Source organism: Paragemmobacter kunshanensis (genome assembly GCF_011059185.1).
Classification (GTDB): Bacteria; Pseudomonadota; Alphaproteobacteria; order Rhodobacterales; family Rhodobacteraceae; genus Paragemmobacter; species Paragemmobacter kunshanensis.
In genome coordinates, this window is the sequence record NZ_JAALFE010000003.1 from 1 (window position 1) to 112,062 (window position 112,062).

Below are 112,062 nucleotides of genomic sequence, written 5' to 3' on the forward strand. Positions count from 1 at the left end.
CATCTGCGCTGAACATCAACGGCTTTCTGCGCCACCCCGAAAGAAAGGGCTTGCAAAATGTGCTGCGATTAGACGACCGTTCTTCGTGGTCCGCCCGGCATTGTGCCGCTCGCGCACCAGTTCCAGCGGCATGTAATGCTCGCCCGCATGCATGAAGCGGATGGCATTGGCCAGCGACCGCACGCCCGTCGTCTTCAGCACGATCCCCGAAGACCCGGCATTCATGATCTCGTCCAGCATCCGCGGCGTCGGGTTGCCCGTAATGATCGCCACCGGCTTGCCGCCATTCATCTTGATCGCCCGCCGCAATCCGGCCACGCCATTCATCCCCGGCATGTTCAGATCCAGCAGCACCACGTCAAACGGCCCCTCCGCCGCGATGTGATCCACGGCCTCGTCCAGCGTCTTTCCCGTCGTCACCGCCATGTCGGGGGCCGATGACAGATACATCGCGAAAACGTCCAGAACCATCTCATGGTCATCCGCAATCAGAATGCGAATCTTGTCTGCCCCGGCACCGCCAACAATGCTCATCGGTCTGCCTCTTTCAAATCCATCGGTCTGGTTACGGCGGACCCTGTCCACCCCAATCTTTCCAAGCAGGACAAACGTCCGGCCCGTGATGACAACAAGGATACCTGCTTAAATCCGCGTGGCAATTCCACGACAGCCAATTCCCGACTAAGTACATATGATAGCATACTTTAGGATGGGAATGCATCCGTAATTGGAATAGAGAAATCGGCCCCTTTTGCTATGGTCCGGCAATCCTTCCCGATTGCCGAGGTCATGAATGCCCCTTTCCCTTCCCCTCCGTCGCATCGCGGCACTTGCCGCCTTCGCGATCTGCGCGGCGATTCTTCCCGCCCGCGCCGAAATGGCCGCCCCCACGGGTGAGGTGATCCTCACCGTCTCGGGCACCATCGCCGAAACCAACAGCCCCGAAGGCGCCGCCTTCGACATGGAGATGCTGCAGGCCCTTCCCGCCATCAGCTTCGAAACCACCACGACCTGGACCGAAGGCCCCCACACCTTCGAAGGCGTGCCCCTGAAGACCCTGCTCGATGCCGTGGGCGCCGAGGGCGGCAAGATCACCGCCACCGCGCTCAACAGCTACAGCGTCGACATCCCCCTCGACGCGGTCGAGGATGCCGCCCCGATCATCGCCTATCACATTGATGGCGAAACCTTCTCGCGCCGTGACAAGGGCCCGCTCTGGATTGTCTTTCCTTATGATTCCAGTGACAAATATCAGTCCGAACTGGTATACGGATGGAGCATCTGGCAGCTAGCCGGCCTGACGATCTCGAACTGATCCTTCGCCCTGCGCCCGGCCCGGGCGCGGGGCACCCCGCCGGAACCCGTGATGAGCCAGTTTTTCGATGAAGCCCTGAAGGAAAGCCGTCTCGAACGCGCCGCGGTGCGCGTGCGGCACCTGATTCTGGGCATCACCTTCATGGCGACACTGGCCGCCATGGGCTATGTCTTCCTCAAGATCGACCGCGAACTCGACCGGTCCTCCTCGGTCGATTCCGACAATGTCACCTGGACCATGGCCCAGGTCGAGGTCGATACGCTAAAGCTCCAGCGCGCCGTCATCACCGCGACCGAGGATCCCACCGATCCCGAACGTCTCGATGATCTGCGCCTCGCCTTCGATATCTTCTACAGCCGCTTCAACATCCTGTCGCGCTCCGACAGGCTGGCCGGCCTGCCGATCAACGAATCCCTGCGCGATGCGCTCTGGTCCGACGGGGCCTTCTTCGAACGCATCACCCCGGTGATCGATTCCGATGACGCCACCCTTGCCGCGGCCCTTCCCGCCCTGCGCACGGAAATGACCTCCGTCGCCGATACCGTGCGCGCCAATGTCGTCTCCTCGCTGCAGGCGCTCATGGAAAACGGCGATCGACGCCGGGGCGAATTGCGCCGCTCGCTGCAGGTCTTTGCCGCCGCCTCGCTGGGCCTGCTCGGGTTGATGGCGGGGCTGTCGCTTGTCATCATCCAGCAGAACCGCGCGCAAAGCCGCCGCGCCGAAACCACCGAACGCGCCGTCCACAACCTGCGTGCCACCATCGAAAGCTCGCTCGATGCCCTCGTGATCACCGATGTCCAGGGCCGCATCACCGATTGCAACGGCGCGGCCGAGGCGCTCTTCGGGCGCGACCGTTCCACCTGCCGCGACTTCCGCATCGCCGACCTTCTGTTCAAGGAAGGCGAGGATGACCCCTTCGATCTGCTGCACAAGGCCCTGCGCGGCGATATCGACGATCTGGAAGATGGCCGCCTGCAGATGACGGGCCGCCGCGCCAACGGCATCGAAGTCCCGGTCGAGGTCGCCATGACCAAGGCCAAGGGCGCCAGCGGCGCCCCCATGTTCATCGCCTTCATCCGCGACATTTCCGAACGTATCGAACGCGAGGAAAGCCTGCGCAAGGCCCGGAACGAGGCGCTCAAGGGCGAAGAGGCGAAATCGCGCTTCCTCGCCGTGATGAGCCATGAGATGCGCACGCCCCTGAACGGCCTGATCGCGGCAACCGAACTGCTCCAGACCTCGACCGATCTCGATCAGCGGCAAAGCTGGCTGTCCGAGATTGTCCTGTCCTGCGGCTGGGCTGCGCTCGATCAGGTCAACAACGTGCTGGAACTGACGCGCCTCGGCTCCGACAAATCCGACAGCTATCAGGTCTCCGATTTCTCGCCTGTCCAGGTCGTCCGCGATCTGGTTCTGCAGAACCAGCCCCATGCCGCCAAGCGGGGCAACCAGCTTCGCTTCGACGAACCCGCCGATCCGCTGCCGCGCGTCACCGCCCCGCGCCAGTTGTTCCTGCGCGTCCTCTACAACCTTGTCGGCAACGCCATCAAATTCACCGATGCCGGGGCCGTCATCCTGCGCCTGCAGGCCGATACCATCGACTCCGGCCAGAAACTCCACCTCCGGATCGAGGTGTCGGATACCGGCATCGGCATCGCGGAACAGGATCTCGAACGGATATTCCATAACTTCGAAACGCTCGATGCCTCCTATGCGCGCATGCGCGAAGGCACGGGCCTTGGCCTTGGCATCGCCAAGCTTTCGGCCGAAGCGATGGGGGGCTCGATCCACGTCCGCTCCGAACTGGGCAAGGGCAGCACCTTCACCCTCGACGTCACCCTTCCCGTCGCGGCGGATGCGCGCCAGCCCGCCGGCGCCACCACCGCCGACCCGAGGGACGAGTCGCAGCCCCTGAATATCCTCGTGGTCGAGGACAACCCGATCAACAGCCTGCTGCTGACGGAAATGCTGCGCCTGCGCGGGCATACGGTCACCAATGCCGTGGATGGGATCGAAGCGGTCGAAAAGACCGCCGACACCGCCTTTGACATGATCCTTACCGATATCTCCATGCCCCGCATGGACGGGATCGAGGCGACCCGCATCATCCGCAGCCAGGGCGCCTGCCGCGACGTTCCCATCATCGGCGTCACCGCCAATGCCAGCCCCGACAAGATGCCCGAATTCCTCGGTGCCGGGATGACCGATGTCCTGGTCAAGCCCGTCACCCGCAACGCCCTGATGGCGATCATCGCCAATTACGCGCGCGGCGCGGCCCGGGTTCGCCCCGTCGCCCCGCCGACGCTGGTTCCCGAAATCCCGATCCTCAACACGCAGGTCTTCCGCGAAACCATCGAAGAGATGGGCCGCGATTTCGTCGAACGCATCGCCGAGAAACTGCTTCAGGAAACCGAGGTGCTTCTCGTCGAACTCTCCGATCTCGCAGGCAAGGGGGCTTATGACGAAGCCGCCCGCGCCGCGCACAAGACGGCGGGCGCCGCCGCCTCCATCGGCCTGTCCGGCCTGCATGGCGCGCTTGCGCGCTATGAACAGGCCGCCCTCGCCGCCGATGCCGCTGGCACGACAGCGGCCCTCGCCTCGGCCCGGTCGATCCTGCCGCGCACGGTTCTGGAACTGCGCGACGGCGGGCTTTCCCTCGCCCTGACGCGCGCCGCCGCGCAATAGCCCGCGCGCTCAGCCCGCGCTGTCATCGCCCCCCATCGCCGCGAATTGCGCCGACAGGTCCACGGTGATCGGGGCCGCCTTGGCCGCCTTCGCGCGCTTCGCCTTGCCACCCGCCCCGGCCACCGGATCCGGCACCGGCGCGGCCACGGCCGCAGGCCCCTCTCCCATCTCCGCGAACTGGGCGGCAAGGTCGATGCCGGCAGGCGCGGCGGCGGGTGGCACCGCCTCTGCAGGCCCATCCCCCAGCGCACCCAACACATCGAACGAGGCCGCCAGATCCATCGCCGCCGCCTTGCCGCGCCGCGCCTTGGCGGGCTGGGGCATGGTCGGTGGCGCATCCTCTTCCGGCGTCGCAGGGGTGATGGACACCACCTCTTCGCCGAGTGAGGCCAGCATGGCCGCCATCTCGGCAGGCAGGGCAGGGGGGCCGGGCGGGGCAGGATCATCCGGCACCGGCCCCAGCGCCCCCAGCGCCGCGAAGGATGCCGAAAGGTCAATCGCCCCCGCGCTCTGGCTGGCCGCGCCGCCCTCTGCCGCACCCTCTATCACGCCCTCTTCCTCAGCCGCCAGCCCCCCATCGGGCATCACCTCGGCCCAGTCCGCCGCATCCGCCCCCTCGGGCACGGCCAGTTGCGCCGCCACATCGCCCCAGTCCAGCGCGGCAAAGGCCGCAGCCACATCGGGCAGGGCAGGGGGCTCTTCGCCTGCCGCCTCTGGCAGCGCGTCGGGCGCCGCCTCCGGCGCGATCTCGGGCTCCGGCTCTGGCGTGTCCATCAGCATCCGGGCCACATCGTCCAGGTTGATCGACATCATCACCCCCTTCGACAGGGGCTTGGGCGCGGGCGGCGGGGGCGGCGGTTCCGGCTCGGGCAGGATCGGCTCGGGGGGAAGCTCTACCACCGGCAAGGCGGCAGGCAGGGGCGGGGCCTCCATCGCCTTGCGGATCAGGCTGATCCGCGCCGCCAGCAGCGCCCGCCGCCGCAACCCGGGCGGCTCCGCCGCGTGAAAGACGGCCAGCCGCGCCGCGCCCTCATCCGGCGACAGCCGCGCCACGGCCTTCACCAGCGCCCGGCTCAGGCTGCGCAGCGCCGGTCGCTTCCTGTCCGACGCCATCGCTTCCTCCGCCTCTGCGATCTCTTCCACGTCCGCCCCACCACTTGGCACGCCCCTTGCAAGCCCCGCGCCTGAAAGCCGGCTCTCCCGGCAGAACCGAGGATCAAGGACAATGACGGTCAGCTTCGCGGATTCGATAGGCCTGCACGCTCAATCCCTGATGTTGCGCGAAAAGCGGGGCGAAATCCTCGCCTCCAACATCGCCAATGCCGCCACCCCCAATTTCAAGGCGCGCGACTTCGATTTCGAAGGCGAACTCGCCCGCGCCACCGGCGGCGGCGCGCTGGCCGTCACCGCGCAGGCCCATCTCGCGGGCGGGCTGGCCGAAGGCAATCTCGGCTACCGCGTGCCGCTCAACGCCTCGATGGATGGCAACACTGTCGAACTTCCCGTCGAACAGATGGAATTCGCCGAAAACACCCTGCGCTACCAGACCAGCCTGCAACTCCTGAACCGCCGCATTTCCGGTCTGATGACCGCCATCAAGGGGGAATGACGATGTCCGATATCCGCAATGTCTTTGATGTCGGCGCGCGCGCCATGTCGGCGCAGATGGTGCGCATGAACACCGTCGCCTCCAACCTCGCCAATGCCAGCACTGTGGCCAGCAAGCCCGAAGATGCCTTCCGCGCCCTGCGCCCGGTCTTCGCCACCGAATTCGCCCGCGCGCAGGAAGGGCTGTCCACCGCCACCGTCGAAAGCGTCGTCATGCTGGATCGCCAGCCGGAAAAGCAGTTCCGCCCCGATCACCCCGCCGCCGATGCCCAGGGCTTCGTCTATGCCGCTGCCGTCAACACCGAAGAAGAGATGGTCGAAATGGTCGAGGCCAGCCGCCAATACCAGAACACGCTCGAAACCATGACAACCCTGCGCGCCCTGATGGCACGAACCGTGCAGATGGGCCAGTAACGCCCGTCCCGTAACCCCCCGCTGGCTGCCCGGCAGACAGGCCATCCCGACCGCGCCCCGAAAGGACCGCCATGATCACCTTCAACACCACCACCGGCGCCCCCGTCACCTCCGGAACCTCGGGCAGCAGCGCCGCCACCGCCATGACGAACTCCACCAGCGCGGCCCTCGGCCAGCAGGATTTCCTCACCCTCATGCTTGCCCAGCTCAAGAACCAGGATCCGCTGCAACCGATGGAGAACGGCGAATTCCTGGCCCAGCTTGCGCAATTCTCCACCGTCGGCGGCATCGAAAAGGTCAATGACACCCTCGCCAGCCTGGGCGAGGGGATGCGCGATTTCCGCATCGCCACCGCCGCCAACCTTCTGGGGCATGAGGTGCTGGTCCCCGGCAACATCGCCCGCGCCGGGGCCGATGGCACGATCAATGGCGTCGTCGACCTGCCCGATGCGGCAAGCTCCGTCACCGTCAGCTATTCCGATGCCACCACCGGCGCGCTTCTGCATACCGAAAGCTATGCCGCGCAATCGGCAGGCCTGATGGGCTTCTCCTGGTCCGACCTGCCGCAGGCCATGGTCGAAAACCGCAGCCCCGTCCGCGTCACCGTTTCCGCGACCACCGACAAGGGCACCGCCCCCGTCGGCCCCTCGGTCTTTGCCAAGGTGCTGTCCGCCCGCAACGGCGCGGATGGCAGCGACCTGACCCTTCAGGTCGAAGATTACGGCGCCCTCAACGCCCTCGAAGTCGAAGCCTTCCGCTGATCCGCCCTTTCGTCCGACACTCCAGATCAAGGACCCCCCGCATGTCGATGAGCACCGCCCTGTCCGGCCTGATGGCTGCCCAGACCGAAATCTCCGCCACCTCGCACAACATCGCCAATGTCGGCACCGTGGGCTTCCGCTCCAGCCGCGTCGAATTCGCCGATGTCTTCTCCTCCTCGCCCTTCTCCAGCCAGCGCACCGCCGTCGGCTCGGGCGTGCAGGTCCAGCGCGTCGCGCAGGATTTCACGCAAGGCAACGTCGTCACCACCGGCAACCTTCTGGACATCGCGATCGAAGGGCAGGGCTTCTTTGCCATCCAGACCCCGTCCGATGCCAATACCCTGCCCGGCGAAACCCGTTTCAGCCGCTCGGGCGCCTTCACCATGGATGCCACCGGCAATGTCGTGAACGCCTCGGGCGAGGCGCTGCTCTCCTGGCCGGTCGGGCTGGACGGCCTGCCGCTCACCAACGAACTGTCGCAGGCTATCCCCCTGACCATCCCGCTGGAAATGGGCACGCCCGTCGCCTCGTCGGAACTGGCGCTTCAGGTCCGGCTCCCCTCGGATGACGGGATGCTCGGCCAGCAGGATGCCGTGCCACCGACCAATGCCTTCGATCCCGCCGATCCCACCTCCTGGGCCACGCGGACGCCCGTGCCGCTCTTCGGCCCCGCAGGCACCCCGGTCGAGGCCGAGGCCTATTTCATCAAGATCTCCGGTCCCGATGCCGTCACCACCGACACGGTCTACGAACTGCGCCTCTTCGTCGATGGCGCGGAACTCCCGCCCACCGATCCGCTTCTGCCGCCCCGCGTCACCTTCGACGCGGCCGGAGAGATCAGCGCCGGCGGCACCATCGGCTTCGGCCCCGCGGGCCCCGGCGCGCTGGCCGTGGATCTGACCGGCTCCGAACTTTCCACCAGCCCCTTCGCCGTCCAAAGCGCCAGCCACAACGGCGCGGCGGCGGGCGGACTGACCAACCTCGAACTCGATGGCTCGGGCGCGGTCTGGGCGACCTATGGCACCTCGGGCCGCATGGCGATGGGCCAGATCGTGCTGGCCAACTTCACCAATCCCGGCGGGCTCAAGGTCCAGGGCAAGGCCACCTTCGCCGCCACCTCCGAATCCGGCGCCCCCATCGTGGGCACGCCCGGCACCTCGGGCTTCGGCCTCTTGCGGGCGGGCGCGCTGGAACGCTCCAACGTCGAACTGACCGAGGAACTGGTGAACCTGATCTCGGCCCAGCGCAACTATCAGGCCTCTGCCAAGGCGATGGAAACCTCCACCTCGCTGATGCAGACGATCATGAACATCCGCAGCTGATCCCACCCCGCGCGCAGGCCCCGGAACAGGCTGAAAGGACAAGGCCCAGATGGACAAGCTGATCCATACCGCCCTCAACAGCATCGCCCAGATCCGGGGCGCGCAGATCGCCAATGCGCAGAACCTCGCCAACCAGACGGTGCCGGGGTTCCGCCGCGACATCATGCCCGAAGGCCAGGCCTTCGTTCTGGAAGACCAGGGCGTGCTGCAATCCCGCGCCTTCCAGATCCCGGAGGAACACGCCGCCTTCTCAGATATCGCGGGCTTCATCAACCAGACCGGCGAACCGCTCGATCTGGCGCTGGCTGACAAGGGCTGGTTCTACGTCCAGCCCGATGAAGGCGGCGGTGGCCCCGCGCTTACCCGGCGGGGCGACATGCGCGTCACCGCCGAAGGCGCGCTGGTCAATGGCGCGGGCGAGGCGGTGCTGAACCAGCAGTTGCAGCCGATCACCCTGCCGCCGTTCCGGTCGATCATGGTCAACGAACTCGGCGCGATCACCATCGAACCCATCGGCGGCGCGCCGGGCGAACGGGTGCAGGTCGCCACCCTCGCCACCACGCGCGGCGACGGGCTGACGCTGATCAAGGGCCTTGATGGCCAGATCCGCCCGCCCCCCGGCACCGCCCTTCCCGCGCCCGATCAGGGATCCAAGGTCGTGCAGGGCGCGCTTGAAGGCTCCAACGTCAACGCGACCGAGGAACTGATCTCCTCCATCGAACTGCAACGCAGCTTCGAGCTGAACATCCGCATGATCTCCACCGCGAAAGAGATCGACGAAGCGGGCTCCCGCCTGCTGCGGATGCCTGAATCCTGATTTTCTCGCCCCGCGCCGCATCGGCGCGGCCCCCGGCACCGGTCTGGCACGGGCCTTGCACAATCCTCGGTGACAGACACGCTGATAGGTGCCCCCGATGTCGACCGATGCAATGCATGTGGCCAAGACCGGCCTCAACGCCCAACAGACCCGGATGCAGGTCATCGCCAACAACCTGGCGAACGTGAACACCACGGGCTTCAAGCGCGACCGCGCCAACTTCGAAAACCTGCTCTACCAGAACATCCGCCCCGCCGGCGCCCCCACATCCGAGGCCACCGCCCTGACCACGCCGCTCGCCGTGGGAACCGGGGTCCGCGTCGTGAACACCGAAAAGCTTTATGGCCAGGGCAGCCTGATCACCACCGACAACGCGCTCGATGTCGCCATCGACGGGCAGGGCTTCCTGCAGGTCCTGCTGCCCGATGGCCGCATCGGCTATACCCGTGACGGCACGCTCTCGCGCAATCCCGAAGGCACGCTCACCACCACCTCGGGCTATGTGATCCAGCCCGAGATCCAGATCCCCGACGGGGCCACCGCCATCAACATCTCTGCCGATGGCATCGTCTCCGTCCAGATGCCCGACGCGGTCGAGGCGCAGGAAGTGGGCCAGATCACCCTTGCCGCCTTCACCAACCCGCGCGGCCTCGAACCCATCGGCGAGAACTTCGTCGTCGAAAGCTCCGCCTCCGGCCCCGCCATCGTCGCCGCCCCCTACGAGGATGGCATGGGCAAGCTGGTCCAGGGCGCGCTCGAGGCGTCCAACGTCAATGTCGTGCAGGAACTGGTCGACATGATCGAAACCCAGCGCGCCTACGAGGTGAACTCGAAATCCATTTCCGCATCGGACGAGATGATGCGCTTCCTTTCCAACAAGCTCTGAGGCTGATTGATGAAAACCTCTCCCTCCGCCCCCCTCGCGGCCCTGACCCTGCTCCTCACCGTTGCGGCCTGCACGCCCACCTATATCGAAGAGAAGGAGTCGCTGAACTTCGCCCCGGTCTACCCCGAGGACGGCTATACCGACAGCGCCGCCCTGCCCACGGGCGGGATCTACACCGCCTCGTCGGGCGGCATCTTCGCCTCGGATCGCCGCGCCGCGCGGGTGGGCGACATCCTGACCGTGCAATTCGCCGAACGCTTCCAGGCATCCAAGACGCAATCCACCAGCGGTTCGCGCTCCAACGACTATTCCATCGACATGCCCGATGTGCTGACGCTCGGCCTCGATGATGGCGTGCTGGACAACGGCACCGACCAGTCCTTCGCCGGTCGCGGCCAGGCCCAGCAATCGAACTCGCTCACCGGGCGGCTTTCGGTGCAGGTCGTGCGTGTCCTGCCGGGCGGGCAGCTGGAAATCATGGGCCAGAAACGGCTGACACTGAACAACGGCAACGAATATGTCCGCCTGACGGGCGTCGTCCGCCCCGAAGACATCAGCGCCGACAACGTGATCCTGTCGGATCGCATCGCCCATGCCACGATCAAATATGTGGGCGCGGGCACCGTGCATGATACCTCGCGCCCCGGCTGGCTGCGCCGCGGCCTCGATGTGGTGTCGCCGCTGTGATCCGCGCGGCCCTCATCGCCCTTGCCCTTCTGGCCGGCCTCGCCCCCGCGGCGATGGCCGACCGGCTGAAGGACATCACCTCTGTCGCCGGCGTCCGGTCCAACCCGCTGGTGGGCTATGGCATCGTCGTCGGCCTCGCAGGCTCGGGCGATGGCAATTCCGGGCTCACCCTGCAATCGCTGCAATCCCTGATCTCGCGTCTCGGCCTCACGGTCGAGGCGTCGGATCTGAACGCCAAGAACGCCGCCGCCGTCATGGTCACGGCCGAACTCGCCCCCTTCATGAAGGAAGGGCAGGTGCTTGATGTCACCGTCTCCACCGTCGGCTCGGCCAAGTCGCTCAAGGGCGGCACGCTTCTGATGACGCCGCTGATGGGCGCGGATGGCGAAATCTACGCCATCGCCCAGGGCAATCTCATCGTCGGCGGGCTGGGCGTCGAAGGCAAGGACGGCTCCTCGCTCACCGTCAACATCCCCACCGTCGGCCGCATCCCGCGCGGCGGCACTGTCGAACGCATGGTCGAGGCCCCCTTCCAGGACACCGACAACCTCATCCTCAACCTCAACCGCCCCGATTTCTCCACCGCCGCCGCCGTGGCCAAGGCCGTGAACGAAGTCTTCGGTCCCGATGTCGCCACCCCGATCGACGGCACCTCCGTCGCCGTCCGCGCGCCCTATGATCCGGGCCAGCGCGTCACCTTCATGGGGATGCTGGAAAACATCGACGTCACCCCTGATGCGCCTGCCGCCAAGGTCGTGGTCAACTCCCGCACCGGCACCGTCGTCATCGGCGGCCATGTCCGCGTCACCCCCGCCGCCGTCACCCATGGCTCCCTCACTGTCTCCATCTCCGAAGACCCCCAGGTGAACCAGAGCGCGACCGTCGTCACCGGCGACGGCACCGTCGTCGTCCCCGGCGAAACCACCGTCACCCCCGACAGCACCGTCGCCGCAACCGAGGAAAACCCCCGCGCCTTCGTCTTCGATCCGGGCGTCTCTCTCGCCTCGCTGGTCGATGCCATCAACGCGGTCGGCGCCTCGCCCTCCGATCTGGTGGCGATCCTCGAAGCCCTGCGCGAAGCGGGCGCGCTGCGCGCCGAACTCGTGGTGATCTGATGGAACTCAAACCCCTCTCCGGCAGCCTGCCCCTCGCCCGCGAAAACAGCGCCGCCGACCTGCGCCGCGCCGCCGAAGGGTTCGAGGAGATCTTCCTCACCCAGATGCTCAAGGCCGCCCGTTCGGCCTCGCTCGGGGATGACATCATGGGATCCAGCGCCGTCGAAAAGACGCGCGATCTCTTCGATGCCGAAATCGCCCGCTCCTCTTCGCGCCGCACGGGGCTCGGCATCGCCGACGCGGTCGAACGCCAGTTCTCGCCCTTCGTCACCTCCGGCAGCAAGGCTGACTGATGTCGAACATCATGGACATTGCAAGCTCGGCCATCGGTGCCTACCGCACCGCGCTGGGCGTCACGGGCGAGAACATCGCCAATGTGAACACCGAAGGCTACCGCCGCCGCGATGTCACCACCTCGCAGATCGGCGGGGCGCAGACCACCGTCACCACCATGGCGACGGGCGGGCAGGGCGTGCAGGTCGATCAGATCCGCCGCGCCTTCGATGCCCTTCTGGCCCAGCGCCTGCGCACCAGCGGCGCCGATGTCTCCGCGGCCGAGGTGCATCTCGACGCCGCCCTTGCCGTGGAAACCCAGCTTCTGCCCAATACCGGCGGCATTGATGCGGCGCTGGAGGATTTCTTTGCCTCCATCGGCAGCCTCGCCGCCTCGCCCGCCGATACCTCGCTGCGCCGGGTCGCCATCGAATCCGGCCGCACCCTTGCCTCGGCCTTCCAGGGCATCGCCGCCGGCCTCATGCGCCTGCGCGAGGATACCTATGCCGCAGCCGAACTGTCCGCCGCCCAGGCGACCGAGGATCTGCGCGATCTCGCCGAACTCCAGCTGCGGTTCAGCGCCAATAGCGGCGCGGTCGGCGCGCTCAACCCGCTGCATGACGAACGCGATCGCCTGCTGGCCGATCTCGCCGCCAATATCGGCATTTCGGTCGAACTCGATGCCGCGGGCCGGGCCACCGTCACGCTGGGCACTTCGGGCGGCGGGCCGCTGCTCCTTGGCCCCGACGGGCCTGCCGTGATCACCACCTCCGGCCTGACCGACCTCACCCTCACCATCGCGCGCAACGGCACCACCCGCGACACCCGCATGATCGGCACCGGCGCGCTGGGCGGCTATGCCACCGCGCTTGGCGCCATCGACACCGCGCTTGAGGAGATTGACGCGCTGGCCCGCAAGATCGCGGGCGAGATGAACGCCGTCCATTCCGCCGGGATAGATCTGACCGGCGCCCCCGGCGGCGACATGTTCTCGCTCGATGGCTGGGTGATGTCGCGCGCCACCGGCAACCAGGGCTTCGCCCGCGCCGAAATCACCACCACCGGCCCCGCGACGACCGGCCCGATCACCCTGATCCGCGACGCCGCCCTTGGCGTCTGGCGGGCCGAGGATGCGCTGGGCACCGTTCTGGGAAGCGCGGCCAGCCTGCTCGTCCTGCCCGGCGTCACGATCGAGATCGAGGGCGAACCCGCCAATGGCGACCGGCTCACCTTCAACCCCACCACCGGCCTTGCCGCCAACATGCGCTTCCTGCCCGATGTCCCCGAACGGCTCGCCGCCGCCGTGGCCACGCTCGTGGCCCCCGCGCCGGGCAATTCCGGCTCCGGCTCCGTCGCCATGGCGCCCACCACCGTGGCCCCGCCCCCCGTCGCCGCGCTCGATACGCTTTTCACTGCGGGCGGCACCGGGGCAGGGGCGGCCACGCTCCTGTCCTCGGGCGTAGTCGGCCATATCCCGGCCGGAACCTCCACGGTCAGCCTCGCCAGCCTCGGCACGCAGGCCACGGCGGATTTCGCGCTTTCCGATGCCGCCGCCGCCACCACGACGAACCTCACCGTCACGCTGGATGGCGTGGCCCACAGCTTCGACCTCACCACCCTTGTGGGCGGCGCGCCCCGCCCGCCGGGCTGGACCAGCGCCCAGCTTGCCGCCGCCCTCACCGCGGGCCAGTTCGAAACCGCCGCCGGCGAAACCTTCGCCAGCCTGGGCCTTGCCGCCGCAGGCACCGATGGCGGCTTCACCCTGTCGCGCAGCGCAGGCCCCATCGACGCGGCCACGCTTGACGCCGCGCCCGCCCTGCTCTCCCCGGCCCTGCCGCAGGGGGGCACCATCAACATCTTCACCCGCGAAGGCCGCCAGATCGCGGGCACCCCGCTTTCCGCCGCCGAAGTGGCGCTTCTCTTCACCACCGCCAACGGCTTCCTGCCCGGCGCGCAATATGTGGCCGATTACCTCGAAGCCCCCGATGGCATCGGCTATCGCGGCCTCGACCTCGACAGCACGCAGGGCAGCGGCCGCCAGTCCGCCACCCTCATGCCGCCCGCCGTCGCCACATGGTCCGGCGCGGTCGAGGCCGCGGCCTCCCCCGCCCGCACCATCCTTCTGGAAGAACCCGGCGCCGCACCCATCACCCTGACCCTGCCCGCAGGCAGCAATGCCCGCCGCCTGGCCGAGATGATGACCGAAGCCTATCCCGGTCTGGAAGCCAGCGCCGAAACCTCCGCCATGCTCAGCGTCGCCGGGGATGGCCGCGTCGAATTCCGGCTCGAAGGCACCAATACCACCCCGCTCACCGTTTCGGGCGATGTGGCGGGCGGGCGGCTCGACAGCCTGCTGATCGCGGTCAACGCCATTTCGGGCGCGACGGGCATCACGGCCGAGCTTTCGCCCGATGGCACCCGCCTTCTGATGACCCAGGCCGATGGGGCCGATATCCGCCTGACCGGCTTCGCCCATGGCGCGGGCGGCACGGCCAGCCTGCAACCCTCCGATGCCAGCGGTCAGGCCCAGGGGGCAGCAGTCACCCTTGGCGCGGGGCAGGATGCCGCGCGGCTCTCCGGGCAGGTCCATCTGACGCAGAACAGCACCTTCACCGTCACCATCGACGCCAACCGCATCGATTCCGCCGCCGATGCCTTCTCGGGCGGCCTGATCACCTCCACCTCTTCCGCCGCAGGGGCGCAGCGCAGCCTGACCCTTGGCTTCGATCCCGCCTTCGATGGCACCAGCGCCGCCACCGATGGCAGCGCCGCCATGGCCGGGCCCACGGATTACAGCCTCACCCTCGGCGGGCGCAGCGTCACGCTCAACAGCGCCAGCATCGCGGCCACCTCTGCCGCCGATGTCGCGGCGGGCCTCGCCGCCCTCCTGCGCGAAGACATGCCCACCGCCACGCTGTCCGGCGCGGCACTGGCCCAACTGCCCGCCGAAGGCGCATCGACCCTGATCCGCGTCGATGGCGCGGATTACGTCCTGCGCATGACGGGCGGCGCGGTGCAGGTCACCGGCCCCGAAACCGGCCGCATCACCGCGGCCTTCGATGGCGCGAACCGCCTGCAGATCACCGTCAACGGCGGCAGCACCGATGCGGGCTTCGTCACCGTCCCCGCCACCACCGGGGCTGCCGCCTTCGGCATCGCCCCGGCCCAGGCCCCCGTCACCCGCCTGACCGGCCAGCCCGCCAATCCCGCGGGCCTGCCCGCCGCGCTGCAGGTGGAAATCGGCACCACGCTTTATACCCTCACAGTCGGCGGCGGGCCCACCGTCACCCTGCCGCCCGGCTTTCCCGGCACGGCCACTGTCGATGGGCTGGGCGCGATCACGCTGGAACTGCCCGCAGGCAGCGCCCCCGCCCGCATCCTGCCCGGCGCCGATGCGACGGGCCTCTCCTCTCTCGGCGCCTCGCTCTCCGTCGCGGGGGACCGGCTCGATCTCACCGCCTCCGACGCCGCCCCCCTGCAACTTGCCGCCAGCACCGCCTCGCTCGCCGGTCAGCGGCTGACGCTGGGCAACCTGCCCCCCGAAGACCTGATCGTTGTGATGACAGGCACCGGCAACCTGCGCATGGCGGGCTCCGTCACTGCGGGCGCCCCGCCCAGCACCGCCCCTGCCGTGGAACTGCGCATGCTTGATGCCTCCTCCGGCACGGTCGGCCTCTTCGACATCGCCACCGGCCATTCCATCGGCACCCGCGTCCTCGATGCCTCGGGCGGCGCGGTGATCGACGGCCTCTCCATCGCCGTCAACGGCAACCCCGTCAACGGCGATGCCTTCCGCCTGACGCCCAACAGCGACGGTCGCAACGATGGCCGCGCGCTCGACAGCATCCTCGCCCTGCGCTTTGCCGATGTCGCCACCGGGCGCGGCGGCTTTGCCCGCATCCTGTCGGACCTGCAATCCGAAACCGGCACCCGCGCCGCCGCCGCGAAACAGACCCTGTCCGCCCGCACCGCGGTGAACGACACGATCCGCCGCGCCGATGCCGAACAGGGCGCCGTCGATCTGGATGCCGAGGCCGCCCGCATGCTCGAACTGCAACAGAACTACCAGGCCGCCGCCCAGATCATGGTCGTGGCCCAGGAAATGTTCGACACCCTTCTCAACTCGCTCTGAAAGGTCTGATCCATGACCGCCAGCATCGGCAACGCCCTTTTCGGCAAGATCTCGATGGAGAATTTCAACCGCCTCTCGTCCGAGGTGGCCGATCTCCAGTCGCAGATCTCGTCGGGCAAGAACGATCCCCGCCCCTCGGCCGATCCGATGCGCGCGGCCAAGCTGTCGGTCGTCACCGAACAAAGCGCCGCCGTGGCCCGCTTCACCGAAAACTCCCAACTCGCCACCGACCGGCTGGATCAGGCCGATCTCGCCATGGGGGAACTGGGCAATATCGTCCGCGAATTCCAGCAGATCTCGATCCAGGCCGCCAATGACACGCTGACGGAAGAAGGCATCGCGGGCCTGCGGGCCGAGGCGCTCTCGCTGCGCACCGCGCTCAAGACCGTGGCCAATGCCCGTGATACGATGGGCCTGCCGCTCTTTGCCGGCTTCGGCAGCGCCGAACCCTTCGCCGAAGGGCCGCAGGGCGTGGTCTATCGCGGTGATGGCGGCCGCCCCACGCTGCGCATGTCGGAAACCGCCACCCTCGCCACCGGCCTCAACGGGGCCGAGGTCTTCATGTCCGTCCCCACCGACAATGACGGAACCCGCAGCCTCTTCGACATGGTCGACGATCTGATCGCCACCCTCTCCCTGCCGCTGCAACCCTCGCGCCCCGATCACCGCGTTCCCAACCAGGGCCTCTTCACCCCCGCCGCCACCCGCGACCCGGTCAACCTCACCTTCACCCTCACCGGCCCCGACGGCAGCGCGACGATCTCGGCCGAGGTGATGCGCGGCACCCCCGCCGTCCTGCGCGATGCGGTCAATGCCGCCACCCCCGGCACGGGCATCACCGCCCGCATCGCCGATGATGGCGAAAGCCTGATCTTTGAATCCCGTGGCGACATCTCCGTCAGCAACTTCATCCAGCCCACCGCGGGCCGCCAGCCTGTGGCCTCCTTCGTGGCCCTCGACGATGCCTTCGTTCCCAATGCCGTGGGCGTGGTCCTGCGCACCGAACGCATGTCCTCCAGCCACATGGTCGGCCTCTTCGGCGATGCCGTCTCCCACGCCGCCGCCCAGCGGGCCGAGGTGGGCGCCCTTGGGCGCCTCGCCGAAGATCACGCGGGCGTGCTGGCCGATCGCAAGCTGCGCATGGATCAGTCCATCGCCAATCTTCAGGATCTCGACGTCGCCGCCGCCATCACGAAGCTGCAGCAGCTTCTCCTCACCGAACAGGCGTCGCAGCAGACCTTCGTCAAGATCAACGGCTCCAGCCTTTTCGACTATATGCGCTGAATCCGCGCCCAACTGGCCCGGGGCTTGCAACAGCACCGCATGCTGCGCGCGCTTCTCCTCTCGCTTGCCCTTCTCCTGCCCGGCCTTGCCGTGGCGCAGGATTGCGCCCGCCTCGCGGCCGAAGCCGGGGCCGAGGCCGGGCTTCCCGACGGCCTGCTTCCCGCCATTTCCCTGGTCGAGGCCGGGCGCGGCGATGGCCAGGGCGGCATCGCCCCCTGGCCCTGGACGCTGAACCAGGGCGGCAAGGGGATGTATTTCGATACCCGCGAAGAGGCGCTCGCCTATCTGAAACAGGCCGTGGCCGATGGCGTCACCAATATCGACGTGGGCTGCATGCAGCTGAACTGGAAATGGCATTCCGCGGGCTTCGCCAGCCCCGAAGACATGATGGATCCCGCCCGCAACACCCGCTACGCAGCCCGCTTCATGGTGGAACTCTACAACCGTCTGGGATCGTGGGAGGTGGCAGCCTCCGCCTATCACTCCACCGATCCCGAACGCGGCAAGCGCTATCTGCGCAAGGTCATGGCCGCCCGCGACAGCTTTGAACTTTCCCCCGTCGAACCCGGCCAGGACGCCCCCGAAGGCGAGGCGCGCGTCCTTCTTGTCGCCATCCCCGCGCAGCTTGACGGCATCCTTGCCCGCTCCGGCTCGCCCCTCGTGGCGCTGGCCTCCGCCCCGCCTGCCGACGGCTTCGAAGGCGAAACCCCCTTCGATGCCATCGGCGAGGAAGACCCCGCCACCACCGATCCTGCAGCCGAAGACATGGCCGCCGAAGACACCCCCGTCACGGCCTCTGCCGATACCGCGCCTCCCGCCCGCCCTGTCCGGCGCGGAACTGAGCGCGCCGCGCCGCCCGACCTGCCCATGGTCATCGCCGCCGCCAGCACCAGCCTCGCCTTGCCCGAAAACCTGCCCCCCCGCCTGCGCCACCGCTGGCCCGAGGTCGAGGCGATGCGCCAGATCCTGCTGGAAATGCCATAAACCAACGATCTATGCGCTTTTAAGTGATTGTTAAGTAAAGCGAAACCCTACATACGAAAGTATGGGGCCTTCCCACCGCTACGGGCGTCCGCCATCCCAATCTCCCCCGTTCACCCGACTGTGATCGCGTTGAATCGCAGCCCGACTCCCTATCATGTGAACCCAAGGTGCCGTTGGAGATAAGTTATGACGACTCAGTGGATTGCTCGTGACATTTCTGCTCATGCCATTCCTGTTCCGGTGAATTTGATTGATCGCGTGATCGTCGGGGAAACCGCCCCGATGCGCCAACTCAAGCGGATGATCTCTGCCGTTGCCGTCTCCGATGCCGCCGTGCTTGTCCGTGGTCCCACCGGGGCCGGCAAGGAACTGGTCGCCGAAGCGCTGCACCGCGCCTCGGGCCGGTCGGGGGCGCTGGTCGCGGTCAACTGCGCCGCCATTCCGGCCGAGCTTCTGGAAAGCGAACTCTTCGGCCATGAAAAGGGCGCCTTCACCGGCGCCGAAAAGGCCCGCCCGGGCCGCATCGAACAGGCGGCGGGCGGCACGCTCTTTCTTGACGAAATCGGCGACATGCCCCTCGCCCTGCAGGCAAAGCTGCTGCGCGTCCTCGAAACCCGCCGGATCCAGCGCCTTGGCGGCACCTCCGAACAGATGGTGGATTTCCGCCTCGTCACCGCCACCCACCGCGATCTGAATGCCGCTGTCGCCGCGGGCGACTTCCGCGCCGATCTCTTCTACCGGATCTCGGTCTTCCCGCTTTCGGTGCCCAGCCTCGCCGAACGCACTGCCGATATCCCCCTCATCCTCGCCCGCCTGATCGAGGACTACAGCGCCGCCAATCCCGCCGCCGAAATCCCGCATTTCGATCTCGGCGCGCTGCGCGCCCTGTCGGCCCATCCCTGGCCGGGCAATATCCGCGAATTGAAGAACGTCCTGATGCGCGCCTTCGTCATGCTGCCGGGCCGCATGGTCACCGCGCGCCATGTGCGCGACAACCTCCTCGGCATGGAAATGCCCGCGCCCGAGGATGAGGATTTCTCCCTCCCCGAACCGCCCGCCCCGGCCGAAAAGGGCGATCTTCCCGATCCCTCGCAATTCCACGATGCGCTGTCCCGCCTGAACGACATCGACCTGCGCGGCTATATCCGCGATATCGAAGTGGCCCTGATCGAGGCCGCGCTGGACAAGCGTCAGGGCAATGTCGCCCAGGCCGCCGATGCGCTGCGGCTGCGGCGCACCACGCTGATCGAAAAGATGAAGAAATTCGGCATCCGCCGCGGTCTCGTCGCCTGATCGGGCCAGGCCGCGCGCCCGCGCGGCCTCTGGCTCAGCTGGACTTGTTCCACTGCGCCACAAGGTTATCCAGATAGGCGCCCGTGCTTTTCAGCCCGGCAATCGCCGTCTCCATCGCGGTAAAGCGCGACAGATAGCGCTTCTCGATCAGCGCCGTGCGCGCCTCCAGCGCGGTGATCTGGTCCGTCGCCTCGGTGACGCGGCCGTTCAACTGGCTTTCCCGCTCGTTCAGGCTGTTCGCCCCGCCCGACAGCGCGGTGTTCAGCATCGTCTCCAGCGAACTCAGGAAACTCTTGCCATAGCGCACCTCGGTCGATGTCAGGTCATCGGGCACCGTCACCCGCAGCCCGGCCATCTCGCCGCTGAACAGGATGTATTGCGTCCGCGCATCCCCCGCCGACAGGCCCAGCATCGACTCGCCGTTCAGCGTGGCCTCGCCCGTCACCGCATCGCGGATGAAAGTGTATCCGCCGCCCTTCGCGTTCAGCCCGGGCGTCCCGCTCACCTCCACCCCCGGGGTCGAGGCCGAAAGCCTATTCGAAAACACCATGTCGAAGGCCGCCGGATCGGCGGTGAAGGCCGCCTCGAACCGCACCGCATCCAGCCGCAGCGATCCGTCGCGATTGGTGGCCACCCCGAAATCCGACAGCCGCTTCGATCCCGCGCCAAAGCCGCTGATCGGCCCCGACAGCAGGGATGCCAGATCCGTCTTCAGCTTCTCGATCAGCCGGTCCCCCGCCAGCGCGCCCGCCGTCGTATCCGCCGTGCCGCGCGCCGACAGATCCGTCAGCACCTTCCGCGCCAGGTTCAACTGCTCCACCAGCGCCTGCATGTTCACCCGCGCCGTCTCAACATCCCGGCTGAAGGAAATCGTCGTCTCCGTCCCGGCGGGGGCGGTGATGTCCAGCACCGCGCCGGGGATCAGGTCGTCGATCGTGTTCGTCGGGCGCGACACCACGATCCCGTCCACCGACAGAACCGCATCCTGCGCCCCCTGGATCTGCACCGTCTCGTTCGTCGCGGTCGTGTCAAAGGCCCCCAGCCCTGCCACCGTCTCGTTCACGGTAAAGCGCAGCGCCGATCCCGCGCCCGGCTCGCTCACCACACCCAGCGAGAATGTCCCGTCCCCCTTGTCCAGCACCCGCGCCGAAAGGCCCGGCAGCCCGTCCAGCGTCTCGGCCAGCATCTCCAGCGTCACGCCCGAGGGAATGTCCAGCGTCCGCACCGTGCTTTCGGGGTTCACCGCAAAGGCCGGATTGCCGCCTGCATCCTCATACCAGGCGCCGATCTCGATCTGCATCGTCCCCGCCCCCACCAGCGCATCGCGCGTGGTGAACCCGGCGAATTCCAGAACCTGCCGCGTGGCCAGCTGCTCCACCCCCACCGACATGGTCGTATTGCTGATCTTCGACGGATCCGTGATCGTCACGCCCACGCCCGCATTGCCCGATTTCGCCGCCAGCACCGGGTTTTCCCGCAGCACCGTCACCGCCGCCGACAATTCGTTCAGCTGCGATCGCACCTGCCCCAGCGCCGAAATCGAAAGCTGCGCCGTCTCCACCTTGCTGTTCTGCGCCTTGATCCGCGAGGCCGTCTCCGCCGTGGCAAGCGTCGTCGACAGCTCCCGCAGGTTCAACCCCGAGCCGTTCTTGTTCAGCGAAGTCAAGACATCGACGGCCATGCGCTCAGCCCTTTTTCCCTACACAACCTTAACGGCAGTCATCCCGCCAAAGTTTAATCCTGTCCCGTCCCCGGCGCGCCGCCCGGCGTGCCATAGTCGATCTCGATCTCGATCCGGCGGTTCTTCTCGCGGCCTTCCTCGGTCGCATTGTCCGCCACCGGCGCGGTTTCCCCCTTCGACACGGCGGTGATCTGCGCCGGGTTCACCGCGCCGCTCTCCACCAGTTCCCGCACCACGGACGAGGCCCGCGCCGCCCCCAGCCCGAAATTGTCCACGAAAGGCGATGCCGACAGCGGCACGTCATCGGTATGGCCCGTCACGGTGATCTTCGCATCCGGGCTCAGGGCCGTTCCCGCGATCTGGCGCAGGATCTCTTCCGCCTCGGCCGTCAGGTCAGCCGAGCCCGAACCAAAGGCGCCGCCCGCCCCCACGGTCACGAAGACCGCCCCGTCGCGCCGCTCCACCTCGACAAGGCCCTGCGCCGCCTGGTCGCGCAGCGCCACGCTCAGCTTCGCCTCGGCAAAGCCCGGGCTTGTCGCGCGGCCCTGCGAGGTGCCGCCCTCACCGCCCTGGCCCGGCGCGGCCTCGCCGCTGCCATCCTCGGCAGGCTCGTCGGGGGCCGCGACCTGCTGCTTGGGATCGTTGCCCGTGGCATCGCCCGTCTCTGCACCCGTCTTCTGGCCCTGCTCCGCGCCCTTCGGCGCCTCTGCCCCCGGCCCGGCAAGCGAGGCCAGCATCTCGGCGACTTCCGCAGCACTCGGCTGGCCCGCCCCTTCGGGCAGCTTCACCGTCACGCTCTGATCGCCCTGTTCCACCGTCAACTGCCCCGAGGCCAGCGCCTCCATCAATGCCTCGGCCGCGGCATCCGCCGCCGCTGCCGCCGCCTTCTCTTCCGGTGACCGCGCCTCGTCCGCGCCGTCCTTGCCGTCCCACTTGCCTTCATCCCCGGTCGGCGGCTCTTCGCCGTTTACCGTGTCAGGGGGCATCCCCTGCGGCTTGAAGTTCATTTCAAGGATCGTGCCAGCCTCGGGGTGTTGCAGCAACGGCGCCACCATCTGCGTGCCGAATGTCTCGCGCATGGAACCGGCCATCTTCTTGAAGCTCACCTCGTCGAACTTCGCGAAACCCAGGATCAGCACGAAGAAGGCCATCAGATTGGTGGCGATATCGGCAAATGTCGCAAGCCAGGCCGGCGCGCCCACCGGTGGGCAGGGCGGGGCGTCGTCGTCATCGTCATCCTCGACAACGGGCGGCGGCGGCCGCAGCAGCGTGACCTTGGCGGAACTGGCCATCCCCCACCCCCCTTACGCGGCCATCAGCCGCGCCTGCTCCTTGGGCGGCAGCACGGTCACCATCTGCTCCTGCACATTGCGCGGGCTGTCGCCCCGCGCGATCCCGCGCAGACCCTCGATCACCAACTCGCGATAGGCCACCTCGTCCGCGCTGTATCCCTCCAGCTTGGCCAGGATCGGCCCGAACAGCACATTGGCGATCAGCGCGCCGTAAAGCGTGGTCAGCAGCGCCACCGCCATGGCCGGGCCGATGGATTTCGGGTCGCTCATGTTGCCCAGCATCAGCACCAGCCCGATCAGCGTGCCCACCATCCCCATGGCGGGGCCAAAGTCGATCCAGGCCTTGATGGCGCTATGCACGCCTTCATGGCGCGACTTCATCGCCTTGATCTCCTGCTTCATGGCCTTCACCAGCTTGGCCTCGTCCGACCCGTCGATCAGCATCTGCAACCCGCGCTCGAAGAACCGGTCCGGCACCTGCTGCCCCTCCAGCGCCATCATCCCGTCCTTCCGCGCCACGGTGGAAAGTTCCACCATCCGCTCCACGACCTTGGACATGTCGAATACCGAAGGCTTGAACGCCTTCCCCAGCGCCTTGAAATGGCCGACGAACACCCCCATCGGCATCTTCATCATCACGATGAAGAAGGTCCCCCCGAACACGATGACCACAGACGGAATGTCGACAAAGGGCATCACGCCACCTGCAAAGATCATCGAACCGATGATCATCACGATCGCACCGATCAGACCGACAAGCGTTGCGATATCCATGGGGGCAGCTCCGGAAATTCCACGTCTGGCCCCTAGAACGGATCGAAAGCCGCCACTGATACCCCTTCGCGCATATACGCACGGATTCTTTTACGACAGGGCTTCGCGATCCCCCCGGACCTGGCGATTTTCGGGATTCTCGCCCCTCTCGCTAAACATCTCCGGATAGCGCCGTTGTCATTCCCGAGCGCAACAACGGCGCGATGGGAAATTCAGGAGGCTGAAACCATGACGACGATCAATACGAATATCGGTGCCATCGCCGCCCAGGCGAACATGACCAAGGTGAACGACGACTTCAACACCGCGATGACCCGCCTGTCCTCGGGCCTGCGGATCAACGCAGCCAAGGACGATGCGGCCGGCATGGCCATCGCCGAAAAGATGACCTCGCAGGTGATGGGCATCAACCAGGCCATCCGCAACGCCTCGGACGGCAAGAACCTGCTCGACACGACGGAAAGCGCGCATGTCGAAGTCTCGAACATGCTGCAGCGCGTCCGCGAACTGGCCGTGCAGTCGGCCAACGACACGAACACCGGCTCTGACCGCGGCAACATCACGGCAGAAGCCCGCCAGCTGGTCGCGGAAATCAACCGCGTTGCCGAAAACACCACCTTCAACGGCATGAAGGTCATGGACGGCTCCTTCAACGGCAAGCAGTTCCAGATCGGTGCCGATGCGGGCCAGACCCTTTCGATCTCGATCGACTCCACCGCCGCCACCGATATCGGCGCCTACAAGGTGAAGTCGAACGTCTCCATCGCCGACAACGCCACCACCCCGGCAGGCACCCGCGGCGCGCAGACGCTCGCCATCTCGGGCTTCGCCGGCTCCACCACCATCTCGGCGACGGCCACCATGTCGGCCTCGGAACTCGCGGCCGAAGTGAACTCCAAATCCGCCCAGACCGGGGTCGAGGCCACCGCCACCACCAAGGCGCGCCTCTCGGGCCTGACGGATGAGGGCATGGTCAGCTTCTCGGTCAACGGCACCTCCATCGGCACCGTCGCCATCGGCGATGTGGATGACCTGCGCTCGCTGCGCGACGCCATCAACAGCCAGACGACGAAAACCGGCGTCACCGCCTCGATGGGCGACGACAACGGCGAGATCATCCTGACGAACTCGACCGGCGCCAACATCGCCATCACCGGCTTCACCGCCACCAACTCCGGCGCGGCTGTCGGTTCGGAACCGAACCTCTCCGTGACGGCGCTTGACAGCGAAGGCACGGCGGTCGGTGCCGCGGTCGTCCTCGACCACGATACCGCAACCGCGGCGGATGTCCGCACCTCGGCCACCGTCACTGGCGAAGTCACCTTCACCTCGACCCAGACCTTCTCGGTCAACACGTCGAACGCCGACGTTGCCGCCACCGCGACGGTCACCGAGGTTGGCTTCTTCTCGGATCGTGCCAAGGATGCCGAACTGTCCTCGGTCGCCAATATCGACCTGTCCACCGCCGAAAACGCGGCCAAGGCCATCGGCGTGATCGACGTCGCCCTGCAGAAGATCAGCCAGGCGCGCGGTAACCTCGGTGCCCAGTCCAACCGCCTCGACTCGACGATCTCGAACCTGACCAACATCTCGGTTTCGGTTCAGACCGCCCGCTCGCAGGTCGTGGATGCCGACTTCGCCAAGGAATCGACGAACCTCGCCCGCGGCCAGATCCTCAGCCAGGCCGCGACCGCGATGCTCGCCCAGGCCAACTCGTCCAAGCAGAACGTCCTGAGTCTGCTCCGCGGCTGACGATTTCCTGACAGACAAAAGGATACCCCCGGTCCATCCGAACCGGGGGTATCTTTTATTTTCAATGGCTTACAAGGTGTCAAAAAAGCCGGAAAGTCGGCTTTCGGCCGTTTTAGGGGTGTCAAACGGAAATTTTGCAAGGCCCCGCGGGCATCGGTCAATGTCCCTGCAAGGAGTTATTGACCATGCAGCTTTTCACCGCACAATCCATCGGCCAACGCCAATCCGTTGTTGTCACCGCCCAGCTTCAGCAGGCGATCCAGCTTCTGCAAATGGGCAATACCGACCTGCAATCCTTCATCGAATCCCAGGCGGAAGAGAACCCCTTCCTCGATCTCGGCTCCCGCGCCGCCCAGCCGCGCAGCACCCGCGACCTGACCCTTCCCTCGCAGCTGCGCTCGGGCGAAGGCGATTGGGATCGGCTGGGCCAGCTTGCCGCCGATCCCGGCCCCTCGCTCTATGCCCATGCCGCCGCCGAAGTCGCGCGCCTCTCCCTTTCCCCGCAGGAATCCCTGATGGCCGAGGCCTTCCTCGATGCGCTGGAACCCTCGGGCTGGCTTGGCCAGCCGCTTTCCGCCATTGCCGAACGCCTGTTCGTTTCCGAAGACGAAGCAGAGGCGCTGCTGAAAAAGCTGCAAGGCGTGGAACCTGCCGGGCTCTTCGCCCGCAACCTTTCCGAATGCCTGCGCCTGCAGGCCGCCGATCAGGGCCTGCTCACGCCCGCCTTTGCCGCGCTGCTCGACAATCTGCCGATGCTGGCCCAGGCCGATCTGCGCGGCCTCTGCCGCGCCTGCAATGTCGGGATGGAGGATCTGAAGGCGATGCTGCGCCAGATCCGCAGCTTCAACCCCAAGCCGGGCGCCACCTTCGACGCCTCTCCCCTGCCGCAGCGCGCCCCCGATCTGATCGTGACGCGCGGCGCCGATGGCTGGCGCGTCGATCTCAACCGCTCCACCCTGCCCACCGTCGTCGTCCGCGAAGGCGAGGCGCGCCGCCTCTCCACCCGCCGGGTCGAGGCGAATGCCTATGTCTCCGAACGCCTTTCCGTGGCCCGCTGGCTGTCGCGCGCCGTGGAACACCGCAACCAGACCACCCTCAAGGTCGGGGCCGAAGTCGTCCGCCGCCAGACCGAATTCCTGGAACAGGGCGCCTCGCGCATGCGCCCCATGGTCCTGCGCGAAGTGGCCGAGGCGATCGGCGTGCATGAAAGCACCGTCTCCCGCGTCTGCTCGGGCATCCTGATGGCCACGCCGCAGGGCACCTTCCCGCTGAAAGCCTTTTTCAGTGCCGCCCTGGCCAGCCGCGATGGCGATGCGGGCGAGGCCGGCTCCGCCGCCGCCGTGCGCCACCGCATCCAGAAGATGATCGCCGCCGAAAACCCCGAAGAGCCCCTGTCCGACGATCACATCGCCCGCGTCATCGGGGCCGAGGACGGGGTGCAACTCGCCCGCCGCACCGTCGCCAAATACCGCGACCAGCTGCGCATCCCCTCCTCCGTCGATCGCCGCCGCCGCGCCATCGTCTCGCAGATCTAGCTTTCCGGAACGGGACGTCAGGTCTCCCGCTCACGGCACCGAAAAGGCCCGCATCCTGCGGGCCTTTTCTCTTGTCCGGTCAGGGGGGGCGGCCTCTCAGGCCGCCTGCTCGGCGCGGCGCGGTTCGGTGGCAAACAGGTTGCGGTCGCCGGGCTGCGCGACAAGATGCTTGCGATGCGCCTCCGCCTCGTTCCGCGCGGCGATCACCGCGGCAAAGCCCAGCCCCCGCCCCAGCCTGTCCATCCGCAGAAAGGCATTGGCCGAATCCCGCACCCAGACCCCCGCCGCCAGCCAGACCGCCGCCGCCAGCCAGGGCGTCACCACCGCCGCGGCCACCAGCCCCGCCACCAGCGTCGCCCCCTGCACCCAAAGGCGCATCTGCAACAGCCAGAGCGGCGGTGCTATCATTGCCATCACCGAAGGCTTCATCGGATAGATGTCATAGACCCCGTCGCCCGACCGCATCACCTCAAAGTTCTGCAATCCCGCCGGGTCGATGCGATGCACCTCTGCCGCCGCATCCGCGGGCGGGCAGGGGATGCTCTCCCACCGCCCCAGCGCGGCCCGGTCGGCCAGCACCAGGATCTCTTCCGCCCCGCGCCGAAAGCCCAGCGCCTGCGGCTTCCCCGCCGCTGCCGCGAAACGCTGCTGCAGCGCGGCCTCATTGCCCCGGAAGGGCAGGCCGTTGATCCGCTCCAGCACATCGCCCCCGCGCAGGCCAAGGCGCAGCCCGGCAGGCGTCAGGCCATCGCCGCGCAGGCGAAGGGCGGTCTCCATCGTCTCGGTCGGGGGGATGTCCTGTGCCATGTCTCACCATTCAAGGATAGGTAAAGGGATCGGGTTCCGAAGAGGCCGCCGCCGCGGGCTTGGGTTTCGGCTTCGGTTTCGCGGGCCGCGCCGTTCCGGCCGCCGCCGCACCGCCGCCGCCACCCCCCGCCGCCACCAGGGCCTTCACCCCGGCAAGGAGTTCGGCCATTTCTCCCGGCGCGCCGCCGACCATCTCCATCTCCATCTCGGCCAGCGCCGTCAGGATCTCGTCGCGCATGGTTTCCATATCGGCCTTCACGCCGTCGCGGATCGCCGTCGCGATCTGCGCCTCCATCTCGGCGGCGGGCAGGGCGGGTTCCGGCGCCGCGGCCGACATGGCCGCGCGGCGCACCTCGTCCTTCACCATCTCCAGCGTCGCCAGCAGATCCGTCTTCATCACCGCCTGCTGCTCGGCCACCGTATCGCCGATCCCGTCGATCAGCTTCAGCTCCTCGACCAGCAGCTTCGCCGCATCGGCCTGCACCGCCGCGGCATCCCGCAGATCCGCGACCGACCGGAAATAGACCAGCCCGCCCAGCACCAGCGCCACCGCCGCCCCGACGGCGGCCCCGGCGGCCAGCATCGTGTTGCGCCGCTGGCCCTGCATCACCGCCTCGGCAAAGGCCCGATGCGCCGCCGAAAGCTCGGCCATGTCCTGCGCGGCATCATTGGCCGCCTGCGCCGCATCCAGCGCGCGGCGGATGCCCTCATCGGTTTCGTCGGCCTCGCCCGTCATGGCCCTCTCCTTGCGTTTGCCCCTCTTCACAGCAAGACCCGTGCCATCACCGCCGCCGCGCCAGAATGGCCGCGATCCCGAACCGCCCCGCCGCGGCAAAGCCGCCCAGCGCGCCGATCCCCATCGCTAGCCGCTCCATCATCCCGAACCCGGGATCCAGCGCCGCCCCCAGCAGCACCAGCCCGCCCAGGGCGAAGACCAGGGTCGAAATCATCTCGCCCGTGCTTTTCTGCGTCCGTTTCGTCATGCCATTCCTCATCCTTCACGCTGCCCGAATTCGCCGAACCGCAATTCGGGCGGCACCTCGATATCCGGCACCGAAGATCCCTCGCCCCGGTCCAGCCGGTAGACATGCGCCAGCACCGCCGCGACAGCCGCGTAAAGCTGTTCGTTGATCTCGGCCCCGATATCGCCGGTGAAATAAAGCGCCCGTGCCAGCAGCGGGATCTGCACCGGCGCCAGCCCCACCTTGCGGCCCCGCGCGATGATCTCCTGCGCCATCGGCCCCTTGCCCATCGCCAGGATCACCGGCGCCCGCGTCTCGCCCGGCACATAGCGCAGCGCCACCGCGAAATGCGTGGGGTTGGTGACGATCGCCGTCGCGCGCGGCACATCGTCCAGCGCGCGCCGCCGTTTCGAGGATTCGCGGCTCGCCTGCATCTGCAACTGCCGCATCCGCCCCTTCACCTCGGGCGATCCGTTCTGTTCCTTGTTCTCTTCCTTCACCTCCTGCAGCGTCATCATCAACTGCTTGCGCAGCTTGATCACCTGCCAGGCCACGTCGATCGCCGCGATGGCCGCCAGCCCCAGCACCAGCCCCGCCATCAGCCGCATCACCGCCGATCCCATCACCCCCGCCGCAGCGCCCGGGGTCAACTGCCATAGCCGGTCCAGCACGGGCAGCATCCCGCCCACCATCCCCCAGGCAATCGCGCCCAGCACCACGACCTTGGCCACCGCCTTGCCCAGTTCCACCAGCGCATTGCCTGAAAACATCCGCTTCAGCCCGGCCAGCGGGTCGATCCGGCTGGCCTTGAACCCCATCGCCTTGGGCGACCAGTGCAGCCCCCCCATCACGATCTGCACCGCGATGGTGGCAATCACCATCGGCACCGCCACCGCCACCGCCACGCCCAGCACCTGCCAGAAGGCCGTCCCGATCCGCGCCGCCACGATGCCATCCAGATCCGCCACCCGCCCCATCGCGAAGTAGCCGCTGAACCGCGGCAGCATCGCGGGCATCACCGCCGGGGCCAGCGCCATCATCCCGGTCCCCACGGCGAAACCGGCAAAGATCATCGCTTCCTTGGATGTCAGGACAGACCCGTCCTCGCGCGCGTCATCCTTGCGCTTCTGCGTCGGCTCCTGTGACTTTTCCGCGCCGTCATCCTCAGCCATTGCCACCCCCCAGCAACAGCGCCTCCAGCATCCCCACGCCTTCGAAGACCACGTCCTCCAGCGCCGTCGCCAGGCCCGGCGCCGTCAGGTAAAGCAGGACCAGCGTCACCGTCATCGTCACGGGAAAGCCAAAGGAAAAGATGTTCAGCGTCGGCGCGGATCGCGTCAGCACGCCCACCGCCATGTTCAGCAGAAGCAGCGCCGCCACCACCGGCAGCATCATCGCCGCCCCCAGCACGAACATCCGCCCGCCCGCGATCAGCCCCGCCTGCACTAGGCGCGGCAGGTCGATCCCGCCGCCCGGGGGCAGCACCACATAGCTTTCCAGCACGATCCGGATCACCGCCAGATGCCCGTCCACCGAAAAGAACACCATGGTCAGGAACAGCCCGAACAGTTGCGCCACCACCGGCGTCTGCCCGCCCGCCGACGGGTCATATTGCGCGGCGAAACCCAGGCCCGCCGTCGCCGCGATCCGGTCGCCCGCCAGCGTGGCCGCCCCGAAGAGGATGGTCAGCACCAGCCCCCCCACCAGCCCCACCGCCAGTTCCGTCAGCACCAGCGGCACCGCCTGCAGCCCGGCCAGATCCGCCGGCCCCGGCAGCGCCACCCCGCCCGCCATCACCGGCAGCGCCAGCACCCCCGTCGCCACGATCCGCACCTGCAACGGCACGAACCGCCCGCCAAAGGCCGGCGAGGCCAGAAGGAACGCCCCGATCCGCAGCATGGCGAACAGATAGACAGCCAGCCATTCCACAATGGCCGTCAGCCCCATGCCCGGCAGCGGAAAGCCCTCTCCCCCCATCAGCGTATCGCCCGGATCGCTTCGAAGATGGTCTGGAAGTAATCCGTCATCACCGTCAGCATGAATCCCGATGCCAGCGCCATGGTCAGCATGGAAATCGCCAGCTTCGGCACAAAAGACAGCGTCTGCTCGTTGATCGAGGTCGCCGCCTGCACGATCCCGATCACCAGGCCCGTCACCAGCGCCACCACCAGAACCGGCCCCGCCACCATCAGGATATGCCAATAGGCCATCTGCAAATGGCTGATATTCGCGTCGAATTCCATCTCAGCCCCCCACGCCATAGGTGGCCGCCAGCGACCCCACGGTCAGCGCCCAGCCATCCACCAGCACGAAGAGCAAAAGCTTGATGGGCAATGACACCAGCATCGGCGACAGCATCATCATCCCCAGCGCCATCAGGATCGAGGCGACAACCATGTCGATCACCAGAAAGGGCAGAAAGATCAGGAACCCGATCTGGAACGCCGTCTTCAGCTCCGATGTCATGAAGGCGGGCAGCAGCACCGAAAGCGGTACATCCGCCTGTTCCGCATAGGCCTCGTCCCCGGCAAGCTGCTGGAACATCATCAGGTCGTTCGCCCGGGTATTCTCGATCATGAACCCCTTGATGATCCCGGTCCCGATGGTGATCGCCTGATCGGCGGGCAACTGCCCGTCCAGATAGGGGCCCATCGCCTCGTCATAAAACCGCGTCATCGTGGGTTGCATCACGAAGAACGTCATGAACAGCGCCAGCGCCACCAGCACCTGATTGGGCGGCGTCTGCTGCGTGCCAAGGGCCTGCCGCAGGATCGACAGCACGATGATGATCCGGGTAAAGGCCGTCATCCCCAGCACGATCGAAGGCAGCACCGTCAGCGCCGTCATCAGCGCGACGATCTGCAAGGACAGCGAATAGGTCGTCCCGCCATCCGCGCCTTCCGTCAGCGTCAGCGCAGGCAGGCCCTGCGCCACGGCCACCCCCGGCATCGACAAGAGCAAAAGCGTCAGGATCAGCCGCATCATGCCGCGCCCTCCGCCGCTTGCGCAGGCAGGGCAGGGGCCCCGCCCTCGGGCAGCGCGGTCAGCACCGGCGCCTCGCCCCGGCAGCGCAGGATCAGGAATTCGCGCCCATCCACCCGCAGGATCATCGCCCGGTCCGTGGGCGACAGCGCCGCCACCTCCACCAGCGCCATCCGCCGGTTTCCCGCGATCCGGCGCGCCAGCCCGCCCCGGTTCAGCTTCACCACCAGCCAGCCCAGGCCCAATACGGCCATGAACAGCGCAAGCGTCAGGATCTGGTCAGGTCGGATCACGTCCACGGATCGGCACTCCGGCAAGGGGCTTCGTCACCCCTTCCCTGCAAGCCCCGTGCCGCCCGGCCCGCCGGATGGAACGAAATCGCACTTTTCCCATCCCCCTCCCGCCCCCGGATCAGACTTTCGACCAAGGCCCATGCTTCTGGCGATCTAACATTCGGCGGCGGATGGCTTCACTTTTGCCGGACAGGAAACAAAGCCCAAGGGGGGGCAACATGTCCGGAAACCTGCGAGACTGGGTCCACCGCCGCCGCATCGACGGCCTGCCCACGGAACGCGCGCTGCAACATCCGTTCTTCGACACCCATCTCGAAGAGGTCCGCATCATGCCGCGCCGCCAGCTTGTGCGCGACCTGCGTCTCGTGCCCAAGGTCGGCGAGAAATCCTATCAGATCATCCTGGATGCGCTGGGCGATCTCTGATCGCCCCGCCCCGCCCCGCTTTCCCGGCCGCGTGCATACAGCGTATGCACAGCCGTCTGCACCGGCTGTCTGCACCGGGCATGGCACGCCCTTTTGGCCCGATCAGACGGATTCCGCCCGCTTTTCCGGGTCGATGATCTGGCCAAAGCGGATGCCGAACCGCTCTCCCACCATCACCACCTCGCCCTTGGCGATCAGTGTTCCATTCACCAGAACATCCAGCGGATCCCCCGCCAGCCGGTCCAGTTCGATCACCGAACCCTCTGAAAGCCTTAGCAAATCCCGGATCGTCAGTTCCGCCCGGCCAACTTCCACCGTCAGCCTGACCCCGATGTTTTCCAACAGGCGCAGCCCCTCGGGGCCGGTCTTGACCGCTTCGCTCATCGTTTCTCAACCCCTTATCTGTCTGGTGACGCTCAGCGCGGCCTTGCCCGCGATCTCGCCCGGAACCGCTTCGAAGAAAGGCTTGCCGTCGATCAGCACTTCCACCTTGTCCGAAACCTTGGCGGGGATCACATCCCCTTCCTTCAGATTGGCCAGATGCCGCAGCGCGATGTCCGGCTCGCACAGCCGCGTGCGCACCTCCAGCGGCACCGAAAGAACCGCCCGCTCCAACCGTTCGCGCCAGCTTGCGTCATCTTCCACCGTATCCGATTGCGTGCGCGAACGGAGCTGGCTTGAAATCGGCTTAAGTGTCTGAAACGGATACAGAATATCGAAACTCGCAGGCTCCGCGTCGGGCAGTTGAACCATGAAGGAACAGTTGACGATCATGTCATCGCCATCCACGAATGCCGCGAACTGCATGTTTTCCTCGCGGCTCTGGACGCTGAATGTCAGATGCATCAGGTCGCGCCAGGCCAGTTGCAGCGCGTTGTTCAGCCGGTCGGTGACGATCTCGATCACCCTCTGCTCGGTCGAGGTGAACTCGTTCCGCCCGCTTTTCACATAGCGGATCGACCCGCCGTAATAGGCATCCGTCAGCAGGCTGATGAAGGGCGGCGGGATCACGATCAGGTGGTTCCCGCGCAACTCCTCGATCCGGGTATTGGTCAGCGAAACGAAATTGTCCTGGCTGTTGCGATAGTCGTCAAAGCTGCGCGTTTCCGCCGGAAAGGCCGAAATCCGCGGCTGGATGCGCAGCAAGGGCAGAAAGACAGACCGCGCGATCCGGCAGAAGCGTTCGTTGATCATGCGCAGGGCGTGATAATCGCCCATCATGGAAATGTCATTGGAACCAAAGACATAGGGCCGAACTTCCGCCCCGTCGGCCGAAGTGCCGAAGCCCGTGGTATCCATCAGCCCGCCCACCAGGGCGGCCACCTCATTGGCAGAAAGCTTGCGTGGCGTGCTGGCCATGATCCCGGCCCTTACTGCATCATGAAGGACGGAAAGAACACGTCCTCGATCCCGCCAAAGCCCTCAAGCTTCACCAGTCTCTGGTTGATCGTGTCCTTCAGCGCATCCGCCAGCCGCGCCCGCCCCGGCATCCCCGCCAGGTCCTCTTCGGTAAAGGTCGCGATCACCGCCAGCATGTCGGATTGCAGCGCCAGCTTGTGGGTCTCCACATTGGTGATCACCTGCGCGTCATATTGCGTCGAAACGCCGACCTGCACCTGAAGAAAAGCCTTTGAATCCTTCAGGTTGGACGTCAGCGCATCCGGAAAGGTAAAGTAGGAGGTGACGAAAAGCTCTTCCTCCGGCACTTCCTTGGCCACCCTTTCCAGCCCGCCCTCGGGAAGGGCGCCGCCGCCTGCACCGGCCGCTTCCGGCTGGATCATCTGCAGCATGCCCTGCGTCGGCGACAGCGGGTTCGCGAAATAGACATAGCCCCCCGCAAAGCCGCCACCGACCAGCAGCACGGCCAGGATCAGCTTGCCCAGCAGGCCGATGATCTTCTTCATCTTTCCGGGCTTTTCGATGGGATCGACGGTTTCAACGCTCATGGATCATGTCCTCAGGCAATCAGGTTCACCAGCCCGCGCGCCGCCGCGCCGGCCGGGCCGCCGCTCAGGCCGCCCGCCAGGGTGCCGGTCCGGGCCTCTGCGGGCCGCTCAACGACAAGACCCCCGGCCTTGCCCCCCCGCGCCGAAGGATCGCCCTGCGGATCGCGGCTCGTTGTTTCCTGCCCGCCCAGCGACAGCCCCGCACGGGACAGCGATTCCGACAGGCGGTGTTCGTTCTGCTGCAACAACCGCGCCGCTTCCGGCGTCTCGGTGACAAAGCGCACCTGCGCCTGACCGTCGGTCATGTCCAGCCGGATCTTCAGCCGCCCCAGATGCTCGGGCGCAAGGTCGAGGTCGATCTGCTGACCGTCCCCCGAAAGCTCGGCGGCGATCCGGTCGGCAATCGCGCCCTCCCAGCCCGGCCTGTCGGTGGCGATCGGGGCCTGCGCGGCAAAGGCCGCGGCTTGGGTCGGCTGGGCCGGACCGGCCATGGCCGGGGCCTGCTGTGGCAAGGGTGCGGTCTGGCCCGCGGCGGGAGTGATGGCTTCCGCGGGGGCAGGGGTCGGACGCTCACCACCCGCCTGCCGCGCGGCAGGCTCCGCCACCGCCCCTGCCGCGGGCGTCAGCCCCAGCGCCTCGCGGCGGCGTGCCGTCTCCTCGGCGGTGACGGGCCCCTCCGTCGCCTCGACGGGCAGTCCCTCGGCCCATTCCCCTGTCTCCTCGCCCTGCAAGGCGGCCAGCGGCCCGCCGGGCAGGGGCGCTGCGGGGCGCGTGGCCTGCTGCTGCATCATGGGCTGCGCGAGGCCGCCTGCCACGGCCACGGAAACCGCGGCAGCAATGGCCTTTTCCCCTTCGCCCTGCGGCAGGGCGGCCACCGGGGCGGGCGCTTCCGTCAGAGGGGCCGCCAACACAAGCTGCAGGTCTACCTCGGCTTCGTCCGTATCTTCCGTTTCGGCTTCGGGGCCTGCGGCATCGGCGCTCTCGCCCTCTGCCTCGGCCGGGGTGGCGGCATCGCCCATTCCCGCCAGCGCTGCCTGCAGCGCGGCACCGGGGGGCGGGGCGGCCTGTTCGGGGGCCGCCGTTCCGGCCAGGTCCGCCTCGGTCACCGCGCCGCTCATCGCCGCGGTCGTCGCAGGCATCAGCGCCGCCAGCTGGCCCAGATCCTCCAGCACCACGCCGCTTACCTCGGCCGCGCCGGGCATCGCCTCGTCCAGCGCAACAGCCCCGGCGATCAGCGCCTCGTTCCCCGCCTCCCCGGCCCCCTCGGCCCCCATGGCATCGGCCAGCGTCAGGGCGAAATCGCCCACCGGCCCGCCTTCGGCCTTGGTGGCACCCGGGGCACCGCCTGCGGCACCGATCATCGCGGCGATCACGTCGCCACGGGCCGCGCGGGGGCTCTGGATGGGTTCGGGCAGGGTCATCTGGGATCGGTCCTCGGCTCGAATTGGGTTACTCGCGGGCTTGCTTGCAAATCCGGTGCCAACTAGCGGCGGCGTGGCGGCATTGCCGCCTCACGCAGGGCAAGCTTTTCCTCTGCCTCGGTTTTCCGGGCGGAACCGGCCTTTTCCATCAGCGTCTGGTGGCGGTGTTCCTGCTGCGACAGCCGCGCCTGTTCCTCGGTCAGCCGGGTTTCCAGCGCCTCTTGCCGGGCGCGGTGCCGCTCCACCTCCGACAGGATCTGCGCCGCCATGTGGCGCTCTGCCGCGATCTCCGTCGCCAGCCGCACGCCCCCCGGCTTGCCCTGCCGCGACAGCGCCTCGTTCAGCCGCTCCACCATGCGCTCCGCCTCGGCCTTCTGCTGGGCCACCGTCCGCAGATCGGCCAGGGTGACCGCGATCCGCGCCTTTTCGCGCAGGGCCATCAGGCCCAGGGTCCGCGATGCCCCGCTCATGCCGCACCTCCGGCAAGCGCCAGCAGCGCCTCACGGCTTGCGGCGAAATCCGAAGGTTCATGCGCGCCCTGCCGGATCAGCGCCGTCACCTGCGGCCACAGCCGGATCGCCTCGTCCAGATCGGGATCCTGTCCCGGCATGTAACCCCCCATCAGCATCAGGTCGCGATTGTCCATGTAAAGCGTGATCATCCGCCGCAGCTTCTGCGCCGCGGCGCGGTGCGGGCCATCGGTGATGTCACCCATCACCCGGCTGGCCGATTGCGGCAGGTCGATCGCCGGATAGACGCCCATCTGCGTCTGACGGCGGCTCAGCACGAAATGCCCGTCCAGAATGGCCCGCGCCGTATCCACCACCGGGTCGTTCGTGGTGTCGTCGCCATCCGCCAGCACCGTATAGATCGCCGTGATCGCGCCTTCGCCCGGCAGCCCCGCCCCCGTCCGCTCGATCAGCCCCGGGATCAGCGAGACAACCGATGGCGGATAACCCTTCGCCGTCGGCTGTTCGCCCAGTGCCAGCCCGATCTCGCGCTGGGCATGGGCGACGCGCGTCAGGCTGTCCATGATCAGCAGCACCTGCTTGCCCTTGGCGCGGAAATGTTCGGCAATCGCGGTTGCCCGCCGCGCCGCGCGCAGGCGCAGCAGGGGGGAGCGGTCGGCAGGCACGGCCACCATGCAGATGCGCTTTGCCGCCTCGCCCTGCATCACCGATCGCACAAAGGCCCCCACCTCGCGCGCGCGCTCGCCGATCAGGCCCACCACGATGACATCGGCCTCGGTATAGCGGGCCATCATCTCCATCAGCACCGATTTCCCGACGCCCGACCCCGCGATGATCCCCACGCGCTGCCCGCGCCCCACGGTCAGGGCGGCGTTGATGATCCGCACGCCCACATCCAGCGGCCGGTCCACCGGCGTCCGCGCCAGCGGGTTCATCAACCGCCCCGCCAGCGGCCAGCGTTCAGAGCAGAGCGGCACCGCCCCCCCGTCCAGCGGATGCCCTTCGGCATCCACCACCCGGCCCAGCAGCGCCTCGCCCACCTCGGCCATCTGCCCGCCATCCATCACCCGCACCCTTGCCCCCGCGATGATCCCCGCCCCGGGCTGGTTCAGGAACATCAGCACATGGCCGCGCGCGAAACCGATCACTTCGCCCTGCACGGCATCGCCGCTTTCCGTGGCGATCTCGCACAGCGTGCCGGGGCTGGCGGGAAACCCCGTCGCCTCAAGGATCAGCCCGTCATAGCGCAGCACCCGCCCCTCGATCAGCGCGCCCCGCGCCTCGGTCCGCCGGGCGATGCCCGTGCCGATGCGTTCGATCAGGCTCATGCCCCCACCTCCAGCAGATCGGCCAGCCGGATGCCATCCGACCGGATATCGACATCGCCTCGCGCCAGGCGCGGATCGCCCTGCAGGCTGGCGGCCGCGATCACCTCGCAGCCCTCCAGATGCGGCAGGATCGCGGCCAGATCATCGGGGTTCAGCCGGATCGACACCGCCCTCACCCCCTGCGCCACGCGGTCCGCCATCGCCTCGATCCGCGCGGCAAAGGCCGCGGGCAGCGCGTCGATCATCTGCCCGGCCCGCTCTGCCGCAAGGCGGCGCACCGCGCCCGCGATCACCTCGGCCAGATCCTCGGCCAGATCCGCCCCGCCCGAAAGCGCGGCGGCGGCGGCCAGAAAGGCCGCCCGCGCCGGTCCCAGCGCCGCCTCGGCCTCGGCCCGCGCCTCGGCGCGGCCCGCTTCCAGCCCTTCCTCCAGCCCATCCGCCCGACCTGCGGCATAGCCCTCGCTGCGCGCCTCGGCCAGGCGTCGCGCCGGATCCTCCACCTGCGCGGCGGGCGCGGTCTCGGCCGGATCGGGTGCCAGCACCTCGATCTCCGCCGCGGCCATCCCTGCCGCGGGCAGCACCTCCGTCACCCCGTCCTCCAGCAGCACCCCCGCCTCGGGATCGACGCGGCGCACCTCGTCCAGCCGGGCGCGGCGAAAGACGGCATCGGCGGGCGTGCGCGGGGCCGCGCCGGTGAACCCCTTCTGCGCCGAAGCCCGGATCAGCGCCATCACCTCGGCAGGCCCCATGCGGGGGGCATCCTCTGCGCCAGCCATGGCTTACACCATCTGCTCGCCGCCGCGGCCCGCCAGCACGATCGTGCCTTCGTCCGACAGCCGCCGCGCCGTGGCCACGATGGCCTTCTGCGCCTCCTGCACATCCGTCAGCCGCACCGGCCCAAGCGCTTCCATCTCGTCGCGCAGGTTCGCCGCCGCCCGGCTTGACATGCAGCCCAGAAGCTTGTCGCGCAGCCCCTCGCTCGTGCCCTTCAGCGCCAGCACCAACTGCTCGTTGTCCACATTGCGCAACAGTGTCTGCAGCGACCGTTCGTCCGACTGTTCCAGATTGTCGAAGACGAACATGTTGTCCATGATCGACTGCATCAGATCCTTGTCCTCTTTCCGCACCTCGCGCATGATCCGCTGTTCCATCGCGGTGCGGGTAAAGTTCATGATCCGCGCCGCCGCCTTAACGCCGCCGATCTGGCTGGCGCGGGTCGTGGCCGATGCCTTGAACTTGCGCTGCATCACCTGTTCCAGATCGCGCAGCGCCTCGGGCTGGATCGAGGTCAGGTCCGCGATGCGGCGGATGATGTCGGGCTGATGCTCTTCGGGCAGCAGCGACAGCACATCCGCCGCCAGCGCATAATCAAGGCAGGCCACCACCAGCGCGATGATCTGCGGATGCTCGTCCACGATCAGCTCGGAAATCGACCGCGCGTCCATCCAGTCGAGGATTTCGATAGGCCGCTCGGCCGAAGACGGGTTGATCCGGCTGATGATCGACTGCGCCTTGTCCTCGCCCAGCGCCTCGGTCATCACCGACCGGATATAGACCGGCGCGCCATGGTTCAGCCCGGTTTCCTGGTTCAGCCCGATCAGGAATTCCTCCACCACATGCTCCAGCGTCAGCTGGTCCACATCCCCCACCGAATACATCGCCGCGCCCAGATGCTGCACCTCGGCCGGGGTCAGGTTGCGCAGCACCGATGCCGCGCCGCGTTCCCCGAACAGCATCATCAGCACCGCCGCGCGCTGCACCGGCGTCAGCCGCGACAGCGCGGCAGGCGGGGCAGGGGCGGGGGTCGGGGCAGGGCGGGGGGCGGGCATGGCGATGCTCCTTTCACGTCGGTCTGTCGTTTGGTCCTCGGGCGCGGGCGATGCCGCCGCCTCAGCCGCGCGGCGCGGCGTCCACTTCGTCCTTCATCATCTTCTGCAGGACCGAGGCGATCCGCCCCGGATCCTCGGCCACGATCTGGCGCAGCACGGCGAACTTTTCCTCGCGCGTCACATTGGCGCCCAGCGCGGCGCTGGTCAGCTTGGATCGCCGCGCCTCCAGCCGGGCCGTCACGTCATCCAGACTGTCGCCCGCCGTCACCTCGACACCCGCCACCCCGCCAAGCTGCACCGGCCCGTTGCCGCCCGCCGCATCCCCGGCCAGGCTCACCCGGCTCAGAAGCGGGCGGATCACGCCCAGCGCGATGATCCCGATCAGCGCGATCAGCGCGAGTTGGCGCGAGGCTTCGGGCAACCACGACCAGTCGGTCGGCGTATCGACCACCACCATGTCCATGAAGGGTTGCGCCGTGATGGTGATCGTGTCGCCGCGTTCCGCGTCAAAGCCGATGGCGCCCTGCGCCAGCTTCTCGATATCGGCGCGCAGGTCATCGGGCAGCAGCGGCGCGGGCGGCGCGCCCTCTTCCGCGGGCGTCGCGGGCGGCATGGCGCGCATCAGGATGGCCGCGCTGATCCGGGTGATCTGCGCCGTCGCGGGCTGTGTCGTCTCGACCGTGCGGCTCACCTCATAGTTCTTCGTCGATCCGCTCGACCGGTTGGTGATCTGCCCGGCCAGGGGCTTGGCCCCCGTCGCCTCGCCCGCAGGCACCAGATCGGCCTGGTTCGGCGGCGCATTGGCCACCGCGCCCGGGATCCCCCGCGCCTGCGGCTCGCTGCTTTCCACCAGTTCCGATTGTTCGGACCGCAGCGCCGTTGCCGCCGGATCGACCCGCTCCTCGGTGATCTGGCTTTGCGTGAAATCCATGTCCACCGTCACCTGCACCGACAGGTTCCCCGGCCCGGCAATCGGCGTCAGCAGCGCCTCGATCCGTTCGCGATAGAGCTTCTCCACCTCAAGACGGTGCTGCAACTGCCGGTCCGAAACCTGCGCCGCCGGATCGTCCGATCCGCGCGACAGAAGCCGCCCCATCTGATCCACCACCGTCACATCGCCCCGCGCCATGCCGGGCACCGAGGTGGACACCAGGTTCACGATGGCCTCCACCTGCGATGCCTCCAGCGCCCGCCCGGGCGCCAGCTGCAGAAAGACCGATGCCTTGGGGGGCTGCATGTCGCGCAGGAAGGCCGATTTCTCGGGCAGCGCCAGATGCACCCGCGCCTGCGCCACCGCCGAAATCTCGGTGATCGACCGCGCCAGATCCAGCTCCTGCGCCTGTTTCAGCCGCGCCCCTTCCACAGACCGGCTCGCCCCCATTGGCAGTTCCGTCAGCACCGCATCCCCATCGGGCAGCGATTGCGGCAAGCCCTGCGCGGCAAGCTGCATCCGCGCCCTGTGATAATCGGCCGAGGGCACCTCAACCTGCCCGGTCGCGCTGTCCACCGTGGCGTCGATCCCGGCCGATCCCAGCGCATCCATGACGCGCGCCTTGTCGGCCTCGGCCAGCCCGGGGAACAGCACCATCCGCGCGGGTTCCCGCAGGATCAGCCAGCCGCCCACCGCCAGCACCGCCACCGAAAGGATCAGGATCGCGGGCATCGCGCGGCGCAGCGCGGGCTGGTTGCCCATGCGCATCACCTGGCTGACCGCGCCGCGCATCTGGGCGACGATCGGATTGCCGTTGCTTGTCGGAACCGGGGTCATGGCCATCTTGCGTCAGTCCTTCATCCGGTCTCAGACCGGCATGTTCATGATGTCGCGGTAGGCGCCCAGCGCCTTGTTCCGCACGTTCAGCGCGAACTGGAACCCCAGCGACGAAATCTGCTGGTCGATCATCACCGAGGCCAGATCCGTCTCGCGCCCCAGTTCAAAGGCCTTGGCCGATTCCGCCGCCTTGCTCTGGGCCGATGCCAGATCGTCCACCGCCTCGGCGATCCGCGCGCCAAAGCCGCCGCCGCGCGCCTCCTGCGGGCCAAGCGGGCCCGAGGATTGCCCGCTCTGCAGCGGCGTCTCGGGGCGGATCACCCCGGCGCCGAATGCCCCCATGCCGTTGATCGGTCCTGCGGTCATCGCCTATCCCCCGGATCAGACGGCCCGCGCCATCAGACGCGTCACGGTGGGGGTCGTTGCATGGATCAGCAGGTCTGCCGGGGTGATCTTGCCACCCTCCTGCATCACCAGCGCGCGCTGGATCACGTTTTCCAGCTCGCGCACATTGCCCGGCCAGTCATGCGCCACCAGCGCCGAGATTGCCTCCGCCGTCAGCATCGGCAGGGCCTGGCCCGCCGGCGTATGCCGCCGCACCATCGCCACCGCCAGAACCGGAATGTCATCCGGCCGCTCGCACAGCGCCTGCGTCGTCAGCGGGAAGACGTTCAGCCGATAGAACAGATCCTCGCGGAACCGCCGCGCGCGCACCTCTTCGGGCATGTCGCGGTTCGACGTGGCGATCACGCGGATATCCACCGGCACTTCCTTCTGCGCCCCGATGGGCGTCAGCGACCGTTCCTGCAGCACGCGCAGCAGCTTCGATTGCAGCCCCATCGGCATTTCCGAGATTTCGTCCAGCATCAGCGTGCCGCCCTCCGCCGCACGGATGATGCCCTTGTTCGCGTTCGACGCGCCGGTGAAGGCGCCCTTCTCATGGCCGAACAGGATGGCTTCAAGCATGTTCTCCGGGATCGCCGCGCAGTTGATGGCGACGAAGGGCGCATTTGCCCGGCGGCTTGCAGCATGCACCTGCCGCGCCAGCACTTCCTTGCCCGAACCCGTCGGCCCGTTGATGAACACCGTCACATCCGTCCGCGCCACGCGGCCCGCCAGATCAATCAACTGCCCGGTCTCGGCATCGGCGGCCACCATGGCCTGCACCTGCCCGCCGATCAGATCCGCCAGCATCATCAGCCCGGCATCGCGCAGGGCCGTCAGCCCCGTCACGGGCAGCGCCACCCGCAGCACGCGCCCGCCCAGTTCCTCTGTCACGCCAAAGACGGCGGCGCCCTCGCTCACCACCACCATCGCCTTGGCCCCCGCCTGCCGCGCCATCTCGGCCAGCCCGCGCGCGCCACCCAGCCGGGCCTCGCCCGCCGCCGAGGCGACCAGAACCTGCACCCCCGCCTTGGCCTTCCCGCCCCGGCTCACCGCGACACGGCGGCGGGCCAGAAGCTGGGCCACGGCCGCAGCGGCATCAAAGGCTTCGTCGAGGATGTGGATCACGGCCATGGTCTCGCTCCGGTGTTGAACAGTCACTCGGAGGGGGAAGAAGCAGGATGCGTGCCACGCGACGAAAAGGGCGGAAAAAATTTTTGCGCCGCCCCTAAAACGGCCTCAGACCGGGTCGTTCACCCCTATTGCCACAGGAAGGACACAAGGTTTCCGACAGCGTCACCTCCCTCTCGCCGGTGCCGCGCGGAATCCCGACACGACTTTCGCAGCGGCCCGACCCATACCTTTGGCACCCTGCCATACAGACGGGTTCCGGCCACTGCTGCGTCCTGTCCGATCCCCCCTGCGGCAGGCGCAAAACCCATCCGAAAGTCGGTATCACATTCTCGGGTCACGCGTCGTTGAAGTTGCAGCAAGTCCGACAAATCCCGGGGCACAGTCCATGCTATCAAAGACATATCATCTCAAATTTCCCAGTCTCGACGCCGCTCAGATCGCCGCGCCCTTCGTCATCGAGGCCCTGGGAAACGCCATCCCCAGTTGCAACCTGACCGGGCTCAACGTGCTGATTTCAAAGGAAGGTGACGTTTCGATCAATGTCTTCTTCCCCTCTGTCGCCGAACTCAAGAACTTCGAAAAGAACCATGGCGGCTTCCTCGACACGATGAAGAAGACCTTCCTGTTCAAGTCCACGGGTTTCGACGGGGTCTGCATCTTCAACTTCGATCGCAGCGACGAGGCCGCCTGATCGCATGCCGGCGGCTGCCCATGATGCCTCTGGCCCGCCTCTTGCAAGTTGAACCCGCAGATACCGACCCAGAGACCCGGGCCCGCAGGGCCGGGCGCAAGGCAGGATCGTGAAGGAAGGACCGACCGAATGACGTTCCGTCATCGCTGCATCGCCGTGAAACGGCCCGCAAGCGGGAGGGGCAGGCAATGAGCGCCGCCACCGAAACCTCGCCCGCCGATGGCGGCCTGATGCGCGTCTCCTCGGACAAGATCAGCCGTCTGATGGATCTTGTCGGCGAACTCTCCCTCTCGGTGTCCGAAACCGTGCAATCCTCGGATCTGGCCGGGCTGCAACTCACCAATTTCGATGCCGCCGTGCATCGGCTCAACATGATCGTGCGTGAAGTGCAGGACGCCGCCACCGAACTGCGCCTTGTCCCCGTGGATGATGTCTTCCGCCGCCTGCGCCGGATGATCCGCGAACTGGAACGCCAGACCGGCAAGCAGATCGAGATGGAAATCGAAGGCGGCGACACCGCCATCGACAAGCTGGTCGCCGACCGCCTCTATGATCCGCTCCTGCATGTCGTGCGCAACTCTGCCGATCACGGGCTGGAAGGCCCCGAGGAACGCACCGCCGCGGGCAAGCCGGCCCAGGGCCGCATCACCCTGTCCGCGGCCCAGGTCGGGTCCGAGGTCCGCATCACCGTCGCCGATGACGGGCGCGGCCTGTCGCGCGACAAGATCCTGAAGAAGGCCCGCGAAAAGGGCTTCTTCGGCATGGACGAGGAACCCGAACCCGCCGCGCTCTGGAAGATGATCTTCGAACCCGGCTTCTCCACCGCCGAAACCGTGTCCAACCTCTCGGGCCGCGGCGTGGGGATGGATGTTCTGAATGCCACGATGCAGGCCCTGCGCGGCCGCATCGGCGTGGACAGCACCGCAGGGCAGGGCACCCGCGTGGCGCTGCATATCCCCGTGTCCCTCGCCTTTCTCGATTGCATCATCCTGCGCCTTGGCCACCAGCTTTTCGCCGTGCCGATCGACGTCATCTCGGAAATCGCCAAACCCCGCCCCGAGGAACGCGTCGGCATCTCGGCCGACAGCGGATCGGAAATGTTCCGCCTGCGCGGCACCTTCATTCCCGTCTGCCGGCTCGACGATTTCTACGACACGCCCATGCGCGCCGCCGAAACCGCGCCCGAGCCCGTCCTCGTGGTCTTCAACACCACCTCCGGCCCCATTGCCGTGCCCGTCGATGAAATCCTCGACCGCCAGCAGGTGGTGATGAAGCCGCTGGTCGGCCGCCTTGCCCATGTCCGCGCCTCCTGGGGCTGCGCGCTGCTGGGAACGGGCGAAGTTGCCCTCGTGCTGGATTGCGAACGCCTCGCCGCCGGTGCCGCGAACGGAGCCCCGCAATGACCCGCACAGACCGTCAGGGAACCGAGGTGATCCGCGGCTGGCTGGCCCAGCGCTGCGGCATCCATTTCCCCGAACACAAGCTCGATCAGCTGCGCCAGCGCCTCGTGAAGGTGCAGCGCGAATTCGGCGTCCCCGATCTGTCCGACATGGCCGGTCGCCTGGATCTGGCCGATGCCACCGCGCTGCAACTCGCCGTGATGCATGCGGCCTCCACCAACCACACCTATTTCTTCCGCGAAGTGGACGTCCTCGACCACTTCCGCACCCGGATCCTGCCCCTTCTCGCCCAGCGCGACGAAATCCGCATCTGGTCCGCCGCCTGCGCCGCCGGGGACGAGGCCTATACGATCGCCATCCTGATCGCCGAAACCCTGGGCCCCGCCGCCCTGCGCCGCACCGTGATCCTGGGTACCGATATCTCCAGCCCCACCATCGCCGATGCCGAGGCGGGTATCTATTCGGAAAACCGGCTGGATCGCGTCCCGCCCGACTATCTCGATCGCTGGTTCGAACCTGCAGGCCCCGGCCGGATGCGCGTCCGCAAGGAACTCCGTGATGTCTGCACCTTCCGGCAGATGAACCTCAAGACCATGCCCTATCCGTTCAAGAAGTCCTTCCAGACGGTCTTCTGCCGCAACGTGCTTTACTACTTCGAACGCGATGACCAGATCGCCACCCTGCGCGCCCTGCACGATGTCACCGAACAGGGCGGCTGGCTTCTGACCAGCGTCACCGAAAACGTGCGCGAGGTCTGCGCGCCCTGGCGCCCCGTCGTCAACGGCGTCTTCCGCAAGGGGGGCGAATGATCATGGCCCGCCCGGTCCGCGTCCTGATCGTCGATGACAGCGCCATGGTGCGCAAGGTCCTCTCCATGGGCCTTTCCGCCGATCCGGGGATCGAGGTGATCGCCGCCGCCTCCAGCGCCGAGGCCGCCTGGGACATCATGCGCAAGGACCGGCCCGACGTGATCACCCTCGATGTGGAAATGCCGCGCATCGACGGGCTTACCTTCCTGCGCCACTACCTGCCGCTGATGCCCATCCCCACGGTGATGATCTCCACCCTCACCAGCGCCGGGGCCGCGGTGTCGGTCCAGGCGATGCAGGCCGGGGCGGTGGATGTCATCTCCAAGCCCAGCCTTGGCCTTGCCTCCGGCCTTCCGGCCATCATGTCCGACATCTGCACCCGCGTCCGGGCCGCCGCCACCGCCCGCATCGGCCGCGGCCAGGCCCCCGCCGCCACCGCAGCACCGGGCCTGTCCCCGGCCCCGATCCCCGTCCGCCCCGTGCCCGCCACGCCGCGCAGCGCCGACCCGGTGCCGCCGCCCGGCTTCACCGCGCCGCGCAACGCGCCCACGCTCATGGCCATCGGCTCTTCCACCGGGGGCGTCCAGGCGCTTTCCGCCATCCTCCCCGCCTTCCCGGCCAACAGCCCCGGCATCGTCATCGTCCAGCACATGCCCGAAGGCTTCACCGGCCCCTTCGCCACGCGCCTGAACAGCCTGTGCTGCCTCGACGTCCGCGAGGCGCAGGAAGGCGACATCCTCCATCCCGGCGCGGCCTTGGTCGCCCCCGGCGGCACCCGCCACATGACCGTGGAACCGCACGGACGCGACAGCTATCGCATCCACCTCGTCCAGGGCGATCCGGTCTGCTTCTCGCGCCCCTCGGTCGATGTGCTGTTCGAATCCGTCGCCCGCGCCGCAGGCCAGAACGCCATCGGCGCCGTCCTCACCGGCATGGGCCGCGACGGCGCCCGCGGCCTTTTGACCATCCGCAGCATCGGCGGCACGACCATCGCTCAAGATGAGGCGACTTCGGTCGTTTATGGAATGCCGATGGCCGCGCGCGACATCGGGGCCGCACAGCATGTGCTGCCGCTCACCGCAATCCCGGCCCGGATGATGCAGGCCGTTACCACCCGCCAGGCCGCCCGCGCCTGACCGGACCAGTAAGAAAGTTGAGAGGAGACCGAAATGGCCCAAGACACTGCCGAAGCGAACCGGTCCCGCCCGGACGGGCTTCCCCTGCGCGAAGCCGACAACATCGACGAGATGTATCTGACCTTCGCCCTCGGATCCGAGGAATATGGCGTCAACATCGTCGGCGTCACCGAAATCGTGGGCATGCAGCGCATCATGTCCGTGCCGGATGTGCCCAACTACATCAAGGGCGTGATCAACCTGCGCGGCAAGGTCATCCCGCTGATGGACGTGCGCCTGCGCTTCGGCATGCCCGAACGCGCCTATGACGAACGCACCGTCGTCATCGTCATGGATGTGGGCGAGGCCCCCATCGGCCTGATCGTCGATGGCGTCTCCGAAGTGCTGGAAATCCCGCCCTCGCAGGTGGACCGCCACACCCAGTTCGGCCGCGCCGCCAGTCGCCCCGTGATCGCGGGCATCGGCCGCATCGGCGACCGTGTCGCCGTCCTGCTGGATACGGCTGTTCTCGTCTCGGAAAGCGATGTCAGCCTCCCGGCCGAGATGGCCGCCGCCTGACAGATCCCGCCATGACCGAACGCGCCCGTCCCCCGATCAACCGCCAGGCCCCCCGTCCCGATCCGCTGGATCTGATCGAGGATGCCGCCCCCCCGGCCCCCTCTGCCGAAACCGAAAGGACCGATACCATGTCCGCCCCGCAAATCCCCGCTGCCCTTCCCCTGTGGGAGGATGCCGCCGGAACGGCCGCGCTCGACCGCATCGCAACCCCCCTTCTCATCGCCGATGCGGATATGGTCATCCGCTACGCCAACCCCGCCGCCTTCGACATGTTCCGCCCGCATGAGGCCGACATCCGCAAGGAACTTCCCGCCTTCTCGCTGGCCGGTCTGGTCGGGCAATCGGTGGATGTCTTCCACCGCCACCCCGCGCATCAGCGCGCCATCGTCTCGGGCATGACCGAACGCATGGCGGGCAAGCTTTCCGCCGGTGGCCGCCACTATGCCTTTGACGCCTCGCCCCTGTTCGACGGGCAGGGCCAGCTTTCCGGTGCCATCGTGGAATGGCGCGACGAAACCCGCGATCATCAGGCCAGCCATGAGGCCCGCCGCGTCATCGCCGCCATCAGCGACATGGCCGAGGCCCATAACAAGGGCGAGATCGACCACTTCGCCGCGACCGCGGGCTATTCCGCGGGCAATGCCGAAGTGCTGAAGAACGTCAACGACATGGTGCAGGGCCATATCGACACCAAGCGCAAGGTCATCGCCTGCATCACCGAATTCGCAAACGGCAACTTCGACGCGCCGCTGCAGCAGTTCCCGGGCAAATCCGCCTTCATCAATGACGCCATGGAAGGCGTGCGCGCCTCGTTCAAGGCGGTGTTCAGCGATATCGAAACCCTCGCCGCCGCGCTGGTCGAAGGCAATCTCGACTTCAGCGTCGATTCCGCCCGCTATGACGGCCAGTTCCACCTCCTGATGAAGACCTTCGACAGGGTGCGCATCAGTTTCCGCGATGTCGCCGCCGAAATCGAACGCCTGTCCAATGCCATCGTCTCGGGCGAGCTGGACACCCCGGTTCAGGCCGATGGCTATCTGGGTGCCTATCGCCGCATCATCGAGGCTTTCGATGCCGCCTTCACCTCGCTCAACGGGGCCTTCCACAGCATCGGCCACCAGGTCGGCCAGGTGGCGCAGTCCGTCCGCCAGATGAGCCAGTCCTCGCAATCGCTGGCGACCAATTCGCAGGTGCAATCCTCTTCCGTCGACGAAGTCTCCGCCACGGCCGAGGAAACCGACATCCAGGTGAAATCAAACGCCGCCGCCGCCGTCTCGGCCCGCCAGCTTGTCACCGGCGCGTCCGAAGTCGCGGAAAACGGCAAGGCCAAGATCTCTGAAATGGTCGCCTCCATGGAAGGCATCCGCGCCTCCAGCCAGGACATCGCCAAGATCATCAAGGTGATCGACGAAATCGCCTTCCAGACCAACCTCCTCGCCCTCAACGCCGCGGTCGAGGCGGCGCGCGCAGGCCAGCATGGCCGCGGCTTCGCCGTCGTCGCGCAGGAAGTCCGCAACCTTGCCGGACGCTCCGCCCGCGCCGCGCGCGAAACCTCGGACCTGATCGAGGATGCCGCCACCCGCGTTCAGGCCGGGGTGCGCATCGCGGATGAAACCAGCCGCGCCTTCACCTCCATCGCCGATGACATCCAGAAGGTGAATGTCCTCGTCCGCGACATCGCCACCGCCTCCGACGAACAGTCGCGCGGCGTGGCCCAGATCAACACCGCCATCGGTGAAATCGCGAAATCCGCCCTCTCCACCAGCCAGCAGGCCGACGAACTCGCCGGTTCCGTGGCCGAGGTGGAATGCGCCACCGGCAGCATGCAGGCCGAGATCGACCGCTTCCGTCTGCGCCGTGCGCAGCAGGCTGTCGGCGGGCTTGGCGATCTGTCCGGCATCCCGGCCGATCTGATGGCGCAGATCCAGTCGATGGTGGCCCAGCACGGCACGGCCCCCGCGCCGCGCGCCGCCGCAGCCGCCGCCAGCCCCGCCCGCACCGAACCGCCCCGCGCGGCGGCGGCAGGCTCGGTTGTCCGCCTGTCCAGCAACCGCGACCAGCGCGGCTTCGCAAATTTCTGAAACGACCGGCGCGCGCCCCGCGCGCCCCATTCCCCGGAGAAGACCAGATGCCTTTCAACGTAATGATCGTCGATGACGCCGCGATGATGCGGCTCTATATCGCCTCCTTCATCAAGACCCTCCCCGATTTCAAGGTGGTCGCCCAGGCCGCCAACGGGCAAGAGGCGCTCGACAAGCTGACCGCCGTCCCCGAGGTGGACCTGATCCTTCTCGATATCGAGATGCCGGTCATGGATGGCCTGGAATTCCTGCGCCATGCCAAGCTCAAGACGCGGGCCAAGATCTGCATGCTCTCCTCCGTGGCCGTCTCCGGCTCGGCGCATGCGGCCAAGGCGCGCGAACTGGGCGCGGATGGGGTGGTGGCCAAACCTTCCGGCACCGTCTCCCACGATCTCGAGGAAAAGACCGGCGACGAACTGGCGCGCACCATGCGTTCGCTCTGCGCTGCCTGATCCTGACTTTCCCTTCCCCTCCCTGTCCGGGGCCACGCCCCTGACCGCCTTTGCACGAGGCTGCCATGTCTGACGAAATGGACGAAATCTGGGCCCTTTACGCCGATGACGGCGCACAGGCCCTCGACGCGATGGAAACCGCGCTTCTGGCGCTGGGCGATGGCGGCAGCGAAGATGCCGGCGCCCATGTCAGCGCGCTGTTCCGTGCCGTCCATACCTTCAAGGGCAACTCGCGCGTGCTGGGCCTTGCGGTGGTGGAAAGCCGGGCGCATTACAGCGAAGACCTGATCGGTCTGGTCCGCGATCAGGGCGTGCCGTGGGATGCCGAGATCAAGGATATCCTCCTCCTCGCCTCCGACACGCTGCGCGCGATGCTGGAAGAAACCGCCGCCACCCGCGCCGATGTCGCGCCCGACTCGTCCGAGGATCTGATGGTCCGCCTGAAGGACAAGATCGCCCGCGCCTCGGGCGAAGCCCCGGCCCCCGCCGATGCCGCCCCCACGGCCCCCGCCGTGGATGTGGCGGGCCTTCTCGCCGCGCTGGACGAACCGGCCCCCGTCGAGGCTGATCCCGTCGAAGCGGCCCCCGTCGAACCCGACGTCACGGCCGAACCGGCCCCCGTCGTCGCCCCCGTCGCCGCACAGCCCGCAGCGGAACCCGAACCCGCCCGCAAGCGTGGCAAGAAGTCCGCCGCCGCCGCCGAAGCCCCCGTCGTCGAAGCCCCCCCCGCAGAGGCCCCGGCAAAGGCCGAACCCGCCCCCGCCGAACCCGCCGCCGCCCCGCGCAGCGAAAAGCGGCTGGCGGATGACCCAACCTACCGCGAGATCTTCCGCGGCATGGCCACGGATGCCACGCGCAAGCTTTCCGCCTTTCTCGAAACCTGGGATGCCGATCCCGCCGATGCCGCCGCCCGCGCCCGGCGCGAAGCCGACAACCTCGCCCATGCCGCGCGCCAGATGGGGCTGGATGACTGGACCGCCACCCTTTCGGCCTATCTGGCCACGCCCGACCCGGCCTCGGAAACCCTCGCCCGCCTGCTCCTGTCGCTGGGCGACCTTGCCGAACAGACCTTCGGCATCGCCCCCGCCGCAGGCCCCGCCGCCGCGCCCGATGCGCCCGGCTTCTTCGACACCATCCGCGATGCGCTGGCCGATATCGCCAGCTACGGCACCGGCTTCTTCTGCGGCGAAACCCCCGAACCCCGCGCCGTCGCCGACCGCGTCGCCACCATCCGCGAGGCCGCCCGCAGCGCGGGCTACATCCGCGCCGAAGAGGCCGCCGCCCGCATCCCCGCCGCCCAGACGGCGCAGGATTTCCACGCCGCCGAACTGCGCCTCTACGAGGAACTCGCCGGGGTCGAGGCGGTGATGCCAGATGCCGCCCGCGCCTCGGGCGTCAGCCCGCGCGAAATGCTGCAAAGCTGGTGCGCCGAACACGTCTTCTCCACGCTCTCGGAACTGGATGCCACCCTCGAACGCCTCCGCGCGGCCGAGGATCTGGATACCGAATACCAGCGCCTCGATCGCCTGATGCGCCTTGTCCACCACGCCTGCGGCCATCACCGCATCGAAACGGCGGGCCAATTGGCCATGTCGCTGATCGACCTCTTCTCGCGCCTCCATTCGCGCGGGCAGACCCCCGATCCGATCCTGTCCCATGTCGCCCGCGGCTTCATCGACACGGTCGAGATCGTCTTCGACGCCATCACCCAGGGCCAGACCCCGGACACCGCCTCGCTCGAGAAACTCTTCGAAGAGGCGTCCAACATCTGCTTCGTGCAGGATGGGCTGATGACGGCCTCCGCCATCGAACGCCGCCTTGGCCTGCCCAAGGAATTCCACCGCGTCCTGTCCCCCGAAAGCGTCCGCGCCGCCTCCGAGGCAATCGAACAGGGCCTGCGCTTCTTCATCGTGCGCGCCGACATCAACAACGATGAAAAGATGGCCGAGGCCTTCATCGGCTGGCTCTCCTCCGATTCCGCGCGTTCCATCACCAACGTCACCGTCTTTGACGGCACCAACACGCTCTTCGATTTCCTCCTCGCCTCCGCCCAGGACGAGGCCGGCATGGTCGAGGCGATGGCCGCCCTCGATCCTGGCGGCCGCAACCTGCGCATGACGCGGATGCTCGTGCCCACGGCGGAAACCCCCGAAACCGCCCCCGCCGATCCCGAAGCCGCCCTCGCCCAGATCCCGCAGGCCGGCATCAGCGCGGAAATGGTGGAACAGATCGGCGAAATCGCGGCCAGCCAGTCGATGATCAGCCACATGCTGACCGAACTTTCCGAAGGCGATCTCTTCGATTCGATCGACGCGATGATGCGCGCCGCCGGGAATGACTGGAAACGCGCGCGCCCCCAGATCCGGGCCACGCTCACCACCTATTCCACCCGCCTGCAGGAACTCGCCCAGCTGGAAAACCAGCTTGTCGGCCAGATCACCCAGTTGCAGGAGGAAACCGTCGAAATCCGCTCGCGCAGGATCGAAACCATCTTCCGCCCGCTCGAGGCGTTCGTGCAGACCTATTCCCGTCGCAACCGGCGCGAGGCGACCACCTCCTTCGCCGGCGGGGAACTCTCGCTCGATCTGACGATCCTCGAAAACCTGCGCCGCGTGCTGCGCAACCTTGCCGTCGCGCGGCTGGAAATCGGGGCAGGGGCACCGCGCAGCCTGCACATCTCCTTCCACCGCGACGAAGAGCGCGTCCTCGCCATCATCGAAGATGACGGCGCCGCATCGGAAACCTCTGCCGCCCTCGATGAGGTGCGCGCCACCGTCGCCCGCTTCGGCGGCGAACTTCGCCAGGTCGCGCTGCCGGGAACGGGGATGCGCTTCCATCTCTCCCTACCGCTGGCCATGGTCGTGCTGGAAGGCATGGTCGTGGGTGTCGAAGGTGTGCGCTATGTCGTGCCGGTCGATGCCATCCGGATGATCCTGCAACCCGATGCCGAAAAGCGCTTCCGCGTCTCGGCCGCCGAAGGGCGCGAGATGCTGCGCATCGGCACGGATGAGATCGTGGCCATCCAGCCGCTGCCCGGCCCCAAGGGCCCGCCCGCCGCCACCGGCACAAGGCGCAATGTCTTTGTCGTCCTGGGCGCGCAGGGCCGCTCTGTCGCCGTGCCGGTCGACGAACTGGTGGGCCAGCAGCTCGTGCTGCTCCGTCCGCTCAAGGGCGTGCTGTCGGGCATGCAGAACATGACGGGCATCGCGCTTCTGGCGGGCGGGGATGTGGGCATGGTCGTCTCGGCCAACATGCTCTGCGCCTCGCAGGCCCCCACCCATGCGGTGACGACCTCGCGCCCCATGTGATCGCCCCATGTGATCGCCCCATCTGATCGCGGCCCCGCGGGCGATTCGCGGGGCGCCTGAAAACCCGCCGTTCCGGCCGCCCCTGGCCCGCAGGAACCGCCCCTTTTCGGGGCGGTTTTCCGCTTCCCGCCCCTTGGTTCATTGGTGTTTCCGTGCCTTTCCAACGGGAAATCCCGCGCCGGATCCATCCCTTCCCATCCTTGCGGATGTATCGCTGGCAGACCCGGATATGGCCGCCCGTGGCATCGGTATCGGTGACGCTCTTCCCCCTTAATCTGCGGCCCGGAAGGGCGTAAATTCATCTGTAAGCAACCCCGCGTGTCGCCAGGCAGACAGCAGTCCACCGCCCCGACCGCCCAGATTTGAGTGAAGGTCACAGATGCAAGCGCTTCGTATCGCCCTGACGGAAACCGCCGAAACCGCAACCCCGGCCCGTTCCTTCAACCGCGCCCCGCTGCATGCCGCCGTCCTGTCGGACCGGCCCGCCGGGCTTGTGGCCGCCCTCGCCGAACATGACATCACCGCCATCGACGCCACCCCGATGGATCTGGCCCTGCTGGTGCGCGACGCGCCCGACATGGTGGTGATCGACCTTGACGGCGCCACCATGCCCAGCCGCCGCATCGCCCTTCTGGTGGCCCAGCTCGGCTGGCTGCGCCGCGATCTGGTGATCGCCGTCTCGCGCCGCTGCGCGCCCCATGTGCGCGGCTTCGCCATCGACGTGATCTTCGACGGCGATGCCGATGCCGAAACCCTCGCCACCCGCCTGGGCGAAGCCTCGCGCCTGTTGCAGCATTCCCGCCTGCGCCCGGTCGAAGCGGCCGCACCCGCCGCGCCGGTGCTGTTCCAGCGCAGCGCGCGCCGGGTCTCCCTCTTCCGCTGACCCCACACAGCGAAAGGCCAGAAGGGGCGGGTCGCCATCACCGGCGACCCGCCCCTTCGCATTACCGCATGATCGTTCACAAATGGCCTGAACCCGGCCTGATAGCGCCCCATCCGCCTAAAGACCGGCACTGTTGCGTCGTTACTCCTATCACAACCGGCGGTTCCCGCTTTACTGAAAGGATCCCAGCGATGACCTTCCTCGATGCCCGCGCCCAGTACCGCCGTACCGATACGGGCGAGGCGCTCGCCGTCGAAAGCCCGCATGGGATCATCCTTGTCACCCTGCGCGAACTGGAACGCTCGCTGCGCGTGCTGGCCGCGGCCGAGGCCGACCGCACCTATCCCGTCCAGCATGTCAACCGCGCCTTCACCGCGATCTACATCCTGCAATCCAGCCTCGATTTCGAAAAGGGCGGCGAGATTTCGGACAACCTCTTCAGCGTCTACGAATACTGCCGCCTCCGCGTGGCCGAGGCGTTCCGCCGCGAGGCCTCGCCCAGGATGGAGGAATGCGCAGCCCATATCGCCAGCCTGCTCCAGGCCTGGGAACAGATCGGCGTCCAGTCCCGGGGGAATGCCGCATGACCGCGCCCCTGGCCCTTCCCGCAGGCGATGCCGCCACGATCGAACTGTCGGTCCTGTCAGGCCGCCTGCAGACCGCCGTGCAGCAGGATGACATCGTCCAGACGCTTGTCACCACCGCCGCGCTGGATCGCATGATCCGCTGCCTCGGCCCCCATCAGCAGGCCGCCGCCGACCATGCCCGCGGCATCGTCCTTCAGGCCATCGAAACCCTGCAGGAAGCCGTCCATCGCGGCCGCCAGGCCGAACTGCAAAGCCGCGCCAGCCGCGCCTCGCAGGTCGGCGCGGCCTATGCCACCGCCGCTGCCGCGCGCTGACGGGCCTGCCACATGACTGATCCCCAGCCGGACCTCCAGCCCCCCAGACGCAAGAAGCGGCGGCCGGCGCCCGACGCGCCCTGCCACCGCTGCATGAATATCCGCTGGTTCCTGATGGCCGCGCTGCCGCTTCTGGGCCTCGGCCTGCTCGATCCTGTCACGGCCGACAGGCTTCTGTCCCGCCTGCCGGACCTGCGCCAGCTCGTGCTGTGGTTTCCCGCGGTGATCGCGGGAACCTTCCTCTACCGCTTCGTCAGCTGGCGTCGGCAATCAGACCGCTGACACCGCCCTGCACGGGCTTCAGCAGCCCCGCGAGCGGCAACAGATGCCGCCGCTTGGGCCGGTCTGCCTGATCGAAGACGACGCATTCCACCGCCATCCCCTGCACGGCCTTCAGCGCCGCCTGCATCTCTTTGTGTTCCATCTCCGGGGCCATCGCCACCTCCTGCCGGTTGCACATCCTGCCAACCGGCTGCAAGAAGTGTGCCGCCCGAGGGGCCCCCGCGCCCGGCCTCAGCCGAAACTCAGCGCGGTGATCAGCACCTCTTCCACCGGCTCGGGCCAGGCCTCCGTCCCGATCACGCGGTTGATCGCCGCCTTCAGCCGCCCGGGCAGCGCTTCATGGATCTCCTGCGCATCCCGGGTTCCGGCCACCACCACCTGCGCCTCCTGCACCATCTCGGCCTCGATCCGCGCGATTTCCGTCCCGATCCGGCTGTTCAGCGCCAGCAACTCCTCGGTCGATCCCCGCACCGCCACGGTCAGATCCGCCTCCATCGTCGGCTTCCCCCGCCCGAGTGAGACCAGCAGCATCCGCGTCAGCGGCACGTAATACAACTCGCCCCGATCCTCGGGCGGCGGGGCCACGGCCTCTGCCTCGGCCCAGGGCAGGGCAGGGGGATCGCGCAACAGCAGATCCCCCAGGCCAAAGATCATGGATCCCCCGACAAGTCCAAAGCCAAGCACCACCGGTGCCATCCGGAACACGCTGTCGGACATGGTCCGCGCCTCCTGCCATCCCTGCATCCTCTCATGCCATAACGGCAGCCCGGCCCGAAGATTGACCCCCCGCCGCCCGATCGTTCACCCCTGCCGCCTGCCTGCGCATCGGGGGCTAAACATTCCGCAACCGCTGCCGTTCTCCCTCAGGTGGAATTATGTCAGCAGGGAAGGGCCGCGCAGATGAAGGAGAGGATGTCCCGGGCGCTCGTTCCCGTCGTCTCCCGGCTGCCCAGCCTGTCGCGCCTGCGGGATGTGGTGCTGCATTACACCGCCCATGATCAGGGCCGCCCGCTGACGCCGCGCCCGCCGCGGGCGCGGGATTACGATCTCGTCCGTCACGAAACCCATCTGCGCAACCGCGCCCAGGTCGAACGCTATCTGCCCGATATCCTCGGCCGCGCCCTGGCGCGGATCTGGATCGATCCGTCCTTCCGTGACCGCTTCGCCGCCGATCCCGTCGGCACGCTGGCGCAATACGATGTCTTCCTTCCCGACACGATCGAGATCGACTTCGTCACCGAAGGCACCACCCGCCCGCAGGTCGTGGTCTATGAACGGCCCGTCCGCGCCATGCCGCGCAAGCGCCTGCTCTATCTGCAACTGATCCTCACGGCGGCCCGCTGATGCGCGCGCCCGGCCTCCTTCTGCTGCTGCCCCTGATCGCCGCGGCCCCGCTGCCCGGCCCGGCCCTTGCCGCGCCCGATCAGGCCACCCCCGCCGCCGCAGGCCAGCCGGCCCTGCCTGACCTTGCCACCGCCATGGCGGCGCTCTCCGATGGCCGCGCCCCCGAAGGCGCGCAGATGCTGCTTGCCCTCGCCCGCGCCGGCCGCCCCGAGGCGCAGTTCAACCTTGCCCTTCTCTATGCGCAGGGCTTCGGCGTGCCGCAGAACGACCGCGAGTCGCTCTACTGGGGCTGGCGCGCGCGGCTGGGGGGCATTCCCGCCGCCCCGGCCCTGATCGACCGTCTGGCCGAAGCCGCCACCCCCGCCCTGCGCGACGAACTGGCCACCCGCATCGCCGCCGATCTGGAACCGCGCATCGCCGCGGGTGAAGGCCGGGCGATGCTGGAACGCTCGCTCCTGCTGGTCGATCTGCTGGCCAAGCCCGATCTGCAAACAGGCTATGCCTGGCAGGCGCTCTCTGCCGCGCTGGGCACGCCCGGCGCCGCGGTCCTCCGCGATGCCACCCTTGCCCGGATCGAACCCAGGAACCGGCTGGCCGCGCAGGATGCCGCGCTGGCCATGCTGCGCGATCTCTGCGCCGGGGGGATGCAGGGCCAGGCGCTCTGCGCCACCCTGCCCTGACCACCCGACCGCGCCAGCCAACCGCACCCCAAAGGAAAAGGCCGGGCGCGTTGCCCGGCCCGGCCTTTCCCTTACTGCTCTTGCCTGGTCTCAGTGCTTGCGGAAGGTTGCGATGGTTTCCGCCGTGTCCCGCGTCAGGCCAAGCTCGCGCCCGATGTCATCGGGGTCCAGCCCGGTCTGCGCCATCTGGATCGCCTGTTCGATCATGCGCTCGCCCGCCAGCCATTCCACATCCGATTTCAGATGCTGCAGATCGGCCTTCAGCCCCGCCAGCGCCACCGTCAGAACGTCCGACTGCCGCCGTGCCTGCTCGGCCATCACGCCCTCCAGCCGTGCCGCCAGGGTGGCGGCCAGCTCCGTTCCCGCCGCGCCCTGCGGCAGGCCATCCGCCATCTCGGCCGCCATCTCGGCACCGGGGCCTTCGGCCCGATGGCGCAGCCGCCACAGGCCAAGGGTCAGAAGGATCACGCCCGCCATCAGGGTGGCAAGCAGGGCGGCAATGGTGCCGATTGTCATGGCATAGGCTCCGGATCGTCAGCAGCTTCGGGTTTCGCGGCAGGTCACGACACCAGTTCGAGATAGTTCTCGAACAGGCTTTCCGTGATCGCCTCCAGATCGATGGGATACTTGCCTTCGGCAATCGCCTCCTTGATCTTCGCGACGATCTGAAGATCGACGGGAGGACCGGACTTGAGTTCCTCGGGCAGGGCTTGCGCCGCCGGGCTCAGCTTCACGCTGTCGCCCGCAGCAGTGGGAACAGCCGAAGCAGCAGCGCCAACAGCGGAACCCTGCACCGTCACGCCTGCATCTTCCCCGGGGCGCGTCACGCGCGGGCGAATGCCTGATGTCGAGATTGGGTCTACCATGAGAGCCTCCGTTTAGCTGTCATTACGGACAGATTTCAGCGCATGTTAGTCTGCGCGGTCACAGAATTCTGTCCGGTCACCATTACCTTCACCTCGCGCTGGCTGGACAGGTTCAGGACGCGGATCACGTCGCCCATTCCCCCATCCTCCAGCGCCTCTGCCGGGGCGGAAACCGACAGGCCCCCCGCCCTGGCCGCCAGCAGCACATGGCTGCCCTTCGCCACCAGCCAGACCGGCTCCAGCTGGCGCAGAAGCAGTGGCTTGCCCTCGCCCAGCGCGGCCTTCGTGCGCCGCCCGATCACCTGGGCGGGATCGGTGAATATCTCGTCGGGCTGGCGGGCATCCGCCGGGGCCAGCACGATATCCCCCGCCGTCAGCACCGTGCCGCGCGGCAGGCTGCGCGCCAGCGTCACCACCATTCGACCCGTCCCTTGCACATCCTGTGCCGGAAGTCGGGCCGCCGATCCCGCGGCCATGGCCCCCGTGCGCAGCGCCCGGCTCCAGACCGGGGCATCGCAGGAAATCTCGGCCGTGGACCAGCTGCCCTGGCGTGGCTGCACGTGTACATTGCCCCCGCAGGGCGGATAGGCGCGCGGTGGATCGGCGAAATCCGGCACGGCCTCGCCCGCCTCGGCCATGGCGGCGCGCACGAGGCGGCCCACCTCATCGCCTGGCACGCCTGCCGCGTAATCCATCGCCGCCACCGGCACCGCCACCGGCGCGGCCAGCATCAGCCCCATCCCCAGCAGGATCCCCCTCACAGCCCCGTCTCCACAAATCTGACGGGCCGCCCGGCAAAGCTTTTTGCGCCGCGCCCAGGGTCCAGCGGGCGCAGCACCACGCGCTTGGCGCCGATCTCCACCACTTCCAGCATCTCGGTCGAATGGTCCGCATCGGCGGTAAAGGCGATGCTGCCCCGCGTCAGCCCGTGATCGCGCCCCACCGGTGCCTCGATCCGCCCGCCCGCCACGGCCAGATTGGCCGTCACCGGGCGGCAGGTCTCGATATCCAGCAGCGCGTCCATCTCGGCCTCGATCCCCTCGGTCAGCCGGGCGGCAAGCTGGCGGCGATCCGGCTCGATCGCCACCGCCAGCCGGCCCAGCGGCGAAACCGCCGGCAAGGGCACGCTGCGCCGGATCGCCTGCCGCGATTCCGTGCTGTCCGCCGCGATCAGGACCATCTCCAGATCCATCCGCAGTTCCGGCCGCGCCCCCGCGCCGCCCACATCCATCACCACCACCGGGATGAAGCCATGCTCGCCTTCCCCCATCCGGGTGGAACCGCGCGTCAGCGTCTCGTAATCGAAGGCCTCGCGTGCCTTCGAAATCCGCGGCATCTCGCGATCCGTCACGCGCACCATCCGGATCGCCGGATGCGCCTCCAGCCGCCGCACCAGCATCTTGGCCACTTCCATCGCCAGCGGCTCGCTCCAGGCCGGCGCATCGGGCCGCACCCGGATCAGCGGCGCATAGACCGTCACTTTCAGGTTCCGCCGCCTTTCGCACTGGCCCGAAACGCCCGCGCCCACCACCGCCTCGATCACCGCCGTCCAGGTGCCGCCCGCCTGCGTCAGGCTCAGCACCTGATGGCGCAGCACCCGCCCGACGGGCCGCACGATCAGCAGGTCGGCGGTCACAACGCTCTTGTCCACCACCGTATGCCCCTGGACCGAGGCCCCCCCCGACAGCGCCGCCTGCAGCAGCGCATCCGCCACCGCCCGCCGCTTCGCGCTGGCGGCATCTTCCGCCCCCGACTGGATGGCAAAGCCCGTGGCCTGCACCACAAGCCCCTCCGCCGCCCGCAGCGGCAGCGCCACGACCAGCGCCGCCAGAACCAGCAGCGCCCGCAGCGTCAGCGCGCGCCGCATCACACCCGCCCCTTCAGCGCGCGCACGATATAGGCCACTGTCTCGCGGTCCAGCACCATCTCCACCTCATAGCTGTCGCTGCCCGAGGCGCTTACCCGCGTCGTCCGCGCCCCCCGCAGGGTGCCCTGCACCACCGCCGACAGGCTGTCCTCCTTCACCACCGCATCGCGCACCGTGGTCGAAGCCGAAATCCGGATCCCATGCACCTGCTCGGTCAGGTCGCGCAGCGCATCCATCCGCGCCGCGCGGATCGCCATCAGGCGCTTTTCATTCACCGTCTTGCCCGGCTGGCCCGAGATCTGGGCAAAGCCCAGCCCCTTCAGAGGCCGCGCCTCGCTGCCCGCCACGGCGGCCGGGGGCGGCGCGCCCATCCGGTCGGCGGCATCCAGATTGTCCTTCACCTCGGCCAGCTGCCGCGTCTGCTCCGTCGCACTCAGCGGCAACGCATCGCTGGCCGTCTGCGGCGTCGATACACAGCCCGCCAGCAGGGGCAGGGCCAGCAGGATCGCGGGGGTCAGGGCGGCGGCGCGGGGCATTCGGGGCTCCTTCACGGAAGACATCGGTCGCGCCCTTCCGTGCAATCCCCATGCCACCCGCCCGCCCCTTTCGCATCCCGCGCGACTGCCGCCCCCGCCGCCGCTTTTCCTGCCCCCTCCACCCCGTCTGGCACGGCCTTTGCACGAACCCCGCCGAATGCCCAAGACGCCAGTCCGGATGACGGAAACATGACCATCGCACACCTTGCCAGTTCCACGGGATCCCGCCCATGACCGCCGTCCCCGCCAGATCGGGCGCCGCCGCCGCCATGGGGGGCCTTGCCCTGCCGCTGGGCATCCTCGCGATCATCGCGATGATGGTGCTGCCGCTGCCCGTCCTCCTTCTCGACGTCTTCTTCGTGGGCAATATCCTGCTCTCGCTCGTGATCCTGATGGTCGCGCTCTACAGCTATCGCCCGCTGGATTTCTCCAGCTTTCCCAGCCTCTTGCTGATCGCCACCATCTTCCGCCTGGCGCTGAACGTGGCCTCTACCCGCATCGTCCTCTCCGAAGGCCATACCGGCCACGATGCCGCCGGCAAGGTGATCGAGGCCTTCGGGAAATTCGTCATCGCGGGCAATTTCATCGTCGGCCTGCTGGTCTTCATCATCCTCGTGATCATCAACCTGGTGGTGATCACCAAGGGCGCGGGTCGCGTGTCGGAAGTGTCGGCCCGCTTCACCCTCGATGCCATGCCGGGCAAGCAGATGGCCATCGACGCCGACCTGAACGCCGGACTTCTGACACCCGACGAGGCCCGCACCCGCCGCGCCGAAGTCGCGGCCGAGGCGGATTTCTACGGCGCGATGGATGGCGCGGGGAAATTCGTCAAGGGCGATGCCATGGCCGGGATCCTGATCCTCGTCATCAACATCATCGGCGGCATCCTCATCGGCACCCTGCAGCACGGTCTGGGTATCGGCGCTGCGGCGGAAACCTATGTGCTGCTTTCCATCGGCGACGGTCTCGTCGCCCAGATCCCGGCGCTTCTGCTGTCCATCGCCACCGCCATCATCGTCACCCGCGTCTCCTCGGCGCATGACATGTCGGGCCTGATCGCCAAGCAGATCCACCTGCGCCAGGCCTGGCTGCCGGTGGCGGGCGTCATGGCCATCGTGGGCCTTGTCCCCGGCATGCCGAACATGATGTTCCTCTTCTTCGCCGCCGTGGCCGCCGCGCTGGCCTGGTTCGGCCGCGTCGACATCCGCCCCGATGCCGAAGGCACCGCCGCGCCCCAGGGCCAGGCCGCCGCCGCCGCCGCCGCCGCAGGCGATGCCGCCCGCCCGGGAACCGAGGCGATCACCCCCGACGATGTCACCGACCATGCCCCCGTCTCGCTCCAGATCGGCTATGCGCTGATCCCGCTGGCGGGCGAAGGCGGCGGCGCGCTGGTGCAGCGCATCACCGCGATCCGCCGCGAAGTGTCAAAGGCCATGGGCTTCGTCGTGCCCGGCGTGCGCATCCGCGATGACCTGACGCTGACGCCCAACCAGTATCGCATCCGCATCGGCCAGGTGATCCGGGGCGAGGATGTGGTCTATCCTGACCGCAAGCTTGCCATCCCCGGCGCCAATTCCACGCGCAAGCTGAAGGGCATCGACGTCAAGGATCCCTCCTTCGGCCTGGATGCCGTCTGGATCCTGCCGCACCAGCTGCCCGAGGCCGAGGCCGATGATCACGTCGTCGTCGAACCCGAATCCGTCATCGCCACCCACCTGTCGCAACTGCTCTACAAGCACGCCGCCGACCTCATCGGTCCCGATGACGTGCAGACGCTGCTCGACACGCTCTCCCGCGTCTCGCCCACGCTCGTCAATGCGGTGGTCCCGAAACTCGTGCCGCTGCACACCGTCACCGCCGTCCTTCGCGTGCTGCTTTCGGAACGCATCCCGGTGGGCGACCTGCGCCGCATCCTCGAAGGCGTGGCCGAACTGGCCCCGCGCAACCTGTCCGCCGCCGACATGGCCGAAAGCCTGCGCCCGATCCTGATCCCGCTCCTGCTGCAGCAGATGGTGCCGATCAACACGCCCCTGCCGCTGATCACGCTCGATCCCGAACTGGAACAGCTCCTGATCCGCGCCCGCCGTCAGGGCGAAGAGGGGCTGATGCTCGACACCGGCCTTGCCGGCACGCTGATCCAGTCGCTGTCCGATGCGCTGGAAAACGCCACGGGCCAGGGCAAGCAGGCGGTGATCATCGTCGCAGGCCAGTTGCGCCGCAGCTTCGCGCAATTCCTGCGCCCGCATCTGCCCGATGCCATCGTCATGGGCATCAACGAACTGCCCGAAAACCGCCGCGTCGAAGTCGTGGCTTCCATCGGTGGCCAGCAGCAGCTGCCCCGCATGGCCAGCCCGCAACCCCAACCGCAACCGCAACCCATGGGGGCTGACAGATGACTGCCATCACCGTCCGCGCGCCCGACAGCCACAAGGCGATGGAGGAACTCCGCCGCCGCCTGGGCCCCGATGCGCTGATCCTCTCCACCCGTCATTCCGGCGGCATGGTCGAAGTCACCGCCCTGCCGCCCGACGCGGACCCGCGCGCCAGCGCAGCACCCGCCGCCGCGCCGCAGGATCCCTTCGATGACGGCATCGACGCCGATCCCGAACCCGAAGCCGAACCCGAACCCGAAGATCCCCACGCCTCCATGGCCAGCTTCGCCGAGGCTCTGCGCGCCGAGGCCGCCCGCGCCGCCGCCCGCCGGGCCGCTGGCGCGGCCGCTGCCCCCGGCCCCTTCCGCGCCAAGCCCCCCCTGCGCACGCCCGACCCGCTGGAGGATCTCTCCCGCCGCCTCTTCCTTCCCGAAAGCCTGGCCGAGGATTGGCCCACCCGCATCCTGATCGCAGGCCCCCCCGGCGCGGGCAAATCCATGCTCGCCGCCCGCCTGGCCGCCCGGCTGATGCTGGCCGAGGCAGGCATCCGCCCGCAGATCATCGCCCCGGTCCCCGCGGCCCTGCTGGTCGAGGATCGCCTGCGCGGCTGGTGCCGCCTGATGGGCCTCATGCCCGACCGGCCCACGCTGGCCGCCGCCATGCACCTGCCCGAACCGCGCCCCGACGCGCCGCAGATCGTGGACCTGTCCGATATCCCCGACGCCGCCCCCGATCTCGCCGCCCGGCTGATCGAAACCGACGGCGCGGAACTGATCCTCTGCCTGCCCGCGGGCCTTCACCCCGCGCGCATCGCGCGCCTCTGCCATGACTGGCAGGCCTTCTCGCCCACCGTCACCCTCACCGGGCTCGATCAGTGGTGGCCCGAACAGGCCGAACTTTCCGCCATTGCCCAGGCCGGGCTCAGGCTCACGCGCATCGCGGCGGGCACCGGACTGATCAACAGCCTCTCCCGCCCCGGCGCAGAGGATCTCCGCAACTGGGCCAACGGCTGGTCCCCCGCCTGTCGCGAGGCCGCCGAATGATCCGCTTTCCCGAACTTTCACAGAAAGGGCGCGAATGATGCTCGCCAAACGCTATGCCGAACAGGACGGCCCCTCGCCCGAGAAACTGGTCCGCTCCCACATGGACCTTGTCCGCAAGATCGCCTGGCACCTGCATGGCCGCGTCGGCCGCATGGCCGAGATCGAGGATATGCTCCAGGTGGGCTATATGGGCCTTGTCGATGCCGCCCAGCGCTATACCCCGCGTCAGGGCGCAACCTTCGCCGCCTATGCCGCCATCCGCATCCGCGGCTCCATCATCGACTATCTCCGCGCCTCCTCCTCGCTCTGCCGCGCCACCATCGTGATGCAGCAGAAGATGCGCGCCTCGGTGCTGAAACTGGAACAGCAGCTTCTCCGCGCCCCCGAAAAGGCCGAGATCGCCGCCGACATGGGCATCACCGTGGCCGAGCTTGAAGACTGGCAAACCCAGTTCGGCGCCAGCCAGATCAAGTCGCTGGACGAGGTCTATTCCGATCACTCCATGCTCTTTTCCGATGCCGGCCGCTCGGTCGAGGACAAGATGCAGCAGGATCAGATGCGCAAGATGCTCCGCCGCGCCCTGGGCGACCTGCCCGAGCGCGAGGCGCTGGTCCTGCAACTCTATTTCGTGGAAGAACTGAACGTCTATGAAATCGCCGAAATCCTCGGCGTCACGACGGGCCGTGTCAGCCAGATCAAGAAGGCGGCCGTCGGCCGCCTTCGGGAAAGCATCGTCGCGATGGAGGGAGAGTGATCACCCGAAAACGGGTGTCACCTCCGATCCTGCCGCGATCCGCTTCGACCATTCATGCACATCCTGCCCGATCCGCTCTGCCAGGTCGGGGATGGCGGCAAAGGCCGCCAGCGCGGAAAAATCGCGCGGCGCGTCATGGCTGACATGGGCCGCATCAAAGCCCGTCCAGACACCATCCTCGCCCCGCGCCTCGGCCTGATCCGGCGTCCCGCGCACCGCCCATTCGATGCCGTAAAGATTGTAGACGAATTCCCCGGGCGCCGAGGCCGCCTCGCGGTCATGGATCATGTGCATCCGCACATAATCGAAGGTCGCGTTGCGCGTCCGCTTGATGATCTCGGCCGCCATTTCCGGCCAGCCCTGTTCCAGACCATTGTCCAGCAGAACCCAGGGCGCATCCGTGCCGCTGATGCGGAAGGCGAATTTCTCCGTCTCGTCATCGCGGGCGATGTCGTGATGCACCTCGCCGATGCGCAGCCGCGCCATGGTGGAAAACTCCACCGCCTTGGCCGGGGCCGCCGATGCCGGGGCAGGGCTGCCCGCCGGGGCCGGAACCTCCATCCCCTCCTTCGGCAGGTTGCGGAACCCGTGCGTGTAAAGGATGTCCCGCGCCGGCGGTGTCAGCAGCAGCAACCCGCCCGAAAGATCCGCCAGCCCCGCGATCCGCATCGCCATCGCCTCGGCCGAGCTTGGCACCCGCCCGGCGGCATAGCGCAAAAGCCCCGTCAGCGCCGCCGAAGCCGCGCCATTGTCCAGCTCCGACACATCCTCGATCAGCCCCAGCGATTGCCGCGCCAGCGCCCGGATCGTCGATGCCGCCATCCCGATCCCGCGCGACAGGATATCCGCCAGATGCGCAAGCTGGGCCAGCACCTGATCCGATAGTTCGCGATGCTGCGGGTCCATCAGGCCCAGCACGCCCAGCAATCGCCCGTCCTGCGATTTCAGCGAAAACCCGGCCCAGAAGGCCAGTTCCGGCAACCCCGCCGCGCGCATCTGCTGCTGCAGCGATGGCCCGCCCAGCCGGGCCACGGCCTGATCCACCGGCAACAGCGCCTCGGGCAGGTCGCTCACACCCTTCAGTTCGGGAAAGAAGGCCAGGCGGATCTGCCCGCTCTCGGGGTCTTCCAGCCGGATGCAGGCCCTTGCACAGCCCGAGATGGACAGGGCCAACTCGGCCACACTGGCAAAGTCGCCCGGTTCCACAAACATGCGTGGCGCACGGGGCGCTTCGCTCTGGATGGGGTTCAATCCGTAAAGATGGGCGACGGCCATTCCTGCCTCCTGCGCGATGATCCGTTATCTTGAACGACGTTCCGCGCGCAGGGTTTAGGGCCACGCCTCAGAAGAAAGCCGCCGAAATCAGGGCGGCCCAACCGGCAGCCCCGCCCAGGACGGCAGGCACCAGCCACCAGCCCTGCGGCATGCGGAATTCCGGCATGACATCACCGCGCGCCGCATAGGAACGCCCGAACATCGGGTCGATCGCATTCGCATTCAGCTCGTTGATCGCATGGTTCATGTCACACCGCCTTCGCTTCCGGATGACGACGACTCGCCATCCACGTCCCGATCACCATAGCCCGGTGCTTTCGATGGGTGGATCTGTCGTCTGGATCGTTGCGATTGCCTTTCGGCAGGAGGCCATACGAAGGTATGGTCCCGGGATGGGCAAGGGGATGCTTCCCACGGCAGGTTGGGGGCGGTATACAACGGTATGCGGCAAACATTGACCGAGATCTATGACCAGCGCGTCGCCTCCGGCACGCTCCGCGCCGATCCGGCGCAGCACGCCCTGCTGCCCGGCCTCGAATCGCTCCGCCTCTGGCTGGAAGAGAACGCCACCCGCCGCATCGGCCTTTTCGCGGGCCTCTTCGCAAAGCCCGTCACGCCGCCGAAAGGCTTCTACATCTGGGGCGGTGTCGGGCGCGGCAAGTCCATGCTGATGGACCTTTTTACCGAATCCACCGCGATCACCGCCAAGCGGCGCGTGCATTTCCACGCCTTCATGCAGGAAATCCACCACGGCATGCACGAGGCCCGCAAGAAAGGGGTCGAGGATCCCCTCGCCCCCGTGGCCGATGCCATCCTGCAAACCACCCGCCTCCTCGCCTTCGACGAAATGCAGATCACAGACATCACCGATGCCATGGTGGTGGGCCGCCTGTTCGAGAAACTCCTCGCAGGCGGGGTGGTGATCGTCACCACCTCGAACCGCCCGCCCGAGGATCTGTACAAGAACGGGCTGAATCGCGCGCTCTTCCTGCCCTTCATCGACCTGATCCGCGCCCGCCTCACCGTGGCCGAACTCGAAAGCCCGACCGATTACCGCCAGCACCGCCTGCAGGGCGCGCAGGTCTATTTCCACCCCGCGGGCAAGGTGAAGGGCGAGATTGCCGCGATCTGGGATGCGCTCACCGGCGGCCTGCCTTCCGAACCGCTCCGCCTTTCGGTCAATGGCCGCGTGGTGGAACTGCCGCAATTCTCCAGCGGCGTCGCGCGGGCCACCTTCTGGGATCTCTGCGCCCGCCCGCTTGGCCCGGCCGATTTCCTCGCCATCGCGCAGGCCGTCCGCGTGCTGATCCTCGAAGACATCCCCCAGCTTTCGGCCTCGAACTACAACGAGGCAAAGCGCTTCGTCACCCTGATCGACGCCCTCTACGAGGCGCGCGTCCGCCTGATCTGCTCCGCCGCCGATGAACCCGAACGGCTCTATATCGAAGGGACCGGCGCCTTCGAATTCGAACGCACCGCCTCCCGCCTGCGCGAGATGCAGGATGCCGATTGGGGTGGCACCACCGCCTGACAATCTGGACTCAGGATCGTCATCTTCCTTTAAGGTTAACGCTTTCACCGTGCGCTGCGTGCATACGCCTGTCTGCACTGCACGTCTGCACCGGGCGCTGCACGCCATTTTCCGGCCAAGCTACGGAAGTTAATGGCAAAACTAGGCCAGAACCTGCCACAAAAGCCGCCCCGCCATCCCCGTCGACGTCACCACCAGCAGCGGCTTGATCAGCCGCGCGCCCACCCGCATCGCCAGCCGCGCCCCCAGCGAAGCCCCGGCCACCTGCGCCGCCGCCATCGCCAGCCCTACCGCCCACCACATCGCCCCCGATGGGATGAACACCGCCAAAGACCCGATATTGCTGGCGAAATTCAAAAGCTTCGTATGCGCCGTGGCCTTCAGCACGCCGAACCCCGCCAGCATCACGAAGGCCAGCATGAAGAACGACCCCGTCCCCGGGCCAAAGAACCCGTCATAGGCCGCAATCAACGGCACCGCCGTCACGGCAAAGATCCCCGGCCGGATCCGCTCCACCCGGTCATCGTCGCTCAGCCCCGGTTTGAACGCGAAGAAAAGCGCCACCGCCACAAGGATCACCGGCATCACGATCCGCAGAAACCCCACCGGCATCAGATGCGCGACCAGCGCCCCCGCCGCCCCGCCGATCGCCGAAATCACGGCCATTCCCACCTGATCGCGCAGCCGCACATGCCCCGCCCGCGCATAGGTCGCCGTCGCCGTCGCCGCCCCGAAAGTGCCCTGCAACTTGTTGGTTGCCAAGGCTTCTATCGGTGAAGCCCCCGCCAGCAGCAGCGCCGGAACCGAGATCAGCCCCCCGCCCCCCGCGATGGAATCCACGAACCCCGCCAGAAAGGCAGCCAGGATCAGCAGCAGGGCAAGATGGGTTGCAACCTCGAAAACCATGCCGCCTTCTTCCGCCGCCGCCCGCCCATTGTAAACCCCCGCCCCCGGCTTGCGCCTTTTCCCCCGGTCGCTAATCTGTCGCCGCGCAGGAACAAGAGGCAGACCCGTGTCCAGAACCCTTCTCCTACTCGGCCTTCTTGCCCTGCCCGCGCTGGCCCATGCCGAAACGCGCTTCACGCTTGATGGCAACCGGCTGATCTACGACACCGCCCATCCCGTCGATGCCAGCCTGATCGACCCGGCCTCCGGCATGACAGCCGACGACACCGTCGGCGACATCGCCTATGAAGACATCGGCGCCCTGCGTTCCATCCTCGAACGGCACGAAGGCCGGCTCGATACGATGCGCCTCACCTCGGATGGTGGCTATATCGAGGCCGCCTATGAAATGGCTGCAATCATTGAAGATTACGGTCTCAGGACCGAAGTTCACGGCGAATGCGCCAGCGCCTGCGCCATCCTCTTCGCCGCCGGAACCGAACGCCGCATGAACCGGGGCGGCCGCATCGGCCTTCACCCGTCAAGCTGGGGCGTGGAAAGCATGCGCGCCTATTACGAAGACACGAAGGACGAGGCAGGCTGGCGCGACGAATTCGCCTTTGCCGAATGGGTCTATGACGAAGGCCAGCGCGACGCGAACAAGCTGATCTCCCACCTGCTGCGCCACGGCGTCAGCCCGGATTTCGCGGTCAAGGTCGTCTCGGTCGGCATGGGAACCATGTGGTATCCCACCCGCGCCGAAATGGAAGCCTCTGGCCTCATCACCGCCACCCCCGCCGCCCCCGCGGATTGAGCGTCCACCCCCTTCACGCTTTCTTCAGGTCGCCGCCGCAATCCTGCCCGCACCTTCGCGACAGGAACGGAAATCCTCGCCACCATGCAGCCGCCGCTAAAGATCCAGCCGCCGATGCACCCGGCCCACGCGCTGGCCGCTCGCCAGCCGATAATCCGGGTCCGCGCCATGATCGCGGAAACCCTGCCGCGCATAAAAGGCCAGACCGGGCCGGTTGTCGGCGCGGATCGTGGCATTGATGACCCGCACCCCCGCCGCCCGCGCCGCCGCGCAGGTCGCCGCGAACAGCGCCGATCCCGTGCCCTTCGCCTGCAATCCGGGCCTCACGAAGGTGCCCACATCGGCCCATCCCTCGGGCAGGCCGGGCCAGATGCCCAGCGCCTGAAAGCCGATCACCTCGCCCCCGACCTCGGCCACGAAACAGCAGATCGCGCCCCGCCCGTCGATATAGGCGCGCAGGGCGTCTTCGCTGCGCTCGGTCTCATAGGCGGTGGTGCCGCCGATGCGGATGATCTCGTTCTGGATCGCGGCCATGGCCGCGACATCCGGCAAAAGGGCGGGCCGGATGATCACGCGACAAACTCCTCGCGCCGATATCCCTGGACAAACAGCAGCGCGGTCAGATCGCCATGGTTGATGCGGATATCACATTCCGCCGCCACCACGGGCTTGGCATGCAGCGCCACGCCCGCCCCCGCCCGCTTCAGCATCCCCAGATCATTGGCGCCATCCCCTACGGCCATGACCGCCGCTTCGGGGATGCTTAACCGTTTGGTAATATCCACCAGCGCATCCACCTTGGCCTGACGCCCAAGGATCGGCTCCGCCACGGTGCCATCCAGAAGATCACCGTTTGAATTCAACGTGTTGGCCCGGTTCTCATCAAACCCCAACACCCCCGCAATCCGCGCGGTGAACGCAGTGAACCCCCCCGACACCAGCGCCGCATAGGCCCCGTTCGCCTTCATCGTCGCCACCAGCGCAGGCCCCCCCGGCATCAGCGTGATCCGGTCGCGGATCACCCTGTCGATCACCGCCACCGGCAGCCCCTTCAACAGCCCCACCCGCTCACGCAGCGCGCCCTCGAAATCCAGCTCGCCATTCATCGCGGCCCTGGTGATTTCCGCCACCCGCGCGCCCACGCCCGCCTCATCCGCCAATTCGTCGATGCATTCCTGCTCGATCATGGTCGAATCCATATCGGCCAGCAGCACCCGCTTCCGCCGCCCCTCCGCCGCCTGCACCACCAGATCGACGCGCAGCCCCTGCAACCCTTCCCACACCTCCCAGCGGTTCAACGGCATGGTTTCCAAGGGAAATTCCGCCGCCACCCCCGGCTCCAGCCAGACCGCATCCCCCCCGCCCCAGGCATTCCGCACCGCCTCTACCGTGGCGCGTTCAAGGATGGGGGTCTTGGGGTCGGTCAGCAGGGTCGCGATGAACATGAGGTTTCCGATAGTGAACAAAGGCGTCGTTTTCGCCGGACGTTCCGCCGCTTTAGGGCAATTTTCCCGCTTGTGCCACCCCGACCGCCCCGCTATCCCCGTCCGTGGGACACCCCTCCCCAACGAGGGGCTTTTAGCTGGAAGGCTACCATGACAGACCTGACACCGCCGGCCAAGCGCCCGGCCAATCCGCGCTTCTCCTCTGGCCCCTGCGCCAAGATCCCCGGCTTTACCCTTGATCACCTCGCCGACGCGCCCCTGGGCCGCTCGCACCGCGCCGCGGTGGGCAAGGCGAAACTGGCCGAAGCCATCGACCTCACCCGCGAAATCCTCGGCGTCCCCGCCGATTACCGCATCGGCATCGTCCCCGGCTCCGACACCGGCGCCGTCGAAATGGCGATGTGGACGATGCTCGGCGCGCGCCCCGTCGAAATGCTGGCATGGGAAAGCTTCGGCGAAGGCTGGGTCACCGATGTTGTGAAACAGCTCAAGCTGGATGCAGTCGTGAAAAAGGCCCCCTACGGCCAGATCGTCGACCTTGCGACCGTAAACTTCGACGCTGACGTGGTCTTCACCTGGAACGGCACCACCTCCGGCGTCCGCCTTCCCAATGCCGACGCAATTCCCGCGACGCGCCAAGGGCTTACCATCTGCGACGCCACCTCGGCCGCCTTCGCGATGGACCTGCCCTGGGACAAGCTCGACGTCACCACCTTCTCCTGGCAAAAGGTGCTGGGCGGCGAAGGCGCGCATGGCATGCTGATCCTGTCGCCGCGCGCGGTGGAACGGCTGGAAACCTACACCCCCACATGGCCCCTGCCAAAGATCTTCCGCCTGACGTCGAAGGGCAAGCTGATCGACGGCATCTTCGTGGGCGAAACGATCAACACCCCCTCGATGCTGGCGGTGGAAGATTACCTCGTCGCGCTGAAATGGGCGAAATCCGTGGGCGGGCTGAAAGGCCTGATCGCGCGGGCCGAAGCCAACGCCCGCACCGTCTGGGATTTCTGCGCCGCCAATCCGTGGGTCGCGAACCTTGCCGAAGATCCGGCAACCGCCTCCACCACCAGCGTCTGCCTGAAATTCACCGATCCCCGCATCACCGACGGCGCAACCTTCGCGAAGAATGTCGCGAAGCGGCTGGAAAAGGCAGGCGTGGCCTATGACGTTGGCGCCTATCGCGACGCCCCCCCCGGCCTGCGCATCTGGTGCGGATCGACCGTGGAAACCGCCGATGTCGCTGCCCTGATGCCGTGGATCGCCCACGCGTTCCAGGCCGAAATCGCCGCACTGGCGCAGGCTGCCTGACCGGGACGGCGGGGTGAACCCCGCCCTACCCACCCCTTAGGGCGGGGTTCACCCCGCCACCCCCCCGAACCCTCAAGAAATGGAGCCCCCAATGGCCCCCCGCGTTCTCGTTTCCGACGAACTCTCCGAAACCGCCGTCCAGATCTTCCGCGACCGCGGGGTCGAGGTGGACTACATGCCGAAACTCGGCAAGGACAAGGAAAAGCTGGCCGAACTGATAGGCCTTTATGACGGCCTCGCCATCCGTTCCGCCACCAAGGTCACCGAAAAGCTGCTCGAAGCTGCGACGAACCTGAAAGTCGTGGGCCGCGCCGGCATCGGTGTGGACAATGTCGATATCCCTGCCGCGTCCAAGAAGGGCGTCATCGTGATGAACACGCCCTTCGGCAACTCCATCACCACTGCCGAACATGCCATCGCCATGATGTTCTCCATCGCGCGGCAGATCCCCGAAGCCAACGCCTCCACCCATGCGGGCAAGTGGGAAAAGTCGAAATTCATGGGGGTCGAACTTTTCAACAAGACCCTTGGCGTCATCGGCGCGGGCAATATCGGCGGCATCGTCTGCGACCGCGCCGTGGGGCTGAAGATGAAGGTCGTGGCCTATGATCCCTTCCTGTCGGAAGAACGCGCGAAACAACTGGGCGTCACCAAGGTAGACCTCGACGACCTCCTCGCCCGCGCCGATTTCATCACCCTCCACGTGCCGCTCACCGACAAGACCCGCAACATCCTGTCGCGCGAGAACCTCGCCAAGACGAAGAAAGGCGTCCGCATCATCAACTGCGCCCGTGGCGGCCTGATCGACGAGGCCGCGCTGAAGGACGCGCTGGATGCAGGCCATGTCGCCGCCGCCGCGCTGGACGTGTTCGAAGTGGAACCCGCCACCGAAAACGTCCTCTTCAACCACCCCAACGTCGTCTGCACCCCCCATCTCGGCGCCTCCACGACCGAGGCGCAGGAAAACGTGGCGCTGCAAGTGGCCGAACAGATGTCCGACTACCTGCTCACCGGCGCCGTTCAGAACGCGCTGAACATGCCCAACGTCACGGCGGAAGAGGCGGCAGTGATGGGGCCGTGGGTCAAGCTTGCCCTGCATCTGGGTGCCTTCATCGGCCAGATGACCGATGAACCGATCAAGGCCATCAACATCCTCTACGACGGTGCCGTGGCCGACATGAACCTCGCCGCGCTGAACCAGTCGGTGATCGCGGGTGTCCTCAAGGCGCATAACCCCGACGTCAACCTCGTCTCCGCCCCCGTGGTGGCCAAGGAACGCGGCATCCAGATCTCCACCACCCGTCAGGAAAAGACGGGCGTCTTCGATGCCTATATCAAGGTCACGATGGTCACCGACAAGCGCGAACGGTCGGTTGCCGGCACCTGCTTCAGCGATGGCAAGCCGCGCTTCATCCAGATCAAGGGCATCAACATCGACGCCGAAATCGGCCGCCACATGCTCTATACCACGAACGAGGACGTGCCGGGCATCATCGGCCTTCTGGGCATGACGATGGGCAAGAACAACGTCAACATCGCGAACTTCACCTTGGGCCGCTCCGGCGTGGGTCAGGATGCCATCGCCATCCTCTACCTCGATCAGGCAATCGACCCGAAGGTGGTGGAAACGCTCGAATCCACCGGCATGTTCCAACAGGTCAAGCCGCTGGAATTCGAGGTGGCCTGACAAAACAGCGATGAAGGGGCGATCCGCCTTGCCCCTTCATCTGTTCCCAAATATCCCACGGGGGCGCCAGAGGTTCGCCACTGGTTCAAGAACCACTGGCGCCGGGGATGTGAACCCCCCGGCGCTTTCCACCGGGAAAACGGACAGGCACGATGCGCAGCTACGCCATAGGTGACATTCACGGCCATCTCGATCTGCTCCTGCACGCCCATGACCTCATCGCCCAGGACCGCCGCCAGACCGGCGATCACGATGCCCCGGTCATCCATCTGGGCGATTACGTGGATCGCGGCCCCGACTGCCGCGGTGTGGTCGAACACCTTGCCCAGGGCACCGCGCGGGGCGAGAACTGGATCACCCTCAAGGGCAATCACGACCGCATGTTCACCCGCTTCCTGCGGGATCCGGCCGAGGCCGAGCCCGGCCTGCGCGCGGATCTGTCATGGCTGCATCCGCGTCTGGGCGGGGCGGCGACGCTGGCCTCCTATGGCGTGCCCAATGCGATGGATCGCCCCATCGCCCCGGTCCATGCCGAGGCCGTGGAGGCCGTTCCCGACAGCCACCGCATCTTCCTGGAAAGCCGCCCGACATGGCATGTCCGCGGCGACTGCGTCTTTGTCCATGCGGGCATCCGGCCGGGCATCCCGATGGCCGAACAGGCGGAAACCGATCTGGTCTGGATCCGCGCGGGCTTTCTGGAAGACAACCGCGATCACGGCTTCCTCGTCGTGCATGGCCATACCGCGCTGGATCGCGCCACCCATTACGGCAATCGCGTGAACATCGACAGTTCGGCGGCCTATGGCGGCCCGCTGACCGCCGTCGTCATCGAAGGGCGCAGCGTGCATCACCTGACGGATGCAGGCCGCATCCCGCTTCAGCCCTGATCCCGGCGCAGCAAGGCCCTAGCCGACAGGACCAGCGTCACCCCGAAGAACAGCGCCGCAATCCCCACCACCTCAACCAGGCCCGGCCCGTTTGGCACCCCGCGCAGCGCGAACAGAAGGCCGATCATGGCCAGCCCGAAGATCGAGAAGATCAGGCGAAACAGATGCTCTCCGCGGGTCGGGCCATATTTGTTCATGCCCCGGCACATAGCGCGCCCCGCCCTTTCGGGAAGGGGTGACAAACCCGCCCCGTTCCGCTTTGATGCCGCCATCAGAAGGTGCCCCAGAATGATCCGTGACAATCGCCTTGCCCATGCCCTTACCCTTCTGATCCTTCTTCTCACGGCCTACTGGCTCTGGCATGTCGGGCGCGTGCCGATCTGCGAATGCGGCTATGTGAAGCTCTGGCACGGCCAGACCGTCAGTTCCGAGAATTCGCAGCACCTGACCGATTGGTATACCCCCTCGCACCTCATCCACGGCCTTCTGTTCTACGGCCTTCTCCACCTCACCGCCCGCCGCCTCTCCTTCGCATGGCGCCTCACCATCGCCACCCTCATCGAAAGCGCGTGGGAGATCGTGGAGAATTCCGAAGCCGTCATCGAACGCTACCGCTCCGTCACCATCTCGCTTGATTACTACGGCGACAGCGTCATCAACTCGGTCGCCGATATCGTGGCGATGATCGCGGGTTTCTTCCTTGCCCGCATCCTGCCCGTCTGGGCCTCGGTCGCGATCATCGTCTTCTTCGAGGCGCTGACGACATGGCTCATACGTGACGGGCTTGCCCTCAATATCCTGATGCTGCTCTGGCCGCTGGATGCGGTGAAGGTCTGGCAGGCTGGGGGCTGATCGCCTCAGCCGCGCGCCACCTCGGCATTGATCCGCCGCAGCAGGAAAAGCGCCGCGCCACAGGTGGCCAGCGTCAGCCCGGCCATGATCTGGAAGAACCCCCGTTCCCCCATCCCCTCGACCAGCCAGCCAAGGATCACGGGCGAGGATATCCCCCCCACCAGCCCCGCCGCGATGATCGTGGGCGTCACGCGCGGGTCATCCCCCATCACCCGCGAGGCGGTCACGAAAAAGCCGGGGAAGAACAGCCCCGCAAAGGCCCCCATCGCCATGAAGAAGGGCACCGCCGGCAGGATCACCGCCCCAAGGGCGCAAACCGCCGCCCCCGTCATCGCGCCCGCATAGATGGTAAAGGGCGGCACCAGATGCGCGACAAAGACCAGCGCCGTCCGCGCGATCAGGAAGGCCACGAAGAACCCCGAAAGCGCCCGCGCCGCCGTCTCCTCGCTTGCCCCCGCCGTGATCAGCGCGGTGGGGCCAAGCCCGATCAGGCAGGCCTCCACCCCGATGCAGACCACGCCAAAGCACAACAGCCTCCCCCGGAAGCGATAGGGTTTCGTGGCCACGCCCGCTGCCGCCTCCTCGACCCGGTCTCCCGTGCCCGCCACCAGCCAGATCAGCGCGCACAGGCCCGCCACAACGGCAAAGGCCAGCTGCGGGTTGGATCCGATCGCCACGAAACCCAGCGGCGCGGCAATCGCCCCAACGGCGAACATGGCGTTCAGAAGGCTCACCATCGACGGCCCCTTGGCACCGAAGGCCCGCAGCACACGTGGATTGAACACCACCGTCGAAATGCCATAGCCCATCCCGAAGATCACCGATCCCGCCAGCGTCGGCCACCAGCCGATGCCTGCCGCGATGATCCCCGATCCCGCGACCATCACCCCCAGCGCATGGCGCGGCGTCACCTGCCGCCCCCGGAAGAACATCAGCGCAACCCCGGTCGCCGACCCGATCCACAGCGCCGATACCAGCCACCCGGCCTGACCCACCGTCAGCCCGAATTCCCGCGCAAAGGCGGGAAGGGCAGGGCCATAGAGCGATTGCCCCGCCCCCATGATCGCAAAGGTCAGGATACCGGCGATCAACAGCGCGGCATGGGTGCGGATGAGCGAAGACAAAGGGGAATCTCATGCAAAGGAATTCGGCGCAGATGTCCCCCGCCGGCCCGGAACTGTCAATCGCAACCGCGACAGCCTGGCGCAACGCCACGTCATCGCTGCATCCCTGCGCAAGCCGTGCCATCCTGCGCCATATCACAGGGCAGGGGGCAGACATGACCGACATCTACATCCTTTCCGGCGCGCGCACCGCCATTGGCACCTTCGGCGGATCGCTGGCGGGCATCGCGCCCATCGACCTTGCCACCACCGCCGGCCGCGCCGCCATCGCCCGCGCAGGGATCGACCCCGCCACCATCGGCACAACCGTCTTCGGCCATGTGATCAACACCGAACCGCGCGACATGTATCTCTCGCGCGTCGCCGCCATGCAGGCGGGCGTGCCGCAGGGAACGCCCGCGATGAACGTCAACCGCCTCTGCGGTTCCGGGCTTCAGGCCATCGTCTCGGGCGCGCAGGCGCTGATGCTCGGCGATGCCGAACTCGCGCTTGTGGGCGGGGCGGAATGCATGTCCCGCTCCCCCCATATCCTGCCCGCCGCTCGCTTTGGGATGAAGATGGGCGACACCCGCGCGGTCGACATGATGACCGGCGCGCTGACCTGCCCCTTCGGCACCGGCCATATGGGCGTCACGGCGGAGAACGTCGCAGCCCGGCATGGCATCAGCCGCGCCGATCAGGACGCCTTCGCGCTTGAAAGCCAGACCCGCGCCGCCCGCGCATTGGCCGAAGGCTGGTTCACCGCCGAGATCACGCCGGTCGAGGTTCCCTCGCGCAAGGGCCCCGTCACCTTCGACCGCGACGAACACCCCAAGGCCAGCTCGCTCGACGCGCTTTCCGGCCTGAAACCCGTCTTCCAGAAGGATGGCACCGTGACCGCAGGCAATGCCTCCGGCATCAATGACGGTGCCGCCGCGCTGATCCTGTCGAAAGGCCGCCGCGACGGCGTCCGCGCCCGGATCATGGGCTATGCCGTGGCGGGTGTGGACCCATCGGTGATGGGCCTTGGCCCCATCCCCGCCACGCAGGCCCTCTGCGCCAAACTCGGCATGACCCCGCAGGATTTCGACCTTGTCGAAAGCAACGAGGCTTTCGCCGCGCAGGCCATCGCCGTCTCCCGCGCCCTGAACCTCGATCCCGCCAAGGTGAACCCGGCAGGCGGGGCCATCGCGCTGGGTCATCCCGTCGGGGCGACAGGGGCGATCCTTGCCGTGAAGGCGCTGCACGCGCTGGAACGCACCGGGCAGGGGACCGCGCTTCTGACCATGTGCATTGGCGGCGGTCAGGGCATCTCGGTCGCCATCGAACGGGTCTAGCCCCTGCCGTTGCCGCGTCTTTCGCCGCGGCGAATGAATATCGAAACCCCGTCCCGGGCCTGACCCGGGACCTCCACCTCGCCCCGCGCTCCCCTGCATGGCATGAGGCCCCGGGTCAGGCCCGGGGCGGGGTCCCTCATCTCAACCTTACCCGCGCCCGGGCGCTGCGCCCCTCGGCGTCGATCACCGACAGCGTCGTGAACCCTGCCCCCATCAGCGGCAACACCACCTCGCGCGCGCGCTCTCCCGTCACCATCGGCGCGCCATCGGCCAGCCATGTGAAGGGCGCACGCCCCCCCTCCACCCGCACCATCACGCCGTCCGGCAGGCGCTCCACCTCGGCCCCGTCGGGCGGAAAGGCCACGGCGGGCGCATCGCGCCCCACCTCGAACACCGCGCCGCGCGCCCTGAACCGTTGCAGCGGCGCGGGCAATTGCGCATTGGCCACCAGCAGGGTTTCCGGCGGGGCAGGGGGCTGCGGGTCAAGCGCGGGTTTCAGCCGCGCAAAGGCCTGAAACAGCACCGGCGCGGCAAGGTCAGCGCCAAAGACGCCCGGCACGGGCGTCCCATCCGCCCGTCCCAGCCAGACGCCCACCACATGCCGCCCGTCAAACCCGATCGCCCAGGCGTCGCGATGGCCATAGCTGGTGCCGGTCTTGTAGGCCAACCGGTTCTCCGGCGCGCCCGGCGGCGGGGCCAGCCCCGCCAGAATATCCCCCACCTGCCACGCGGCCGCCCGTGACACGACCCGCGCGCCTTCCTCCGACACACCGTCCTCACGCCACCGCAAGGGCAAGGCCACGCCACCCCGCGCCAGCCCCGCGTAAAGCTGCACCATGTCCTGCAACGTGACCCCGATCCCGCCAAGCGAGATCGCAAGCCCCGCCTCCCCCGGCGGCAGGCGATATCCCACGCCCGCCTTGTCCAGCGCCACCAGCAGGCGGGCAGGCCCCATCGCCTCGGTCAGTTCCACCACCGGAATGTTCAGCGACATCTGCAACGCATCCCGCACCCGAACCGTGCCGCGATAGACCCTGTCGAAATTCTGCGGCGCATAGCTTCCGAACCGCGTCGGGCGGTCCTCGATCATCGTTTCGGGATGGGCCAGCCCTTCGTCGAAGGCCAGCGCATAGACCAGCGGTTTCAGCACCGATCCCGGCGACCGCAGCGCCTGCGTCATGTCGACAAACCCCTGCCGCGCATCCGCCCGGAACGCCGCCGACCCGACCGAGGCCAGTATCTCCCCCGTCGCATGATCCGCCACGACCATGGCAACCTGCAGCCGCTCGCCCTGATGCTGCACCGTTTCGGCGGCCAGTTGCTCCAGCGCGACCTGAACCCGCAGGTCGATGGTCAGCCGATGCACGCGCGCCATCGGCTCTGCCACCCGCGCCCTGTCTGCCAGATGCGGCGCGATGGCGGGCACGGCACGCCGCGCCACGGGCACCACCTCGCGCTCTGCCGCCTCGGCCTGATCCGCCGCAATGATCCCCTTGCCCACCGCCCGCGCCAGCACCCGCGCCCGCGCATCCGCCGCTCGCCCGGCATGCCGATCCGGCCTGCGGCTTTCCGGGCTTTGCGGAATGGCCACCAGCAGCGCCGCCTCGGCGGGCGTCAACCGCCATGGCTCCTTCCCGAAATAGGCCAGCGTCGCGGCCCGCACCCCTTCGATATTCCCGCCATAGGGCGCAAGCAGCAGGTAAAGCCCCAGTATCTGATCCTTGGTCAGCCGTCGTTCCAGCGCCAGCGCCACCCGCATCTGCCTGAGCTTGCCTTCGATCCGGCCCGTTCCGCTTTCCTCCAGCAGCCGCGCCACCTGCATGGTCAGGGTCGATCCGCCCGATACCACCCCGCCATTCCACACCGCCTGCGCCACTGCCCGCGCCAGCGCCCGCGGATCCACCCCCCCATGATCGCGGAAACGTCCGTCCTCATAGGCGATCAGCATCTCGAGAAAGACAGGGTCCACCTCATCCGGCGCGACGGCCAGCCGCCAGCGTCCATCCGCCACCGTATAGGCACGCAGCAGGCTTCCCGCGCGATCCTCGACCAGAACCGAGGTGTCCGGCACCAGCGGGGGCAGCACCGTCCGCGCCACCCAATCGTCGAACCCGTCACGCGCAAGGGCGGCAAGCCACAGGCCCGCCGCCAGCGCAAGGACGCCCCGAGCCCGGATCACTCCGTCACACTCACCTGGCCTGCTGCCCCCACCGCGCGGAAATCGGGGCGGTACATGTCTTCGACCGAGGCCGCCGGATGCCGGAACACCCCCGGCGATACCGCCCTCACCACATAGCCCAACCGGAAGGGCGCATTGTCCATCCGGTCAACAGCGGCGAGGAAGCGGTCCTGCCTATATTCGGCATGGGTCACGAAATCCATCAGCCCAAGCCCCGCCAAAGCGGGCACCGCGCCCCCTGTCATCAGGTTCGGATTGTCGATCTCGAACCCGGCAGGCAGCGGGTCGGCCACCATCAGCCGCGCCTCGCCCCTGCCGAACGGGATCACCTCCAGCACGGCGATCATCCGCGTCCCGACCTTCACGGTTGCGGGGTCCATCGGCGTTCCGTCCAGGGCGAAATAGCTGCGGTTGATCGCATAGCCATTGCCCGATGCCGCCTCATCCCCTTCCGGCACGCCAAAGGTGGTGACAGTCAGTATCGTATCCGCCCCGCCATTTGCCACGGTCACAGGGGCGGCCCCCAGCGAACGCATCTCCACCAGCGGCCCTTCGGCGGGTTGCCCGTCGATCGATACCCCAGAAACCTCCGGCCGGTCGATCAGCGCATTCGCCGCCAGCAGCGCCCAGGTGCTTTCCTGCGTCGAAAGCAGCCCCGACGTGGCGATCCGGTTGGTCAGCGCCTCACGGTCCACCGCGTTCGACCCCGCCTCGACTGCCAGCGTCAGCACGGCCGCCGCGTCGCGATAGCCCGTTCCGTAATCCGCGCGGAACAGTTGCTCCGTCTCCTGCGCGCCTGCATCCAGCGCCGCCCCGGCCCGCGCGAACATCGCATCGGCCCGCGTCTGCTCGCCATAGGCCGCCAGGGCCGCGCCAAGCTGCGCCATCGCGGTTGGCGTCGCAAAGGCATCGCCCTTCACATCGGCATAGTAGCGCAGATCGCCGATTGCCGCCGCGCCCTCCCGCGCCAGCACCATCAGCGCATAGGCCAGCGCCTCGCCGCCAAAGTCGAAATCGGGGGCAAAGTTCACCTGGTTGCGCAGATTGTCCAGCGCCATGCGAAAGCCCGCATCCGGCACGACGAAGCCGCGCGCCTTCGCACGCGACAGGAAGTCGGTCACATAGGCATCCAGCCACAGATCCCCCGACCCCGGCGACCAGAGACCAAATCCCCCCTCAGCGCCCTGATTGGTCAGGATCTCTGCAATCGCCTCCTGCACCCGGCCTTGCACATTCTCGGCCCAGGGAAGCGACATCGCCCGCGCCACCTCGTCGAAGTAAAGCAGCGGCATGGCCTTCGATGTCATCTGTTCCGTGCAGCCATAGGGATAGCGGTCCAGCGACGCCAGAAGCCCCGGCGCATTCAGCCGCGCAAGCGGCCCGATTGCCAAGGTCGCCCGCGCACCCGGCAGATACCCCGCCAGCACCGCATCGTCGAAGGCGAAGCTTTGCCCCGCTGCCAGATCGAAACGCGATACCCGCACGACTTCGGGATCGTTGCGCTGCACCGGCAGCGACAGCACCTTCTCCAGCACCTTCCCGTCCGGCGTGGTCAGCGACACCGCGATCTCCTGCACGCCCTCGTCACCCGCCGTCACCGGAACCGCGATCACCTGCTTGCCCTTCTCGGCCAGATCGACCGTCGCCGGAGCATCGCCCACTGTCACCCCGCGCCCCTCGACGGCCAATTGCATGGTCCCGAAGGGCCCGGTTGCATGGACAATCTCCAGCAGCACCCGGCTTTCATCCCCCGGCGCCATGAAGCGCGGCAGCGATGCCGTGACGACCACCGGATCGCGCACCAGCACATCCGCGCTCGCCTGTCCGACGCCGGTCTTCGACCAGGCCACTGCCATCACCTTCACCGTTCCGTTGAAGGCAGGCAGCGTGAACTCTGTCCGCGCAAGGCCATCGGTGCCCACCTCGACCGGTCCGGTAAAATAGGCCACCAACTCCTCCGTGGGCGGGGGGGCCTGCAACCGCGCCTGCGCGCCTGCATCGCCACCGGATCGCACCACGCCTTCGGCGCCGTTCATCCCGTCGATCAGTCGGCCGTAGATATCGCGGATGCCGACGCCCAGCTTGCGCTGCCCGAAGTAATGGGCCTGCGGATCAGGCGCGGTGAAGCCCGTCAGGTTCAATATCCCCTGATCCACGGCGGCAATCGTCACATAGGCCGCCTCACCCTCGGTCAGGCCATCCACCTTCACCGCCACCGGCAATACCCCGCGCGGATCGACTTCTGCCGGAACGTCCACTGTCGCGGTCAAGGCCCGCGCGCCGGGGTCCACGCCTGCATGGGCCAATCCCAGCGCCCGCGCCGGATTGCGCCCCGCCGCCACATCCATCGGCCGCAGCACCTGCGCGGTCACATAGACGCCCGCGCCCCAGTCATCCGTCACGGGCAGTTCGATGCTGTTCTCGCCTTCCGCAACATCCACCGCCTGCATCGCGATCAGACGGTTCGACAGCACCATCACCACCGCCTTGCCCGCGAAACGCGGCACCAGCCGCAGCCTGGCCACATCCCCCGCCACATAGGCCGCCTTGTCCAGCGAAAGCTCCAGCATGTCCGGCGTCGCCGCCGCATCCGCCGCGGCAAACCAGCCCGCGCTGAACGGAACAGAGGTCACCGCCACCCCGTCCGCCTGCGAGACGGTCAGCACATATTCGCCCCACTTCACCGGCACCGCGATCTCGGTCGCGCCATCAAGCGCAACCTCGCCCTCGGCCACCCTCTCGCGCCGCGTGACGGGTTCCCACATCCAGTTGCCGTAGGACTGATACCACTGATAGGTCGTCTCGATCCGCACCAGTTCCCAGCGCGCCGCCATAGCGATGGCCGTGCCATCCACCCCGACCCCCGCCAGCGAGAACCGCGCCTCGGCATTCTCGGCCACCACGCCGTCGAACATGGGCCGCACGCCGATCATCGGCCCGCTTGCAGCCAAAGGCACCGTCGATACCCGCTCCACGGGCCGTCCCGATCCTTCGGCCACCCGGACGGCAACCCGCGCCTCCAGTGGCATGCCGGGATCGCCGACGTCGGGCAGAACGACCGGCACCGTCGCCAGACCCGCCGCATCCGTCCGCGCCGGATCGAAACCCTGCATCACGGCGCTGAATGGCGCGTCATGCGGACCAAAGCGGTAACCGTCCCATCCCGGCAGGCCAGCCGCTGCGCGCAGCAGCACTTCGCCTTCCACCGCCAGATCTGCCCCCGGCGCGCCGAACAGATAGCGCGCCGTCACCCCGATCTCTGCCACCTCGCCGGGCCGCAGCCCTTCGGGCAGGGCGACGTCGAAATCGATCCGCTCCGGCAGGAAATCCTCGACAAGAAAGGTGGTGGATGTCAGCGGGGGCGCATCGGCATCGGCCAGCACCTCCATCCGCCAGACGCCCCGCGGCGCACCGGCAAGGATGGGCTGCGAGATCGCATAGCCGCCGCCCCAATCGTTCACCACCTGCCGCGCATGTTCCACGCCATCGGGGCGCTTCACCACCACCGTCAAGGGCAGCCCGTCAATCGCCGCTGCCCCGGAATCCCGTGCGAGTGCCGTGGCATGGACCGTCTCCCCCGCCCGATAGGCGCCGCGATCCGTGGACAGGAACACATCGACCGGCGGCGCGGCCTCACGCCCCTCTACCCCGCGATCCGACAGGTCGAATTCGGGATCGTTCAGCGACAGGAAGGCCACATCCGCCTCGCCCTCGCGCGCCACGATCAGCGCGGGCGCCGCCGCCCCCACGCCCTTGGTCAGCCCCGCGTCGAACCGCGCGTAGCCCTGATCATCCGTGGCGGCCTTGCCCAGCACCTCGTTCCCGTTCGACAGAAGCTCGACCGAAACCCCTGCCTTGGCCTCGGCCGTTCCCAGCGACCGGACAAAGACATGCAGCCCGTCCACCCCGCTCAGCGTCGTCAGCGCAAGGTCCGATACCGTGAACCACTGCCACCCTGCTGGAACCTGCCAGGCCTCCTTGCCCGGGATCGCGGCGCGCAGCGCATAGACCCCTGCCCCTTGCCCCGCCAGCGCCTCTGCCATGGGCAGCCGCGTGGTGATGTCGCGGTTCACCTCCATCCCCACATCGGCCGTCCCGCGCCAGACTTCCGTGCCGGTCTGGGCGCTGAAATCATACTCCTGCCATTCCGCCATCGGGGCCGACAGATAGCCGTTCTGGAAGGCCCGGATCAGGTTCCTGTCCGTCACCCGATACAGCACAAGATCCAGCGCCTCGGTATTCACCGTCTCCACCGGCAGCGCCGGATCGCCCGTTCTCGGCAGCACATAGGCCCGCCCGGGGAACCGCACCCCGGCAGACCGGTCGCGGATGTATTGCGTGATGTCGACCGAGGCCGCCAGTTCCTGCCCATCCGCCGCAGGCAACCCCTCGCGGAAGGTCACCGTGGCGCGTTGCCCATGGGTCAGCCCTTCCACGCAGATATCGCGATACTGCGCGCTGACCGTCAGGCCCGGCTCATCCAGTTGCACAAAGCTGGCATAATCCACCCCCTTCGCCACCAGATCTTCGGAGAAGGTCGCACAGATGCGCGGCCGCGCGCTGTCGCTTTCCACCCTGTTTTCCACGATGCGAAAGCCGTATTTCCCCGCCATGTCGGCCAGAAGCGCCGCCGTGTCATCCCGCGTCTGCAGCGCTTGCGCCAGACGCAGCGCCTTGACCGTATCGCCTCCGCGTCCCAGCCGCTCCAGCACAAGGCCCATCGTCACCAGAACCGTATGCCGCTCTGCCGCGCCGTCGGCCCTCAGATAGCCGTTCACCGCCGCCTGAAGGGCACGTTCGCGCTGCGCCTGCTGATCCGGCCCCTGCATTTCGCCCGCAGCGAAAAGCAGCCTTGCATAATCCGCCCAGTCTCCCGCCGCATCCGAAAGCGTGACCGCCCCCCCCGCATACCAGGCGGCCGAAACGGCATCCCCCTGCATCTCGGCATCCCGCGCGGCGGCCTGCAATTCCGCCAGCGTCCAGCCGCCCGCCATATGCTCCTTGGCCAGGCCCTGCGCCTGTGCCGTCACCGCCGAAAACTCCCAGTCCTGCACGAAGGTCAGCTCGCCCCGGCGGATGGCAGCCCGCGCGCCCGCATCTGCCGCCGCCGTCCGTACCAGGGCCGAAACAGCCCCCGCATAGGGCGTCCCCTCGCCCGGCCCCGCCTTCATGAAGCACGATCCGTTCCGGCTGTTGAAGGTCAGCGCCTCGCAGCCGTCATTGGCCAGACAGGCGCGCTCGCAGGCTTCCAGCGTGGTGTCGAAGGCTGATGCGAAATCCCCGCCTGGAAGATCCATGTCCTGCATCATCACCAGACGCTTGGCGGGAACCAGTTCCTGCGCCGCAAGCGGCAGCGCATGCCCCGCGACCAGAAGGGAAATCAGAAGGGCGAAAAGGCGCATGTGGATACCATGACTGAAGCTATCTGCCCGAGTCTGACATGCGCCCGCCCCGTCTTGCAATGAGTCGTCAATTCCGATCCGCGTTTACCCCCGATTCACCGACCTCTCCGATGCTGGGAAGCGCATCAGCGGGGAATCGGTTTTCGCATGACACTTTCGGCAGAACGTCTGGCACAGGAACGGCGCGCGCGGCTTGCGGCGGAACGGCATCTGGAATGGAAAAGCCGGGAACTTGCCGCCGCCAACGAAAAGCTGGCGCTTCAGGCGCGAGCCCTTTCCGAACGCGTGGTGGAGGAGCGTCAGTCCGCCCGCGCCGCCCGATCCGAAGCGGATCGCCTGAAAGGCCAGAACGAACGCTATCTCGGCGATCTGGATCGGGCGCATACGGCGGCCGTCATGGCCGAACGGCGGTTGCGCACCTCGATCGACGTGATCCGCGACGGTTTTGCCGTTTTCGATGGCGATGACCGCCTGCTTCTTGCCAACCACTCGTTCCAGCATCCCTTTCCGGCCGGCAGCGTTACCCCCGGCATGCCCTACCGCGACCTGCTTCAGGCCATTTCCCCCCTTCTGATCCTGGATCAGGAACCCGAGGACTGGATCACCGCCATGTGTGCCCGTATCGCGCAGGACCAGATCCCCCCGGTCGAGATTGCGCTGCGAACTGGCCGATGGATCCGCCTGGAAGACAGCCGCGCCCGCGACGGTGACAGGGTCTGCCTCGCCATCGACATCACCGCCGAGATGCGCCTGCGCGCCGCGATCGAGGCGATCCCCGATGGTTTTGTCATTTTCGACAGCCATGACAGGCTGATGATGTGCAACCAGCGCTACCGCGATCTCTATGCCCTGCCACCCGACATGATCCGCCGCGACACCCGGTTCGAGGATCTGCTGCGCCACAGCCTTGCCCTTGGCCTTCACGCCGATGCCGCAGGCCGCGAAGAGGCATGGCTTGCCGAACGCCTTGCCGATTACCGGGCCGCTTCGGGCGCGGTCGAACAGCGCTTTGCCGATGGGCGCTGGATCCTTGCGCAGGATCAGGCCACGCCCGATGGCGGGCGCGTCGGCCTGCGCTCGGACATCACGGCGGAACGACGGGCGCAGGAAACCCTGCGCGCGGCCAGCATCGCGGCTGAGGCGGCCAATCGCGCCAAATCGGCCTTCCTCGCCAACATGAGCCATGAGATCCGCACCCCCATGAACGGCGTCGTCGGCATGGCCGAACTGCTGTGCGGAACCGACCTGACCGAAGAACAGCGCCTGTTTGCCGAAACCATCCGCTCTTCCGGCGAGGCGCTCTTGACCATCATCAATGATGTCCTCGACTATTCAAAGATCGAGGCGGGGCATCTTGTCCTGCATCCCGAACCCTTCGATCTGGAACGCCTGATCCATGAAACCGCGATCCTGCTGCAGCCTCAGGCCCGGGCCGGCGGGATCGAACTGCTCACGGATTACGACATGTTCCTTCCCACCCGCTTTGTCGGCGATCCTGGCCGCCTGCGGCAGGTGCTGACCAATCTCATGGGAAATGCGGTAAAGTTCACGAAGGCGGGTCAGGTTCTTGTCCGCGTCGTGGGGGCCGATCTCGGGCCGGAAACCGCCCGCCTGCACATCACCGTCGAAGATACCGGCATCGGCATCGCCGCCGATCAGCTTGACCGCATATTCGGCGAATTCACCCAGGTCGATGATGCCAGCAACCGGCGCTACGAAGGCACCGGCCTTGGCCTGGCCATCACCCGCCGCCTGATCGAACGGATGGAAGGGGAAATCTGGGTCGACAGTACCCTCGGGCAGGGCTCCTGCTTCGGTTTCGCGGTCACGCTGCCTGTCGCCGAAGAGGTGCCGCCCGCCCGCATGCCCACCAGCCTGCACCGCCTGCTGATCTGCGCGGGTAACCCCACGAACCGCACGATCCTTGAACGCCAGCTTGCCCCCTTCGGGGTTGAGCTTACGGCCTGCCGCAGCGTCGAAGAAGCGGTTCATCAGGCCCGGGCGGGCCAGCATGACGCGGTCCTCGCCGATCATGGCCCCGACGGGATCGACGGTCTGGCCCTGTGCCGCCAGATCGCTGCTCAGGGGGCGTCCCTGCCGGTCATCCTCATGGTCGCGCCTGACAGCCTGCCCGCCGCCGAAGCCGCCCGCGCCGAGGGAACTGTTCAGGAAGTTCTCGTCAAGCCCGTCCTTCGCGCCGATCTTTACCGGGCGTTGACGCGGCAGACCGGCGGCAGCCTGCCCCTTGTCGCCGCCGCGACGCCCGAAATGCGGCCCATGCGCGTGCTGGCCGCCGAAGACAACAAGACCAACCAGCTTGTCCTGGCAAAGATGGTGCGCGAACTCGATCTTGACCTGCGCTTTGCCGATAACGGGCGGCAGGCCGTCCAGCTTTGGCAGGATTTCCGCCCGGACCTTGTCTTCATGGATATCTCCATGCCGGAACTTGACGGCTGTTCCGCCGCGCGCGAAATCCGCACGGCCGAGGCAGGCCGTGCCCATGTCCCCATCATCGCCCTGACGGCCCATGCGATGGAGGAAGACAGTCAGGGCATCCTCGCCGCCGGGATCGACCGGCATCTGACAAAACCCCTCCGCAAGACAGAGATTCTGGGCGTCCTGCTGGAATTCTGCCCGCCTGATGCCCTGCTCGGAGCCGCATCCGACCAGGCCCCCGCGCAAAGCAGCGCGGCCTGAGACCTGCCGTCAGGCCGCGTCTTCCGCCACCCTGTCGCGCTGGAAGACCAGCCGGCGCGCATCCGAAAGATCCGGGCAAAAGCCGTAGCCGCCCAGATCGAAGCCACGCAGATCGGCCGGATCGGTCAGGCGGTGTTCTGCGATGAACCGCGCCATCGCCCCGCGTGCCTTCTTCGCGAAGAAGGAGACGATCTTCGCATCGCCCCCCCGCCCCTCCAGAAAGACGGGGGTGATCACCGGCAGCTTCAGCGCCTTCTGATCGACCGCGCCGAAATATTCCTGCGACGCGCAATTCACCAGCGCCGTCGCCCCTACCGCCTTTGCGTCGCCATTCAGCGCCCGCGCCAGCCGGTTGCCCCACCAGGCGTAGAGATCCGCACCCCGCGGATTGGCCAGCCTGCTGCCCATCTCAAGCCGGTAGGGCTGGATCAGGTCCAGCGGTCGCAACAGCCCGTACAGCCCGGACAGGATCCGCAGATGCCCCTGCGCCCAACGCAGCGCATCCGCATCCAGCGTCTTCGCCTCCAGCCCGGCATAGGTATCGCCGTCAAAGCAGAAGGCCGCCGCCTTCAGCCGCGCCGCATCGGGCCGTGCGGAAAAGGCGCGGAAGCGTTCCACGTTCAGCCGCGCCAGCGGTTCCGAAATCCCCATCAGCCTTTGCAGATCCTCGACCCCCAGCCCGCGCGCGATGCGCGCCAGCCGTGCCGCATCGGCGGCAAAGAGGGGCTGGCTTGGTTCCAGCCCGGCAGGCAGCGCCGCCGCCGCCTCATCCAGTCGCTTGGCAGGGGAAATCACACACAGCATCTTTGTCTCCTCTCGCCGCCCGCCCGCAAGCCGGACCTAGCCCGACTCACGCCTCGCGCAAGACCTCAAGGAAGGCCTGGCCGAACCGCTCCACCTTCTGCTCTCCCATGCCCTGGATCCGCTCCAGTTCGGCCAGCGAACCGGGCCGCCGCTCCGCGATCAGCCGCAGGGTCGAATGCGTCACCGACAGGTATTTTCCCGTCCCGTCCTCGCCCCGCGACAGCGCCAGTTGCACATCGGCCAGCCGGTCGAAGACCGGCCCCGCCGCGCGCCCGGCCAGCCGCATCCGCTGCGGGTGCAGCACCTCTGCCGCGCCGCAGATCACCGAAAGGAACTCGGCCCCATAGCTTTCCAGCTTCTTCGCCCCCACCCCGGTAATCCCGGCCATCGCGTCCATCGTCGCAGGCCGCTTCTCGGCCATCTCGATCAGGGTCCGGTCCGGGAATACCACATAGGCCGGCACACCCTGTGCCTCGGCCAGCGCCCGCCGCTTGGCCTTCAGCGCCGAAAGCAGCGGCGCGTCCTCATCCGATACCAGCGCCTTCACCGCAACACTGGGCCGGGCCGCATCAATCGTATCCTTGCGCAGGGTGATCGACGCCTCGCCCCGCAGGATGGGCCGCGCCTCTTCGGTCATCCGCAGCGCGCCATGCCGCTCGGGATCGGGGCGCACCAGATCGCGCCCCATCATCTGCCGGAACACCGCCCCCCAGGCAGCCTTGGTCAGGTCGCGCCCCACCGCGAATGTGGGCAGCGCGTCATGCCCCTTCTCGCGCACCTTGGGCGTGGCGGATCCGGTCAGGATGTCGATCAGATGCCCGGCGCCGAACCATTCCCCCGTCCGCAGTATCGCCGACAGCGCCTTGCGCACGGCTTCTGTCGCATCAAACAATTCTGCGGGCCGGTCGCACAGATCGCAATTCCCGCAAGGTTCGGCGCGCTCGCCGAAATAGCCCAGCAGCACCTGCCTTCGGCAGGCCGCAGCCTCGGCCAGCCCCAGAAGCGCGTTCAGCCGCGCATGATCCGCGGCCTTCCGATCCGGCGGGGCAAGGCCCTCGTCGATCTGTGTGCGCCGCAGGCGGATATCGTCGGGCCCATAGAGCGTCATGGTTTCCGCCGCCGCCCCGTCACGGCCCGCGCGGCCGATCTCCTGATAATACCCCTCGATCGACTTCGGCAGATCGGCATGGGCTACCCAGCGGATATCCGGCTTGTCGATCCCCATGCCGAAGGCGATGGTCGCCACCACGATCAGCCCATCCTCGCGCTGAAAGCGGATCTCTACCTGCCGCCGCTCCTCGGCCTCCATACCGCCGTGATAGTGGCAGGCCGAATGTCCCGCCTCGCGCAGCGCCTGTGCCAGCGTTTCGGTCTTGGCCCGCGTCGCGCAATAGACAATCCCCGATTGCCCCTGCCGCGCGGCGGCAAAGCGCAGGATCTGCGTCCTCGGATTGTCCTTCACGGCAAAGGCCAGATGGATGTTGGGCCTGTCGAACCCCCGCAGAAAGGTGGCCGGCTTTGCCCCGTCGAACAGGCGATTGACGATCTCGCCCCGCGTCTCTTCATCCGCCGTCGCGGTAAAGGCGGCCAGCGGCACATCCAGCGCGCGCCGCAATTCGCCGATCTTCAGGTAATCGGGCCGGAAATCATGCCCCCACTGGCTGACACAATGCGCCTCGTCCACGGCGATCAGCCTGGTGCCGATCCGCCGCAGCATCGGCAATGTCGCGCCAGAGGCAAGCCGCTCGGGCGCCATGTAAAGCAGCTTCAGCCGTCCCGCGTCCAGCGCGGCAAAGACCTCTTCCGTCTCGGCTTCGGTATTGCCAGAGGTCAGCGCCCCCGCCTCCACCCCGGCGGCGCGCAGGCCGCGCACCTGATCCCGCATCAGGGCGATCAGGGGCGAAATCACAACGGTCACACCCTCACGGCACAGCGCGGGCAACTGGAAGCACAGCGATTTTCCCCCGCCCGTCGGCATGATGGCCAGCGTGTTCCGCCCCGCCAGCACCGCATCCACGATCTCGGCCTGACCCGGGCGAAAGCCGGGAAAGCCAAAGACGGAACGAAGCAGCGTTTCGGGATCAGACATCACAGGCGGATCAGGGGACCGGACAGGAAATCGACCGGGATCAGTCTGCCCGGTCAAAGGTTAAGGTTTCGCAAGGCTCAGTAGAAGGCGGCGGCGTTGTTGATCAGCACGATCCTGATCGCATAGACGCCCAGCAGCACCACCAGGGGCGCAAGGTCGATGCCGCCCAGATTGGGCAGGACGGACCGCACCCGCGAATAGATCGGTTCCAGCAGGCGGCTCAACCCGTCCCAGATCTGGGCCACAAGGGGCTGGCGCAGGTTCAGAACCTGAAAATTGATCAGCCAGCTCATGATGATATGGGCCAGGATGATCCATTGGGCGATATCCAGGATCAAAAGCAGGATTTGCAGGATCGAGGTCATTCTTGGGCCTCCGCATACTAGGGATTGTGTGCAGAGGTAGCGGTTGAACACCAAAAGGGCAACGCCCTTCCGCAGCGTCGCGCCTTGACCTCGGGTCCGGGAAGGGGCAACCCGGCCCGGCCCTGACAGGAGTCGCCGATGTATCCCTTCCTTCGCATGGCCAAAGAGTTGTGGAAGTTCCGCAAGGCTCCTCCGCTTTCCCTGTTGGGCAGCCATGTCAGCACGCATCTCTGCTGGCCCTGGGATCTCGACCCTTGGGTCGAATTGAACAATGGCCGTACGCTGACGCTCTATGATCTGGGTCGCATCCCGCTTGGCGTCCGCACCGGGCTCAAGTCTGTGCTGCTGGCGCGGGGCTGGGGCCTGACGGTGGCTGGCAATACGGTCCGCTATCGCCGCCGCGTCCGCGCCTTTGAACGGGTCACGATGCACAGCCGCTGCATCGGATGGGATCACCGGTTCCTCTACATCGAACAATCCATGTGGAAGGGCGATGAATGCACCAGCCACATGATCCTCCGCTCGGCCGTCACCTCGCGCGCGGGAATCGTGCCCCCGGCCCAGGTGCTGGCCGCGCTGGGCCAACCGGATGAGAGCCCGCCTCTCCCTGAATTCGTCCGGAACTGGATTGCCGCCGAAGACACCCGCCCCTGGCCGCCTCAGATCTGAATCGCGCCGCTTGCGCCGGGGCCGGTTTCGCGATTCACTCAGCGCCAAAGGCCGATGGGGCAGGGGGCAGGGATGGCGACCGAAGTCAGCGCGAAAAAGCGCATCTGGGGCTGGTTCTTCTTCGACTGGGCCAGCCAGCCCTACAACACCCTGTTGCTCACCTTCATCTTCGGCCCCTACTTCGCCGAGATCGCCCGGGGCTACTATATGTCCGAAGGGCTGGATGCCGATGCGGCAGGGGCTGCCGCGCAGGCCTATTGGGGCGCGGGTCTTGCCATATCCTCGGTCATCATCGCCTTTCTGGCCCCCCTCCTCGGCGCCATTGCCGACAGCACCGGTCGGCGGCTGATCTGGGTCTGGTTCTTCTCGCTGTTCTACATCATCGGCTCCTACGGGCTGTGGTATATCGCGCCGGGGGGCGACAACCTGTTCTGGGCGGTTCTGCTGTTCGGCCTGGGTTTCATCGGGATGGAATTCGCCACCATCTTCACCAACGCGCTCATGCCCAGCCTGACCGACCATGACGAACTCGGCGCGGTCAGCGGCACGGGCTTTGCCTTCGGTTACCTGGGCGGCGTTCTGGCGCTGGCGCTGATGCTGGCGTTCTTTGCCGAAAACAGCGCCACCGGGAAAACCCTGATCGGCCTTGATCCCATCTTCGGCCTTGATCCCGAGGCGCGCGAAGGCACGCGCGCCGTGGGGCCCTTCACGGCGCTCTGGTATGTGGTCTTCATGCTGCCCTTCTTCCTCTGGGTCACCGAACCGCGCACCGAAAGGCGGCCGCTGCATCTGGGGAACGCCTTTGCCAGCCTGCGCGATCTGATCGCCTCGCTGCGCTATCGCGGCAGCCTGTCGGCCTATCTCGCCTCCTCGCTCTTCTACCGCGATGCTCTGAACGCGCTTTACGGCTTCGGCGGGGTCTATGCCTCAGGCGTCCTGGGATGGGAAATCACCCAGATCGGCGTCTTCGGCGTGGTGGGGGCGGTCACGGCCATGGTGGCAAGCTGGATCGGCGGAAAGGCCGACCGCCGCTTCGGCCCGAAGCCGGTGATCGCCTTCTGCATCCTTGTCCTGATCGTCGTCTGCATCATCATCGTCGGCATGACCCGCGAAAGCCTGTGGGGCCTGCCCTTCGATCCGGCGGGGTCCACCTCCGATACCATCTTCTTCATCTGCGGGGCCTTCATCGGCGCCGCCGGCGGCGCGCTTCAGGCCGCCAGCCGCACGCTGATGGTGCGCCACACCACCCCCGACCGCGCGACCGAGGCCTTCGGCCTTTATGCCCTGTCCGGCAAGGTGGCCAGCTTCATCTCGCCCGCCCTGATCGCCCTGGTCACCGCGGCAAGCGGATCGCAGCGCATCGGCATTTCGCCGCTGATCGGGATGTTCCTCATCGGTCTTGTTCTGCTATTCTTCGTCCGCGCAAGGGGCGAACAAGCATGATGTTGAAATTCCTGTCCGGTCTGGCCCTCTCGCTGCTGCTCTGCCTGCCTGCGGCTGCGGAAACCAAGGCGAACCGGCTTTTCGGTGCCGCCGAAACCCCGACGGATGCCCGCCCCATGCCCTATGGCAGCTATGCCAAGGGCTGCGCCGATGGCCTTGTCGCCCTGCCCGAATCCGGCCCCACATGGCAGGCCATGCGCCTGTCGCGCAACCGCAACTGGGGCCATCCCGAAACCATCGCCTTCCTGGTCGACCTCAGCCAGACCGCCCGCCAGATCGGCTGGGCCGGTCTTTACATCGGCGATATCAGCCAGCCGCGCGGCGGCCCGATGACCAGCGGACATGCCAGCCACCAGATCGGGCTGGATGCCGATATCTGGATGCTGCCGCCCCGCCGTCTCGATCTTTCGCGGCAGGAGAGGGAAGAGATCTCCTCGATCCCCGTCCGCTCTGCCGATCAGCGCAGCGTCACCGCGAACTGGACCCCGGCGCATCACGCCCTGCTGAAGGCCGCCGCCTCCGATCCGCGGATCGACCGCATCTTCGTTGCCGCCGCCGTCAAGATCGAGATGTGCAGAACCGCCACCCGCGCCGATCGCAAATGGTTGCAGAAGATCCGCCCCATCCAGGGCCATGACACCCATTTCCATGTCCGCCTGAAATGCCCACGCGGCGCGCGTCACTGCGAAACCCAGAAACCCACGGTCGCCGACCTGTCCAATGGCGGCGATGGCTGCGATGAAACCCTGATGTGGTGGGTCTCTGACGAATATCTCAACCCGAAGCCCGATCCGAACGCCCAGCCCGCCCCCCGCCAGCGCGGCGCGCGCGACTACACCCTTGCAGATCTGCCCAAGCAATGCCGAAACGTCCTCTCCTCGCGCTGATGGCGGGGGCATTTCTGGTTCTTGGCCTTGAAGGCAGCGCCAGCCAGCCTTATTCCGAAGGCTTCGTCGGGGCCTTTGCGCTGCAATCTGACCACGAACTCTTCGGCGGCCTTTCCTCGATCGAGATGTCGGAGGACGGTCTCTCCTTCCTGGCCATCACCGACCGCGGCGCCTGGCTGCGCGGCACCCTCACCCGCGGCCCGCAGGATCAGATCACCGATGCCACGCTGACCGAACCCCGCCTGCTGCGCGGCCGCTTCGAGGCCCCGCTCGAAGCGGGCCGCAACGATTCCGAAGGTCTGGCCGTGGCACCCGATGGTTCGGTCTATATCTCGTTCGAGAATGTCGCCCGCGTGCTGCGCTATCCCACCATCGACGGCCCGGCGCAGAACCTGATCACGCCACGCGAGTTCGCCAGCCTGCAAAGGAATTCCGCGCTCGAGGCGCTGGCCGTCTCGGCCGATGGCACGCTCTATACCATACCGGAACGATCCGGCCAGTTGACCCGCCCCTTCCCGGTCTGGCGCTATCGGGATGGCAAGTGGGATCAACCCTTCGGGCTGCGTCGGGATGGCGGCTATCTGGTTGTTGGTGCCGATTTCGGCCCCGACGGGCGGCTTTATGTCCTCGAACGCGAATTCCACGGCATCGCCGGCTTCTCCAGTCGCCTGCGCAGCTTTGCCGTCGGCGAAGACAGCCTGACCGACGAACGCACGGAACTGGAATCCGGAACCGGGCAGCATGACAATCTGGAAGGCGTCTCGATCTGGCGCGATGCGGGCGGCAGTCTGCGGGCGACGATGATCTCGGACGACAACTTCAATTTCTTCCAGACCACGGAAATCGTCGAGTACCGCCTGTCCCCCTGATCCGGGCCGCCCGCTGACCCAGCGAAAGATTGACATCCCACCGCCCTGCGCGTAGGTCCGCCGCGTTCCCCGAAGAACGGGGGGCCAAGTCTCCGCGACCTTGTCAAAACGGAAAGTTCAGACATGACCCGCATCTCGCTATATGGCGTCTTCGCTATGGCCATCGTCGTTGTGGCCTCCAACATCCTTGTCCAGCACCCGATCGGCACATGGCTGACATGGGGTGCCTTCACCTATCCGCTCGCCTTTCTGGTTTCCGATGTGGTGAACCGTCTCGAAGGCCCCGCTGCCGCGCGCCGCGTGGTCTATGCGGGCTTTGCGACCGGCCTGATCTGCTCGGTCATCGGCACGCAGATCATGGGCGAATTCGGCCCGTTGGTCACCCTGCGCGTCGCCATCGGCTCGGGCATCGCCTTCCTTGTCGCCCAGTTGACGGATGTGCAGATCTTCGATCGCCTGCGCCAGCAGGCCTGGTGGAAGGCGCCCTTCCTCTCCACGCTGATCGGCTCCACCATCGACACGCTGATCTTCTTCACCATCGCCTTCTCGGCCGGTCTTGCCTTCCTTGAACCCGGAAACGATGTCTCTTGGGCGGCAGAACCCATGGCACTTCTCGGGTTCGGTCCCATGGTGCCATTCTGGGTTTCCCTTGGTTTCGCCGACCTTCTTGTGAAGATCGCCGTCGATGTGATCGCTTTGTTGCCTTTCCGTCTTGCGATCCATCGCTTTGCAGCAAAGGTTGCGTGAAAACTGTTGACGAACACAAAATCTGTGTCACCCTCCCCTTATCTGCAACCCATTGAAAGGAGGTGATCCAGTGTCTAGAGCTACATTGGAGATAGGTGTCGGGACAGTCAGGAGGCGTGTTTTCTGAGGGCAGCCCCTCAGCCAGACAGACCACCTGATTGGGCTTGAAACCTAACTGGCCCATCTCCTTGGATCTCGGAAAGGGTCGCCTGATGGGCGACCCTTTCTCTTGTCAAAGACCCTTCCCCCGCCAGGCCATGCTGCGCATCAACGATCATCTGACCATCGCCGATTGGGAACTGTCCGAACAGTTCATCCGCGCCTCGGGGCCGGGCGGGCAGAATGTGAACAAGGTCTCTACCGCCGTCGAATTGCGGTTCGAGGCCGAGCGTTCGCCCCATCTACCCGCCCCCGTCAAGGCGCGGCTCAAGCGGCTTGCCGGCCGCCGCTGGACGCTGGAAGGCGCCATCGTCCTGCAGGTGGACGAAACCCGCAGCCAGGCCCGCAACCGCGAGATTGCCCGCGAACGAATGGCCGACCTCATCCGTCAGGCCCTCGTGGTGCCCAAGCGGCGCATCGCCACGAAACCCACACTGGGCAGCCAGCGCCGCCGCCTTGCCGCCAAGGCCGTCAGGGGCACGGTCAAATCCCTTCGCGGCAGGGTCGAGGATGCGGATGACTGATCCCCGCGCCGCCGAGGCAGCCTCCCTTTGGCAGGGTTCGGTCCGCCGCCTGATCGTCGCGCGCGAAAATGCCGTCCATGAAATGATCCTGCCCGATGGCAGCCGTGCCGCGCTGCGCCTGCATCGGGCGGGCTATCAGGATGCGGCTGCAATCCGCTCCGAACTTTGGTGGTGCGGCGAACTGGCGGCCATGGGCCTGCCCGTTCCCCCACCCCTGCCGCTGCCCGATGGCGCCCTGCTTGCCACCCTGCCGGACGGGCGCCACGCCTCGGCGCTGCGCTGGCTGGATGGCATCCCCATCGGTGCGGCCGGTCAACCCTTTCCTCATCCCGTCGCGCGACAGATCGAACTGCACCACAGCCTTGGCGGCCTCTTGCGGAAACTCCATGACGCCAGCGATGCCCTGCCGACGCGTCCGGGCGGCTTCACCCGGCCCCGATGGGATATCGACGGGCTGGTCGGCGAGGCCCCGCTCTGGGGCCGTTTCTGGGAACATCCCGCCGCGTCGTATGCACAATTGTCTGCACTGGCCGCTGCACGGGCTGCTGTCCGCGGGTTCCTGACCCGCCATGCCGAAAGCGGCGGTGACTTTGGACTGATCCATGCCGATGTCCTGCGCGAGAATATCCTTCTTTCGGATCAAGGTCTCGCGCTCATCGACTTTGATGACAGTGGTTTCGGCTTCCGCCTTTACGACCTTGGAACCGTGCTGTCGCAGAACCAGTACGAACCCGCCCGCGATGATCTGCGTGACGCACTGATGGCGGGATACGGGGTGCAAGATATTGAAACGATAGAGATATTCACCCTCTCGCGCGTTCTGGCCTCGGTCGGCTGGACGATCCCGCGCCTGGCGCCCGACGATCCGATCCACGCCCGCCATCTTGCCCGCGCTGATCTGGTGATCCGTCGCGTGCTTGGCTAGACCGTCACTTCCAGCGCGGCCTGATCGCCCACGCCGAACACCCGCTTGTAACGCTCGATCTCCTCCGCCGGCCCCATCGCCTTGTTGGGGTTGTCCGACAATTTCACCGTCGGCCGCCCATTCGCCGACACCGCCTTGCAGACAAGGCTGAACGGTGCGAGGCGGTCATCCTCCAAGCCTCGGAAATCATTGGTCAACATCGTGCCCCAGCCGAAGGATACCTTGACCCTTCCATGAAACTGCCGATGCAGTTCCTCGATCTTCTCCACGTCCAGCCCATCTGAGAAGATCACAAGCTTCTGAGTCGGATCCTCGCCCCGCGCCCTCCACCAGCGGATCGCGGTTTCCGCCCCCTTGGCGGGATCGCCGGAATCGATCCTGATTCCCGTCCATGTCGTCAGCCAGTCCGGCGCATTTCGCAGAAAACCCTCGGTGCCATAGGTATCGGGCAGGATGATCCTCAGATTGCCGTCATGCTCCTCATGCCAATCTGCCAGAACCTGATAGGGTGCCTGAGCAAGCTCGTCATCGCTTGTGGCCAGCGCCGAATAGACCATCGGCAATTCGTGCGCATTTGTCCCGATCGCCTCGATGTCGCGACGCATCGCGATCCGGCAATTCGACGTTCCGATGAATTTCGAACCCAGCCCTTCCTGCATGGCCTGAACACACCAGTCTTGCCACAGGAAGGAATGCCGGCGTCGCGTGCCAAAGTCTGCAATCTTGAGCGTTTCCAACGCCTTCAGTCGCTCGATCTTCTCCCACAGACGGGTCATCGCCCGTGCATACAGGACTTGAAGCTCGAACTTCCCCATGCCCTTCAGAACCGCGCGCGATCGCAGTTCCATCAGCACGGCAAGGGCCGGAATTTCCCACATCATGACTTCGGGCCATTTGCCTTCGAAGGTCAGTTCATATTGCCCATCGCGCCGCTCCAGATGATAGGGCGGCAGGCGCATGGCTTCGAACCATTCCATGAAATCAGAACGGAACATCTGGCGTTTGCCATAGAACATGTTTCCGCGCAGCCAGGTGCTTTCGCCGCGCGACAGTGACAGGGATCGCACATGATCAAGCTGTTCGCGCAATTCGCCTTCATCTATCAGATCGGCCAAACGCACCGAACTGCTTCGATTGATCAGTGAGAAGACGACTGTCGTCTCCGGCTTGTTGCGGAAAATCGACTGGCACATCAGCAGCTTGTAGAAGTCCGTATCGATCAGTGACCGGACGATCGGATCGATCTTCCAGTTGTGGTTGTGCACCCGGGTGGCGATATCGACCACGTCATTCCTCCAGCGCGACGCCAGCTGCGCGCATCTCGTCCATCATCCGCGCCATTGATCCGCCAAGATCGATGCCCCTGCAGGCCCCCAGCAAGACCCGTGCCCTGAGGCCGAGCCTTGCCGCATCCAGCGCCGAATAGGCGACGCAATAATCGGTGGCGAGGCCCACGAAAGTGACTGCCGTCACCCCGCGCGCGCCCAGATAACCAATAAGCCCGGTCGTCGTGCTGCGGTCATTCTCGAAAAAGGCGGAATAGCTGTCGATGCCGGCACGGAATCCCTTGCGGATGATCAGCTGCGCCGGATCGGTGCGAAGATCGGGGTGAAATTCAGCGCCCGCTGTCCCTTGGATGCAATGATCAGGCCAAAGTGTCTGAGGGCCGTAAGACATCGTTAGCGCCTCGAAGGGCGCCTTGCCGGGATGGTTTGACGCGAAAGAGGAATGGTCCGCCGGATGCCAGTCCTGCGTCAGGATGACGGTCGCAAACTCATCCATCAACCCATTGACTCTTTTTATGATTTCGTCTCCACCAGCCACCGCCAGCGCACCGCCGGGGCAGAAATCATTCTGGATGTCGATGACGATCAGGGCTTCGTTGACAGGGCGCATCGCGGGCCTCACGGAAGGGTGAATGTCCCTGCCTAGGAAACCCCCGCCCCTGCGTCAATGGGAACGGCTTGAAATCGCAGGGAAAGGGGTGCATCCCCGGCGAATGCTGACAGTTGCCGCGCTCTATCACTTCACCCGTTTTCCCGACCCCGCCGCCCTGCGCGGACCGCTTGTCGATCTTTGCGCATCGCAGGGGGTGAAGGGCTCGCTCCTCTTGGCCAGGGAAGGGATCAACGGCACAATCGCAGGCCCCCGCCCCGGGATCGACGCCGTCCTCGCCCATATCCGCGCGCTGCCGGGCTGTGCGGACCTGGACTGGAAGGAAAGCCCCGCCGCGACGATGCCCTTCGGCAAGATGAAGGTGAAACTGAAGCGCGAGATCGTCACCATGGGCCAGCCCGACGTGGACCCGAAGGCCCGCGTGGGCCATTACGTCACGCCTTCGGATTGGAATGCGCTCATCTCTTCCCCCGATGTTGCGGTGATCGACACGCGCAATGATTACGAAGTTTCGATCGGCACGTTCGCCGGGGCGGTGGACCCCGGCACCCGCAGCTTCAGCCAATTCCCGGCTTGGTGGGATGCGAACAAGGAACGCTTTCACAACAAGCGGATAGCCATGTTCTGCACTGGCGGAATCCGTTGCGAGAAGTCGACGAACTGGCTTTTGCAGCAGGGCGTGACCGAGGTCTTCCACCTGAAGGGTGGTATCCTGAAATACCTTGAAGAGGTGCCGCAGGACCGGTCGCTCTGGCAGGGCGAATGCTTTGTGTTCGACCAGCGTGTGTCGGTCGGGCACGGCCTCGTGCCCGGCAACCTATCGTCTTGCGGGGCCTGCCGCCGCCCGGTCACCCCCGAAGGCCGCGCCGACCCCACCTATGAGGAAGGTGTCTGCTGCCCGGCCTGCAAGGATGAATATGCGCCCGAAGATCGCGCCCGCTTCCGCGAACGCCAGCGCCAGATGAAACTGGCCGAGGCGCGGGGTGAGCCGCACCTCGGCGCGTGAAGTCAGCGCAGGCGTTTTCCCGATTCATCGAAGAAAAGCGCGTTCTCCGCATCGAAGGCGACGCCGACCTGCGCGCCCATGGATGGAATGACATCGCCCTTCGCTTCGATCACAAGTTTCTCGCCGCTGGGCGCTGTGACGTGAATGAAGCTGACACCTCCAAGCGCTTCGGTCATTTCCACGCGATGCGTATAGCCATCGGTGATCCGCAAATGTTGCGGACGAAGTCCGGTCTCCACCGTTGCTCCGGTGCCCGGCAAGGCGATCTGCGTCTGCAAGCTGGCGGACAGGCCCGGAACGGAAACCTGACCGGCCGCATCCACCCTCCCCGCAAGAAAGTTCATCGCGGGGCTGCCAATGAAACCGGCAACAAAGCGATTGTCGGGATCGTGGTAAAGCTCAAGCGGCTTGCCGACCTGTTCTACCCGCCCCTTGCGCAGAACTACGATCTTGTCGGCCAGTGTCATCGCTTCGACCTGATCATGGGTCACATAGATCATCGTCGCTCCGATCTCGCGGTGCAGTCGCGCGATCTCCACTCGCATTTCGACGCGCAACTCGGCATCGAGATTGGACAGTGGTTCATCAAAGAGAAACACCTCCGGCCCGCGCACGATGGCGCGGCCAATGGCGACCCGCTGGCGCTGTCCACCGGAAAGCGCCTTGGGTTTGCGCGACAGAAGTTCATCAAGCTTCAGGATGCGCGCAGCCTCCTTTACCTTTGCGTCGATCTGCGCCTTGGGATGGCCTGTCATCTTCAGGCCAAAGCCCATGTTCTCGGCCACCGTCATATGCGGATAAAGGGCATAGGTCTGAAAGACCATCGCCACCCCGCGTTCGGATGGATCGGCGTTTGTCACATCGCGGCTGCCAATCCGGATCGCGCCGCCCGAGGTTTCCTCCAGGCCTGCAACCATTCGCAGAAGCGTGGATTTTCCACAGCCGGACGGTCCTACAAACACGCAGAACTCGCCATCCTCGATGGTCAGGTCCACGCCATGAATGACCTGCGCCTCCCCAAACCGCTTCACCACCTTTTGCAGCGTCACCCCTGACATGTGATCCCCTCCCTGTCCTATGCCTGTTCCGGAAAGCGCCAGCTTTCCGCCTCGGCGGCGATGCGCGCCGCCGTGTCCTTGATGCGACCGGCCCGTGATTCGAGTTCGGCAAGCGACGTACGCGCCGTGGTCGAGGTGACCGAAAGCGCCCCGATCACCCGGTCGGTGCGGGTGAGAATCGGAACCGCACAACAGATGATTCCCGGTTCATGCTCTTCCCTGTCAAAGGCGTGGCCACGGTCGCGAATCGCCAGAAGCTCTGCCTTCAGCTTTTCCGGTGTATCGAGAGTGTGGCCTGTGAAGCGGTGAAAGCTCTGCCTCTGTATAGCCCGTTCCAGGGCGTCATCCGGCAGGTAGGCCAGCATCGCCTTGCCGACGCCCGTGCAATAGGCGGGGCCAACCTTTCCCGCCTGCGAGAACATTTCGACGGGCCTTGATGCGTTGCGCTTGTCGACATACAGGACCTGCCCGTTATCCATCTGCGCGAGGTGGATGGTTTCGCCGGTTTCCCGTGCAAGATCATCAAGGTAGGGCCGTGCAATGGGGGCAAGGGAAGATGTCGCCCATGCCGCATGCGCCAGCCGGACAAGGCGCACGCCAAGTGCGTAGGTTTGCCGGTCCGGATCATAAGACAGCATCCCCTGATGGGTCAGGGTCTGGATCAGACGGTACAGCGTTGCCTTGGGATAATCGGCGGTTGCCAGGAGATCGGTAAAGCGGACGGGCTTGCCGACGGCTGCCACCATGTCCAGCACATCAAGTGCCTTGCCCACCGTCCCGTCACCTTGTTCCGCCGACATGAAGCCACCTTGCGTTTCTGTTGACAGCATAAAGGATAGGTCGCATAGTTTTCAATATTCAAGACTTAGTTTCACATAATGGAACCTAAAGGGAGGAAACCGATGGTCCGTTACGCAAGGGGCGCGATGGCGCTTACGGCGGCTTTGCTGTTGTCGACGGCGGCTGTGGCGCAAGACAAGCGCATCCTGAAATACAATGCCGACTACGATCCGATTCCGCTGGCCGCGATGGAGGCGCTGATCGCTGACTTCGAAGCTGCGAATCCGGATGTCGATGTTCAGCTGAACAACTTCGATCACGAAGGCTACAAGACCGCGATCCGGAACTTCCTGACTGCCGACGCGCCGGATCTGGCCAACTGGTATGCCGGGAACCGCATGGCGCCCTTTGTCAATGCGGGCCAGTTCATGGATGTGACGGATGTCTGGGAAGCCAACGGGCTGAACGAGGCGCTGGCTTCGGCCAAGGCGTCGATGACGATCGATGGAAAGCAGTGGGGCGTTCCCTACACCTACTATCAGTGGGGCATCTACTTCAACCGCGACGCCTACAAGGCCGCCGGGCTCGAGGCGCCGGATGGGGGCGTGACCTGGGAGCAGTTCCTTGCAAACTGCGAGGCGTTCAAGGCCGCCGGGATCGACTGTCTGACCACCGGCTCCAAGGCGCTGTGGCCGGTTGCGGGCATCTTCGATTATCTGTCGCTGCGGACCAATGGCTATGAGTGGCACATGGACCTGACAGCAGGGAAGGTTGCCTGGACGGATGACTCGGTGAAGAAGGTCTTTGCCGAATTCGCCAAGCTTCAGCCCTATGTCACCGCGAACCATGCGGCCATTGATTGGCAGGATGCGGCGGCCCTTCTGGTGCAGGGCAAGGCTGCGAACTACGTCATGGGCAATTTCGCCGTGGGGACCTTCAAGGAAGGCGGCATGACGAATGACAACCTCGGCTTCATGGTATTCCCGGAAATCACCCCGGGTATCCCGCGTGCAGAAGAGGCGCCGACCGATACCATCCATATCCCCGCCGGGGCTCAGAATGTGGATGATGCGAAGAAGTTCCTTGCCTTCGTCGCTTCGGCAGACGCCCAGACCAAGCTGAACGCCGCGCTTGGCCAGTTGCCGACGAACAAGAATTCGACCGTGGCTGCCGATGATCCCTTCATCTCGGCCGGGTTCGAATCGTTGTCTTCGGCCTATGCCCTGGCGCAGTTCTTCGATCGCGACGCGCCGGCGGAAATGGCCAAGGCGGGCATGGAAGGGTTCCAGGAATTCATGGTGAAGCCCGAGAACCTGGATGCGATCCTGGAGCGGCTCGAGTCCGTTCGTCAGCGGGTCTATCAGTAAGGCTCCCAGCGGGCGCGTGTCACGGTGATGCGCGCCCGTTAACTTCAACCCCGGGGTCGCTTTTCTGCACCTCGGGGCCTTTCGCCCCTGCTTCGAGGTAGCCATGGCATCGCGGTCCCTCAATCAGCGCAGTCTTGCGCCCTGGCTTTTTCTTGCGCCCGGTCTGGCGATGTTCATCGTCTATGTGATCTGGCCAATTGGCGAGAGCCTGCTTCTGTCGCTTTATGACTGGGACGGGCTGTACAATCGCGAGGGCGAGTTTACCGGGAGGTTCGTCGGTCTTGCGAACTTCGAGGAACTCTGGAGCGATCCGGCCTTCGTGACCTCTCTGGTCAACAACGTGATCTGGCTGGCGCTCTATCTGCTGGCGGTGCCTGCCGGGCTTTTGATCGCGGTGTTCCTGAACCAGAGTGTGCGCGGCATCAGGCTTTACAAGTCCTTGTTTTTCTTTCCTTTTGTGATTTCCCAGGTGGTGGTCGGCCTGATCTTTTCCTGGTTCTACGCGCCGAATTTCGGGCTGTTCTACATGATCATCGAATGGGTGACAGGGCAGGGTGTCGCCATTCTGGCCGAAGAGAAATACGTCACCTACGGCATCATCGCGGCGGGGCTCTGGCCGCAGATCGCCTATGTGATGATCCTGTACCTGACCGGCCTGAACAACGTGGCCCCCGACCAGGTAGAGGCGGCGCGGCTGGATGGTGCGAAAGGCTGGCGGATGCTGTGGTATGTGATCCTGCCGCAACTGCGCCCGGCAACCTTTATCGCCGTGGTCGTCACGGTGATCGGTGCACTGCGTTCCTTCGATCTTGTGTCGATCATGACGACGGGCGGGCCGTTCGGATCGTCGCGGGTGCTTTCCTTCTACATGTATGAGCAGGCCCTGTCGGAATACGGCTATCGCATGGGCTATGGCGCGGCCATCGCAGTGGTCCTGTTCGGCATCATGATGATCTTCATTTCGGGCTTCATCTGGAAGATGTGGCGCGACGAGACGGAGCGGTAGGATGTTTCCCAGACCCATCGAACAGACCGCGCCCGCCATCCAGTGGATGTACAAGATCGCACTGCCCGCCGCGCTGATCCTGTGGCTGCTGCCGTTGATCGGGGTGGCCGTAACCTCGGTTCGTCCAGCCTCGGATCTGGCGCAGGGCAACTATTTCGGGATCCCATCCTACCTCGCCTTCGAGAATTACGCCGACGTGTTCCGCAATACGCCCATGGGGCGTTACATACTGAACAGCTTCATCGTGACCATTCCCACAGTGATCGGTGCGGTGGCGCTGTCGCTGATGACGGGCTTCGCGCTGGCGGTCTACAATTTCCGCGGCAACCTGATCCTGTTCTTCATGTTCGTGGCCGGGAACTTCGTGCCTTTCCAGATCCTGATGGTTCCGGTGCGCGACCTGACGCTGAACCTGGGCATGTACAACAGCTATCACGGGTTGGCCCTTTTCCACATCGCATTCCAGACAGGGTTCTGCACGTTGTTCATGCGGAACTTTATCAAGGCGCTTCCTTACGAACTTATTGAGGCGGCGCGCGTCGAGGGCGTGGCAGAGTGGCGTATATTCTGGTTCATTGTGCTTCCGCTGATGCGGCCTGCGATCGCGGCGCTGTCGGTGCTTGTCTTCACCTTCATCTGGAATGATTTCTTCTGGGCGACGGTGCTGACGTCGAGCCCGGAGGCGCAACCGATCACGGCGGGGCTGTCTTCGCTGAACGGGCAGTGGGTTTCGGCATGGCATCTGGTATCCGCCGGGTCCATACTCGCCGCCTTGCCGCCGGTGCTGATGTTCTTCCTGATGCAGAAGCATTTCATCGCGGGCCTGACGCTGGGGGCGGTCAAGTGACGGAATTCAGGCTGGATGCCGGAATGGGGGATCGCGCGCAGACTATCGCGCTGACGACGTCGGGCGGTATCCCCGAGGTGATCTGGTGGGGCGGCGCGCTGGCCGAAGACGAAGACCTGGCACAACTTGCCGCCGCTTCGCGGCAGGATCTGACGGGGGGCATGCTGGATGCCTTGCCGGCCTTGTCGCTGTGCCCAGAGCCGGGGCGGGCCTTCCAGGGGCAGCCCGGGTTGGTGCTTGCCGCTGCGGATGGCACGCCATTGCTGCCCCGGTTCTCGTTTGAACGTGTCGAGGAAGGGGATGGCCTTCTGCGCCTGATCAGCGTGGCGGATGGGTTGCGTCTGACCCATGAACTGCGCGCCTACCCGACCGGGGTCATCGGGTTGACGACGCTTCTCGATGCGCGCCAGCCGGTGCGGTTGCACTGGATGGCGGCACCTGTGCTTCCTGCCCCGCAAAGTGGGGAAATCGTGGATGTCCACGGCAAGTGGACGCGCGAGTTCCATCTGAACCGCGTTCCCTGGTCGCCCGGGATCCGCTTGCGCGAGGCGCGGACCGGGCGGTCCGGGCATGAACATCCGCCCTTCGCGATCTTTCCCGCAGATGGCACGACCAACAGGCAGGGCCAAGCCTGGGCGTTGCACTATGGCTGGTCCGGCGGGCACAGGATGGTGGCAGAGGAACTGCCCGATGGCAGGCGGCAGGTGCAGTTCGGCCATGCCTGGGGGGCCGAGACGTTACCGGCACGGCATTTCCGCACGGCAGAGTTGCTGGCGGTCTGGTCGGGGGTGGGATTGAACGGCATCGGCGCGGCCTTTCAGCATGACATCCGCGACCGGGTGGTGACATGGCCTGATCCTGCGCGCCCCCGCCCGGTGCATTACAACTGCTGGGAGGCTGTCTATTTCGATCACGATCTTGCGGATCTGTGCGAAATCGCCGACCGGGCAGCGGATCTGGGGGCTGAACGGTTCGTTCTGGACGATGGCTGGTTCGGACGGCGGGATGATGACACCAGCAGCCTGGGTGACTGGACGGTCGACAGGCGGAAGTGGCCTGATGGCCTGCATCCGTTGATTGCGCATGTCCATGATTTGGGCATGCGTTTCGGCCTGTGGTTCGAGCCCGAGATGGTGAACCCCGACAGCGATCTCATGCGCGCCCATCCCGACTGGATGCTGGGCCCCGCGGATCAGGTTGCCGGGCGCAACCAGATGGTGCTGGATCTCGCCCGGCCAGAGGTGCGCGAATACCTTTTCCATGCCGTGTCGGAGATCCTTGCGGAATATCCGATCGACTACATCAAGTGGGATCACAACCGTCTTTTGCCCGTGGTCGATGCGGCACAGACGCGGGGCATTCATGAATTGCTCGGTGCGCTGCGAAAGGCACATCCGGGGGTGGAAATCGAAAGCTGTGCAAGTGGTGGTGGACGGATTGATGCGGGTATCCTTGCCCATACGCATCGTGTCTGGCTGTCGGATTCCAACGATGCGCTGGAACGGTTGCGGATGCAGCATGACGCAGCGCTTTTCCTGCCTGCAGCGATCACGGGCAGCCATGTCGGACCGCGGAAGTCGCATACGTCGGGGCGGGTCTTGGCGATGTCCTTCCGTGCCTGGGTTGCGGCCCAGCGGCATTTCGGGTTCGAGATGGATTTGCGGGAACTGACGCAGGAAGAGGCGGCGGTGCTGAAATCGGTCACCGCCTGGTGGAAGGCCAATCGCATCTGGATGATGGGTGGCACGATCCACCGCATCGACAGCGACGACACCGCCGTAGTGGCCGAGGTTCAGGTCGCCGCCGATGGCGGGCGCTTTGTCCTTTTCGCGGGGCAGACAGAGACGAGCGTGCAGATCCTGCCGCGCCCCCTGCGCCTTGCCGGGCTTCAGCCTGAGGCCCGCTATCGCTTGCGTTTGATCAACCCCGAGGATGCGCCGCGCCAATCCCGTGGGCCGAACGCCCTGAAATCAGGGGAGTTGACCTTGACGGGGGGCGCGCTCATGCAGCGGGGGGTGTTGTTGCCGGTGGCTTGGCCTGAAACGATCTGGGTCGTGGAGGGAGAGCGTGTCTGACGAAGCGGGTTGGGGCGCCACGGGAAGGGCTGGCCGATGAAAGCGGAATGGATAGCGGTGGACTGGGGCACCACGAACCTGCGCGCCTTCGCCATCGGGCGTGAGGGGATCTTGACGCAGGCGGTTTCCGAAGACGGGATGGGACGTCTGGACCGCGACGGGTTCGAGCCTGCGCTGTTGCGCCTGATCTCGCCATGGCTGGCCGAGGGAACGGTGACCGATGTGGTGGCCTGCGGGATGGTGGGCAGCCGTCAGGGTTGGCACGAGGCGCCCTATCGCGCGGTGCCTTGCACGCCGCTGGATGCGGAGTCGCTCGTGACCGCGCCGACGCGCGATCCGCGCATCCGGGTGCGGCTGGTGCCGGGGTTGAAGCAGACCTCGCCCGCCGATGTGATGCGCGGGGAAGAAACGCAGATTGCAGGCGCGCTGGCCCTGCTGCCGGGGTTCGACGGGGTGATCTGCCTGCCCGGAACCCACAGCAAATGGGCGCATCTGAGCGCGGGGGAAGTGGTCAGTTTCCAGACCTTCATGACGGGCGAGATGTTCGCGCTTTTGTCGCAGGCGTCGGTGTTGCGGCACGGGATGCAGGGGGATGGCTGGGACGACGCGGCCTTCGATGCCGGTGTTTCGGATGCCTTGGCGCGGCCAGAGCGGATTGGCGCGCGGCTGTTCGGCATAAGGGCCGAGGGGTTGATTGCAGGGCTGTCGGCGGCGGCGGCGCGGGCGCGGCTGTCGGGGCTGCTGATCGGGATGGAACTGGCGGCGGCGCGGCCCTATTGGCTGGGTCAGGCGGTGGTGATCGTGGGTTCGGACGGGATTTCAGCGTCCTATGCGCGGGCGCTGAAGGGATTGGGCGTCGAGGCGCGGCTGGTCCGGGGCGGCGATGCCGTGCTGGCGGGGCTGGCGGCGACGCGGGCGAAGGTGGTGGCATGACGGGGCGGAAGATCATCGCGATCCTGCGGGGCATCACGCCGGATGAGGCGGTGCCGGTGGCCGAAGCGCTGGTGAAGGCGGGGATCACGTCGATCGAGGTGCCGCTGAACAGCCCGCATCCGGTGACGTCGATTGCCGCGATGGTCAAGGCGCTGGGGGAACATGCGCTGATCGGGGCGGGGACGGTGCTGACCGTGCAGGATGTGGCCGAGGTGGCGGATGCCGGCGGGCGGCTGATCGTGTCACCCAATTGCGACCCGGAGGTGATTGCCGCGACCAAGGCGCGTGGGTTGCAGAGCTGGCCGGGGGTGATGACGCCCACGGAATGCTTTGCCGCGCTGAAGGCCGGGGCGGATGGGTTGAAGATTTTCCCGGCCAGCCTGATCGGGCCGGACGGGGTGAAGGCCATGCGGGCGGTGTTGCCCAAGGGCTGTCAGGTCTATGCCGTGGGCGGTGCGGGGCCGGAGAATTTCGGTCAGTGGATCAAGGCCGGGGCGGATGGGTTCGGGATCGGCACGGCGCTTTACACGCCGGGGCTTTCGGTGGCCGGGGTGGCCGAGCGGGCAGCGCGGATCGTGGCGGCCTATGACGGGGCGCGGGGATGATCTTCGACAATCGGGTTTGCGAACTGGGCGAGGGCGCCTTTTGGCACCCATTGCGGCGGCAGTTCTTCTGGTTTGATATCCTTGGGAAAAAGCTGCACTCGGTGGAGGATGGCGAGGCGCGGACGTGGTCCTTCGTGGAGCTTGTTTCGGCCGCCGGATGGGTGAGCCGGGATGTGCTGCTGATCGCAGGGGAGCGGGATCTGTTCCTGTTCGATCTGGAAACCGAGGAAATCGAGACGGTAGCAGAGTTGGAGGCCGATGATCCCGGCACGCGGTCGAATGATGGGCGGGCGGACAGGCAGGGCGGGTTCTGGATCGGGACGATGGGCAAGCGCGGGGGCAACGATCCCGGGCGCGGGTCGATCTGGCGCTGGTACCGGGGCGAGATGCGGCGGATGTTCACCGGCCTGACCATCCCGAATTCGATCTGCTTCGCGCCGGATGGGACGCGGGCCTATTTTTCGGACACGGTGACGCAGCGGATTCAGAGGGTTGCCTTGGATGGCGAAGGCTGGCCTGTGGGTGAGCCGGAAGTGTTCGTCGATCTGTCGGCTGACGGGCTGTATCCCGATGGCGCGGTGGTGGATGCCGAAGGCAATGTCTGGAACGCGCAATGGGGCGCTGGGCGGGTGGCCTGTTACGCCCCGGATGGGCGGTTCCTGAAGGCGGTGGCGATGGGTGCATCGCAGACGTCCTGTCCCGCCTTCGGGGGGGAGGGGCTGGCCACGCTGTTCTGCACGACCGCCCATGAGGGCATGGATGCCACCGCCCGCGCAGCCGATCCCGAAGCCGGAAAGACCTTTGCAGTTCAAGGCGTTGGCCGGGGACTGCCCGAACCACAGGTGATCTTGTGAAACGCACGCTTGGCGTCTGCTACTATCCCGAACACTGGCCCGAGGCGAAATGGGCCGAAGATGCCGCGCGCATGGCGGCGCTTGGTCTGACATGGGTTCGCATCGGCGAATTCGCATGGAGCCGGATGGAGCCGGAACCGGGGCGGTTCGACTGGGATTGGCTGGACCGGGCCATTGCCGTGCTGGGTGGGGCGGGGCTGAAGGTGGTGCTGGGGACGCCGACGGCGACGCCGCCGCGTTGGATGCTGGAGAAGCATCCCGACATGCTGGCGGTGGATGCGCAAGGCAGGCCGCGGGGGTTCGGGTCGCGGCGGCATTACTGTTTTTCGCATCGGGGATACCGGCAGGAATCGGCCCGGATCGTCACGGAACTGGCGCGGCGCTATGGGCGGAACCCGCATGTGGCGGCGTGGCAGACGGATAATGAATATGGCTGCCATGACACGGTGTTGAGCTATTCGGACGCCGCGCGCGATGCCTTCCGCGAATGGCTGGCGCAGCGGTATCAGAGCCCGCAGGCGCTGAACCGGGCGTGGGGCAATGTGTTCTGGTCGATGGAGTATTCATCCTTCGACGAGATCGGCCTGCCGAACCTGACCGTGACAGAGGCGAACCCGTCGCATGTCATGGCGTTCCGGCGCTTCGCGAGTGACGAGGTGGCGGCCTATAACCGCATCCAGACCGAGATCATCCGCAAGCATTCGGACGCGCCGATTGCCCATAACTATATGGGACGCATCACGGAATTCGACCATTTCGCGGTGGGGGCGGACTTGGACATCGCGTCGTGGGATGCCTACCCCTTGGGGTTCCTGTCGGACCGGCTGGAGGTGACGGCGGAACACAAGCGGCGCTTCGTGCGGCAGGGGGACCCGGATTTTCAGGCGTTCCACCATGACCTTTACCGCGCCGTGGGGCGGGGGCGGTGGTGGATCATGGAGCAGCAGCCGGGGCCGGTGAACTGGGCGCCGTGGAATGCCGATCCGCTGCCGGGAATGGCGCGGCTTTGGGCGTGGGAAGCGTTCGCGCATGGGGCGGAGGCGGTGTGCTATTTCCGCTGGCGGCAGGCGCCGTTCGCGCAGGAGCAGATGCATGCGGGGTTGTTGCGGCCGGATTCGGCGCCCGCGCAAGCCTTTGAAGAGGCGGGGAAAGTCGCGCAGGAACTGGCCGCGATGCCCGAGGTCGGGACGGCGCGGGCGGATGTGGCGGTGGTCTTTGACTATGCAAGCGCATGGGCGTGGCAGACGCAGCCGCAGGGGCGGGATTTCGACTATTTCCGGCTGGTCTTTGCCTTCTACCGAGGGCTGCGGCGGCTGGGTCTGAACGTGGATATTCTGCCGCCGGATGTGGCGGACCTGTCGGCTTACAAGCTGGTGCTGGCGCCGGGGGTGGCGACGTTGTCGGAGGCTTTCCTTGGGGCGTTGAAGGCGCATCAGGGGGCGGCGCTGATCGGGCCGCGCAGCAACGCAAAGACGGTGGAGTTTGCGACGCCCGTCCCGCTGCCGCCCAATCTGCCGGGGCTGGAGGCCGTGGTGGCGCGGGTCGAAAGCCTGCCGCCGGATGTTCCCGTGCCGCTGGAGGCGGGGGGTAACCTGTTGCATTGGCGCGAGAAAATGGACGGCACCGCCGAGGTGGTGGAGCGGGCGACGGATGGTTGGCCTGCGCTGCTGCGGGCGGGGGGCGTGCATTATCTGGCGGGCTGGCCGGATGAGGTGGCGCTGGACCGGATGCTTTCCGCACTGTGTGCCGCGCAGGGGATTTCGGTCGAGGTGCTGCCCGAAGGGTTGCGGCGGCGGGATACCGACACGCACCGATTCTGGTTCAACTACAACCCCGTTCCGGTGGAATGGGGCGGGGTGGTGATCCCCCCCGCCGGGGTGTGGTGGGAGGCGCTTTAGGGCGTCCCGACCGCGCCGGAGGTGGTGGCGAAGGCCACGCCGTTGGGGCCGAGGGTCAGGGTTTCACCGTCGAGCGCCGCACCGATCGAAGGGCCTGTCAGGGATGACAGGCCCTTGATCCTTATGCTGTTTTCCGAAGGTGAGAGGTTAAAGATGCAGGCCAGGCTGTCGCCACGGGTGAAGCCGAGGACGGGATGGGCCAAGTCGAGGAAGCGGGTGCGGCCGGTGCGGAGTTCGGGGCGTTCGCTGCGGAATCGAAGCATTCGCTTGTAGTGGTTCAGGACCGAGTCCGGGTCCGCCGCCTGTGCCGCCACGTTGCGGGCGCGTTGCGGTGCCTTGACGGGAAGCCACGGCTTACCCGTCGAAAAGCCGCCGTTTTCGGTCCCGTCCCATACCATCGGGGTGCGGGTGTTGTCGCGCCCCACGGGTTCGGGCCAGAAGGCGATGCCTTGGGGATCGGTCAGTTCGTCAAAGCTGAGGTCGGTGTTGGTCTGGCCGAGTTCTTCGCCTTGCCACAGGCAGATGGAGCCTT

General features: G+C 66.7%; 107 protein-coding genes (1 of these 107 only partly in view). 59 read left to right on the plus strand and 48 right to left on the minus strand.

Annotated features, from left to right (window positions below):
• Positions 1–15 precede the first annotated feature (15 nt).
• The gene (locus tag G5V65_RS03855; RefSeq protein WP_165047242.1) at positions 16–534 is read right to left on the minus strand and encodes a response regulator; all 519 of its coding nucleotides are present in this window, start codon (positions 532–534) and stop codon (positions 16–18) included.
• A gap of 259 nt (positions 535–793) precedes the next feature.
• On the opposite strand from G5V65_RS03855, the gene G5V65_RS03860 reads away from it, so the two are divergent.
• Positions 794–1,315 carry a molybdopterin-dependent oxidoreductase gene (locus G5V65_RS03860; RefSeq protein ID WP_165047244.1) on the plus strand — a complete coding sequence of 174 codons (522 nt, stop codon included), beginning with the start codon at positions 794–796 and terminating at the stop codon, positions 1,313–1,315.
• 51 nt (positions 1,316–1,366) lie between these two features.
• The gene (locus G5V65_RS03865; RefSeq protein ID WP_165047246.1) at positions 1,367–4,000 is read left to right on the plus strand and encodes a PAS domain-containing sensor histidine kinase; all 2,634 of its coding nucleotides are present in this window, start codon (positions 1,367–1,369) and stop codon (positions 3,998–4,000) included.
• A 9-nt stretch (positions 4,001–4,009) separates the two neighbouring features.
• Here the strand turns inward: G5V65_RS03865 and G5V65_RS03870 are convergent, their stop codons facing one another.
• Positions 4,010–5,143, minus strand: coding sequence for a hypothetical protein (locus tag G5V65_RS03870; RefSeq protein ID WP_165047247.1), 1,134 nt, complete (start codon positions 5,141–5,143; stop codon positions 4,010–4,012).
• An 82-nt stretch (positions 5,144–5,225) separates the two neighbouring features.
• Between G5V65_RS03870 and flgB the strand changes: the two genes are divergently transcribed.
• The 13 genes from flgB to G5V65_RS03935 all read left to right on the plus strand — a co-directional run bounded on the left by flgB (position 5,226) and on the right by G5V65_RS03935 (position 19,576).
• Positions 5,226–5,609 carry a flagellar basal body rod protein FlgB gene (flgB, locus tag G5V65_RS03875; RefSeq protein ID WP_165047248.1) on the plus strand — a complete coding sequence of 128 codons (384 nt, stop codon included), beginning with the start codon at positions 5,226–5,228 and terminating at the stop codon, positions 5,607–5,609.
• A gap of 2 nt (positions 5,610–5,611) precedes the next feature.
• A complete protein-coding gene (flgC, locus tag G5V65_RS03880; protein WP_165047250.1) occupies positions 5,612–6,022 on the plus strand; it encodes a flagellar basal body rod protein FlgC in 411 nt (136 codons plus the stop codon).
• Between the two features lie 71 nt (positions 6,023–6,093).
• Positions 6,094–6,783, plus strand: a complete 690-nt coding sequence (locus G5V65_RS03885; protein WP_165047251.1) for a flagellar hook assembly protein FlgD — start codon at positions 6,094–6,096, stop codon at positions 6,781–6,783.
• Between the two features lie 41 nt (positions 6,784–6,824).
• Complete coding sequence (locus G5V65_RS03890; RefSeq protein ID WP_165047253.1) at positions 6,825–8,105, plus strand: flagellar hook protein FlgE; 1,281 nt, start codon at positions 6,825–6,827, stop codon at positions 8,103–8,105.
• A 49-nt stretch (positions 8,106–8,154) separates the two neighbouring features.
• Positions 8,155–8,922: a flagellar basal body rod protein FlgF gene (locus tag G5V65_RS03895; RefSeq protein WP_165047255.1), complete on the plus strand. Its 768-nt coding sequence runs from the start codon at positions 8,155–8,157 to the stop codon at positions 8,920–8,922.
• A gap of 97 nt (positions 8,923–9,019) precedes the next feature.
• Complete coding sequence (gene flgG, locus G5V65_RS03900; RefSeq protein WP_165047256.1) at positions 9,020–9,808, plus strand: flagellar basal-body rod protein FlgG; 789 nt, start codon at positions 9,020–9,022, stop codon at positions 9,806–9,808.
• A gap of 9 nt (positions 9,809–9,817) precedes the next feature.
• Positions 9,818–10,495, plus strand: a complete 678-nt coding sequence (locus G5V65_RS03905) for a flagellar basal body L-ring protein FlgH (protein ID WP_165047258.1) — start codon at positions 9,818–9,820, stop codon at positions 10,493–10,495.
• Positions 10,495–11,610, plus strand: a complete 1,116-nt coding sequence (locus G5V65_RS03910) for a flagellar basal body P-ring protein FlgI (protein WP_165047536.1) — start codon at positions 10,495–10,497, stop codon at positions 11,608–11,610. Before G5V65_RS03905 ends, G5V65_RS03910 begins: the two co-directional genes overlap by 1 nt.
• A complete protein-coding gene (locus G5V65_RS03915; RefSeq protein WP_165047259.1) occupies positions 11,610–11,903 on the plus strand; it encodes a rod-binding protein in 294 nt (97 codons plus the stop codon). The genes G5V65_RS03910 and G5V65_RS03915 overlap by 1 nt, the downstream gene beginning before the upstream one ends.
• Positions 11,903–16,015: a FlgK family flagellar hook-associated protein gene (locus G5V65_RS03920; protein WP_165047261.1), complete on the plus strand. Its 4,113-nt coding sequence runs from the start codon at positions 11,903–11,905 to the stop codon at positions 16,013–16,015. The genes G5V65_RS03915 and G5V65_RS03920 overlap by 1 nt, the downstream gene beginning before the upstream one ends.
• Before the next feature lie 12 nt (positions 16,016–16,027).
• On the plus strand, positions 16,028–17,299 hold the full coding sequence (gene flgL, locus G5V65_RS03925) for a flagellar hook-associated protein FlgL (RefSeq protein ID WP_165047263.1): 1,272 nt from the start codon (positions 16,028–16,030) through the stop codon (positions 17,297–17,299).
• 39 nt (positions 17,300–17,338) lie between these two features.
• Positions 17,339–18,283, plus strand: coding sequence for a transglycosylase SLT domain-containing protein (locus tag G5V65_RS03930; protein WP_165047265.1), 945 nt, complete (start codon positions 17,339–17,341; stop codon positions 18,281–18,283).
• A 240-nt stretch (positions 18,284–18,523) separates the two neighbouring features.
• Positions 18,524–19,576: a sigma-54 interaction domain-containing protein gene (locus G5V65_RS03935; protein ID WP_343162814.1), complete on the plus strand. Its 1,053-nt coding sequence runs from the start codon at positions 18,524–18,526 to the stop codon at positions 19,574–19,576.
• Positions 19,577–19,610: 34 nt separating this feature from the next.
• On the opposite strand, the gene fliD is transcribed toward G5V65_RS03935, so the two are convergent.
• From fliD to G5V65_RS03950, 3 genes are read right to left on the minus strand one after another with little or no spacing between them, the layout of a single operon-like run.
• Complete coding sequence (gene fliD / locus G5V65_RS03940) at positions 19,611–21,257, minus strand: flagellar filament capping protein FliD (RefSeq protein WP_165047269.1); 1,647 nt, start codon at positions 21,255–21,257, stop codon at positions 19,611–19,613.
• Positions 21,258–21,310: 53 nt separating this feature from the next.
• On the minus strand, positions 21,311–22,549 hold the full coding sequence (locus tag G5V65_RS03945) for an OmpA family protein (RefSeq protein ID WP_165047270.1): 1,239 nt from the start codon (positions 22,547–22,549) through the stop codon (positions 21,311–21,313).
• A gap of 12 nt (positions 22,550–22,561) precedes the next feature.
• Positions 22,562–23,323: a motility protein A gene (locus tag G5V65_RS03950; protein ID WP_165047272.1), complete on the minus strand. Its 762-nt coding sequence runs from the start codon at positions 23,321–23,323 to the stop codon at positions 22,562–22,564.
• A 228-nt stretch (positions 23,324–23,551) separates the two neighbouring features.
• Between G5V65_RS03950 and G5V65_RS03955 the strand changes: the two genes are divergently transcribed.
• A complete protein-coding gene (locus G5V65_RS03955) occupies positions 23,552–25,075 on the plus strand; it encodes a flagellin N-terminal helical domain-containing protein (protein WP_165047273.1) in 1,524 nt (507 codons plus the stop codon).
• Between the two features lie 185 nt (positions 25,076–25,260).
• Complete coding sequence (rpoN, locus tag G5V65_RS03960; RefSeq protein ID WP_165047274.1) at positions 25,261–26,610, plus strand: RNA polymerase factor sigma-54; 1,350 nt, start codon at positions 25,261–25,263, stop codon at positions 26,608–26,610.
• Between the two features lie 96 nt (positions 26,611–26,706).
• Here rpoN and G5V65_RS03965 read toward each other — a convergent pair whose 3' ends face one another.
• From G5V65_RS03965 to G5V65_RS04000, 8 genes are read right to left on the minus strand one after another with little or no spacing between them, the layout of a single operon-like run.
• A complete protein-coding gene (locus G5V65_RS03965) occupies positions 26,707–27,417 on the minus strand; it encodes a hypothetical protein (protein WP_165047275.1) in 711 nt (236 codons plus the stop codon).
• A 10-nt stretch (positions 27,418–27,427) separates the two neighbouring features.
• Positions 27,428–28,153, minus strand: coding sequence for a hypothetical protein (locus G5V65_RS03970; protein WP_165047276.1), 726 nt, complete (start codon positions 28,151–28,153; stop codon positions 27,428–27,430).
• Positions 28,154–28,199: 46 nt separating this feature from the next.
• Positions 28,200–28,400 (minus strand): hypothetical protein, encoded by a 201-nt coding sequence (locus tag G5V65_RS03975; protein ID WP_165047277.1) that lies wholly within the window; start codon positions 28,398–28,400, stop codon positions 28,200–28,202.
• Between the two features lie 8 nt (positions 28,401–28,408).
• Positions 28,409–29,551, minus strand: coding sequence for an EscU/YscU/HrcU family type III secretion system export apparatus switch protein (locus tag G5V65_RS03980; RefSeq protein WP_165047278.1), 1,143 nt, complete (start codon positions 29,549–29,551; stop codon positions 28,409–28,411).
• Positions 29,544–30,356: a flagellar biosynthetic protein FliR gene (fliR, locus tag G5V65_RS03985; RefSeq protein WP_241250429.1), complete on the minus strand. Its 813-nt coding sequence runs from the start codon at positions 30,354–30,356 to the stop codon at positions 29,544–29,546. Before fliR ends, G5V65_RS03980 begins: the two co-directional genes overlap by 8 nt.
• Positions 30,356–30,622, minus strand: coding sequence for a flagellar biosynthesis protein FliQ (fliQ, locus tag G5V65_RS03990; RefSeq protein ID WP_165047279.1), 267 nt, complete (start codon positions 30,620–30,622; stop codon positions 30,356–30,358). Before fliQ ends, fliR begins: the two co-directional genes overlap by 1 nt.
• 1 nt (position 30,623) lies before the next feature.
• Entirely contained in the window at positions 30,624–31,364 is a 741-nt protein-coding gene (fliP, locus tag G5V65_RS03995; protein WP_165047280.1) for a flagellar type III secretion system pore protein FliP, read from the minus strand.
• On the minus strand, positions 31,361–31,660 hold the full coding sequence (locus tag G5V65_RS04000; protein WP_165047281.1) for a flagellar biosynthetic protein FliO: 300 nt from the start codon (positions 31,658–31,660) through the stop codon (positions 31,361–31,363). The genes fliP and G5V65_RS04000 overlap by 4 nt, the downstream gene beginning before the upstream one ends.
• 212 nt (positions 31,661–31,872) lie before the next feature.
• On the opposite strand from G5V65_RS04000, the gene G5V65_RS04005 reads away from it, so the two are divergent.
• On the plus strand, positions 31,873–32,079 hold the full coding sequence (locus G5V65_RS04005) for a hypothetical protein (RefSeq protein ID WP_165047282.1): 207 nt from the start codon (positions 31,873–31,875) through the stop codon (positions 32,077–32,079).
• A gap of 102 nt (positions 32,080–32,181) precedes the next feature.
• Here the strand turns inward: G5V65_RS04005 and fliN are convergent, their stop codons facing one another.
• From fliN to G5V65_RS04060, 11 genes are all read right to left on the minus strand, one after another.
• The gene (fliN, locus tag G5V65_RS04010; RefSeq protein WP_165047283.1) at positions 32,182–32,463 is read right to left on the minus strand and encodes a flagellar motor switch protein FliN; all 282 of its coding nucleotides are present in this window, start codon (positions 32,461–32,463) and stop codon (positions 32,182–32,184) included.
• 6 nt (positions 32,464–32,469) lie between these two features.
• Complete coding sequence (gene fliM / locus G5V65_RS04015) at positions 32,470–33,438, minus strand: flagellar motor switch protein FliM (protein WP_165047285.1); 969 nt, start codon at positions 33,436–33,438, stop codon at positions 32,470–32,472.
• Positions 33,439–33,449: 11 nt separating this feature from the next.
• A complete protein-coding gene (locus tag G5V65_RS04020) occupies positions 33,450–34,025 on the minus strand; it encodes a flagellar basal body-associated FliL family protein (protein ID WP_165047286.1) in 576 nt (191 codons plus the stop codon).
• A gap of 11 nt (positions 34,026–34,036) precedes the next feature.
• Positions 34,037–35,446 carry a flagellar hook-length control protein FliK gene (locus G5V65_RS04025; RefSeq protein ID WP_165047287.1) on the minus strand — a complete coding sequence of 470 codons (1,410 nt, stop codon included), beginning with the start codon at positions 35,444–35,446 and terminating at the stop codon, positions 34,037–34,039.
• A 62-nt stretch (positions 35,447–35,508) separates the two neighbouring features.
• Positions 35,509–35,916, minus strand: coding sequence for a hypothetical protein (locus G5V65_RS04030; RefSeq protein WP_165047288.1), 408 nt, complete (start codon positions 35,914–35,916; stop codon positions 35,509–35,511).
• The gene (locus tag G5V65_RS04035) at positions 35,913–37,244 is read right to left on the minus strand and encodes a FliI/YscN family ATPase (RefSeq protein WP_165047289.1); all 1,332 of its coding nucleotides are present in this window, start codon (positions 37,242–37,244) and stop codon (positions 35,913–35,915) included. Before G5V65_RS04035 ends, G5V65_RS04030 begins: the two co-directional genes overlap by 4 nt.
• Positions 37,241–38,020 carry a FliH/SctL family protein gene (locus G5V65_RS04040; RefSeq protein ID WP_165047290.1) on the minus strand — a complete coding sequence of 260 codons (780 nt, stop codon included), beginning with the start codon at positions 38,018–38,020 and terminating at the stop codon, positions 37,241–37,243. Before G5V65_RS04040 ends, G5V65_RS04035 begins: the two co-directional genes overlap by 4 nt.
• Positions 38,021–38,023: 3 nt before the next feature.
• Complete coding sequence (fliG, locus tag G5V65_RS04045; RefSeq protein WP_165047291.1) at positions 38,024–39,073, minus strand: flagellar motor switch protein FliG; 1,050 nt, start codon at positions 39,071–39,073, stop codon at positions 38,024–38,026.
• A gap of 61 nt (positions 39,074–39,134) precedes the next feature.
• A complete protein-coding gene (gene fliF, locus G5V65_RS04050; protein WP_165047293.1) occupies positions 39,135–40,847 on the minus strand; it encodes a flagellar basal-body MS-ring/collar protein FliF in 1,713 nt (570 codons plus the stop codon).
• A 24-nt stretch (positions 40,848–40,871) separates the two neighbouring features.
• Positions 40,872–41,207 carry a flagellar hook-basal body complex protein FliE gene (locus G5V65_RS04055; RefSeq protein WP_241250430.1) on the minus strand — a complete coding sequence of 112 codons (336 nt, stop codon included), beginning with the start codon at positions 41,205–41,207 and terminating at the stop codon, positions 40,872–40,874.
• A 15-nt stretch (positions 41,208–41,222) separates the two neighbouring features.
• Positions 41,223–42,359: a sigma 54-interacting transcriptional regulator gene (locus G5V65_RS04060; RefSeq protein ID WP_165047294.1), complete on the minus strand. Its 1,137-nt coding sequence runs from the start codon at positions 42,357–42,359 to the stop codon at positions 41,223–41,225.
• A gap of 385 nt (positions 42,360–42,744) precedes the next feature.
• Between G5V65_RS04060 and G5V65_RS04065 the strand changes: the two genes are divergently transcribed.
• The 12 genes from G5V65_RS04065 to G5V65_RS04120 all read left to right on the plus strand — a co-directional run bounded on the left by G5V65_RS04065 (position 42,745) and on the right by G5V65_RS04120 (position 54,860).
• Positions 42,745–43,050 carry a hypothetical protein gene (locus tag G5V65_RS04065; protein WP_165047295.1) on the plus strand — a complete coding sequence of 102 codons (306 nt, stop codon included), beginning with the start codon at positions 42,745–42,747 and terminating at the stop codon, positions 43,048–43,050.
• Between the two features lie 188 nt (positions 43,051–43,238).
• Positions 43,239–44,453, plus strand: coding sequence for a chemotaxis protein CheA (locus G5V65_RS04070; RefSeq protein ID WP_165047296.1), 1,215 nt, complete (start codon positions 43,239–43,241; stop codon positions 44,451–44,453).
• Positions 44,450–45,259: a CheR family methyltransferase gene (locus tag G5V65_RS04075; RefSeq protein WP_165047297.1), complete on the plus strand. Its 810-nt coding sequence runs from the start codon at positions 44,450–44,452 to the stop codon at positions 45,257–45,259. Before G5V65_RS04070 ends, G5V65_RS04075 begins: the two co-directional genes overlap by 4 nt.
• Positions 45,256–46,395: a protein-glutamate methylesterase/protein-glutamine glutaminase gene (locus tag G5V65_RS04080; RefSeq protein ID WP_165047299.1), complete on the plus strand. Its 1,140-nt coding sequence runs from the start codon at positions 45,256–45,258 to the stop codon at positions 46,393–46,395. The genes G5V65_RS04075 and G5V65_RS04080 overlap by 4 nt, the downstream gene beginning before the upstream one ends.
• Positions 46,396–46,428: 33 nt before the next feature.
• A complete protein-coding gene (locus G5V65_RS04085; RefSeq protein WP_165047300.1) occupies positions 46,429–46,953 on the plus strand; it encodes a chemotaxis protein CheW in 525 nt (174 codons plus the stop codon).
• An 11-nt stretch (positions 46,954–46,964) separates the two neighbouring features.
• Entirely contained in the window at positions 46,965–49,034 is a 2,070-nt protein-coding gene (locus tag G5V65_RS04090; RefSeq protein ID WP_241250431.1) for a methyl-accepting chemotaxis protein, read from the plus strand.
• A gap of 47 nt (positions 49,035–49,081) precedes the next feature.
• On the plus strand, positions 49,082–49,486 hold the full coding sequence (locus tag G5V65_RS04095) for a response regulator (RefSeq protein ID WP_165047302.1): 405 nt from the start codon (positions 49,082–49,084) through the stop codon (positions 49,484–49,486).
• A gap of 65 nt (positions 49,487–49,551) precedes the next feature.
• On the plus strand, positions 49,552–52,794 hold the full coding sequence (locus G5V65_RS22625) for an Hpt domain-containing protein (RefSeq protein WP_165047303.1): 3,243 nt from the start codon (positions 49,552–49,554) through the stop codon (positions 52,792–52,794).
• A 379-nt stretch (positions 52,795–53,173) separates the two neighbouring features.
• Positions 53,174–53,677 (plus strand): hypothetical protein, encoded by a 504-nt coding sequence (locus tag G5V65_RS04105; protein ID WP_165047305.1) that lies wholly within the window; start codon positions 53,174–53,176, stop codon positions 53,675–53,677.
• A gap of 191 nt (positions 53,678–53,868) precedes the next feature.
• On the plus strand, positions 53,869–54,264 hold the full coding sequence (locus G5V65_RS04110) for a flagellar export chaperone FliS (protein ID WP_165047306.1): 396 nt from the start codon (positions 53,869–53,871) through the stop codon (positions 54,262–54,264).
• The gene (locus G5V65_RS04115; protein WP_165047307.1) at positions 54,261–54,578 is read left to right on the plus strand and encodes a hypothetical protein; all 318 of its coding nucleotides are present in this window, start codon (positions 54,261–54,263) and stop codon (positions 54,576–54,578) included. Before G5V65_RS04110 ends, G5V65_RS04115 begins: the two co-directional genes overlap by 4 nt.
• Before the next feature lie 93 nt (positions 54,579–54,671).
• Positions 54,672–54,860 carry a hypothetical protein gene (locus G5V65_RS04120; RefSeq protein ID WP_165047309.1) on the plus strand — a complete coding sequence of 63 codons (189 nt, stop codon included), beginning with the start codon at positions 54,672–54,674 and terminating at the stop codon, positions 54,858–54,860.
• Here the strand turns inward: G5V65_RS04120 and G5V65_RS04125 are convergent.
• Both G5V65_RS04125 and G5V65_RS04130 read right to left on the minus strand, forming a co-directional pair.
• Positions 54,832–55,014 (minus strand): hypothetical protein, encoded by a 183-nt coding sequence (locus G5V65_RS04125; protein ID WP_165047310.1) that lies wholly within the window; start codon positions 55,012–55,014, stop codon positions 54,832–54,834. The two genes, G5V65_RS04120 and G5V65_RS04125, sit on opposite strands and share 29 nt — an antisense overlap.
• 77 nt (positions 55,015–55,091) lie before the next feature.
• Complete coding sequence (locus tag G5V65_RS04130; protein ID WP_165047311.1) at positions 55,092–55,577, minus strand: hypothetical protein; 486 nt, start codon at positions 55,575–55,577, stop codon at positions 55,092–55,094.
• 195 nt (positions 55,578–55,772) lie between these two features.
• Between G5V65_RS04130 and G5V65_RS04135 the strand changes: the two genes are divergently transcribed.
• Positions 55,773–56,204 carry a hypothetical protein gene (locus G5V65_RS04135; RefSeq protein ID WP_241250432.1) on the plus strand — a complete coding sequence of 144 codons (432 nt, stop codon included), beginning with the start codon at positions 55,773–55,775 and terminating at the stop codon, positions 56,202–56,204.
• Positions 56,204–56,884 (plus strand): SEL1-like repeat protein, encoded by a 681-nt coding sequence (locus G5V65_RS04140; RefSeq protein ID WP_165047314.1) that lies wholly within the window; start codon positions 56,204–56,206, stop codon positions 56,882–56,884. Before G5V65_RS04135 ends, G5V65_RS04140 begins: the two co-directional genes overlap by 1 nt.
• A gap of 90 nt (positions 56,885–56,974) precedes the next feature.
• Here G5V65_RS04140 and G5V65_RS04145 read toward each other — a convergent pair whose 3' ends face one another.
• Genes G5V65_RS04145 through G5V65_RS04165 form a run of 5 tightly spaced genes read right to left on the minus strand, consistent with a single transcriptional unit; the run spans position 56,975 to position 60,153 of the window.
• Positions 56,975–57,400 carry a DUF2802 domain-containing protein gene (locus G5V65_RS04145; RefSeq protein ID WP_165047315.1) on the minus strand — a complete coding sequence of 142 codons (426 nt, stop codon included), beginning with the start codon at positions 57,398–57,400 and terminating at the stop codon, positions 56,975–56,977.
• 44 nt (positions 57,401–57,444) lie between these two features.
• Entirely contained in the window at positions 57,445–57,750 is a 306-nt protein-coding gene (flgM, locus tag G5V65_RS04150; protein ID WP_165047316.1) for a flagellar biosynthesis anti-sigma factor FlgM, read from the minus strand.
• A 35-nt stretch (positions 57,751–57,785) separates the two neighbouring features.
• Positions 57,786–58,511 (minus strand): flagellar basal body P-ring formation chaperone FlgA, encoded by a 726-nt coding sequence (gene flgA, locus G5V65_RS04155; RefSeq protein WP_343162815.1) that lies wholly within the window; start codon positions 58,509–58,511, stop codon positions 57,786–57,788.
• Entirely contained in the window at positions 58,508–59,617 is a 1,110-nt protein-coding gene (locus G5V65_RS04160; protein ID WP_241250433.1) for a hypothetical protein, read from the minus strand. Before G5V65_RS04160 ends, flgA begins: the two co-directional genes overlap by 4 nt.
• Entirely contained in the window at positions 59,617–60,153 is a 537-nt protein-coding gene (locus G5V65_RS04165; RefSeq protein ID WP_165047317.1) for an LPP20 family lipoprotein, read from the minus strand. The genes G5V65_RS04160 and G5V65_RS04165 overlap by 1 nt, the downstream gene beginning before the upstream one ends.
• Positions 60,154–60,383: 230 nt before the next feature.
• Here G5V65_RS04165 and flhA point away from each other — a divergent pair, with 230 nt between their 5' ends.
• Genes flhA through G5V65_RS04180 form a run of 3 tightly spaced genes read left to right on the plus strand, consistent with a single transcriptional unit; the run spans position 60,384 to position 64,322 of the window.
• Positions 60,384–62,549 carry a flagellar biosynthesis protein FlhA gene (flhA, locus tag G5V65_RS04170; RefSeq protein ID WP_165047318.1) on the plus strand — a complete coding sequence of 722 codons (2,166 nt, stop codon included), beginning with the start codon at positions 60,384–60,386 and terminating at the stop codon, positions 62,547–62,549.
• Entirely contained in the window at positions 62,546–63,568 is a 1,023-nt protein-coding gene (locus G5V65_RS04175) for a hypothetical protein (protein ID WP_165047319.1), read from the plus strand. Before flhA ends, G5V65_RS04175 begins: the two co-directional genes overlap by 4 nt.
• Positions 63,569–63,602: 34 nt before the next feature.
• Positions 63,603–64,322 carry a sigma-70 family RNA polymerase sigma factor gene (locus G5V65_RS04180; RefSeq protein WP_165047320.1) on the plus strand — a complete coding sequence of 240 codons (720 nt, stop codon included), beginning with the start codon at positions 63,603–63,605 and terminating at the stop codon, positions 64,320–64,322.
• Here the strand turns inward: G5V65_RS04180 and G5V65_RS04185 are convergent, their stop codons facing one another.
• Positions 64,323–65,597, minus strand: a complete 1,275-nt coding sequence (locus tag G5V65_RS04185; protein WP_165047321.1) for a hypothetical protein — start codon at positions 65,595–65,597, stop codon at positions 64,323–64,325.
• 67 nt (positions 65,598–65,664) lie between these two features.
• The gene (locus G5V65_RS04190; protein WP_165047323.1) at positions 65,665–65,844 is read right to left on the minus strand and encodes a hypothetical protein; all 180 of its coding nucleotides are present in this window, start codon (positions 65,842–65,844) and stop codon (positions 65,665–65,667) included.
• 195 nt (positions 65,845–66,039) lie between these two features.
• On the opposite strand from G5V65_RS04190, the gene zapE reads away from it, so the two are divergent.
• Positions 66,040–67,128 carry a cell division protein ZapE gene (zapE, locus tag G5V65_RS04195; protein ID WP_165047324.1) on the plus strand — a complete coding sequence of 363 codons (1,089 nt, stop codon included), beginning with the start codon at positions 66,040–66,042 and terminating at the stop codon, positions 67,126–67,128.
• A gap of 141 nt (positions 67,129–67,269) precedes the next feature.
• Here the strand turns inward: zapE and G5V65_RS04200 are convergent, their stop codons facing one another.
• A complete protein-coding gene (locus tag G5V65_RS04200; RefSeq protein WP_165047325.1) occupies positions 67,270–68,034 on the minus strand; it encodes a TSUP family transporter in 765 nt (254 codons plus the stop codon).
• Between the two features lie 106 nt (positions 68,035–68,140).
• On the opposite strand from G5V65_RS04200, the gene G5V65_RS04205 reads away from it, so the two are divergent.
• A complete protein-coding gene (locus tag G5V65_RS04205) occupies positions 68,141–68,827 on the plus strand; it encodes a COG3904 family protein (RefSeq protein ID WP_165047326.1) in 687 nt (228 codons plus the stop codon).
• A gap of 96 nt (positions 68,828–68,923) precedes the next feature.
• Here G5V65_RS04205 and G5V65_RS04210 read toward each other — a convergent pair whose 3' ends face one another.
• Complete coding sequence (locus G5V65_RS04210; RefSeq protein ID WP_165047327.1) at positions 68,924–69,400, minus strand: GNAT family N-acetyltransferase; 477 nt, start codon at positions 69,398–69,400, stop codon at positions 68,924–68,926.
• Positions 69,397–70,272 (minus strand): phosphoserine phosphatase SerB, encoded by an 876-nt coding sequence (gene serB, locus G5V65_RS04215; protein ID WP_165047328.1) that lies wholly within the window; start codon positions 70,270–70,272, stop codon positions 69,397–69,399. Before serB ends, G5V65_RS04210 begins: the two co-directional genes overlap by 4 nt.
• A gap of 150 nt (positions 70,273–70,422) precedes the next feature.
• Here serB and G5V65_RS04220 point away from each other — a divergent pair, with 150 nt between their 5' ends.
• From G5V65_RS04220 to G5V65_RS04230, 3 genes are all read left to right on the plus strand, one after another.
• Positions 70,423–71,580 (plus strand): phosphoserine transaminase, encoded by a 1,158-nt coding sequence (locus tag G5V65_RS04220; RefSeq protein ID WP_165047330.1) that lies wholly within the window; start codon positions 70,423–70,425, stop codon positions 71,578–71,580.
• Positions 71,581–71,671: 91 nt separating this feature from the next.
• Positions 71,672–73,267, plus strand: a complete 1,596-nt coding sequence (gene serA, locus G5V65_RS04225) for a phosphoglycerate dehydrogenase (protein WP_165047331.1) — start codon at positions 71,672–71,674, stop codon at positions 73,265–73,267.
• 152 nt (positions 73,268–73,419) lie between these two features.
• Entirely contained in the window at positions 73,420–74,154 is a 735-nt protein-coding gene (locus G5V65_RS04230; protein ID WP_165047332.1) for a metallophosphoesterase, read from the plus strand.
• Here the strand turns inward: G5V65_RS04230 and G5V65_RS04235 are convergent.
• The gene (locus G5V65_RS04235) at positions 74,145–74,351 is read right to left on the minus strand and encodes a hypothetical protein (protein ID WP_165047333.1); all 207 of its coding nucleotides are present in this window, start codon (positions 74,349–74,351) and stop codon (positions 74,145–74,147) included. The two genes, G5V65_RS04230 and G5V65_RS04235, sit on opposite strands and share 10 nt — an antisense overlap.
• Before the next feature lie 91 nt (positions 74,352–74,442).
• Here G5V65_RS04235 and G5V65_RS04240 point away from each other — a divergent pair, with 91 nt between their 5' ends.
• Positions 74,443–75,006 carry a DUF2585 domain-containing protein gene (locus tag G5V65_RS04240; protein WP_165047334.1) on the plus strand — a complete coding sequence of 188 codons (564 nt, stop codon included), beginning with the start codon at positions 74,443–74,445 and terminating at the stop codon, positions 75,004–75,006.
• Positions 75,007–75,011: 5 nt separating this feature from the next.
• Here the strand turns inward: G5V65_RS04240 and G5V65_RS04245 are convergent, their stop codons facing one another.
• Positions 75,012–76,130, minus strand: coding sequence for an MFS transporter (locus G5V65_RS04245; RefSeq protein ID WP_165047335.1), 1,119 nt, complete (start codon positions 76,128–76,130; stop codon positions 75,012–75,014).
• A gap of 155 nt (positions 76,131–76,285) precedes the next feature.
• Here G5V65_RS04245 and bktB point away from each other — a divergent pair, with 155 nt between their 5' ends.
• Complete coding sequence (gene bktB / locus G5V65_RS04250; RefSeq protein WP_165047336.1) at positions 76,286–77,446, plus strand: beta-ketothiolase BktB; 1,161 nt, start codon at positions 76,286–76,288, stop codon at positions 77,444–77,446.
• A gap of 136 nt (positions 77,447–77,582) precedes the next feature.
• Here bktB and pbpC read toward each other — a convergent pair whose 3' ends face one another.
• Together pbpC and G5V65_RS04260 are read right to left on the minus strand one after the other, a co-directional pair.
• Positions 77,583–79,625 (minus strand): penicillin-binding protein 1C, encoded by a 2,043-nt coding sequence (gene pbpC, locus G5V65_RS04255; RefSeq protein WP_165047337.1) that lies wholly within the window; start codon positions 79,623–79,625, stop codon positions 77,583–77,585.
• The gene (locus G5V65_RS04260) at positions 79,622–85,027 is read right to left on the minus strand and encodes an alpha-2-macroglobulin family protein (RefSeq protein ID WP_165047338.1); all 5,406 of its coding nucleotides are present in this window, start codon (positions 85,025–85,027) and stop codon (positions 79,622–79,624) included. The genes pbpC and G5V65_RS04260 overlap by 4 nt, the downstream gene beginning before the upstream one ends.
• 147 nt (positions 85,028–85,174) lie before the next feature.
• Here G5V65_RS04260 and G5V65_RS04265 point away from each other — a divergent pair, with 147 nt between their 5' ends.
• Entirely contained in the window at positions 85,175–87,724 is a 2,550-nt protein-coding gene (locus tag G5V65_RS04265) for a PAS-domain containing protein (RefSeq protein WP_165047339.1), read from the plus strand.
• A gap of 9 nt (positions 87,725–87,733) precedes the next feature.
• On the opposite strand, the gene yaaA is transcribed toward G5V65_RS04265, so the two are convergent.
• The 3 genes from yaaA to G5V65_RS04280 all read right to left on the minus strand — a co-directional run bounded on the left by yaaA (position 87,734) and on the right by G5V65_RS04280 (position 90,982).
• Positions 87,734–88,528, minus strand: coding sequence for a peroxide stress protein YaaA (yaaA, locus tag G5V65_RS04270; RefSeq protein ID WP_165047340.1), 795 nt, complete (start codon positions 88,526–88,528; stop codon positions 87,734–87,736).
• A 46-nt stretch (positions 88,529–88,574) separates the two neighbouring features.
• Positions 88,575–90,617 carry a DNA helicase RecQ gene (gene recQ / locus G5V65_RS04275; protein ID WP_165047341.1) on the minus strand — a complete coding sequence of 681 codons (2,043 nt, stop codon included), beginning with the start codon at positions 90,615–90,617 and terminating at the stop codon, positions 88,575–88,577.
• Between the two features lie 77 nt (positions 90,618–90,694).
• Entirely contained in the window at positions 90,695–90,982 is a 288-nt protein-coding gene (locus G5V65_RS04280) for a YggT family protein (protein WP_165047342.1), read from the minus strand.
• A gap of 138 nt (positions 90,983–91,120) precedes the next feature.
• Between G5V65_RS04280 and G5V65_RS04285 the strand changes: the two genes are divergently transcribed.
• The 7 genes from G5V65_RS04285 (at position 91,121) to G5V65_RS04315 (ending at position 97,205) form a co-directional block, all read left to right on the plus strand.
• A complete protein-coding gene (locus G5V65_RS04285; protein WP_165047343.1) occupies positions 91,121–91,651 on the plus strand; it encodes an acyl-CoA thioesterase in 531 nt (176 codons plus the stop codon).
• 72 nt (positions 91,652–91,723) lie between these two features.
• Positions 91,724–93,094 (plus strand): MFS transporter, encoded by a 1,371-nt coding sequence (locus tag G5V65_RS04290; protein WP_165047344.1) that lies wholly within the window; start codon positions 91,724–91,726, stop codon positions 93,092–93,094.
• Positions 93,094–93,981: a penicillin-insensitive murein endopeptidase gene (gene mepA / locus G5V65_RS04295; RefSeq protein WP_165047543.1), complete on the plus strand. Its 888-nt coding sequence runs from the start codon at positions 93,094–93,096 to the stop codon at positions 93,979–93,981. The genes G5V65_RS04290 and mepA overlap by 1 nt, the downstream gene beginning before the upstream one ends.
• Entirely contained in the window at positions 93,954–94,850 is an 897-nt protein-coding gene (locus tag G5V65_RS04300) for an esterase-like activity of phytase family protein (protein ID WP_165047346.1), read from the plus strand. Before mepA ends, G5V65_RS04300 begins: the two co-directional genes overlap by 28 nt.
• A gap of 123 nt (positions 94,851–94,973) precedes the next feature.
• Positions 94,974–95,597, plus strand: a complete 624-nt coding sequence (locus G5V65_RS04305; RefSeq protein ID WP_165047347.1) for a queuosine precursor transporter — start codon at positions 94,974–94,976, stop codon at positions 95,595–95,597.
• Positions 95,598–95,854: 257 nt separating this feature from the next.
• Complete coding sequence (gene arfB / locus G5V65_RS04310) at positions 95,855–96,280, plus strand: alternative ribosome rescue aminoacyl-tRNA hydrolase ArfB (RefSeq protein WP_165047348.1); 426 nt, start codon at positions 95,855–95,857, stop codon at positions 96,278–96,280.
• Entirely contained in the window at positions 96,273–97,205 is a 933-nt protein-coding gene (locus tag G5V65_RS04315) for a phosphotransferase enzyme family protein (RefSeq protein WP_165047349.1), read from the plus strand. Before arfB ends, G5V65_RS04315 begins: the two co-directional genes overlap by 8 nt.
• Here G5V65_RS04315 and pncB read toward each other — a convergent pair.
• Together pncB and pncA are read right to left on the minus strand one after the other, a co-directional pair.
• Positions 97,202–98,491: a nicotinate phosphoribosyltransferase gene (pncB, locus tag G5V65_RS04320; RefSeq protein WP_165047351.1), complete on the minus strand. Its 1,290-nt coding sequence runs from the start codon at positions 98,489–98,491 to the stop codon at positions 97,202–97,204. The genes G5V65_RS04315 and pncB overlap by 4 nt on opposite strands.
• A 1-nt stretch (position 98,492) precedes the next feature.
• Entirely contained in the window at positions 98,493–99,101 is a 609-nt protein-coding gene (pncA, locus tag G5V65_RS04325; protein ID WP_165047352.1) for a bifunctional nicotinamidase/pyrazinamidase, read from the minus strand.
• Between the two features lie 103 nt (positions 99,102–99,204).
• On the opposite strand from pncA, the gene trhO reads away from it, so the two are divergent.
• Entirely contained in the window at positions 99,205–100,107 is a 903-nt protein-coding gene (trhO, locus tag G5V65_RS04330) for an oxygen-dependent tRNA uridine(34) hydroxylase TrhO (RefSeq protein ID WP_165047353.1), read from the plus strand.
• 2 nt (positions 100,108–100,109) lie between these two features.
• On the opposite strand, the gene G5V65_RS04335 is transcribed toward trhO, so the two are convergent.
• Together G5V65_RS04335 and G5V65_RS04340 are read right to left on the minus strand one after the other, a co-directional pair.
• A complete protein-coding gene (locus G5V65_RS04335) occupies positions 100,110–101,165 on the minus strand; it encodes an ABC transporter ATP-binding protein (RefSeq protein ID WP_165047354.1) in 1,056 nt (351 codons plus the stop codon).
• Positions 101,166–101,182: 17 nt separating this feature from the next.
• The gene (locus G5V65_RS04340) at positions 101,183–101,965 is read right to left on the minus strand and encodes an IclR family transcriptional regulator (RefSeq protein ID WP_165047356.1); all 783 of its coding nucleotides are present in this window, start codon (positions 101,963–101,965) and stop codon (positions 101,183–101,185) included.
• A gap of 102 nt (positions 101,966–102,067) precedes the next feature.
• Here G5V65_RS04340 and G5V65_RS04345 point away from each other — a divergent pair, with 102 nt between their 5' ends.
• The 8 genes from G5V65_RS04345 to G5V65_RS04380 all read left to right on the plus strand — a co-directional run bounded on the left by G5V65_RS04345 (position 102,068) and on the right by G5V65_RS04380 (position 111,530).
• Positions 102,068–103,312 (plus strand): ABC transporter substrate-binding protein, encoded by a 1,245-nt coding sequence (locus tag G5V65_RS04345; protein ID WP_165047357.1) that lies wholly within the window; start codon positions 102,068–102,070, stop codon positions 103,310–103,312.
• Between the two features lie 103 nt (positions 103,313–103,415).
• Positions 103,416–104,318: a carbohydrate ABC transporter permease gene (locus G5V65_RS04350; protein WP_241250434.1), complete on the plus strand. Its 903-nt coding sequence runs from the start codon at positions 103,416–103,418 to the stop codon at positions 104,316–104,318.
• Position 104,319: 1 nt separating this feature from the next.
• Positions 104,320–105,165: a carbohydrate ABC transporter permease gene (locus G5V65_RS04355; protein ID WP_165047358.1), complete on the plus strand. Its 846-nt coding sequence runs from the start codon at positions 104,320–104,322 to the stop codon at positions 105,163–105,165.
• Between the two features lie 23 nt (positions 105,166–105,188).
• A complete protein-coding gene (locus tag G5V65_RS04360) occupies positions 105,189–107,240 on the plus strand; it encodes an alpha-galactosidase (protein ID WP_206526675.1) in 2,052 nt (683 codons plus the stop codon).
• A gap of 36 nt (positions 107,241–107,276) precedes the next feature.
• Positions 107,277–108,173 (plus strand): 2-dehydro-3-deoxygalactonokinase, encoded by an 897-nt coding sequence (locus G5V65_RS04365; protein ID WP_165047360.1) that lies wholly within the window; start codon positions 107,277–107,279, stop codon positions 108,171–108,173.
• On the plus strand, positions 108,170–108,778 hold the full coding sequence (locus G5V65_RS04370) for a 2-dehydro-3-deoxy-6-phosphogalactonate aldolase (RefSeq protein WP_165047362.1): 609 nt from the start codon (positions 108,170–108,172) through the stop codon (positions 108,776–108,778). Before G5V65_RS04365 ends, G5V65_RS04370 begins: the two co-directional genes overlap by 4 nt.
• Positions 108,775–109,632, plus strand: a complete 858-nt coding sequence (locus G5V65_RS04375) for an SMP-30/gluconolactonase/LRE family protein (RefSeq protein ID WP_165047363.1) — start codon at positions 108,775–108,777, stop codon at positions 109,630–109,632. The genes G5V65_RS04370 and G5V65_RS04375 overlap by 4 nt, the downstream gene beginning before the upstream one ends.
• Positions 109,629–111,530, plus strand: a complete 1,902-nt coding sequence (locus tag G5V65_RS04380) for a beta-galactosidase (protein WP_165047364.1) — start codon at positions 109,629–109,631, stop codon at positions 111,528–111,530. Before G5V65_RS04375 ends, G5V65_RS04380 begins: the two co-directional genes overlap by 4 nt.
• On the opposite strand, the gene G5V65_RS04385 is transcribed toward G5V65_RS04380, so the two are convergent.
• A protein-coding gene (locus G5V65_RS04385; protein WP_165047365.1) for an alpha-amylase family glycosyl hydrolase crosses the window boundary here: on the minus strand, positions 111,527–112,062 show its 3' portion. Its footprint extends 1,072 nt past the window's final position; only the last 536 of its 1,608 coding nucleotides appear in the window; its start codon lies beyond the right edge, outside the window; its stop codon occupies positions 111,527–111,529. The genes G5V65_RS04380 and G5V65_RS04385 overlap by 4 nt on opposite strands.

What these genes read in the sequence shown, in the direction of transcription:
- G5V65_RS03855 (WP_165047242.1), bottom strand. Translation starts at nt 534, where the DNA reads ATGAGCATTGTTGGCGGTGCCGGGGCAGACAAGATTCGCATTCTGATT.
- G5V65_RS03860 (WP_165047244.1), top strand. Translation starts at nt 794, where the DNA reads ATGCCCCTTTCCCTTCCCCTCCGTCGCATCGCGGCACTTGCCGCCTTC.
- G5V65_RS03865 (WP_165047246.1), top strand. Translation starts at nt 1,367, where the DNA reads ATGAGCCAGTTTTTCGATGAAGCCCTGAAGGAAAGCCGTCTCGAACGC.
- flgB (WP_165047248.1), top strand. Translation starts at nt 5,226, where the DNA reads ATGACGGTCAGCTTCGCGGATTCGATAGGCCTGCACGCTCAATCCCTG.
- flgC (WP_165047250.1), top strand. Translation starts at nt 5,612, where the DNA reads ATGTCCGATATCCGCAATGTCTTTGATGTCGGCGCGCGCGCCATGTCG.
- G5V65_RS03885 (WP_165047251.1), top strand. Translation starts at nt 6,094, where the DNA reads ATGATCACCTTCAACACCACCACCGGCGCCCCCGTCACCTCCGGAACC.
- G5V65_RS03890 (WP_165047253.1), top strand. Translation starts at nt 6,825, where the DNA reads ATGTCGATGAGCACCGCCCTGTCCGGCCTGATGGCTGCCCAGACCGAA.
- G5V65_RS03895 (WP_165047255.1), top strand. Translation starts at nt 8,155, where the DNA reads ATGGACAAGCTGATCCATACCGCCCTCAACAGCATCGCCCAGATCCGG.
- flgG (WP_165047256.1), top strand. Translation starts at nt 9,020, where the DNA reads ATGTCGACCGATGCAATGCATGTGGCCAAGACCGGCCTCAACGCCCAA.
- G5V65_RS03905 (WP_165047258.1), top strand. Translation starts at nt 9,818, where the DNA reads ATGAAAACCTCTCCCTCCGCCCCCCTCGCGGCCCTGACCCTGCTCCTC.
- G5V65_RS03915 (WP_165047259.1), top strand. Translation starts at nt 11,610, where the DNA reads ATGGAACTCAAACCCCTCTCCGGCAGCCTGCCCCTCGCCCGCGAAAAC.
- G5V65_RS03920 (WP_165047261.1), top strand. Translation starts at nt 11,903, where the DNA reads ATGTCGAACATCATGGACATTGCAAGCTCGGCCATCGGTGCCTACCGC.
- flgL (WP_165047263.1), top strand. Translation starts at nt 16,028, where the DNA reads ATGACCGCCAGCATCGGCAACGCCCTTTTCGGCAAGATCTCGATGGAG.
- G5V65_RS03930 (WP_165047265.1), top strand. Translation starts at nt 17,339, where the DNA reads ATGCTGCGCGCGCTTCTCCTCTCGCTTGCCCTTCTCCTGCCCGGCCTT.
- fliD (WP_165047269.1), bottom strand. Translation starts at nt 21,257, where the DNA reads ATGGCCGTCGATGTCTTGACTTCGCTGAACAAGAACGGCTCGGGGTTG.
- G5V65_RS03945 (WP_165047270.1), bottom strand. Translation starts at nt 22,549, where the DNA reads ATGGCCAGTTCCGCCAAGGTCACGCTGCTGCGGCCGCCGCCGCCCGTT.
- G5V65_RS03950 (WP_165047272.1), bottom strand. Translation starts at nt 23,323, where the DNA reads ATGGATATCGCAACGCTTGTCGGTCTGATCGGTGCGATCGTGATGATC.
- G5V65_RS03955 (WP_165047273.1), top strand. Translation starts at nt 23,552, where the DNA reads ATGACGACGATCAATACGAATATCGGTGCCATCGCCGCCCAGGCGAAC.
- rpoN (WP_165047274.1), top strand. Translation starts at nt 25,261, where the DNA reads ATGCAGCTTTTCACCGCACAATCCATCGGCCAACGCCAATCCGTTGTT.
- G5V65_RS03965 (WP_165047275.1), bottom strand. Translation starts at nt 27,417, where the DNA reads ATGGCACAGGACATCCCCCCGACCGAGACGATGGAGACCGCCCTTCGC.
- G5V65_RS03970 (WP_165047276.1), bottom strand. Translation starts at nt 28,153, where the DNA reads ATGACGGGCGAGGCCGACGAAACCGATGAGGGCATCCGCCGCGCGCTG.
- G5V65_RS03975 (WP_165047277.1), bottom strand. Translation starts at nt 28,400, where the DNA reads ATGACGAAACGGACGCAGAAAAGCACGGGCGAGATGATTTCGACCCTG.
- G5V65_RS03980 (WP_165047278.1), bottom strand. Translation starts at nt 29,551, where the DNA reads ATGGCTGAGGATGACGGCGCGGAAAAGTCACAGGAGCCGACGCAGAAG.
- fliR (WP_241250429.1), bottom strand. Translation starts at nt 30,356, where the DNA reads ATGGGGGGAGAGGGCTTTCCGCTGCCGGGCATGGGGCTGACGGCCATT.
- fliQ (WP_165047279.1), bottom strand. Translation starts at nt 30,622, where the DNA reads ATGGAATTCGACGCGAATATCAGCCATTTGCAGATGGCCTATTGGCAT.
- fliP (WP_165047280.1), bottom strand. Translation starts at nt 31,364, where the DNA reads ATGATGCGGCTGATCCTGACGCTTTTGCTCTTGTCGATGCCGGGGGTG.
- G5V65_RS04005 (WP_165047282.1), top strand. Translation starts at nt 31,873, where the DNA reads ATGTCCGGAAACCTGCGAGACTGGGTCCACCGCCGCCGCATCGACGGC.
- fliN (WP_165047283.1), bottom strand. Translation starts at nt 32,463, where the DNA reads ATGAGCGAAGCGGTCAAGACCGGCCCCGAGGGGCTGCGCCTGTTGGAA.
- fliM (WP_165047285.1), bottom strand. Translation starts at nt 33,438, where the DNA reads ATGGCCAGCACGCCACGCAAGCTTTCTGCCAATGAGGTGGCCGCCCTG.
- G5V65_RS04020 (WP_165047286.1), bottom strand. Translation starts at nt 34,025, where the DNA reads ATGAGCGTTGAAACCGTCGATCCCATCGAAAAGCCCGGAAAGATGAAG.
- G5V65_RS04025 (WP_165047287.1), bottom strand. Translation starts at nt 35,446, where the DNA reads ATGACCCTGCCCGAACCCATCCAGAGCCCCCGCGCGGCCCGTGGCGAC.
- G5V65_RS04030 (WP_165047288.1), bottom strand. Translation starts at nt 35,916, where the DNA reads ATGAGCGGGGCATCGCGGACCCTGGGCCTGATGGCCCTGCGCGAAAAG.
- G5V65_RS04035 (WP_165047289.1), bottom strand. Translation starts at nt 37,244, where the DNA reads ATGAGCCTGATCGAACGCATCGGCACGGGCATCGCCCGGCGGACCGAG.
- G5V65_RS04040 (WP_165047290.1), bottom strand. Translation starts at nt 38,020, where the DNA reads ATGGCTGGCGCAGAGGATGCCCCCCGCATGGGGCCTGCCGAGGTGATG.
- fliG (WP_165047291.1), bottom strand. Translation starts at nt 39,073, where the DNA reads ATGCCCGCCCCCCGCCCTGCCCCGACCCCCGCCCCTGCCCCGCCTGCC.
- fliF (WP_165047293.1), bottom strand. Translation starts at nt 40,847, where the DNA reads ATGGCCATGACCCCGGTTCCGACAAGCAACGGCAATCCGATCGTCGCC.
- G5V65_RS04055 (WP_241250430.1), bottom strand. Translation starts at nt 41,207, where the DNA reads ATGACCGCAGGACCGATCAACGGCATGGGGGCATTCGGCGCCGGGGTG.
- G5V65_RS04060 (WP_165047294.1), bottom strand. Translation starts at nt 42,359, where the DNA reads ATGGCCGTGATCCACATCCTCGACGAAGCCTTTGATGCCGCTGCGGCC.
- G5V65_RS04065 (WP_165047295.1), top strand. Translation starts at nt 42,745, where the DNA reads ATGCTATCAAAGACATATCATCTCAAATTTCCCAGTCTCGACGCCGCT.
- G5V65_RS04070 (WP_165047296.1), top strand. Translation starts at nt 43,239, where the DNA reads ATGAGCGCCGCCACCGAAACCTCGCCCGCCGATGGCGGCCTGATGCGC.
- G5V65_RS04075 (WP_165047297.1), top strand. Translation starts at nt 44,450, where the DNA reads ATGACCCGCACAGACCGTCAGGGAACCGAGGTGATCCGCGGCTGGCTG.
- G5V65_RS04080 (WP_165047299.1), top strand. Translation starts at nt 45,256, where the DNA reads ATGATCATGGCCCGCCCGGTCCGCGTCCTGATCGTCGATGACAGCGCC.
- G5V65_RS04085 (WP_165047300.1), top strand. Translation starts at nt 46,429, where the DNA reads ATGGCCCAAGACACTGCCGAAGCGAACCGGTCCCGCCCGGACGGGCTT.
- G5V65_RS04090 (WP_241250431.1), top strand. Translation starts at nt 46,965, where the DNA reads ATGACCGAACGCGCCCGTCCCCCGATCAACCGCCAGGCCCCCCGTCCC.
- G5V65_RS04095 (WP_165047302.1), top strand. Translation starts at nt 49,082, where the DNA reads ATGCCTTTCAACGTAATGATCGTCGATGACGCCGCGATGATGCGGCTC.
- G5V65_RS22625 (WP_165047303.1), top strand. Translation starts at nt 49,552, where the DNA reads ATGTCTGACGAAATGGACGAAATCTGGGCCCTTTACGCCGATGACGGC.
- G5V65_RS04105 (WP_165047305.1), top strand. Translation starts at nt 53,174, where the DNA reads ATGCAAGCGCTTCGTATCGCCCTGACGGAAACCGCCGAAACCGCAACC.
- G5V65_RS04110 (WP_165047306.1), top strand. Translation starts at nt 53,869, where the DNA reads ATGACCTTCCTCGATGCCCGCGCCCAGTACCGCCGTACCGATACGGGC.
- G5V65_RS04115 (WP_165047307.1), top strand. Translation starts at nt 54,261, where the DNA reads ATGACCGCGCCCCTGGCCCTTCCCGCAGGCGATGCCGCCACGATCGAA.
- G5V65_RS04120 (WP_165047309.1), top strand. Translation starts at nt 54,672, where the DNA reads ATGAATATCCGCTGGTTCCTGATGGCCGCGCTGCCGCTTCTGGGCCTC.
- G5V65_RS04125 (WP_165047310.1), bottom strand. Translation starts at nt 55,014, where the DNA reads ATGGCCCCGGAGATGGAACACAAAGAGATGCAGGCGGCGCTGAAGGCC.
- G5V65_RS04130 (WP_165047311.1), bottom strand. Translation starts at nt 55,577, where the DNA reads ATGTCCGACAGCGTGTTCCGGATGGCACCGGTGGTGCTTGGCTTTGGA.
- G5V65_RS04135 (WP_241250432.1), top strand. Translation starts at nt 55,773, where the DNA reads ATGTCCCGGGCGCTCGTTCCCGTCGTCTCCCGGCTGCCCAGCCTGTCG.
- G5V65_RS04140 (WP_165047314.1), top strand. Translation starts at nt 56,204, where the DNA reads ATGCGCGCGCCCGGCCTCCTTCTGCTGCTGCCCCTGATCGCCGCGGCC.
- G5V65_RS04145 (WP_165047315.1), bottom strand. Translation starts at nt 57,400, where the DNA reads ATGACAATCGGCACCATTGCCGCCCTGCTTGCCACCCTGATGGCGGGC.
- flgM (WP_165047316.1), bottom strand. Translation starts at nt 57,750, where the DNA reads ATGGTAGACCCAATCTCGACATCAGGCATTCGCCCGCGCGTGACGCGC.
- G5V65_RS04160 (WP_241250433.1), bottom strand. Translation starts at nt 59,617, where the DNA reads ATGCGGCGCGCGCTGACGCTGCGGGCGCTGCTGGTTCTGGCGGCGCTG.
- G5V65_RS04165 (WP_165047317.1), bottom strand. Translation starts at nt 60,153, where the DNA reads ATGCCCCGCGCCGCCGCCCTGACCCCCGCGATCCTGCTGGCCCTGCCC.
- flhA (WP_165047318.1), top strand. Translation starts at nt 60,384, where the DNA reads ATGACCGCCGTCCCCGCCAGATCGGGCGCCGCCGCCGCCATGGGGGGC.
- G5V65_RS04175 (WP_165047319.1), top strand. Translation starts at nt 62,546, where the DNA reads ATGACTGCCATCACCGTCCGCGCGCCCGACAGCCACAAGGCGATGGAG.
- G5V65_RS04180 (WP_165047320.1), top strand. Translation starts at nt 63,603, where the DNA reads ATGATGCTCGCCAAACGCTATGCCGAACAGGACGGCCCCTCGCCCGAG.
- G5V65_RS04185 (WP_165047321.1), bottom strand. Translation starts at nt 65,597, where the DNA reads ATGGCCGTCGCCCATCTTTACGGATTGAACCCCATCCAGAGCGAAGCG.
- G5V65_RS04190 (WP_165047323.1), bottom strand. Translation starts at nt 65,844, where the DNA reads ATGAACCATGCGATCAACGAGCTGAATGCGAATGCGATCGACCCGATG.
- zapE (WP_165047324.1), top strand. Translation starts at nt 66,040, where the DNA reads ATGCGGCAAACATTGACCGAGATCTATGACCAGCGCGTCGCCTCCGGC.
- G5V65_RS04200 (WP_165047325.1), bottom strand. Translation starts at nt 68,034, where the DNA reads ATGGTTTTCGAGGTTGCAACCCATCTTGCCCTGCTGCTGATCCTGGCT.
- serB (WP_165047328.1), bottom strand. Translation starts at nt 70,272, where the DNA reads ATGTTCATCGCGACCCTGCTGACCGACCCCAAGACCCCCATCCTTGAA.
- G5V65_RS04220 (WP_165047330.1), top strand. Translation starts at nt 70,423, where the DNA reads ATGACAGACCTGACACCGCCGGCCAAGCGCCCGGCCAATCCGCGCTTC.
- serA (WP_165047331.1), top strand. Translation starts at nt 71,672, where the DNA reads ATGGCCCCCCGCGTTCTCGTTTCCGACGAACTCTCCGAAACCGCCGTC.
- G5V65_RS04230 (WP_165047332.1), top strand. Translation starts at nt 73,420, where the DNA reads ATGCGCAGCTACGCCATAGGTGACATTCACGGCCATCTCGATCTGCTC.
- G5V65_RS04235 (WP_165047333.1), bottom strand. Translation starts at nt 74,351, where the DNA reads ATGAACAAATATGGCCCGACCCGCGGAGAGCATCTGTTTCGCCTGATC.
- G5V65_RS04240 (WP_165047334.1), top strand. Translation starts at nt 74,443, where the DNA reads ATGATCCGTGACAATCGCCTTGCCCATGCCCTTACCCTTCTGATCCTT.
- bktB (WP_165047336.1), top strand. Translation starts at nt 76,286, where the DNA reads ATGACCGACATCTACATCCTTTCCGGCGCGCGCACCGCCATTGGCACC.
- G5V65_RS04260 (WP_165047338.1), bottom strand. Translation starts at nt 85,027, where the DNA reads ATGCGCCTTTTCGCCCTTCTGATTTCCCTTCTGGTCGCGGGGCATGCG.
- G5V65_RS04265 (WP_165047339.1), top strand. Translation starts at nt 85,175, where the DNA reads ATGACACTTTCGGCAGAACGTCTGGCACAGGAACGGCGCGCGCGGCTT.
- yaaA (WP_165047340.1), bottom strand. Translation starts at nt 88,528, where the DNA reads ATGCTGTGTGTGATTTCCCCTGCCAAGCGACTGGATGAGGCGGCGGCG.
- recQ (WP_165047341.1), bottom strand. Translation starts at nt 90,617, where the DNA reads ATGTCTGATCCCGAAACGCTGCTTCGTTCCGTCTTTGGCTTTCCCGGC.
- G5V65_RS04280 (WP_165047342.1), bottom strand. Translation starts at nt 90,982, where the DNA reads ATGACCTCGATCCTGCAAATCCTGCTTTTGATCCTGGATATCGCCCAA.
- G5V65_RS04285 (WP_165047343.1), top strand. Translation starts at nt 91,121, where the DNA reads ATGTATCCCTTCCTTCGCATGGCCAAAGAGTTGTGGAAGTTCCGCAAG.
- G5V65_RS04290 (WP_165047344.1), top strand. Translation starts at nt 91,724, where the DNA reads ATGGCGACCGAAGTCAGCGCGAAAAAGCGCATCTGGGGCTGGTTCTTC.
- mepA (WP_165047543.1), top strand. Translation starts at nt 93,094, where the DNA reads ATGTTGAAATTCCTGTCCGGTCTGGCCCTCTCGCTGCTGCTCTGCCTG.
- G5V65_RS04300 (WP_165047346.1), top strand. Translation starts at nt 93,954, where the DNA reads ATGCCGAAACGTCCTCTCCTCGCGCTGATGGCGGGGGCATTTCTGGTT.
- G5V65_RS04305 (WP_165047347.1), top strand. Translation starts at nt 94,974, where the DNA reads ATGACCCGCATCTCGCTATATGGCGTCTTCGCTATGGCCATCGTCGTT.
- arfB (WP_165047348.1), top strand. Translation starts at nt 95,855, where the DNA reads ATGCTGCGCATCAACGATCATCTGACCATCGCCGATTGGGAACTGTCC.
- G5V65_RS04315 (WP_165047349.1), top strand. Translation starts at nt 96,273, where the DNA reads ATGACTGATCCCCGCGCCGCCGAGGCAGCCTCCCTTTGGCAGGGTTCG.
- pncA (WP_165047352.1), bottom strand. Translation starts at nt 99,101, where the DNA reads ATGCGCCCTGTCAACGAAGCCCTGATCGTCATCGACATCCAGAATGAT.
- trhO (WP_165047353.1), top strand. Translation starts at nt 99,205, where the DNA reads ATGCTGACAGTTGCCGCGCTCTATCACTTCACCCGTTTTCCCGACCCC.
- G5V65_RS04335 (WP_165047354.1), bottom strand. Translation starts at nt 101,165, where the DNA reads ATGTCAGGGGTGACGCTGCAAAAGGTGGTGAAGCGGTTTGGGGAGGCG.
- G5V65_RS04340 (WP_165047356.1), bottom strand. Translation starts at nt 101,965, where the DNA reads ATGTCGGCGGAACAAGGTGACGGGACGGTGGGCAAGGCACTTGATGTG.
- G5V65_RS04345 (WP_165047357.1), top strand. Translation starts at nt 102,068, where the DNA reads ATGGTCCGTTACGCAAGGGGCGCGATGGCGCTTACGGCGGCTTTGCTG.
- G5V65_RS04350 (WP_241250434.1), top strand. Translation starts at nt 103,416, where the DNA reads ATGGCATCGCGGTCCCTCAATCAGCGCAGTCTTGCGCCCTGGCTTTTT.
- G5V65_RS04355 (WP_165047358.1), top strand. Translation starts at nt 104,320, where the DNA reads ATGTTTCCCAGACCCATCGAACAGACCGCGCCCGCCATCCAGTGGATG.
- G5V65_RS04360 (WP_206526675.1), top strand. Translation starts at nt 105,189, where the DNA reads ATGGGGGATCGCGCGCAGACTATCGCGCTGACGACGTCGGGCGGTATC.
- G5V65_RS04365 (WP_165047360.1), top strand. Translation starts at nt 107,277, where the DNA reads ATGAAAGCGGAATGGATAGCGGTGGACTGGGGCACCACGAACCTGCGC.
- G5V65_RS04370 (WP_165047362.1), top strand. Translation starts at nt 108,170, where the DNA reads ATGACGGGGCGGAAGATCATCGCGATCCTGCGGGGCATCACGCCGGAT.
- G5V65_RS04375 (WP_165047363.1), top strand. Translation starts at nt 108,775, where the DNA reads ATGATCTTCGACAATCGGGTTTGCGAACTGGGCGAGGGCGCCTTTTGG.